The organism is Photobacterium marinum, from assembly GCF_000331515.1.
Lineage (GTDB): Bacteria > Pseudomonadota > Gammaproteobacteria > Enterobacterales > Vibrionaceae > Photobacterium > Photobacterium marinum.
In genome coordinates this window covers 1-115,343 of record NZ_AMZO01000025.1, presented here as the reverse complement: position 1 = coordinate 115,343, position 115,343 = coordinate 1, and the positions used below count along the sequence as shown (strand labels likewise).

Here is a 115,343-nt window from a genome sequence, read left to right as displayed (position 1 = left end):
GAGTTTACTGGGTTGGCTGGAGGACATGATGAACCCGGCTGTGAAAACTATTTATCCATTGTTAATTCTGATTACCGATCTGTTGATATTGATGAGTATGAACAGTGGTTGGTGAAAGTCAGTGCGTTGTGCAGCAATAGAAATTTACCGATACGCTTGCCTTTTGGGGGTGGGCAGCCGTCACTGTCTGTAAGTCGACGTTCAGATACGCTAAAAGAAGTGCGCTGCCTAATGGCACCAACCGCTCCAGTTCGTCCTAAGTTAAAAGAGAGTACTCGATGGCAGTTTGCAAAACACCTGACGTTAAACCATTTCAGTGGCGAAGACGGGTTATCGACTCTTATCGAATTACTAAAACTTTATGATTTTGAACAGAGCCCGCAAAGCAAAGCGATTATTGACGCGGTCACTGGTTTAAGAATCAATCTGGCTAGTGCCAGGGTTGTGCAGAGTGGTCGTGTGGGATTCTGTCGTGGTTCTGACATAGAAGTCGAATTTGCGACAAGTGAACTTTCTGGAACCAGTATATTTTTCTTTGGCAGTATTCTCTCTGCTTTCTTTTCTCAATTTACTGCAATTAATAGCTTTACTCGCTTAAGTGTCCGTCTACAAGGGCATGTTGAGTCGTTTCATCAATGGCCAGCAATTGCAGGGAGTAAAGAGATGTTATGAAAATTGCAAAGTTAATTGAAAGGATTGATAAGAACAACTTTTACGAAACTGTTTATGCTTTGCAGCGCTGGCTGTCACTTCATTTTGATTGTGGCGTCGTTGGAACCGATACATTACCAGCAAATGAAGGAATACGGTTTAAGGTTTCTCAGCACTTGGGCTTTCCGGGAGCGGCAATTGAATCTGTCAGTCAAGGAAATGGTGGAAAAGAGAATGGTGTAAGTTGTTATGTCAATTTTACCGGATTAACGGGGCCGAGTGGTGCTTTGCCAAGCCATTATACCGAATTGTTGATGGAGCGGGTTAGACTGAAAGATACCGCACTACGTGATTTTTTCGACATATTTAATCATCGGCTTCTTTCTTTGCATTATCGCACATGGGAGAAGTTTAATTTTCCTGCTCAGTATGAAAAGCAGTTGAGAGGAATTGAAGCGCCACAGGATCAAATTCTGCGCGCTTTGACTGGCGCACAGCATGATGCGGAGGTTTTCCTTGGAGGTTTGTTTGCGCAGCAGATAAGAAATACGAAAACGTTGCAGCAGATATTAGAGATTCTGACCGGCTGTCAAATAGAGATTAGAGAATTTGTTGGTCGTTGGGTCTCGTTACGTGAAGATGAGCAAACTTCTCTGGGGTCAAATATTCAGCCTGAGGGGCAGTATGCCCGGCTTGGTGTGAGTACGTTTTTGGGGCAAAGGGTCTGGGATATTACATCGGCAATAGATGTAGAGATTATAGGTGCCAGCCCGGATCAGTGTCTGGAATTAATGAGCCGGGGGAAATTAACCTGTAAGTTAAAGCAGGTTGTTAGTCATTATGTTCCGACCTCAGTAGATGTGAAATGGTATTTAAAAACCACCTATCGAAGCCTTCCCATAGCTGATCTGCGTAAATCTAGCCCCGGATTAGGACAGGGAGCTTCATTAATGATGCGCCGTTGTTATTTAGATAAACCTCTGAGTATCCCTGTTTGTTGAACTCAGAAGATGTCATTTAAGAGATAAAAGGAATAGAAGCATGTCAACCATGACGTTAAAGTCGTTAGTAGACAAACTGACGCCACACTGTAAAAGAAAATTAGAAGAGGCTGCCGGCATATGTCATAGCCGAAGCCATTTCAGCGTTGAAATTCAACATTGGCTAACAGTGATGTCTGAAGGTGATTCTGGTGATCTGTCCGCCATAGCTTCATATTTTGAAATCAGTTTACCTGTGCTACACAATCAGCTGGTTATTGGGCTTGAACAACTTAAAACAGGCAACAGTAATCCACCCGGATTATCTTCTCAATTAGTAAATTTAATTCGAGCATCCTGGATGGCTGCAACCATTGAGTTTAATGAGGACGCGATCAGGACTGTACATATTATCTATGCGCTATTAAATGATGAAAGCCTTGTGGCTTTAATAAACAGGGATGCGCAGGAATTAACAAAACTCAATGCTCCTCAATTGCTTTCATTATGGCCTGAAATTATCAAAGAATCGGATGAACATTCAGCTTGTTCGGATAATCACCAACCTGATAATAGCTATTCAGCACAGTCACTTGAACAATATACGATTGATCTGACAGCACAGGCTAAAGCTGGTGAAATCGATCCGATTTTGGGACGAGATAATGAGATTCGCCAGATGATAGATATTCTCACCCGTCGCAGACAAAACAACCCTATTCTTACCGGGGAAGCCGGTGTAGGTAAAACCGCTGTTGTTGAGGGCTTAGCACAACGAATCGTCGATGGTGACGTTCCTGATGCCCTAAAAGATATATCGATTCGTGTACTAGATCTGGCTTTATTACAGGCCGGAGCGGGTATGAAAGGGGAGTTTGAAAATAGACTGAAAACTGTAATTAAAGAAGTTAAGAGCTCTCCAACACCTGTTATTTTATTTATTGATGAAGCCCATACTCTGATCGGAAGTGGTGGTCAGGCTGGTCAGAATGACGCTGCAAATTTGTTAAAACCAGCTTTGGCTCGTGGAGAGTTACGCACAATAGCGGCAACAACTTGGGCTGAGTATAAAAAATATTTCGAAAAAGATGCAGCTCTGACAAGACGATTCCAGGTGGTAAAAATAGAAGAACCCGATGAAGCGACAGCTGTCGTTATGTTGCGCGGTTTATTACCGGTGATGGAATCACATCACAAAGTGTCCATTACTGATAATGCACTTCAGGCGGCAGTCAGGCTATCCGGCCGATATATTACTGGGCGTCAGTTACCGGATAAAGCCGTCGCATTACTTGATACAGCATGTGCCCGCGTAGCGATGAGCCAGGCTTCAATTCCGGGTAAAGTTGAAGAGTTAATCCGCTTACGCCAACAGCTACAAGCTGAGATAGCGGTTTTAGAAAAAGAAGAGCTTACAGGCAGTAATCATGAGAAGACATTAATAGGGCTGACAGAAAAGATGACTCAGGTGGAGTCTCAATTAAGTCAGCTAGAAAATAACTGGAGAGATGAAGCGACGCTTGTAGAAAAAGCGAAAACATTATCGGAAAAAATAACGCAAGCATCAGATGATTTTGATGAAGATAGAAAAGAACTTATTTCATTAAAATCTCTTCTTGAAGAAAAGACAGAACCGATGGTTCATCTTGAAGTCAATGAATTATTAGTCGCTGAAGTCATTGCCGACTGGACCGGGATTCCATTGGGTCGGATGCAAAGTGATGAAATACATAATATGTTAGTTTTGCCAGAGCGAATGAAGCTGCGGGTGATCGGACAGGATCATGCGCTTGAGCAAATAGGACAGGTTGTAAAAACTGCAAGAGCCCAGTTAAGCGATGAAAAGCGGCCTAATGGGGTGTTCCTGCTTACCGGGCCAAGTGGTGTCGGCAAAACCGAATCAGCATTAGCTCTGGCTGAACAGGTTTATGGTAGTGAAGATAATATTACAGTTATCAACATGTCTGAATTTAAGGAAGAGCATAAGGTATCCCTTCTTGTTGGGTCTCCTCCAGGTTATGTGGGTTATGGTGAAGGAGGGATTCTTACTGAGGCCGTTCGAAGAAAACCATATGGTGTGGTGCTCCTGGATGAAATAGAAAAGGCGCATCCAGGAGTTCAGGATATTTTTTATCAGGTATTCGATAAAGGAATACTGAAGGATGGAGAAGGACGAGATATCGATTTCAAAAATACCATTATCATAATGACTTCGAACGTCGGTACCGAAAGCACTATGGCATTATTTGAAGATGAAGAAACTACACCTTCTATTAAAGGGCTTGAAAATGCATTAGAGGAAGATTTACTTAAGGTGTTCAAACCTGCATTTTTAGGGCGAATAGATGTTATTCCTTATGTTCCTTTGAATGAAAATGTAATTAATGAAATAGTAAAGTTACAGTTAAGTAGAATAACTGAAAGGATAAGGAGATATTATTCTGCTGAATTTAAATATACTGATAAGGTGCTTTCCCATCTAACATCTCAAAGTATTCACTCTGGTTCAGGTGCAAGAAACATCCTAAACAATCTGCAACGTTCATTGTTACCCTTGATATCAACGGAAATATTGGAAAAGCTATCTTTAAATAATGGGTTTAGTGATATTTTAGTTGATGTCGAGGATGATAAGTATGACGTAATTATAAAATAAGTTTTCTTTATTTTTAAAATTAAATGGGAGGTGTGTCGTAGTTCAAATTTTGTATTCTTTTGTGATAAGAAATTCTGTGTGATATTTCAATCCACTAAAATTTATGTATTTTAACCTTTAGATATTTTAAAGCATCAAAAGAATTGGTGTGATTATCTATTGTTATTAGTGTCATTAACCAGTAGTGCTATAGGAGATTAGCATGCAATCAAATACTTATCTTGATTATAATAAGATTAAGGGTGAAGCTACAGCAAATGGCTTCAAAGATATGATAACGCTATTATCTGTTGATTGGAGCGTTGGTCGTGAAATTACATCGTATACAGGTACATCACATGACCGTGAGGCCAGTGCTGCTCGCTTGTATGATATGACTATCACCAAACTTCAAGATAGGTCATCAACAGAGCTTTTTAAGGAAGCGACGATTGGTAAAGGTGTGCCAGCTATATTTCACATTACTAAGCAGGGGCATCCAGATGTTGAAGAAGTCATGAAGATAACACTGACTGATGCAATGATCTCAAATTACAGTGTTTCAATTCAGGATGATCGTCCGATTGAAACCATCACTATTTCTTATACAGAAATGGAAATGTGTGTGACTCCTTCAACCGATAAAAACGTCCTTGAATCTACTCAAAACATTTATAAATATAGTGGCCTTACTGGTAAGGGCGCATAAGTATAACCTGTATGACGGGATAGCTTTGCTATCCCGATTTATAAATATAGATAGGTTTTTCTACCAATGGAAAAAGCAACGCAAGATAAAAATATAATTAGTATAACAACACCTCTTGGTAAGGATGTTTTATATCTGACTAAGTTTGAACTTCAAGAGGGAGTATCTTCGCTTTTTTCTATTCAGGCGTTTGTATATGCAAATAATGAATTGGTGGATGTAAAGTCAATTGTTGGTAAATCTGTTACAATTAAAATTGTTTATAACTTAGATGGAATGTTGTCTGAGCGCTTTATAAATGGGATTGTTTCATCTGCACGATCAACTGGTAGCAGGGCAACAGTTGTTGCTGATGGTGAAAAATATCAGGACTATATATTAAAGATTGAGCCGAATCTTTCATTACTTTCCGGAAGAACGAACTGTAGGATTTTTCAGGCCGTAAATTTTGAAAATATAGTTAAGACAATTTTTGCCGAGCATGATGTAAAAGTTCAGAGTGAACTGCAAAAGAATTATCCTATCTATGATTATAAGGTTCAATATCATGAAAGTGATTTAGATTTTGTTAATCGCCTACTTGAGGAAGAAGGTGTTTTTTTCTTTTTCCATCATGATGAAAGTGATCACTATGTTGTGCTTGCTGATGATATTACAGCCTATAAGGAATGTCCTGAAGCTACAGTTACTTATACCACTGGAAGTTATTCAGAAGCGCATATTCATAGCTGGTCAGCCGGTGTTGCTGTTGTGCCAGGTAGTAGTGTCCGGCGAGGTTATGACTTTATCAAACCGGGAGAAATTCCATCAGGTAAACATGCAAAGACTGAGCTGATATCGCCGCAGTCAGGCATGGAAGTATATGAATATCAGGCTGAGTCTGAGTTTAATCGGCGAGCTCAAAGTAGCGCTAATATTGCTTTGGAGTCATTGCAGAAAGATGTTGAGCTTTCCTCTGGTGGCAGCAATTGTCGCAGTTTTTCCGCCGGTCAATATTTCACATTTAAAGGTCATGAAGACTCACGTTTTAAGAACAAGAGTTATGTGCTTACTCATGTGAATTTACAAATCTCAGTGTCGAATCAAGTAGGTCCACAGAAAAGCCCTTATCAGTTTATTCAAAATCAATTTAGCTGTGTACCGAAGGAGACTGTTTACCGTCCTGCTCAGTTAACACCTAAACCCCGTATTTATGGTGCGCAAACTGCTGTTGTGACCGGTAACGACGGTGATGAGATTTATGTTGATAAATATGGTCGCGTGAAGGTGCTGTTTCACTGGGATCGTGAAGGAGTCCCCGATAGCACAAGTTCATGCTGGATACGAGTTGCGCAAAATTGGGCAGGGAATCGTTGGGGAGCTTTTTTCTTCCCGCGTGTTGGACAGGAAGTGTTAGTTGAGTTTCTGGACGGAGACCCGGATCAACCCATAATTAGTGGTGCTTTGTATAATGGTGACTTAATGCCTCCTTATGATTTACCTGGGAATAAAACGCAAAGCGGAATTAAAACATGCTCTACTAAAGAAGGTGGAGTCGATAACTATAACGAAATTCGATTTGAAGATGAAAAAGACAATGAGCTTCTTTATTTTCATGCTGAAAAAGACCACCATCTGATTATAGAAAATGATTTTTATTCATTTGTTGAAAATAACAGCAATCAGGTTGTTAAAAATGATTCGCAGGTGTCGATTGAAAATGATTTACAAAAAACGGTTAAGAATGATTATAAACTTCAAGTAGACAATAATATTAATGAGAAAATTGGAAAGCAGTTAATCATTGATGCTGGGAATAAAATCGTAATTAAATCTGGTGGGGCTTCGATTACTCTTTCTAGTGGTGGGTCTATAGATATTAAAGGCTCAAGTATAAAAGTAAATGGAAGTGATATTTCGTTAAAAGCCGGAACAATCGCGGTTAATTAATATTGAATAAGGTTTGTTTTATTATGGGTAAGCCAGCTGCAACAATATCTAATTTTCATGTTTGCCCCAAATATACAGGTAAAGTTCCCCATGTTGGAGGGCCTATTGTGTCTGGTTCTCCGAATGTTTTCATTGGTGGTCTTCCCGCTGCCCGTAAGGGAGATAAGCTTGTTTGTATTGGACCTCCTGACTCTATAAAAGAAGGATCGGCAACGGTAACTATAAATGGAAAACCTGCAGCTAGAATGGGTGATTCGACAAGTCATGGTGGTAAAATCATAGTTGGAAATCCAACGGTTACTATTGGGTAGCGATGATGCCTGTGGATATCGAGATCCATCACTTACAGGTAGGTCAATATACTAATAATGTTCAGATACTGTCCGTAGAACAGCCCTCCAATATCGAGCCTGTTCTGTGCCCTATGTGTGATGGAACAGTGAAGAGGGCTCTCCCTGTTCTTTCATTAAAAAAACAGAGCTATCAGCAAAGGATTATTGATTTACTGAGTACTGTTAAGGAAAACGAATGTATTAATAGATCTCTTAAGGTGCCTATTTGTATTTTACTGCCTCAAGTCTATGAGTTGACAGAAAAAATTAATCTGAAATTGTTTGAAGAAATTCTTAAGTTAATCCCTGGATTAAGTCAGGCCAAAGATTGCTCCTTATTTCCTTATGGGCGAAGTGCAATGCTACTTGCCTGGGAAAAGATAGAACGGTTATTTCTTGATGAAAGTCATCAGGAAATATTAATTCTTGCTGTTGATAGTGATTACAGATTATTTAGTCAAATAAGTAAAGAATGGGGGAGTGCTAGTGAAGATATTGCATCTGAAAGTATCATTATTGCCAGTATTAAAAAATCAGAGTTCGGCTTAAGTCGAGAATGGGCTTCATACGAGTTACGTACCAGTGATCAGGCTGAAAGTATCGCAATGGAGTTTATGTTTCGTCAATTTAAAAAGGAAAAAGCATTGCCCATTCATCAGTTTTATGCGCCTTTTGATGAGGCAGGAGTTCAAGTAAATGAATGGATGAGTGCTTATCCTTGTTTATTCCCATCTGTGGGTAAACATACAGAAATAATCATGACTACGCCGTTTACTGGCGACTTGGGTGCTTGTTCGGGACTTTATAACTTATTGCATTTGAATGAATGTTACCGGCAAGAAAAGTATTTGCACAATACAATGCAGCTTGAAATCTCACCACGATTATATCGCGCAGCTGCGTTTTATACCTGGCAGGAGAAATAGAGCCACTGTAGGACGTATGGAAGGAATCAAACAACTGCAGCTTAAAGCCAATGATGGCAAAGCCTATCAATTCAGTACGGTCAAAACAAAGAATGTCAGTACATCGGCGTCTGAATTTTCGACGATACAACTGGCTCGACTTTTGATCGAAAAATTCACGGGTGTGATGCAGCGGCCGGGTGCTGATTTGCTGGCTGTACTGGGTATGTTCGATCATTGTGCAGAAATCGGAGCTAGGTCTGTCGGGTCGATAGTTAGCTCTGATGCAAAAGAGTTATTGGCTAAAGCATTGTTTGAAGGGCGGTTACATGCTTACGAGTTGCCAGTTATAGATCCTGTAACTATCCCCGAATCGAAGACGGAAGTTAATAACTCATCATTACAGAATGAAGCCCGAACCCATGGTGGTGAATTTGAAGTTGAGGAAGTCGGTGAGGATAGCGTAAATACTGAGGCCGTTTCTGTTTCAATTGACGAAATGACCTGTGCTGGAGATCCTGTATCTATGGTGACAGGGGAGGAAATTCTTAAGCTTATTGATATTAGCTTATCGGATAAGAGTGTTTCAGGGGATACCGAAATCAACTGGCAACGCCTGTATCGTTCGGGACTCAGTTCTCAGAATGTCGGTTTAGGGTATGGCTGGCGTAGTAACTTCCATTTTGAGTTAAAAAAAGATCCTGCATTGGAGGATGGCAGTTATCAATGGCGATTTATTGATCAGGAAGGTCGGACGCTGTTATTTGATGATGTTGCACCGGGAGCTATTAGTTATCAGCTAACCGCCGGTGCATCGTTATTGCATGACCGACATGGCTATTACCTATTGACTTTAAATGATGGTCGTCAACTTCGTTTTGTTAGTCACCGTGAACGCTGGGTGCTCGATAAGTTAAGAGTCAATGAAACTCTTAACTTTCGTTTTGAGTATTCCTGTGCCGGCCGGCCTATTCGATTGAAATCCAATACGGGACGGGAACTTACGTTTCGTTATGATGCTGGTGGATATTTGGTTGAAGTTCAGGCTCAGGTTAATGAATCAGATGAGCCTGTGGTTTTGGCTTCGTATGAATATGATGCGCATGGCGACTTAATAAAGGCCAGTAACCGACAACAGCAGGAAGAATTATACCGTTACAACGGTCACCTTTTGATTCAGCGAACACGACCTTCTGGTTTTAGTCATTATTTTAAATGGCAGGGCAAGAGGGATGAAGCTTGCTGTATCGCTCAGTGGGGTGATGATGATTGCTATCAATATCAGTTTGAATACGACAAAGAAAATCATGCTGCAATTAGTACAGACAGCCTGGGTAACCGTTGGCGTTATATCCACAATGCAAAGGGAAAGCTGCTGCAAAAAGTCTCGCCATTGGGAAATGTATGGTGTTATGAATATGACCACCATGGCCTGAAAACTGCTGAAATCACACCTGACGGTACCGCAACTTATTATCGCTATAATGATTTCGGTCAGCTGTGTGAAATTCAAGCTCCGGATAAGAGTAGAACCAAATACCACTATAACCGTTTAGGGCAAATTGCCCGAATCATAGATGGCGAAAACCGGGAGTGGGTAAATGACTACAATAGTTTTGGTCGTTTGCTTAGTCAGCAAAGCCCCGATGGAATAGTGAAAACGTATCAATATGATCATCATGGCAGAATTACAACTGTAACATCGTCTGACGGTCAGGTGCTTCAGTACTGGTGGGATAAACAGGGGCGCCTGGTTGCCGCTAAAGACAGAGATGCCGTTACCCGTTACAGCTATGATGAACTTGGTGAGCTGAACGGAATTATCAATCCTGATGGTTGGGTTATTCAGTATCGCCGTAATACAGCGGGTTTAGTCACAGAAGTTATTGAATATCAGCATGACATGCCCTCCAATAGCCGTTCATGGCATCTTGAATACGATCAAGCCGCAAGGCTGATTGCCTCAACTGACCCGCTGGGTCGCACTACCTCCTTAACTTATCAGGGCTTAGCTCAGCCGGTAAAACAAACCCGGCCTGACGGAAGCTGGCTGGCATTTTGTTATGACAAAGAGCGGAATCTGACTGGAATTGAACGCAGTGACGGCGTCACTTATAGGCTTGAGTATGATGGTGAAGAACGGATAACCAAAACAGTCGGTTTTGATGGTCGTGTACAGGAATATCAGTATGACGGACAGGGCCGTCTGGCTTGTCTTGCCGAACAAGGCGAACGTTTCGTTAAGCTGATACGGGATCATAGTGGCCGGGTTATTGAGCAGTTAAGTGCAACTGCATCAGGCATTCCTTTTTCTAATCACTACCAATACGACAAAGCTGGCCGCCTTGTTCATGCCAATAATGCTGAGCGTAAAGTCAGTTTCCTTTACCATACGAGTGGAAAGCCAGCAGAAATCTGGCAGGATAACTGGCCGATAAAACATGAGTATGATTCAGTAGGTAGGCGGGTTCTTACTCAACTGCCCGATGGCAGTCAGATAGATTACCGATACAGTGAAACTGGATTACTGTCTGGGATTTATTGGCAACAGCAACAGTTACTAAGTCGTCATTTTGATAACAGCAACAGAGAAAACCAACGACATTATGGCAATGGTGTTTCTCAAGTGCAGGCCTTCAATAGCAAGGGGTTATTGGTTGAACAAAGCTGGCAACAAACTGACGGATTGCAGCAGCGTGTTTATCAGTATGACCAGGCAGATCAACTGGTTGGCATTAAAGACAGCGAGTTGGGTGATACTCGCTATCAGTTTGATGAACTGAAACAGCTAATTCAGTGCACACAACTCAATAATGATGTGCCGTTTACCCCGGACAGCTTCGGTAACCCATGCGGTGAAGATATTCAGATAGAAGCCGACAGGTTATTGAAGTGGCAGGAAAGCCAGTTCAGCTATGATGCGTATGGTAACCAATCCCGTGTTTATCGACCAAGCGGCCATGAGCAGCGCCAGTTTAACGGTTTAAACCAGCTTACCGGCGTCAAGGTTGGCGGCAAGTATACCCAGTATCAGTATGATGCTTTAGGTCGTCGAAGTACGAAAATCACCGGACATCAGTGTACGGATTACTTGTGGGATGGTGATCAGCTCATTGGTGAACACTGCAACGGTGAGTTTACCTGGTATATCTACGAGCCAGACGGCTTCAGGCCCGTTGTCTTAATCAAAAAAGGATTGGTTTATTATTACCACCTTGATCATCTCGGAACACCACTTCAACTAACAGATTCACAAGGGAACGTCGTTTGGCAAGCGGAGTATTCTGCTTATGGAAAGGCAAACCTGCGCGTTGCCACTATTAATAATCCACTGCGATTTCAGGGCCAGTACTTCGATGAAGAGACCGGCCTGCACTATAACCGCTTCCGTTATTACGACCCGGATTCCGGCCGCTTCATCCATCAGGATCCGATAGGCCTGCTCGGTGGTCTCAACCACTACCAGTATGCGCCTAATCCTGTGCAATGGATTGATCCGCTGGGGTTGAGTTGTAAGGAAGGGGGGGCAGCCTTAGCTACGGCTGCCAGAGCTGTCCCTTACAGGCCAACATTAAATGTACTAAGCAACAATGTAACCAAATTAGCTACGCAAGCTGCAGCAAATGATGCGCTTTACATAACTGAAAGGTCATTATTAGCCGAGTTAGCACCAGCTCTAGGTCGATTAACAACTGCACTTTCTGCGCTGTTTTACAGTTCATCAGTTGGAGGCGAGTTAGAACAATACCAAGCAGCAGATGGAACGGTATACAGTAAATACAGCAGTGAGCTGTTGTTCAAGGCAGTAGCACCTGGTGGGGAAACATGGTTTGCCGATAATCTCCAAGATGATATTAAGTACCGTACTTGGCTCGCAAACGGTGGAGACGGAAGCTATGAGGAATGGCTCAGTCAGGGCAAACCTGATAGTCTTGATGCCGGAGGGAATATAGATGCAGCTGAAACTAATTATGTGTATTTTAATAGAACACATAAAGATTCGTTACCAAAACCTAAAGGTCGAGGACCTAATGGCGGAAGATTACAGTCTCATCATGGCCTGCAGCAACAGTGGGCAAAAGAGAATATTTCTGAATATGACTATGATGCGAGTTTAGCACCGTCTATTACAATTGAAACAGGTAAAGGTTTTCCGCATACAGAAATAAGCAAACGACAGAATGCGAGAAGAGATGCGAGGATAAAAGCTGGTGAAGGTAAGTGGAGTTCAAGTTTACAAGATGAACTGCAATTCATTGTTGATGATATGAGAGCTGCGGGTTTTAAAAAGAAAACCATAGAAAAAGTACTTCAGCAGCAGTATAAAATGTTGGATAAACTAAAAATTCCTTATCAGAAAATAGATTATTAAAGGATTCATAATGAGTATATTAGATAGAATAAATCCATGCTTTAGAATTGATGCGAATGAACCTGCTGCAAATGAAAATGAATTGCAGATGTTAAAGAGGTTCAGTGCTATAGATATTCCAGCTGATTACTTAAGTGTAGTCGGTGAAATGACTGAAGTGGAAATATTTGTAGATGGTGGAAATTATTTTAGGATTTGGAGTCCATCAGGTTGTATTGAAATGAATGAGGAATATATGGTTCAAGATTATATTCCAAACTCTTTAGCAATTGGTGATGATGAAGGAGGGTCTGCTTTAATTATTATGACTGGAAATAAAGGATACGGCCTTTATAAAGTTGGTTTTGGTGATTTGGATGTAGATGATGCCGAATATATCTCTGCTTCTTTGAGCGAACTTCTCATAGATGGTTTCGGAGCCCAAGTAATTTAGCATTATACTCAATCAATTTGAAGATGCAGGCTTTAGCACCTGAAAATCATCATTAATTCGAGACGCCAATGAGTCTGCAATCTCTGGCAGATTTACAATAAAAAAAGTCATGATTCCAAAGCGTTGAAGTAGTACCTTTCAATAAAAGTACCGATGACTTTGTCATGCATTTCTTCTGATTTTGAAAAACAGATTGTTTTACGCATGAGTCGCTTGAGCCGTGTTCTTAGGGTGAGGTTTTGTCGCTTTATTCTTTGCGTGTAAGCCTTTTCGGTAATGTGTTTCGATTCTGGCAAGTAAGACTCATACGGAGAAAAGTTATCTGTACAGAAAAATCGAACTTTAAATGGTTTCAGTAATACCAATAGCTTTAGTAACGTAGCGGATGTGCGGCGACCAAAAACGTAAGCGATAACTCGTTTAAATCGGGGCTCCCAAGCGTACCATAACCAACGCTGGTTACTCTTTTTTCCCACGAATGACCATTGTTCGTCCACTTCACAGATTAGCTGAATATTATTGAACGGAATATGAGTTATTTGCTTTGGTTTGAGTTTTTTAAAGTGCTGGGTATTAAGCCCAATACCCAGCACTCTGCTGGTATCTCTTACACCAGAACCGTTCATTGCCATCTTCACAACTTGCTCTTTGATGCCTTCTTTATGAGCGGTGTAGGTGTAGTCGAGTTGGAAGGTTTTCTTGCAGTCAGTACACCGAAAGCGTGGATGGCCGCCAGAGCCGATACCATGTTTATAGACAAAATCGGGTTTCTTACAGAAGCGGCATTGAACGTCAGTTTTAGGCATAGAGTAAGCCCCTAAAACTTATATTGTAGACCCTTCATCCACGCTTTGATGTCATTACCAAATCTTATAGGGTGTCGACGTTTCTGTATGTAGTTCCAAACAATTTGTCTCCGCATAGGATTACAGTAGATGGGCTTTGTTGCGTAATTCGATGGGATTTATCATGCGAGTGGAAAGCCAGCAGAAATCTGGCAGGACAATTGGCAGACAAAACATAAGTATGATTCAGCAGGAAGGTGGGTTATTACACAACTGCCCGACGGTAGTCAGATTGATTACCGATACAGTGAAACTGGATTACTGACCGGGATTTATTGGCAACAGCAGCAGTTACTAAGTCGCCGTTTTGATAACAGTAACAGAGAAAGTCATCGTCACTATGGCAATGGTATTTCTCTGGTGTAGGCCTTCAATAGCAAGGGATTATTGGTTGAACAAAACTGGCAACAAATTGACGGATTGCAGCAGCGTGTTTATCAGTTGATGACATCACAAAGTGGAAAACAGTTTGTTGAGATTCCATATAAACCAGGCCCTCCTGATGGAGATAGGTACCCGGATTTTACTAATTACATGTTTGAAGAAGTACAGATTGCAAGCATGACAGGTTTAGCTGAAAAACATATTGAACCACCTGAAATAGGTGATTTTTCAAAGGCATGGGAACAGCTTGAAGAAGAAAACGGCTCTGGTTATGTTGATAGTGAGTACGGTATAATAAAGAGAGTTAAAGGTGAGCGAGAAGGTAGTTTTCCTGATAAAAGCCCACGGGGCTATACATGGCACCATGTTCAAGAGGGAGAAAAGCTACAGCTAGTTGATAAGAATGTTCACGCTATTTTCACCCATAAGGGTGGCGCTTCTATATCAAGGGATTAATGTATGCTGAAGACGATGAATGATGTCGGACCAAAACTGTCAGAATTTGAACTTGATAGTTTAGAAAAAAAACTTAAAACAAGGTTGCCCAAGGACTACCGTGATTTTCTGCTGCAATTTAATGGAGGGGAGCCTCAAGAGGATACGATTGATTTTGACGGTGACAAAATCAATATCTCCGGCGCGTCCATAGGTTATTTTTATGGATTGGGAACTGGTTCTGAGGATATTCAGGTATGTATGGAGTTAATTGGTGATATCATTCCTGATGGTTTAATCCCATTTGCAGATACTCCTGAAGGGAACTATTTCTTAATTTCAACGCGCTCAGATTCTGAAAATTATATTTATTATAAGGATCATGAGGTTGAAGATACTGTAGATTTTAGTGAACAAAATAACAAACTGCCCGAAAGCATTGTTAAAGTTTCCTCCTCTTTTAGTGATTTTATAAATCAATTATACGATTTGAATGATTAAGTTATTTTGTTATAGAAAAGTGTTGCTCAATAGTTCGATATAGAATTGATTCCACTGCTATAGCCGCACCGGCGTTGTTACCAATACAATGACGGCAACCAGTTGGTCGGGATCCAGGATAGCGAGCAGGGAACCAGCGAGTATCAATTTGATCCGCTTGAGCAGCTAAGCCTTTCAAAGCTTCCCACGGGTGAAGAAGCATTTTCTTTTGATAGTTTCGGTAACCCCGAAGGGGAAGATACCGACGTCAGCGATGACAGCTTACTGAGTTTTCAAGGCAACCGCTACAGTTACGATATATTCGGCAATCAGGTACGGATGCAGAGCCCGGCAGGCTACCAGCAGCGCCAGTACAACGGGCTTAATCAGCTGACCAGTGTCAAATCCGGCGGCAGATATAACCAGTACCAGTACGATGCCCTCGGACGCCGAAGCGCCAAGATCACCGAGGGCGGGCGAACCGATTACTGTGGGATGGCGAACAGCTCATCGGCGAGCACTGTAACGGAGAATATACCTGGTACCTTTATGAGCCGGTTACGTTAATTAAGCAAGGGCAAATTTACCATTACCATCTCGTTCATCTCGGTACACCGCTCAAGCTCACGGATAGAAGCGGTGCTGTAGTATGGGATGCGCAATACCAAACGTTTGGTGCTGTTACGTTAAACGTCGAAACTTTCAGTAACCCGTTGCGCTTTCAGGGCCAGTACTTCGATCAAGAGACCTGCCTGCACTATAACCGCTTCTGTTATTACGATCCGGATTCAGGGCGGTTTATTCACCAGGATCCGATAGGCCTGAGTTGTAAGGACGGAGAAGGTAAGCCGAGTACGTTAAAAGTGGTGCATTACGGGTTAAGTAAAACCTGTTACTGGTATCCCTTACACCGTAACCATTCATCGCCTTTAATGCCTTCTTTATGGGCAGTGTAGGTATAGTCAAGTTGGAAGGTTTTCTTACAGTCAGTGCACCGAAAGTGAGGATGGCCGCCAGAGCCGATACTATGTTTATAGACAAAATCTGGTTTCTTATAGAAGCGGCATTGATTGTCAGTTTTGGCCATAGGAAAAGAACTAAAACTTACATTTTAGACCCTTCATCCACGCTTTGATGTCATGACCGGGTTTTTTACCTTTTGAAGAAGTGTTGGAAATGGAAATCGAAAAAGTCATGTAGATTCAAAGAATATCTCTTTATGAATCAATCCGGCGAATTATTTGAACGGGTAAAGGAAAAAGATATGAAAGAGTATAGGATTTAATGATGAATATACCTAATGAGAAACTCATTAACATAGTATTATTGTTTTTAGAGTGTAAAAAAGTGAAGGAGAATCCTTGGACTGAATTAGCTTTTGTATTTGAGTTTGATGAAGGGCATGTGTCAAATTCAGGTTATTTATATAATGGTGATGCAATAAGGCCAGCAACAGCAAAATTGAAGATTCACCTGTTCTTTTAGGTAATACTCTTTTGGAGCTTAGATAGCTGGTTTATGCTGAATGTGGTCATAAATTCAAACAACTTCTATTTCAAATGGAATTTGAAACCAAGCGTTTTAAAATTGATTTTGAATTTGATGACGCGAAACGTTGGGCGATTACACCAGGGAATATGTTAGAAATGAGAGAGAAGTTACGTCCTCAATTTGACTGAATATAATTCATTCCAGTTTTAGGCCTTTTTTCTTACAACGCCTAAAACTGGATATCAGTCCGCAAATCAGGCCGGGAGGTTACTTTGCGGAATAACTAGCCAAAGAACACTTCTGCACGATAATCATCGTTCTAAACGGCTTTTTAGCTTGTGCCGCATATCCTACACATCTTAACTGATTAACTGACCTGCTGGGTCGTACAGAAGGTAGAAGGTGATAACCTGAAGCCATTTGTACAGATATCAAAATATAAAAATCAGGTACAAACATGAATAAACGAGTACGTAAAGAGATTAAGTTTCCCGATTTAGTTGGACGAAGAATAACTCGCCACGAAGAAAAGCGAGATTTTTTACTTTCATCATTAGTTACGCGCCCTGATTTGTTGACTGAGTTTAACAATGTGCTCAATACTGCAATTGCTGCTGATGGTTTAGGCGAGCGTGACGAGCTGACGGTGCAATACTTCCAGCTAGCTCTGGAACTGGGAGTCGCACACTTTATCAGTGCCTTCGAGTTGCCCGTCGATTACGAGGTGACCTATTTGGGAACCACTTACCCTTACAGCAAAAAAGCACTAGAGCATCCAGGGATCCAGACCAGTGGCTTAATTTACTCCACTTGGCCATTATCTTACGCAATAATGAAGCGTTACGGATACTGTGCGGCATTCCTACTCGTTGGATGGCAGATGCCCATGTCCATTCAGATGAAACCGACTTTACATTTGTTGATTTTATAAAGGGCCTTTTCTCGCCGGAAGCTGATATTGGTTTGTTACTGGTTAAGGCGATGGAAGCTACCGACCCGGAAGGTATGCATCCGGAACGGGCCGATTATATCTTGAATACGCGAGTGCCGTTGTTGGCATTGTATCGGTGTTTTTTGTCAGATGAACAAGAAGAGTTTGCCGAAAAACTCGATGAAGCCCTGAAGTCGCATGAAGATTGGTGGTCAAATGATGCGAGCGATCCAGAAGGTTGGATATCCTTAGAACTTGTAGCGGTTTTGGCATTGGCATACATGAATAAGGGTTGGACAGTGCCAGTCGAGTCCGACTATATCCCACAGTGGCTGGTGACAGGTAAATACCTGTAACAGATGAGCATACTTGGGGTTAATACATCCAGTGACTAATGTTTTTGGCAAGATAATGGTCTTGCCATTTTACAAATTTTCGTAAATTAGCCCCTCTCCAATAGCCGTTCATGGCATCTTGAATACGATCAAGCCGCAAGGCTGATTGCCTCAACTGACCCGCTGGGTCGCACTACCTCCTTAACTTATCAGGGCCTAGCTCAGCCGGTAAAACAAACTCGGCCTGACGGAAGTTGGCTGGCATTTCGTTATGACAAAGAGCGGAATCTGACTAGAATTGAACGCAGTGACGGCGTCACTTATAGGCTTGAGTATGATGCTGAAGAACGAATAACCAAAACAGTCGGTTTTGATGGTCGTGTTCAGGAGTATCAGTATGACGGGCAGGGTCGTCTGGTTTGTCTTACCGAACAAGGCGAACGTTTTGTTAAGCTGATACGGGATCATAGCGGCCGGGTTATTGAGCAGTTAAGCGCAACAGCGTCAGGTATTCCATTTTCTAATCACTACCATTATGACAAGGTGGGCCGCCTTGTTCATGCTAATAATGCTGAGCGTAAAGTCAGTATCTTCTGCTATGAGTGTGGAAAGCCAGCAGAAATTTGGCAGGACAACTGGCTGACAAAACATGAGTATGATTCAACAGGAAGGCGGGTTCTCACTCAACTGCCCGACGGTAGTCAGATAGATTATCGATACAGTGAAACTGGATTACTGACCGAAATTTGTTGGCAACAGCAACAGTTACTAAGTCGCCATTTTGATAAAAGCAATAGAGAAAAGCATCGAAATTATGGCAATAGTGTTTCGCTGGCGCAGACCTTCAATAGCAAAGGGTTATTAGTTGAACAAAACTGGCAACAAACTGATGGATTGCAGCAGCGTGTTTATCAGTATGATCAGGCCGATCAACTGGTAGGCATTAAAGACAACCAGTTGGGTGATACTCGCTATCAGTTTGATGAACTGAAACAGCTAATTCAGTGCACACAATCAAATAATGATGTGCCGTTTACCCCGGATAGTTTCGGTAACCCGTGCGGTGAAGATATTCAGATTGAAGCTGATAGGTTGTTGAAGTGGCAGGAAAGCCAGTTCAGCTATGATGCGTATGGTAACCAGTCCCGTGTTTATCGCCAAACCGGCCACGAGCAGCGTCAGTTTAATGGTTTAAACCAGCTCACTAGCGTCAAGGTTGGCGGCAAGTATACCCAATATCAGTATGATGCCTTAGGTCGGCGAAGCGCGAAAATCACCGGACAGCAGTGTACGGATTACCTGTGGGATGGTGAGCAGCTCATAGGTGAACACTGCAACGGTGAATTTACCTGGTATATCTATGAGCCAGACAGCTTCAGGCCCGTTGCCTTAATCAAACAGGGGCTGGTTTATTATTACCACCTCGATCATCTCGGAACACCACTTCAACTAACTGACTCACAAGGGTACACAGCTTGGCGGGCAGAGTATTCTGCTTACGGAAAGGCAAGTCAATACGTTGCTAGCGTCAATAATCCACTGCGATTTCAGGGCCAGTACCATGATGAAGAAACCGGGCTACATTATAACCGATTCCGTTACTACGATCCGGAAACAGGGAGGTTTATTCACCAAGACCCGATTGGTCTGCTTGGTGGTATTAATCCGTACCAGTATGCACCTAATCTGGTGCAATGGGTCGATCCGTTGGGGTTGAGTTGTAAGGAAGATAAGGTTTCATCCTTTAGTGCGCTTAATAAAAGAGTAGCTATTAATGAATTTGGAACTATGGATCCTATCAAAGGATGGGCTAGTAAAGGTTTCGTAAAAACAATGATTAGCGATGCTACTTTTGGCATTGTATATGGAGAAACAAGCTCTATTCCTTTCCTTCGAGCAGACCCTATCGATCGTGCAGATATGGAAGCTTATGAAGAAGTGGCAGGGCTCGAGCGTTATGCGTCCATTTTTATTCCGACAGGTGCTGCTAACTTCACAAAAGGTGCATGTTCAGAGGGTATTCAACTAGCTAAGTCTTCAAACATGGTGCGAGATTTGGCAGATAGTGTTGATGAGGTTGTTCCAAACAGCACTACTGCGTTAGACTTTGTTTCTACTTGGACAGGAAAGCAGCGTTTTGACGCGACTAACCTGACAGAAGAACAAGTTAAAATTGCCACAACAAAGGCAATTCGAAGAAAACTTGGACTAAAGACAAATTCAGATGGTCAGCTTGTAACAGAGGCAGCTCAGACAGAAGCGCTACTTTCTACATTGGCTATCTGGCGAAGAAATCATTATGCAGCAGATGTTGATTTCCAAGTTTTAGATACTAAGTTACAGGGGACTATTATTCCCAGTTCTGTTTCTAATCGAGTTCGTCAACTTAATGTTAAAGATCTAAGTGTAAATCAACGTTTATATGGTCAAAGCCAGTATATTAGTTCAGTAACAGGGGCTCCTTACGAGTACCGTATACCGGATTTCTACCACACAGGGACAAAGACTATTTTTGATATTAAACCAGAGGGTACAGCATTGTCTGGACCGCAGTATAATGACTTTAAGAGCTTTGCTGATACAGATGATGTCCGTTGGATTTTCTATGACAATAAATTTTAATATTGAGAGCAGATATGTTAACTAAACAAAAAGTATTGCATTTGATTCTCTCTCTTTTAAAGGCTGGAGAGATTGAACTGTTAAAAAATGGTTCGCTTTTAAGATGCGAATCTTGTAGTGATGTAGATAAGGAGAAGATTAAAACGGTCGGAATTTTGATGGCTGAGATTTATGACTCATATGATTATTTTTTATCGCTAGAGTTCTTGAACTCAGTGGATGGCAAGTCGGAAAAATACCGAGAAATGAAAGTTAAGATGGAGTCTACTGCGCCAAAGAAACAAAAACATAAAGAGGAGTTCATGTCATCTGTTCGGGAGTTGCAAGATAGTCGGAGGATATATGATCTTATACAGCCTTCCGTTTACGAAAAGATGGATGAGGTTGTACGATTATTATCGGAATTGAATTTAGCCTCGAAATAGGTAAAGCCCGATAATTAAGTGATAGCAGTATGCTACATGGTTAGAGCATGGATGCACATTTGTGAAGCCAAACTAAAAGTCACGCTCTTCATGGCAATCTACAACGTCGGTTCAATGGTGTAAATCAGCTCATTCGTCTGAAAAAAGCAACAGGTATAAGACAGTATCTGTGTGATGGTAACCATCAATACTTGTTATTGATATAATCCTTTCATAAAGGGAGCCTGATCATGACTCGCGAAGACAAAACACAGCTACGGTAAGAACGTTGCAACACTAGAAAGAGAGCGATCTGAAAATTGCTTCCTTGTGTGAGGGCTATGATGGACTACAGTTTAATTCTTTGTTGAGTTACCAGGTGAACTTATGGCAACGCTAGAAGTCCGATGCCGTTAGTGCTCTCAGACTAAATCAATTCACAAGAACCCTATGCCCGTATCATCAACCGCCTAAAAGGGTATAACTTCAAATAAACATATTTCCCTGCCCATCGGTGTGCATTGGCATACGATATTAACAACGAGTAAAAACGGGAGTTGTATGTTCAAAATCTGAATTGAAGGAAAGGACGATGACAGTAGTTATGTTGAAGTGGGCTTTTCTGGTTTTGAGAAGATGGTTATTGAATGGAAATTATTTCTTGAACAAGAATGGGACAGTTATGATTGCTGAGTTTTTTCTGATCTACAGTTACACAACAAATACTACCACTTATCCATCCAAATGAGATCCTCGTCGCTGTTTTTTGCAACTACCTATTTAATGATGATAACCATACTTAGGAGTTGTATAAGTAGAAATGCAGTATGGATAGAGCAGTAAAGAAGAATAATCAAGCGTTGTTGGATAAGCTTGTTGCACACTTTGGTATCACTCGTTTTACTAAGGATGGAGGGTATATTTTACCGGATGGGCGTTTGTTGGACTTGCAGCGATCAGATATGGACAAACGTCAGTACCACAGAGCCATTGCTGCTTTGCTTCCACAAGAGATGCACGGTGCTTGTGATGAAATCACCATTGTTAACCTGATGGCGGCAACTGGAGTGATTCGCTATGAATCCAGGGGAAGAGTGCATGTTGCTGCGGAACCAACCCAAACTCAAAGGCGTAAACTGTTCGATATAATGAAATACAGCGTCCATCCTTATCGGGTAATTGCCTCCGACGCTAATGGTGCCACCATTGGTGATCAAATGTTTCAATCGCCTCAGGCTCATGAATTACTTCACTTCTTTAATCATTGCTTTTCAGGACCGCAAAGACAATATCGAGAGGATGAGTTTTGTGTAATGCAGGAGCATAACGACTATGTTCTTGTTTTTCGCCCGGAAAACCGCATTGTCGGTTGTTATTTTGTAAACAGCACTACTTATACTATGGAACCTGGCTTCGACGCTGTACTCACGTTGTTTAAGAATAAATTAGCGAAAATAGAGATTCGTTATCCTTCAATTACTTAGATTAGGCTGACAGAGGTCATGAGAAAGATTTTGATGCTTTCCTCTGTCTTTTGACTTTAACTAGAACTTTATTAAGATAAATATCTACCATTAATTCCTCAAGTAGAGGGATCATCTTTCTTTGGCTGATGCTTTTTTGACCTCTATACCATGGCAATAGATTGTTTTACACTCAGTGGCTACTGATGTGTTACAGCTACGTTTGACAGTTTTCGGCCAAAGGTAATCCCATCCAATGAGGAAGCATTTTTTTATCTCTCTGATGTTCTTTCCCGCTTTTGTGAAAGCTACACCGGATAATAGTATATTGTTGAATCTTATTGCTGGTGGACAGAAATCGAGTAATCAATCACTGTTTAGTGATGGAACAACGGAATGGCGAGGAGGGTTGTATACAGACACTAAAATGCCTAAGAAGCCAAAATTTTACGATTTGGCGTTGCGGTATACACGTAAGTATGACGTTCCACTTTCATTGGTTCTGGGGATAATTGAAACTGAGTCAAACTTTAACCCTAATGCTGTCAGTCATAAAGGTGCTAAAGGGTTAATGCAGCTGATGGATATGAATTCACGCTACTGGAAAATAGATCCATTCATTCCTGAGCAGAATATTAAAGTCGGCACTGCGATGATTTCTCGTTTATTGGGTAAATATCAGGGAAATATCGATCTTGCATTAGCTGCATATAATGCTGGAGAGGGGAATGTGAGAAAGTATCGGGGAATACCTCCTTACAGGGAAACTCAACAATATGTCATCAAAGTAAAGAGGAAAATGAGAAAATATGATGACTATAATCCTCCGCAGTCACTTGAGAATTATAGTTTGTTTTTAAAAAAACATAACGAGAGGTGAATTTACAATTAAAAATGGTCAAAAAAGCACCTTGTGAGTTCAATAAATAATCACAGGTTGATTTCGTACGCAAATTATGACTCAAAATCACTCATTTGAATATAATAATTACTTTGTATATTGAAATCTGATTCACTAACTGGCCTAATATAAAAACAGTTTCAATGTAACATTGAACTCTGCGCTATAAGTAAAAATATCTTAGCTATATTATTGTTGTTTAAGGAAATAAAATGAAAAAACTATTTGCAGTGGCTGCTATTTCTCTTCTGCCGTTTGGTAATGCAATGGCTGATCAGGACATTGGCTGTGGTCTGGGTTCTATGCTACTTGAAGGCCAGAAAGGTAAGCCAATGAAGATTCTTGGCGCTACTCTGAATGGTACTTCTGGTAACCAAACTTTCGGTATTACATTTGGTACTCTTGGCTGTGATGGTAGTGGTGAAATTACTTCAACTGAAAAACTAGCAATGTACATCGATGCTAACATGGATACACTTGCACGTGATATGGCTCGTGGTGAAGGCGACAGCCTAGCAACTCTATCTGAAGTATGGGGTATTCAAGAAGCTGATAAAGCACACTTTGCAGCTGTAGTTCAGTCTGAGTTTGCGAACGTGTTCACTTCTACAGACGTTACTTCTGACGAAGTACTAAATAACATCAATGGTGTTATTGCAAATGACGCTAGCCTAGCCGGTTACGTACTGTCTTAATATAGCTGTTTCTTTGTATAAAGCGTCCTCACTTCATTGTGGGGGCGCTTTTTCTATATATGGTTACCCATGCATATACCCTCTACCTTTAAGAATTTAATCTCACCATTGGTCATTATTTCTGCATCATTGTTATCCACAGATGTAATAGCAGAAAGCTCGAATTATGATGAACTTGCTCAACATCCTTATTGGTTGAAATTAGGGCATTACCACCCCAATATTTTATCTGGCTGGCAGAGTCAAATAGATAGTTCAGACTTTTTCATCTCTCCTGAAGGTAAAAAAGATCCCTTATCAGAATTAAAAGCAACGTTGGATAAATTTAACAGTGATGAGTTTGAGCTGTATGCATGTATGTATCCGGCTAGATTTAACTGGTTACGCGAAAAGCTACATCTCAATCAAACAATGCCAACTTGTCCTGATTTGGAAACCTGGAAGTCAACACTTAACCCAAAAGGTTTGACGATGGTGTTTCCGACAGCATTTATAAATAACCCTGAATCTATGTTTGGGCATACCTTACTGAGAATTGATGCCCACAATCAGACCAAGAATAGTGAACTTGTGGCTTATGCTGTTAATTTTGCTGCAGATCCGGACAGTTCAGATAATGCTGCGCTATTTGTAATCAAAGGATTTGCCGGCAGTTATCCTGGTTATTTCAGTGTTATGCCATATTACCGGAAAGTTAAGGAATATAACGATCTGGAATCAAGGGATATTTGGGAGTTTCCGTTAGCATTATCTGAAGACGAAGTTGAAAAAGTGATATTGCATTTGTGGGAGCTACAACCGGCAGTTTTTGATTACTTTTACATGGATGAAAATTGCTCTTATCAGTTATTGTCTCTATTACAGTTAGCAAGAGAAGACCTTGATCTTGTAAGTGATTTCGAATATTCGGCTGTACCATCTGACACTATTATTGCATTAAATAATCACGGATTAATTAGTGATGTGAGCTATCGAGCTTCATACGGTACACGTCTGTTACATTTTGCCAGTCAACTAAATGAAGATGAACTAAATGTGGCCTCAGAAGTGATGGGGGGAGACACACAAAGCCTAGAGCAATATGATGCTATTAGGCGTGCTGCAATTCTTGAGATGGCTTATGAGTGGCTGAATTTCAGATTTTATGATGACCCAAACCTTGATCGAAATACAGCAATTGAAACCTTGAATAAGTTATTGATAGAAAGAAGCAGACTAAAGGTCAAATCACCATATTCTTCACTTTCAGAACCGGATTTTTCACCAATTGAGTCGCATGGTTCTCGCCGTTTAGGAATTGGATTTACTTCAAAAAAAATTGCTAATGACCATTTAAATATAAACTGGCGTGCCACATATCATGATTTATTAGATCGTTCCGGTGGTTTTGTTCCGGGTGCAAGTATAAGTTTTTTAAATACTGAATTGAGCGTGGATTCTGAGGGGGACACCAAGCTCAATAAGTTATACTTTGTTGATGTTAGCGCTCTGGCACCAGATAACAATATATTTAACAGTATTGCATGGAATCTGCGAACAGGTTTTGATCGCCAGCCTGATGATAATGAATGGAGTGAAAGGTGGTTTTTACGAGGTGGAATCGGAAAAGCTTGGGGAGACTCCAATCAACTCCATAGTTATATGCTGCTCTCTGGAGAAGCAAATACAGGCAAAATCACGAATGATGATCTCAATGCTGCTATTGGCATAGATGCTGGTGTTGTTGTGCAGCTTAATAGTGATAATAAGATGCATATTAACGCTCAGGCTTATAAGCTGTTTGATGATGATGTTGACTATCATAGTAAGCTAACAATTGGTTGGCAGTGGTCTCCTGCTCGACAATGGGGACTTCGTAATGAACTTGGTTATCAAGAGTGGAATGGATATGATGCTTTTGGCAAGTTGACCATGTATTACTACTACTAAATCGAACAGTAAGACAAAAAGAAAGGGGGCAAATTATCTTGCCCCCCTTTTTATTATTTTAAGTTTCCTACATTAACTACGACCTTTTACAACAATGGTATTTGTTGAAGAAGATGTTTTGCCTTTGTCATCTGTCACAGTAACTTGGAACTTTAGCGTAGTGTCATGACGTGGTGTCAGCGCGTAAGCATAGCTTTCGTCTGAGTACGCAATTTCGGTAGCAGGGCCTGCAATTTGAGTCCACTTATAGCTGACAATATCGCCGTCATTATCTGATGATTTTGTTGCATCTAGAGCAACCCATTCAGAGTACGATGCAGTTTTGTCACTACCTGCGTGCGCAACAGGGGCTTTGTTGTCGTCATCATAAAGACCGTTAACATATACTGTTTGAACCGCAGAGCTTGTTTGGCCGTTTTCATCAGTAATTGTTAGTTGGAACTTTAACGTTGTGCTGTAATACGGCATAAATGCGTAGGAGTAGTCGTTGCCAGGATAGGCCAGACGTACTTTAGGGCCTGCGATTTGCTCCCATTTATACTGTACGTTGGCACCTTCTTGGATTTCTGACTGAGTGCCATCCAGGATAATCCACTTGTAGCCAGGAGCCGTAACTTCTGAGGCAACACGTGCAACAGGTGCGTTTTGTTCGCCTTCGACTTTGATTTGACCTTCATACGCTTTGGCATTGTGTTCTGTAACAGTAACAGTCATTGCCTCAGTGCTTTCTAGCTCAAAGTGAGCGACGCCGTTTTCGTTTGTTGTCGCGATGAATGAATCGCCAGATTCAGATACCAGGGCAACGCGGGCATTTTGGATACGGTCATCACCGTTACGAACAACTACGTCAAACGTTGCAGACTCGCCATTGCTTGCAAATTCAGCCGGATGAGTGACGGTCAGTTCTTTAGGGCGTTCTGTTCGAAGTTCCAGTTCCGGATCGCCGAACCAGTTAAAGAATCGGGATGTTTTAATCGCTGTACTGTCATGCACACCATAGTACGAGAATAAACGTTCTTTCGCACGGTTTAGTGCCATAGCCGGACGCCATGAAACAGGGTAGACATCACTTGACCATGTACCGTCGTAATCATCCCAGAAGCTGTCCATGATACCTGCGTGCATCATGTCATTGTAACCTGAGTAACTTACACGGACTGCACCGGTGAAACCGACTGCACCACCATTCGGATTACGCATCCAGGATTCGGCAAAAGAGTCTTTACCATCAAACCAGCCTGTTGCACAGTTAAGGCTGAATACTACAGGTGCCATGTTACCGTTTGTCAGTGCATTAACATGCTCCGTAACAAAGTGAGGGTCAGCCCAACCACTACCGTTTCCATAGCCGTGGTCACGGTGCATCACAAAACCAACGCCTTGGTTGATTGCATTGGCAATATCAAAACGGTCACCATTGCCTTGAGCCTTCCATGCCTGAGGTACTGTTCTTGGTGGCATGATTCGGGCAGTACCGTAACTTAAGCGTGTAAGTCCTTTATATTTCAAATCTTTCTTTAAGTCGGCATCCCACTGCAAAGCAGTGTGGATCTGGAAGCCTTTGTTAAATAGGTCACCAGGTCCGTTAAAGAAGTCGTAGTCCGGGCCAAGGAAGTCAGCAACACGATGTAGATCTTCCATGAATAAGCGGTCAGCTTGAAGGTTGCGATCATCAGTGTCCTGGAATTGACCAGCTAGCAGAACATGGTTGTAACGATTAGAGTCAACAGGGTTTTTCTCGTAAGCCAGTGTACGGTTAACCATGTTGGTAATTTGATCTTCTGCATCACCAGGGAAACGACCAATCACCAAGTCTGCGTACTTATCTGAACCATCAACTAATGTATATTCATAGTCGGTATGCCATTTATGGTTTCTGCCACCATGAGCACTGTGACCAAGGATTTCGTAAGCAGGAACATTTTCATGGTCGCCAACAAGTAAAACATACGATGTCATAGGACCATTTTCATAAGCATCTTTGATGTATGCTTTAATTTTTTCTTGAGTATTTCCCGTTTCAGTAATAGTGGCTACGTGAACGTTGTAACCTTTCTTACGTTTCCATGCTGCTAGTGGTTCAATGGCATTTCTGAATGCATCTGCAGTGATGATCAAATAGTCGGCTTGTTGAGCAGCTGTCAGTTCTTCGTTATTTTCCTGACGGGCTGGAGTAAAAACCGCATCGGCTTTTTGCTCGGCTTCTGGGCGAAGGTCAATAACTGAATTTGAAGGTGCATCAAAATCTAATTTATCTTCGCGATTTTGTGTTTTACTGTCAGGTAAAACATAGTTAATGTGGAAACGTACTTTTTTAGCAAAGCGTACAGTTTCATTTATCGGATTGAAATCAATAGGTCGGTAGTCAATTATTGCGTAGCTCTTACCACGAACACGAATTGTTTCAATGACTGATACAGGTGAAGGAACTGAATCAGTGACCATCTGATATGCTTCTTCATCTTTGACGAAAGGCATATTTTGATCAGGACGTGTACCATCTTCATTAACAGAGTCTGGTAATGGAAGTTGGACTGGATCGACCATCATTTCGCTATACGTGTCAGACCATTCAATGTCTTCTACAACGATATCCACTTGAGCACCATCAGGGATGCGAACCATTTGCTGGTAGCCAGTAAGGTTTGGCAGGCCAGGTTCTGCAGGGCTACCGCCATCAGGAAGTAAGATACGGTTGTAAATATTACCATCGGCCATTTTTACCTTGCCCATGGTCAGTGAAGTTAATTTAGCTTCAAATGACGTCGTGCTACCTTGTTGGTTAATAACAGAAATATAGCTTTCCGGTTGAGCCATTCTTACTGCTGGAGCAGAATCATACACTTCGTCAAAGTGAATGACTTTTTGGTCAAACATTGGTGCATCAGCGTGATGAAATGCAAATGTTGGTTGTGAAAACAGAGCGAGGGTCAAAAGGAGCCTCGTTTTATTTAACTTCATTATTATCTCCTGTAACTGTTGTGTGTTGTAGAAATTGAAATACCTGCGTTAAATGCAGTTGTTACAAACTTGATTAGGCTTTAATAAGTTGAAGAGTCTGTGATACTCATTCAAATTAATTTCTTGGCTTGTTTTTGAAGTCGGTTTAAAAGGTTTCGGAAAAACGATTTAATATCCTAAAAATAAACATAACGAAGAATCGCATGTATAAAAATACAATGCGGCTGATGTCAAGTTTTCAGTGAGGTACAAACTTTTAATTAAGTGTGCACTTAACTAAATACTCTTGATGATTTTTAATGGCTATATAACTAATAAGGTTAAATCGGTTGAGAGATACTTAAAAGCCCTATTTATTGGTTTCTGTTATGTGTTTTCTGGTTGTTATATATATCACGAATAGAGAAGTGCGCCGTAGGTGTTTGGATTAATAATTATGTTTTGTATAACAAGTTAGATATTCCTCGCAGTTTTTTTTCGTATAAACTTTTGGTTTTGTCCTAATGATGACACGTATGAAGTATGGTTTAATTTCTCAAGGCGCTTTAAATTTAAGCGATATTATTTAGTTAATAGATGACTCAATATATTAAACCATCATATCCAGTCGAAATATTGTGATCTTCACCGAAAAATAATTTGTGAAGGAGTTTTGTGCAGATTTTAATTGCGGACGATAAAAAAGGGGAATACCGAATGGTATTCCCCTTTGTGTACTGTGCTGTATTTAAACGTTAGCCTAAATTAACGACGACCCTTTGCAACAACGGTATTTGTTGCAGAGGACGTTTTGCCTTTGTCATCTGTTACGGTTAGCTTGAACTTAAGTGTCGCGTCGTAACGTGGTGTCAGAGCATAAGCGTAATCGTTATCAGGGTAGGCAATTCGTACAGTCGGACCAGCAACTTGAGTCCACTTATAGTTTACAAGTTTGCCATCTGGATCTGCTGATTTTGTACCGTCAAGGGCAACCCACTGAGATGTTGAAGCCACCTTGTCGGTACCAGCATCAGCAACAGGAGCTTTGTTATTGTCTTCCTGACCGGTAACAAACACAGTTTGAATCGCAGAACTGCTGCGACCAGCTTCGTCAGTTACAGTTAACTTGAATTTCAGCGTTGCACTTTCATAAGGCGTCAGCGCGTAAGCGTACTCATTGCTTGCGTAATCAATACGAACTTTTGGTCCTTCAACCTGTTCCCACTGGTAGTGAACTTTTGCACCTTCTGGTATTACAGATTTTCTTCCGTCCAGTACAACCCACTGATAACCGGGTACAGTCATATCTGCGGCAACTTTAGCTACCGGGCCATCGCCGTCAACGGTAATCTGGCCTTCGTAAGCTTTTGCATTGTGCTCTGTTACAGTTACAGACATTGGTTCGTCTGTATCAACCTCGAAGTGAGCAACACCGTTTTCATCCGTTGTTGCAACGTGAGATTTACCAGATGCAGAAACTAAAGCAACACGTGCATTTTCAACGCGTTCTTCACCATTACGAACGACGATATCAAATGCTGCAGAAGCACCGTTTGTAAATTTACCAGGGTGGGTAACGGTCAGCTCTTTTGGACGTTCAGTACGAAGTTCCAGTTCTGGATCACCGAACCAGCTGAAGAAGCGAGCTGTATCAACGGCTCCGCTATCACGCATGCCGTAATGAGAGAACAAACGCTCTTTAGCTCGGTTAACTGCCATCGCCGGACGCCATGATACAGGGTAGATAGCACTAGACCACGCACCATCATAATCGTCCCAGAAGCCATCCATAATTGCCGCGTGCATCAGGTCGTTGTAACCGGAGTAGCTGACACGAGCTGCACCGGTAAAGCCTACAGCACCACCATTAGGGTTACGCATCCAGGATTCAGCGAATGAATCTTTACCGTCGAACCAGCCAGTTGCACAGTTAAGGCTGAAAACAATCGGCGTCATGTTACCGTTGGTCAGCGCATTAACTTCTGTAGCAGTAAAATGAGGATCTGCCCAGCCAGAGCCATTACCGTAACCGTGGTCACGGTGCATTACTAAGCCGACACCCTGGTTGATTGCATCAGCGATATCATCTTTATCGCCACTTCCCTGATCCTTCCAAACCTGAGGAACGACTTTTGGTGGAACGACACGGGCAGTACCGTAGTCCCAGCCTTCATATTGCAATTCCTTGCTTGTATCAGCATCCCATTGCAGGGCAGTGTGAATTTGATAGCCTTTGTTGAAAAGATCGCCTGGACCATTAAAGAAATCGTAATCAGGGCCGAGGAAGTCAGCAACACGGTGCAAATCTTCCATAAACATACGGTCAGCAACAAGGTTATGATCATTACTGTCTTGGAATTGGCCTGCTAACAGAATATGGTTGTAACGGTCAGAATCTGCAGGAGTTTTCTCGTAATTCAGAGTACGGTTAACCATACCAGTGATCTGAGCTTCGGTATCACCGGAGAATCGGCCGATCACAAGGTCAGGGTATTTATCAGCGCCGTCTACCAGAGTGTATTCAAAGTCAGTATGCCATCTGTGGTTAGGGCCATGATAACCGTGACCGACGATTTCATACCCAGGAACATCTTCATGGTCACCAACGAACAGCACATATGAAGTCATTGGGCCTTTTTCATAGGCATTTTTAATGTATGCCTTGATTTGTTCCTGAGTATTACCGGTTTCAGTGATTGTTGCTACGTGAACGTTGTAGCCTTTTTTCCGTTTCCAGGCTGCTAAAGGTTCGATTGCGTTTGCGAAGCGGTCGGCCGTGATAATCAGATAGTCGGCCTGTTGTGCAGGTGTCAGCTCTTCATTATTTTCCTGACGGGCTGGGGTAAAAGCGGCGTCGGATTTTTTCTCCGCTTCTGTTCGAAGATCAATAACTGACTCTTCAGGATTTGTGAAGTCTAACTTATCCTGACGTTTTGGTTGTTTGCTTTCAGGTAATACATAGTTGACGTGGAAGCGAACTTTTTCGGCGAAACGGACGGTTTTCTTAACTGGGTTGAATTCAATTGGCCGGTAAGAAATCACCGCGTAGCTTTTGCCTCGAACACGTACTGTATCCACAACGCTTACTGGCGGCATTACGGCATCAGTAAGCATGTTATAGGCAGCATCATTTTTGACAAATGGCATGTTTTCTTCAGGACGGGAACCATCCATCTCAACCACGTCAGGGAATGGAAGTTGAACAGGGTCGACAATCATATCTGAGTAAGTGTCAGACCATTTTACTTCATCGATAACAACGTTAAGCTGTGCACCATCAGGAATGCGAACCATTTGCTGGTAACCGGTAAGGTTTGGTAGCCCAGGTTCTGCTGGGCTGCCACCATCTGGTAGCATGATTCGGTTATAAATATTGCCATCAGCCAATTTCACTTTGCCCATAGTAAGCGATGTTAACTTCGCTTCAAATTGAGCACTGTTGCCTTGCTGATTAATGAGTGAAAAGTACTGACTTTTTTGTGTTAAGTCGGCAGCCGAAACGGCATCGTACATTTGATCAAAGTGAATGACTTGTTTGTCAAATACCATTCGATCTGTATGGTTGTCAGCAAAAGTGGGGTGTGAAAATAGAGCGAGGGTTAAAAGGAGCCTCGTTTTATTCAATTTCATTATTATCTCCTGTAACTGTTATGTGTTGTTGAAATTGAAACTCTGCATTTAGTGCAGTTGTTATAAAATTGATTAGGCTTTATTAGGTTTGAGAATATGTGATTCTCATTAAAATTTTACTGTGCTTATTAACTCCTTTTTCTTTGTTGATTGAAATGCAAATAACAAGCGAAAAGATGGTTAAAAATGAGCGCAAAAAACTTCGCATGTATATATCAATACTGCGTTGAACTAATATCAAACTTTTATTCCGTCATCGCTTGCTCATGCAAATCGATTGTCAACTAATGATAATGAATTAATCTATTTGTTACTTCCTTGTACTTTAAATTGATATGACTTTTCAATTGGGTTTGTTCGTTTCACGAGCAACTCAATAAGGTATTGCTATGTTTTTAATGCATATTATGTATACCACGAATATAGGAGTCTGCCGCAGATATTTAAAGTAAGAATCAAATTTTGTATAACAAATTAGATATTCCTCGCAATTTTATTCTTATTGAGTATTGTGTCTATTCCATGGGAAGTGCGCATCATGTGTCAATTTATGCTTATTGCGTTTTATTTATGCACAATCTTCCTTTGATTAAGAATTGTCTAATATTTCCTGTTGTTGAAATATGAAGGATTATTGTGATTCTTATCGAAAAACATGTTCTCGAATTAATTTTGCACTAGAGTATTCATACATGAACGAATGATAGAGACGGTTATTTGAGTAATTTCTGGAAATACTTGGCTATTACATTGCCCTTAACAGCGGGTGCGGGTGACAACGTCACATGGGTTGAGGATGTAAAGCGGCCTGATGGATTGATATCTGTTGAAGATCTGAGGGTTAAGCGAGACGGAGAGCAACCTTGGGGGCTAGCCGCGGTTGTAAGGACGGCATCCATACCGTATGCGACACAGTCTGTCGTCGAAGATACAAGTGTAACCACTTTTGTTCCAATGATGTTTTATCAGGGGGATAGGCTGTTTCTCAATGGTACAGAAGCTGGATTGAATCTGTATCGCTATGAAGACTGGGAATTAAATGCCTTGGTAAGAATGCATTTTATTGATATCCCTTCATCATTTCAGAATCAAATTGGCGGTGATACCGGTGATATTGGTTTCCAACTTAAATATCAATTCGAGAATGATTTATATAGTCAGTTCGATGTTTTGTCTGATCCCGATGGACGATTCAGTTCGTTGGCAACGTTGGGAGCAATTTATCAGACTGGAAACTGGCGTTTCATGCCACAGGCATCATTAAACTGGAAGGAAAGTGCGTACAACAGTTATTACTATGGTCTTAATTTTGAGTCGATTAATGCTGGAGTAGATATTAAGCTGGGAGCTTCAGTTAGTTATCATGTTGCGTCAAATCTCTATTTGTTAGCGGGAGCAAGAGCAACGAGGTTCGATAAAAATATACAAGACTCATTTATTGTTGATGAAGACTGGCAAGGGGAGGTTTATGCCGGTTTAGGCTTCTTTAATGACACTAAGAAGCCCAGAAAAACAACCTTGAGCAATAAACCTTATCTGCGAGTTGCGCATGGTTGGGCGACACCTTCAAACATTGGTGAAATATTCTCTGGTAACCGGGTGAAGGATGAGTTCAATAATCAGCTTACTTCTCTTTTCTATGGCCATCCGTTAACGGATGAGTTGTTCGGGTTGCCATTAGATATTTATCTGACTCCCGGGTTTGTCTGGCATTGGAGCTCCGATGTCCAAGGTTCAACTCAAGAGTATGTCATGGCGGTGAAAGCTTATTATACCGTTGACTGGCCAGTGAAGTGGCGCTTCGGTGCTGCAGAGGGATTATCTTATATCAGTAATATTACTTACATTGAGCAAAGTGAAATGGACAGGAAAGGGTATGAGCCAAGTAATTTGCTTAATTTTCTCGACTTCTCTTTTGATGTAAACCTTGGTGACTTATTCAACCATAAGCCACTGGATAATGTGTGGTTTGGCTATAGTCTTCATCATCGTTCGGCCATTTTTGAAAATGCTTCCCAGTTTGGTCGAATCAAGGGTGGAAGCAATTACAACACTGTCTATTTGCAATTCGATTTTTGATGGATAGACGAGCATGATGAAAGAAACAAAAAAGCCTTACCTGGAAAGATATACAGGTAAGGCAGTAAATCCAGTGTGGCAGGAATCTGAAAGTGTCTGAATTGGAATATTAGGCTGTGATTTTATCGAGTTCGGATTTAGCGTCAGCAATACCTTTGGATGCGAAATCTTCACCCATATTCAGTGCTTCGCTGTAAACAAACTCAACATCCGTCAGGCCGATAAAGCCAAGAATTGTTTTTAGGTATGGCACCATGGTGTCAGTTGCGCCGTCTTTATGCATACCACCACGAGTGGTTACAACAACCACTTTTTTACCTGTTAGCAAACCAACAGGGCCGTTTTCCGTGTAAGAAAAAGTCACGCCTGCTCGGGCGATTAAGTCAAACCAGTTTTTCAGCTGTGTTGGGATAGAGAAGTTGTACATAGGCGCTGCAATTACCAAAGTGTCACTGGCTTTGACTTCTTCAATCAGTTGATCTGATAGTGCTAATGCTTCTTGCTGACGCGGAGTCAGGTTATCACCGCCACGAAGGCCGCCTGCAATTTCACCGTCAAGAACAGGTAGAGGGTTCGCTGCCAGATCACGCTCGATAATAGAGCTGACTTTTCCCTGCCATGATGCAATCAGGTGATCGATAAGGCCGTTTGACTGAGAGTAATCACCTAGGATGCTTGATTTCAAAACGAGTACATTTGACATAGTAATTTCCTTTGCGCTGTGTGTTGGCTTGGAAATAACTATATTGAAGCTTCATCACGGTTAATAGCGGAAAAAATTGCACAACTTATTCAAAAATGTCGAACGTTAGTTTGCCTTGAATATAAAAAGATAAAAATCAATTGCTTGATTGTAAATCCAAGATGGGATTTATGGTTGTAAAGGCAGTTTTGCTAACTATTGGTAATAATCCGTTTGAAATTTTTGATTGAGATTGAGGGGGAAAGAGTAATGAAATGCAGTGAGTTTTATGTGTTCGGTTAACTTATTGAATCAGTATTAAAATTGAGAACGCAGCACAAAAAAATAGCCCGAAACGACTCCTGTCTCGGGCTTAGGGGAATGGCTCGTGAGAGCCTTGCGCTAACTGGTTAGTAAATGGAGATCAATTACACTATCAATGGTAGTTCAAGCAGTACAATTTGCCAGTTTTAGCACTGAGAATGTCATTCAACTCTGATACGGCTTCCATTATCACGCTTATTTTATATTTTCTGCTGAAAATAAATACTTTATGAATATAGAAACCTGTCAGCGCATTAGCTCTCTTATTTGTGATACCTATCGGGATACTATCAAATATCAAACAAGTTAGTATCGCGAACAAGTTCACGAGGCAGGCCGTTTTTAATGCGGTTGCCAACCCATTTGCCGATGCCGATCGGGTAATCACGGTAGGTAACAATAAGTTCACCTTTACCGGACATATCTTCAGGACGGATATCACGTCCCATAAACCATTCTTTCGCCTGTTCGGGTGTCAGGGCAATTGCCACACTTTCATCACCTTTAGCCAAGGACATAATGGCTTCATGCTGCCAGCGATAACCTTTCTTGTGTTGCTCGGCCAGTTTGATACCGATGCGCTGGAAACGGATTTCGCTTAGTAACGGATGAAGTTTTGCCGGGAACAGCCAGACTTCTTTATCACGTAACCAAATTTCGCTTTCTTCAGGAAGACTAATGTCCAAATCAGCTTTAATGCTTTTGGTAATGTCTTGTTGTTCTTTATCTTTAGCCAGTGAGAATGGGAATTTGCCCAGGCGCTTTTTCACCTTTGGTGATTCTACTGATTCAAGCTTACGGATACGGGCAACGAAGAAGCCTTCACTGTCAAAGATTTGCGGATAAACATGCAGGAAGCCTTCTTCCGTTAGAGCTTGCTTCGCGCCGTCGAACAAATTGTCCAGCGGTTCAAAAGCCACAGCATCACCGAAGGTTTCTTTTAGGAAGTGACAAGCATGCTGGTTTTCACTCAAGTTCAGGGTACAAGTTGAGTACACCATCACGCCGCCGGGTTTTAGTGCCTGAAATGCACTGACGATCAGATCACGCTGAACGGCTGCAATCTCTTCAACAGATTCCAGGCTCCAGTTTTCCATCGCGTCGTCATCTTTGCGGATTGCGCCTTCGCCTGAGCATGGTGCATCAAGCAGAATGGAATCAAAAGATTCAGGAGCCCAGCCACCGAATACACAACCGTCAAAATGGGTTAGGGCGGCATTATAGACACCACAACGCTGAAGGTTTGAATGCAGAACTTTGATGCGGCTGGCGGCCAGTTCGTTAGCAACCAGTGCGCCGCGGTTTTCCATTGCACAGGCAATCTGCGTGGTTTTAGAGCCAGGCGCAGATGCCATATCTAAAACACAATCCAATGCATCGTTGTCTTTCAATAACGCCGTTACCGGCATCATGGAGCTGGCTTCCTGAATGTAGAACAGGCCAGCCATGTGCTCAGCAGTATTACCTAAAGAGACGCTGTCTTCATCTTCACGTTCAATCCAGAAACCTGTTTCGCACCAGGGTACAGGTGTGAGAGTCCAGCCTTTGTCTGCAACCCGGGTAAGAAAATCTTCCACACTGATCTTTAGCGTGTTAACGCGGATACTACGGCGAAGAGGGGTTTTACAGCAGGCAATGAACTCATCCATGCTTAAGTGTTCAGGCATGATCTGACGAATTTGCTCAATAAAAGCTTCTGGGATGTAAATGTTCGGATGCAAGGGTTTGTCTCGTATATATCTTTATCTGGCGATGAAGCGAGAGTCTATAACAAACTGGGATAATAATCGACGGCAGTCTGCATGAATGGCAAAGAATCAGACAAAGAAAAGGAGCACTGGGTGCTCCTTTGTTTACAACGGGTTGGAAGTATCAGCGCTTAGTGGCGGGGAATTGCCGTACGCCAGGTTTTCCACTGTGGTTTGGCATCTTTGTACAACAGGTAGTGACTATCCTGTTTAGCCTTTGGTGCCAATGGTTGTTCTTCCGGAGTGGCAAACGCAATGCCTCCGCGGATCAGACTGTCTACAGTGCCGGACTGAACGGATGCGCCGGTCAGTCCGATGGTGACATCAACTCCTGACTTGTTCCAGAAAACGGAATCAGTGCGTACCAAGTGACTGTATTTATGTTCAATCTGAGCTTCCAGGATAACGCGATCTGCCATCTCACCCAGAGACACTTTCACAACCTGGCCAACCTGGATGTCACGATAAAGAATTGGAGTCCCTTCGCTGATAGAGCCTCGGTCTTCACTTTCCAAGATGATTGTCAGGCCGGAATTTACCAGCTCAGCGGTACCGAGCTTGAAACTCTGATTGAAATGACCATCACCAGGCGCAACCGCAATATAGCTGCTTAGCAGAGTATCCAGGTTTTTGGCTCCGGTCAGGCTCAGTTTTGGTGTTACCACCCAGAAGTAGCTGTTCGACTTTGCCAGCTTTTTTGCATATTGAGGGAACAGGCGAGCTTTGACTTTTACATTTCCAGCGTTGAAGTCTGGAATGGTTTCAATCACCTTACCTACATTAACACCCTGGTAGCGAATATCAGAACTGACGGAAATGGCTTTAGCGTCAGCCGCTGTCAGAGTGATCAACTGACCGAAATCTTTCGCTTCTTTCAGGCTGGAATACAGCTTGTAGCGTGAACCTGTTTTATTGGCGACGCCTTTCAGCTCATCAAAAGCAATGCCGCCTTTGATTAGGGTAGTGATAGGGTCTGCCTTAATACTGACACCATCCAGACCAGCCTCAACTTCTACACCAGATCGGTTCCAGAATACGGTATCAGCCTTGATTAAATGACGATACTTATTGTCGATCGCAATTGATATTGTGACGCCGTCACTTATCAGAACGTAACTTTTCACTTCACCAACAGACATGTTGCGATAAAGGATAGGGCTCCCTTCTGAAACGGGCGGTAACTCATCTGCATACAGCTTGATGCTGGTATAACCTTTGAGGTTTTCAGCAGCCAGTTTTGCTAATTGGCGGCTCTTATACAATGGATAGGTTTTTCTTATTTCCTTGCCACCTTCACTGGTGAAGTTGATGGCTTGGCTGATGATTTGATCTGCTGGCGGAACATTAACATCAACACCTTTGGCACTGATGTTGGCCTGGATGCCGCCATCAAGGAAGAAACGGCTGGCAGAGCGAACCAATGATGTGTACTCAGGCTTAACAACCACATCAAAGCGGATTTTCTTATCTTTAAGTGTAACTTTAGTAACGCGGCCAACTTCTACACCACGGTGCTTCAGCCTTGTACCTCGCTTAACACCATAACTGTTATCGGCATACAGTGAGAAAGTTGCCACGCCTGGTTGTTGCTCCTGCAACTCATCTTGAGTGATAGCCCTGAATCGACGTGTAGTCGGACCTTCGCCCGGAATTAAGGTCAGGAAATTGCCACGGATCAGGTTGCCGATGTTCTTTACGCCGCTCAAGGATAACTCGGCTTCTTCCAGTACCATATGAGAACCGGTTGTCAGCAAATCGCTCATGCTTGGCTCAATAGCTGCGTGGGCGATGATTTTTTTGTGTTGCTCATCAAGACGCAGATCCGAAATCTGGCCGATTTGGAGTCCACGGTAAATGATAGGAGCTCCGCTGGCACTGATATTATTGTTATCCGGCAGGTCAATTGTAATTGCGATACCACGACCAGCGGTATTCAAATCCGGATATAGACGGAACAGATGATCTGCCTCAACCGGAGTGCCTTCATCCGGAGAGTCGAACGCTATGGCACCGCCAATCATCGCCGACAGGCTTTCAAACTGAACGTCAACGCCGTTAAAACCGACATTGGCACTCATACCGCTGACATTCCAGAAACGACTTTTATTAGTTACCAGTCCGGCGTATTGCGGACGAATAAGGATATCAATCAGAACGCGCTTTTTGTCATTGCTCAGGGTGTAGTTATAAACGTCACCGACCGGAATCTTCTTGTACAGAACCTGAGAGCCGATGCTGACAGAGCCAAGGTTCGGTGAGCGCAGACGAATTTTTAGACCCTGGCCAATAGGTGTATCAGATGGCTGGCTGTCTAATGCCTTAAATTCATACGTAGGCTTACCTTCACCCGGTTGAAGGGCAATATAGTTACCGGAAACCAACGCATCCAAGCCGGAAATACCGGTAATAGAAGCCTTAGGTTTAACCAGCCAGAAGCGTGTCCCTTCTTTTAGTGTCTGAACAGCTTCCGGGTAGATGTCGGCTTCGGCATAGATACTTTGCAGATCGCGGGACAGGTTAACTACACGTACCATACCGATTTCGAGACCCTGGTAACGAATAGTAGTTCTGCCGGCAGTAATACCTGCAGCATCATTGAAGTGGATTTTAATGCGTTGCCCCGCCTCATTGACAGCTTTGAATACCAGCCATCCTGCCAGAGTGAGGGCAAGCAGGGGAAGGATCCATAAAGGGGATAATCCACGATCTCTTTTTACTTTTACCGGTTCTGGTTGTTGGTTATTTTGTCCGTTGTTCATAGTTGTCCCAAATAAGACGAGAATCTAAGCTTTCAGCAGCGAGCATAGTAAGAACCACCACTACACCGAAAGCAATAGCTCCCGGTCCGGGTGTAAAATCAAGAAGTTGGTCACGATCAATCAGGCAGACCATGAGCGAAATCACGAAAAGATCCATCATCGACCATTTACCAATCCACTGGATAACACGATATATCCTCATGCGTTGCAGATGATTGACTCTGCGTTTGAACTGGATGGTCAAAAGAAGAAAAGCCAGCCCGAGAATTTTTGCTACCGGTACCACTATACTGGCTACAAAGATGATGATGGCGATGCCAGTCATACCACTTTTGACTAGCGAGGCAACACCTGAAAAAATCGTATCTTCGACCCGTTTCCCGTTATTCAGGAATATTGAAATCGGGTAAATGTTAGCCGGCAAAATAAAGATACTGGCGGCAATAAGGTATGACCATGTCTTCTGCACCGAGTGAGGCATACGTTTATATAGTGGTGATGAACAACGGATGCAGTGTTCGCCATCAGCCTGGGTTAGATGACAGGTATGGCAGTGCGTCGTCAGTTCATCCGCTTTATGTTCAACTTCAGGTTGCCAGGCTTCCCAGTAGCGGGAAATCGTTACCTTAGTGATAAGTAGTGACATCAGTATTTGCAGGGTGACCAGAGAATACAGACCGGGCCCGACATAAATATCTGCATAATCCTGAACTTTAAAGCATGAGATTGCCAGGCTAACAAGAAAAACATCAAACATTGCCCAGTATTTCAGGTGTTCGATAATCCACACCGAGGTACGGAAAAGCTGCAAGTATCTGAATTTAAGACTAACCTGCGCAGCAATGACAGAAAGGCTGACCAATAACGGGGCTATAGAACTACAAAACAGGATGAGAAATGCGACAGCCGGAAAATCGGCTGCCAGCGTAAGTGTTCCTGCCGGTAGGGTAGCCGGGATCATCACGCCGAACAGGCGAATGGTGATCAACGGAAAAAAATGGGCAGGAATGAAAAGGATTAAACAAGCCAGTGCAATAGCAAATTCACCGTTAAAGTGTGATGTGCCGCCACGATATAAGCGAGTATTGCAACGCGGGCAGTAAGCACTATGTCCTCGTTTAGCGACTTCAGGCATAACAAGTAGGTCGCAGCCGGGACAGAGTCTTGCCAGTGACATGTTGTTTAATCCTTATTAAGCACGAAAAACAAGCAGTTTCAGAGTGCTACCATTAAAAATGAACACTATATTATTTTACATTAAGCCTGGCTACTGATAGTTGTTCCGTGTTTGGTAATACTGCGTCCGCCGACTGAACAGAACCATATAGGGTCTGGTATAGGCCTTCTGTGTTTACAAGTTCTGAATGGGTGCCCGCCTGGCTAACCTGACCATCTTCAAGCACGTAGATTAAATCAGCTTGCTTAACCGCAGATAAACGGTGTGCAACAATTAGTGTTGTTCTGTTAACTAAAAATTCATTCAGCGCCGTATGAAGAGCTGCTTCCGTTGCTGTATCAAGCGCAGATGTCGCCTCATCCAGAATGACAAACTCCGGATTAGCCAGGAGCATCCTCGCAATAGCCAGTCGCTGACGTTGTCCACCTGAAAGGCGAATCCCCTGACGACCGATTTGTGTATCTAGTCCATCAGTCAGGCGTTGGGTCACATCGGTCATTTGGGCAATTTCCAATGCCTGCCATAGCTGCTCATCGGTAAAATCAGCACCCAGACACAAATTGTGGCGGAGTGTATCATTAAAGAGCACGGGATGTTGTAAGACCACTGCCATTTTGTTGCGCAGAGCTTCATAGCCCACATCTTCAATGGGATGGCCGTTGATCACAATGTCACCTCGGTCTTTTTGATATATGCCGAGCAGAAGCTGAATAAGGGTTGATTTACCACCACCGGATGAGCCAACAAGAGCGATCCTTTTTCCTGCTGGAATCGCAAGGCTCAGTCCGTTGAGTACTTCTTTATCTTCATCGTAAGCAAAATGGATATCCTTTACTTCGATGTTGATCGTTTCTTTGTCATTAAATGGGTTCACTTTCGCGACAGGGCGTTTTTCTTCTTCTATGGATATGAGTCCGTTCAGGCGCTGCATGGCCGCTGAGGCACTATACCAGGCAAATTGAATTCCCAGGAGCTCCTGTACCGGGCCGAGCATAAACCAAAGGTAACCGAAGATGGCGAACATCTGTCCAATGGTTAAATCGGTAAACAGTACCATCATCATTGCCATCGCGCGGAATAGCTCAAAGCCGAGTAAGAACAGCAGGAAAGAAATCCGTCCGGCTGCTTCTGACTGCCAGGCATACTTATCAGCATCATAACGAATGTCATTGGCGTTGGACTTGAGTTGGTTGAGGAATTCACGCTCACGGTTAGAGGCACGAAGCTGGTAGATACCATCCAATGTTTCAACTAATCGTTGCTGAAATTTTTCAAACGCCTGATTCTCCTTTTTCTTTAGTGTCTTTACACGGTTACCCATCAGGCGCGAAGCGTAAACGACAAGCGGGTTAACTAGGAGGATAAAAAGGCCCAACTGCCAGTTAAGCCACAGCATAATAATGGCGGTACCAATAATTGTCAGCAAGCCAACCAGGAACCTACTTAGCGTATCGCCGATAAATTTATCGATGGTTTCTACATCTGTAATCAGATGAGAAGTGATCCCACCGCTACCGCGTTCTTCATACTGGCGCATACTGATCCTGCCCAGCTTATTGATGATGTGTTTACGAATGTTGTAGGTGATGTCTTTAGCAACAAGGGTAAACTGACGACTTTGCAAAATGTTAAGTGCCTGACTGCCTACCCGCATTAAAACAACAAACAACAGAACCAGAAGAATGTAAGCCGTAGGTTGGCGTAATGATTCAGGGAGAAAATAGTTAAGGAGTTCAATTCCCTTACCGGGCTGATCAAGAAGAATTTCATCGACCATCAGTGGCATCAGAAGCGGAATGGGTACACTGACCAGCGTGGCGATGATGGCGATGATATTGGCTGTGAGCAGTCTTGGCTGGTGATGTTTTGCTTGCTTTACCAGCCATGACCAGTTAATCATTTGATTTGAATTACCTTTCACAGTGATAATGATTCCTATTACTAACAATGGTTGCCATTTTAACGGCTATAAAAGGAGTAAGCCATGGAAAATAAAGCCGCTTTTTATAACAGGCTCACTAAGCAGGCACTTGCGTTAATTGATGGTGAGAGTGACCTTATTGCTAATACATCTAATATTAGTGCGTTACTCAACATGGAGTTAGAAGAGATCAACTGGGTAGGCTTTTATTTCTTAAAAGAGGAGCAGTTGGTTTTAGGGCCGTTCCAGGGAAAGCCAGCCTGTGTGCGAATTCCGCTAGGGAAAGGGGTTTGCGGAACAGCTATTGCAGAAAATAAAGTGCAACGGGTTGATGATGTACACCAGTTTGAAGGGCATATTGTCTGCGATTCAGCAAGTAATTCTGAAATCGTTATCCCTTTTTCTGTGAAAGGAAATTTGTATGGTGTACTGGATGTAGATAGCCCAAACTTATCAAGATTTGACCAGAATGATGAGGATGGACTAGTTTCTTTCATTGAAGAACTACAAAAAAAGCTCTAATTGCATGCTTTCGGTGGTTTTTCGGTGTTAGGTAACTATAATAGCGAGACTATTTCTTTTTGATTTAAAGTACTAACGGCGAGTTCAACTCGCATTTGTCAGGAAAGTCCATGGAAAACTCTGAAAAGCTAACGAACAGTAAAGAAGTGATTGCATATATTGCTGAGCGTTTCCCTAAATGTTTTACTGTTGAAGGTGAAGCAAAGCCTCTTAAAATCGGTATCTTCCAAGAGCTCGCTGAGCGTCTGAACGAAGATCCAAAAGTAAGTAAAACTCAATTGCGTACCGCTCTGCGTCAGTACACTTCTTCCTGGCGTTATCTTCACGGTGTAAAAGCTGGTGCAAGTCGTGTTGACCTAGATGGTAATGAATGTGACGTGTTGACTGAAGAACACGTAGAGCACGCTAAACAAGCACTTGCAGAGAGCAAGGCTAAAGTACGTGCTCGTCGTAAAGAGCAAGCTGAAGCAAAAGCTGCAGCGGCTAAGAATGGTGAAGGAAAAGCGAAAAAAGTTCGTGCTAAAGCGGCTAAACCAAAGAACACCAAGCCAAAAACGACTAAGCTAAATAAAAAGCCAGCTGAAACCACCCGTGCACTGACTGCTGATGAAGTGAAAGTTGGCAAAGACGTTAGTGTGAATATGGGTAGCGGAAACATGCCGGCAACTATCGTTGAAATTAATAAGGACGATGTGCGAGTTCGTTTGAATAACGGCCTGACAATGGTTGTTAAAGCGGAGCACCTTCGTTCGTAAAGGGAGAATGCTCGACGTATGAAATGTCGATTCCGTTTCTCACTGATTGCTGCCGGCATGATGCTGGCAGCTTCAGCTCAGGCCCTTGAGGCCAAATACACGTTAAGTGATTTGCCACAGCTTGCGCCTGAAAAGCAGCATGCTACAGCAAGTAAAAGAATAGCCTCGCGCTTTACTCGCTCACACTACAGGCAATTTGCTCTTGACGATGAATTCTCAGCCAGCGTTTTTGATCGTTATGTCGAAATGTTGGACTTCAATAAAAGCTTCCTGACCGCCTCAGATATTCAGCAATTTACAAAGTGGGAAAAGCAACTGGATGACCAGCTCAAGCGAGGTGAGTCAACGGCTGCGTTTGACATGTTTAATAAGCTGCTGGAGCGTCGCTATGACCGCTATCAATATGCGCTGACTCTTTTAGACCGAGAAATCTCTTTTAATGTCGATGAAGATTTTACTCTTGATCGCTCTGAGCTTCCTTGGGCGAAAGATCGTAATGAGCTCAATGAGCTGTGGCGCAAGCGGGTTAAATACGATGCGCTGAACCTGAAATTGGCTGGTAAAGAGTGGAAAGAGATTAAGGAAACGCTGGCTAAACGTTATAACAATGCCCTGAAGCGTTTGACTCAAACTCATAGTGAAGATGTATTTCAGCTTTATATGAATGCCTTCGCCCGTGAAGTTGATCCTCATACCAGCTATCTGTCTCCTCGTAATGCTGAACAATTCCAGTCTGAGATGAACTTGTCTCTGGAAGGTATTGGTGCAGTATTGCAGGTTGTTGATGACTATACTGTTATCCGCTCTCTTGTTGCTGGTGGCCCGGCATCGAATTCGAAACAGCTTTCTGCCGGTGACCGAATTATCGGTGTTGCGCAGGAAGGGAAAGATATGGTGGATGTGATTGGCTGGCGTCTAGATGATGTTGTTCAGCTGATCAAAGGTCCAAAGGGTAGTAAGGTAATTCTGCATATCCTTCCTGAAGGTAAGAATGCCAAAAGTTACGATGTAACAATTATCCGTGACAAAATCCGTCTTGAAGATCGTGCTGTTAAGTCTTCAGTGAAATTCTCGCAAGGCAGGAAGGTTGGGGTTATTGAAATCCCGAGTTTTTATGTTGGTTTGTCGGAAGATACTAAGAAAGAAATCGCCAAGCTTAATGATCAGCAAGTTGACGGTATTGTCATTGACTTGCGTAACAATGGTGGTGGTGCGCTGACTGAAGCTACAGCCTTGACTGGCCTGTTTATTAACAGCGGTCCTGTGGTTCAGGTTCGTGACAGCTACGGCCGGGTGAAAGTTAACGGTGATTCTGACGATAGGGTGTATTTTGATAGCCCACTGACTGTTTTGGTTAACCGATACAGTGCATCTGCTTCAGAAATTTTTGCTGCTGCAATGCAGGATTATGGTCGGGCAGTGGTTCTTGGTGAACAGTCATTTGGTAAAGGCACAGTGCAGCAGCATCGTTCTTTGAACCATATTTATGATCTGTTTGATAAGCCTTTGGGCCATGTTCAGTACACGATTCAAAAGTTCTACCGTATCAATGGTGGTAGTACTCAAAACTTGGGTGTGGTTCCTGATCTGACTTTCCCGACAGCTGTTGACCCGTCTGAAACAGGTGAGAGTGTGGAAGATAACGCTCTGCCATGGGACAGCATCAAGCCGGCTCAATATCAGAAGTTATATAACTTTTCTGGTGTGTTGCCGAAGCTTAAGACTAAGCATGAAGCGCGAATAAGCAGCGATTTGGAATTCAGTTTTATTATGGAAGATATCGCCAAGTATAAAGCTGAAAAGGATCTTAATAAGATCTCTCTGAATGAGAAGAAGCGCATTGAAGAGCAAGAGCAGGATGAGGAAGATCGCTTGGCTCGCTTGAATAAGCGTCAGAAAGCCATGGGTAAGAAAAGCTTTGCGTCTTTAGATGATATACCTAAAGATTATGAAGCACCTGATGCTTATCTTGACGAAGCAATCGCAATTACTGCTGATTTAGTCAAAGCACAAAGTTAATGTTTCGCTGAAATTATTATCAAAACGGCGCCTTATTTGGGTGCCGTTTTTTTATCCGTCAATGTTAAATAAACAAGGCATTCATGAACAACTTCTTCTAAACGTCAGTTAATTTCACCTGTCTCGTTTTTGAGACTGTCGATCCAAATGATGTGAGAGAAGTCATTTTTCCAAGCGCACAATAGCTTCGCAGGCTAGTGTTTTAAGTAGACCTTAGTTCTCCATTAGGGGTTTTACTATGCTTAAATCGCTTGCATCTGCATTGTTGCTTTTCTTTGCTTCCCTTAGTTATCAGTCTCATGCCAATGATTTAACGGAGTTTGATTATCCTTTGTTACTGGGTGACTGGTACTGGTTTAGTAATACTGATGAGGGAGTAAATAGTGAAGGTGCCAACTATCGTGCTATGAATATTAAATTCAAATCATCTTATCGCTTTGTGATCAGGTTGCTTCAGGTTGACGGTACGGTAGAAGAGTGGGGGGGAACCTATAATATTGATGAATCAACAGTTACCTTTTATACCAAAGGTCAGCCAGAGCAACAGCACAGCTACATGTTAAGTTATAACCAGTTTATTCTTGATGGTGCCCGATTTACCAAGTTAGCGCCTGAGAATTTACCAGGAACATGGCGTTCTTCTCGAATCAGTGGACAAGATGTGGCCGATAGTGTTTCTGAATTATCCCTCTCGCTGCGTCCGGACTTTTTATTCTCAGCAAAAGTGTCCGGTTCTGATGGAAAGAAAAAAGAGCATAAAGGCATTTACTTTATAGAAGATGATCAAATTGTTTTGATCTATGAAGATGGCCAACACGATAGCCAGTTTTTACTTGGCTCGGATACATTAACCCTGACAAATAAACAATTCGGAATGGAAGCGACCTTGCAGAGGGAATGAGTTTTGAATTAAGGCTCAGAAGTTAAAGGTTATGCAAAAAATAAAGGCTTGCTGAAACAGCAAGCCTTTTAATGTTTTGTTTAATATTTAAACAATATATTTTTATGCAATTTTGAAAGCATGGCGAAGTCTTGAAAGGTACTCTTCATCATGACATATACTTTTACCTGGCTCATCTGAGATTTTAGCAACAGGGCGTCCTTCGCATTCCGTCAGTTTGATCACAATATTTAGTGTTTTTACATCAGGCAGATCGCAAGTCAGCTGGGTGCCGATGCCGAAACTGAGGTTGATACGATGGGCAAATTGCTTGTAAATATTCAGCGCTTTGTTCAGTGTAAGGCTGTCAGAGAACACCAGTGTTTTGGTCTTCGGGTCGATACCATGTGATTCATAGTGTCTGATTGCCTTCTCACCCCATTCAATTGGATCACCACTGTCATGGCGCAGGCCGGTGAAACGCTCAGTCAAACGAAGGTCAAAATCTCGCAGGAATGCATCCATATTGATGCAGTCTGTCAGGGCGATCCCCAGTGAATCAGGGTATTCCTGCAGCCAGCGATTTAGGGCCAATTGTTGAGAATCAGCCAGTTCACCGGCTAGTTGCTGGTGTCCCTGGAACCATTCATGTGCTTGAGTGCCGACAGGTGCCAGGCCTCGGGTACGCGCAAGATGATAGTTAGAAGTGCCTTTGAATTGCGGCACATTTTCGCTCAGGTAATCAACAACCTTTTGCTGTACTTCTTTAGAGAATCGACGACGGCTACCGAAATCAACCAGAGCAAACTGGCTCAGATCCAGGCCTTCAGCATTGTTGTAAAAGTCTTCCAGCTTACGTTTGAGCTGTGCGATTGCATCATCAGCAGAAGCGTCAGGGTAGCGAATGGATGAGCGTACTTCACTGATAATTGCCAGTAATGGCACTTCCCACAGGATTACATCAAGCCATTTACCGGTGATTTTAATCGTCAGTTGTTCACCTGAATTGTCGATGGCAACACTGTTGCTATCAAGCTTGAAGTCTTTCAGGTAGTTCAGGTAATCATCCTGGAAGAAAGGAAGTGTAGCCAGATATTCCAGCTCTTCTTCAGTAAAGGAGAGTTCGGCCAGTTTATTAACCTGAGCCTGGATTTCGTTACAGTAAGGACGGAGGTCTTCATCGCTTCGGCAGTGGAATTCTGCAGCGGCCTCAATATTGGGGTATTGATGGAAAATCGCTTGCTGCATATGAAGTTTATATGCATCCGTATCAAGCAGGGAGTCGATTACCCTTGTGTGTCCTGTATCAGTCATAGCTAATTGAGTTGTATATCGCAATCCGAGAATTTTACATTATTTTTTGCCAAATTTGGCTGAAACCTTTAAAAACAGGCAAAAAAGAGGGCAGTACCATACGCTGAAACCTTGAAAACAACAAGTCTGCTCTCCATATTTTTTAATACAGACTTATCCTCTGTAGATCACCCTATTAACCCTAAGGGTTTATTTGTGAATACAAGAAGAAGCGAACTTCTATAAAACTCTGCGCTCTATTATATGAGCTTGAACTCATAAAATATGTAAGATGGATAGCAGAATACAAGAATTATCAGATGATTATTTTAAAGTGACGTATCATATGAAATCAAAGTGTTTGCATATTAATCAGATGACGCTGCTTTATATTTAACATCTGGTATAACTTGGTGACTACTCTTGTGTGAGTGCTTCAAAGGCAGAATAATGACATGTGTCAGCCGCTTATGTATGGCGCAGATGCCTGAACGCGGATAACTAAGGAAAAGAAAATGGCCGAAAAACCAACAGCTACACAGCCAACAGCAAAATACCGAGCTGATTATAAGGCTCCAGATTACACGATTACCGATCTTTCTCTTGAATTTGATCTTCATAATACGGCAACTCACGTAACAGCCGTCAGTAAGGTAGTGCGTAAATCTGAGCAGCCTGTACCACTTGTTTTAGACGGTGATGGCCTGAAGTTGGTTCGCGTTGAAGTGAACGGTGAAGCGTGGACCGATTATGTTGAAGACGATTCTGGCCTGACAATCAGCGGTGTTCCTGCTGATTTCGAACTTACTATCGAAACAGAGATTAATCCGGAAGAAAATACACTACTGGAAGGTTTGTATAAGTCAGGTGGTGGCTTCTGTACACAGTGTGAGGCCGAGGGTTTCCGTCGTATCACTTATTATCTTGACCGTCCTGATGTACTGGCTCGCTTTACAACTAAAGTGATTGCAGACAAAGCCGAATGCCCGTTCCTGTTAAGTAATGGTAACCGTGTTGACTCTGGTGAACTTGAAAATGGTCGCCACTGGGTACAATGGCAGGATCCGTTCCCTAAACCAAGCTACCTGTTTGCGCTGGTTGCTGGTGACTTCGATGTGTTGCGTGACACTTACAACACGAAGAGCGGCCGCGATGTTGAACTGGAAATCTACGTCGACAAAGGCAACCTTGACCGTGCTGACTACGCAATGACATCGCTGAAAAACTCCATGAAGTGGGATGAGGAGCGATTCGGTCTGGAATACGATCTTGATATCTACATGATTGTTGCCGTTGATTTCTTCAACATGGGGGCAATGGAAAACAAAGGCCTGAACGTATTTAACTCTAAGTTTGTTCTGGCAAACGCAAAAACAGCAACAGATACTGACTATCAAGGTATTGAAGCTGTTATCGGTCATGAATATTTCCATAACTGGACAGGTAACCGAGTAACTTGTCGCGACTGGTTCCAGTTGAGTCTGAAAGAAGGCCTGACTGTATTCCGTGATCAGGAGTTCTCATCAGATTTGGGTTCTCGTCCGGTTAACCGAATTAAGAATGTACGCATCGTGCGTGGTCCTCAGTTTGCAGAAGACCGTGGCCCGATGTCTCATCCGATCCGTCCGGAAAAAGTAATCGAAATGAATAACTTCTACACCCTGACTGTATATGAAAAGGGTAGTGAAGTGATTCGAATGATGCACACACTGTTAGGCGAAGAGAGTTTCCAGGCAGGTATGAAACTGTACTTTGAACGTCATGACGGTACAGCTGCAACTTGTGATGATTTTGTTCAGGCAATGGAAGATGCATCTGGCATCAACCTTGAGCGTTTCCGCCGCTGGTACAGCCAGGCCGGTACACCGATTGTAAATGTTGCAACTGAGTATGATACAGAACAGAAGCGTTACCGTGTCACTGTTAAGCAGCATACAGCACCAACTCCGGGCCAGGAAGAGAAGTTGCCGCTGCACATTCCATTTGATATCGAGCTGTATGATGCGCGTGGTGAAGTTGTTGCGTTACAACGTAACGGTGAGAAAGTGCATAATGTACTTGATGTTACCGAGGAAGAGCAGGTCTTTGAGTTTGATAATGTTGCAGAGAAACCTGTGATTTCTATGCTGCGTGAATTCTCTGCACCTGTCGTTCTGGAATACGATTACAGCGATGAAGAGCTAGCCTTCCTGATGGTACATGCCCGCAATGAGTTTGCTCGTTGGGACGCTGGCCAGATCCTGTTGGCTAAATATATTCGCGAGAACGTGAAACGTGTTCAGCAGGGTGAAGCATTTGCAATTCCTGAGTCTGTTGTTGATGCGTTCCGTGGTGTATTGCTTGACGAAAAACTGGATCCTGCATTTATAGCTGAGATGCTGACACTACCAAGCGAGAATGAAATCGCAGGTTGGTATAAAACGGTTGATGTCGATGCAATCCATGAAGTAGTTAGCCAACTTGAAAAAGTATTGGCTTTTGAGATGGAAGATGAATTCAGCGCTATCTACCATTCACTGACACAGGCTTCATACACCATTGAGCATGACGCAATGGCTAAGCGTGCATTACGTAACCGTTGCCTGGCTTACCTCGCGCTAACGGCTAATGGTAACAAACTGTCATCAGAGCAATACCAGAAGTCTGACAATATGACGGACACCATGGCAGCAATGGCAGCGGCTAACAATGCTGAACTGGAGTGCCGTGAAGCCCAGATGGCAGATTTCAGTGATAAGTGGACTCATGACGGTCTGGTAATGGATAAGTGGTTTGCACTGCAAGGCTCTAACCCGGCAGAGAATGCATTGGAAAATGTTCGAAATACTATGTCGCATGCGGCATTTGATATTAAGAACCCTAACCGTACCCGTAGCCTGGTAGCAAGCTTCTGTGCCAATAACCCGGTACGTTTCCATGCTAAAGACGGTTCAGGTTACGAGTTCCTGACAGAGATCCTGACTACGCTGAATGCCAGCAACCCTCAGGTTGCGTCTCGCCTGATCGAACCGTTCCTGAAGTACCGCCAGTATGACGAGAAGCGTCAGGCTCTGATGCGAGCAGAGTTGGAAAAATTGTCTCAGCTTGAAAATCTGGCTAAAGATTTGTTTGAGAAGATCCAGAAAGCTCTGGAGCAATAATCATTCAGTTACAGCAAGATAAAAGTGGCGAGATACACAGATCTCGCCACTTTTCGCTCTTCGTTTCTATTTTCGATACTATGAAATCCTATACATTCAGCGTCAATATTTCCTACCAAAACTATCTTAATCATTACTCCGGCGCAGCCAGTACAGTGCTGGTTATCACCGATAATGGATTACGTCTTCAGTTACCTGCATCACGCTTTCGTCCATTTCTGAGTCAGTTGGGTGTAAGAGGGCGGTTCAGAGTAATAGTGAACGAACAAAATCGCCTTGATAAAATAGAACGCATTCTGTGATGTTTAGACAAAATATTCATCTTTTTGTAACAAAGGTGTCTATCAAATACAGAGCCAAGGTGATATTTAATCTTTTAATGTGACGGTGTCACGATACTTTTCATATAATTCGTCATTAGAAAAAATAATAAAAGAAATAAATAGTTAGACTGAATCTAATGGCGATTTTGGCTATTTCTGTTTATGTAGCCTTAAATCAGATATTCCGGCTGCTCAAAACCTCAACATTAGTCACATATTCGATATTCTCTTCTCGTTTTAGTGTTATTGTTGTAACTCTGTTGCAACAAAACCCCCTACAATAGCTCCACGGATCAAAATCCGTATCCAGGCGTGAAACTCCCCATATTGCGCATGGGGACGACATAAAAACCTATACTAGATCGATAAAAGATATAAAGATGGAGCATTTGCTATGACCGCACCTGACCCTATAGTGCCGGTACTGCTTGAGAAGGTATATGGCTTAATCCAGGATAAGATTGAGACGCCTCAGCAGTCATTAGTAGAAGTCTTTGCTCAAAGATTATTAGGACAATTGGCAGATGATGATCTGCTTCAACGGAATGAATCTGATTTATATGGTGCTGTATTGAGCTTGTGGCATCATTTAGTGCAAAACAAACCGGATCAAATTTCAGTAAGGGTGTACAACCCGACACTTAGCCGCTACGGCTGGCAGTCAACACATACCGTAGTGGAAATAGTCACACCAGACCGTCCTTTCCTTGTCGACTCTGTTCGCATGACCCTGACCCGTTTGGGTATCACCAGCCACTTAATGCTTAACGGCCCGTATTATTTCAAACGAAATCAAAAAGGCGCGATCACTGAAGCATGTGGCGAAGAAGGGGATCTACAGACTCTGTTCCATATCGAAGTGGATCGTCTGAATCAAAAAGACGAAATGAAAGCACTGAAACAAGAGTTGGAGCAAGTGCTTCAGGATGTCGATTTAGTTGTGAACGACTGGCAATCCATGTTCGCCAAAATGCAGCAAATTGTCGATGAACTCAAAACGACAGAATTACCCGTTAATCATGAGCATCGTCAGGAAGCTATCGCGTTCCTGGATTGGGTGAAAAGCAACAACTTCACTTTCATGGGCTACCACCAATACGATTTGAATCCAATCGAAGGTGATTATGAGTTAGTTCCATGTAAAGAAGAGGGGCTTGGTTTGCTCGGTAAGCCGGAGAAAGCCAAGCGGATGAAATTGTCAGAGTTGCCGGAGTCAGCCCGCATTGAAGCGCGCAAACCTGAGTTATTGATTCTGACCAAGAGTAATACGAAGTCGAAAATTCATCGTCCGGCTTACACCGACTACATCGGTATCCGCCGCTTTGACAAGGAAGGTAATGTTATCGGTGAGCACCGATTTATCGGGCTTTACGCATCTACGGCTTATCATCAGACAGCTATGAATATTCCTCTCATCAGCAACAAAATGTCACGAATTTTGGATGAAAGCCGTTATCCATCCGGCTCTCATTCCTGGAAAGCACTGAACAATCTGCTGGAAACCTATCCACGCGATGAGCTGATCCAGGCCAACGAAAAAGAAATGCTGGATGTTGGTTGCGGCGTTGTTCAAATGCAGGATCGTGATTTACTTCGTTTGTTTGTGCGGCGAGATCCTTTCGGTCGCTTCTTCTCCTGCATGGTTTATGTCACCAAAGAGCGTTATAACACTGAACTTCGCAGCAAAACTCAGGAAGTCCTTAAAGAATCGTTTGGTTCTGATCAGGATGTTGAATTCACTACGTTTTTCTCAGAAAGTCCGCTGGCCAGAACCCATTACATTGTGCGTGTTGAAAATAATAACTTCGACATTGATGTTAAAGCGATTGAGCATAACCTAGTAGAAGCGGCATCATCTTGGGATGACCGCCTGAGCAACTCATTGATTGCTAATTTCGGTGAAAGCAAAGGTACGGTTTTGGCTAAAAACTATGCCCGTGCATTCCCTCGGTCGTATAAAGAGCAGATGCTTCCTGGCTCTGCCGTTGCCGACATTGAACGCCTGGAAAACCTGAGTGAAGAACGCAAACTGGGTATGCTGTTCTACCGTCCGCAGGAAGAAGATGCTGACTCGCATTTCGTGAAGTTGAAGTTGTTCCATCGAGATGAGCCGATTCATCTGTCAGATGTCATGCCGATGCTGGAAAACCTCGGATTACGTGTTATCGGTGAGTCGCCATATCAAGTGGTTACCTCAAGCGGCACTGTATATTGGATCCTGGATTTTGCCATGCTCCATAACGCTTGTACTGGTATTGATTTGCGTGAAGCCCGAGACAGATTCCAGGAAGCATTTTCAGCTATCTGGCATAACGAGCTGGAAAGTGATGGGTTTAACCGTCTCGTTTTGTGTGCTGGTTTGACCGGGCGAGAAATTACTATTTTACGTGGTTATGCCCGCTACATGCGCCAGGTCGGTTTCCCGTTCAGTCAGCACTATATTGAAGAAACCATGTCCAGCCACAGCTCACTGTCAAGGGAGCTGGTTGCCTTATTTGCATTGCGTTTTGACCCGACGAAGAAACATTCGGAAAAAGCCGAGCTGGATCTTATCGAGAAACTGAACAAACAGCTGGATCATGTCGAAAGCCTAGATGATGATAGGATCATCCGGCGTTACATGGAGATGATTCGGGCAACCCAGCGCACTAACTACTACCAAAACGACGAAAACGGTAAACCGAAACCATGGTTGTCATTCAAATTGAGACCATCAGACATTCCTGAGATCCCGGCTCCGGTGCCGTTCTTTGAGATTTTCGTTTATGCGCCTGATATTGAAGGTGTTCACCTTCGTGGCGGTAAGGTTGCTCGCGGTGGTTTGCGCTGGTCTGATCGTCAGGAAGATTTCCGTACCGAGATCCTTGGACTGGTGAAAGCCCAGCAGGTTAAAAACACCGTTATTGTTCCTGTTGGTGCGAAAGGCGGATTTGTCTGTAAGCGTCAGCCACAACTGACAACCCGTGAAGAGATATGGGCAGAAGGGCAGCGTTGTTACAAACGCTTTATTCGTGCACTGCTGGATGTGACCGATAACATCATCGATGGTGAGTTGATTCCACCAGCAAATGTGATCCGCCATGACGAAGATGATCCATATCTGGTTGTTGCGGCAGATAAGGGCACAGCAACCTTCTCGGATTTGGCCAACTCTGTGTCGGAAGATTATAACTTCTGGCTGGCTGATGCTTTTGCTTCAGGTGGTTCTAACGGCTACGACCATAAGACGATGGGTATTACTGCCCGTGGTGGTTGGGAATCTGTTAAGCGTCATTTCCGTGAACTGGGTGTTGATTGCCAGAATATTGATTTCACTTGTGTTGGTATTGGTGATATGGCTGGTGACGTGTTTGGTAACGGTATGCTTTTATCTAAACATACCCGTTTACTGGCAGCATTTAACCATATCCATATCTTTATCGATCCGAACCCGGATTCAGCCACCAGCTGGAAAGAACGTGATCGCCTGTTCAACATGACAAGATCCAGCTGGGAAGATTATGATCCTAAACTGATCTCAGAAGGTGGCGGTGTATTCTCACGCCGCAGCAAGTCGATCAAGCTGACACCACAGATTCAAAAAATGCTCGGTACCCGCAAACAGGCTTTACCACCGAACGAACTAATTCGCCTGATATTAAAGATGGATGTCGATCTGCTGTGGAATGGCGGGATTGGTACCTATATTAAGGCTGAATCAGAAACGGATTCTGATGTTGGTGACCGTGCTAATGATGTGCTTCGCATCAATGGTAAGGATCTGCGGGCTAAAATTGTCGGCGAAGGTGGTAACCTGGGTATGACTCAACTGGGACGGGTAGAGTTCGCCCTGAACGGAGGTCTGGTTAATACCGACTTTATTGATAACGTTGGCGGTGTTGATTGCTCGGATAATGAAGTCAACATCAAGATCCTACTTAACAGCCTGGTTGCTAGTGGAGATTTAACCAACAAACAGCGTAATGAACTGCTCGAGAAGATGGAAGATGAAGTCTCAGATATTGTTCTAGATGATGCTTATTGCCAGAGTGAATCGATTTCCGTCACTCAGCAGCAGCAGGTACAGTTGCTGAAAGAACAAATTCGCTTCATCCACCACCTAGAGAAGGAAGGTAAGCTGGATCGCGTACTTGAATACTTGCCAGACGATGAAACACTGGCTGAGCGTGAGAAAGCAGGAGTTGGTCTGACACGACCTGAGCTGGCGGTACTGGTGGCCTATGGCAAGATGGTATTGAAAGAAGATTTGGTTAGCGATGAGATCGCAGATGATCCTTATCATAACCGATTACTGCCTTCTTACTTCCCTCAAGCGTTGCAAGAGCAATATCGAACTCAGATGGAAAACCATCCACTGAAACGTGAACTGATTGCGACATCGTTAGCCAACCAGATGTCTAATGAAATGGGATGTAACTTTGTCACTCGATTGCGAGAAGAAACTGGTGCAACCGTTTCTGAAATTTCGTCGGCCTATGCTGTCGGCAGGGAAGTATTCAGCTTTGATAAATTCTTCCTCCAGATCCGTGAATTGGATAACGTTATCTCGGCCAGCGTTCAATATGAAATGCTGTACCGTTGCCGCAGAATGCTACGGCGGGTGACTAGGTGGATCCTACGTAACCGAGATCGCAAATTAGGTATTGAACAACAGATCAGCTTCTATCAGCCAATTGTTCATAAGCTTCGTGATAACCTTGAAAGTTACCTTGTAACAGAAGAGGTTCATGAGCATAACGAGCAGGCCGAGGAAATGATGAAAGAGGGCGCTCCTGCTGAGCTGGCGCATAACATTGCGCGATTAAGCAGCTTGTACTCTGCGCTTGATATTGCACAAATCGGGAAAGAGTTGGATAAAGACATCGACTTTATTTCGAGGGTTTACTTTGTGGTTGGCGCAGATATGTCTCTTCACTGGTTCCTCAAGCAGATTCACAATCAGCCGGTTGAAAACCATTGGCAGGCATTGGCTCGAGCTTCATTCCGTGAAGATCTCGACTGGCAGCAGCGACAGCTGACAACAGCTGTGATAACCAGCTGTCAGGAAGGTGAGGAAGCCGAAGCTCTGATTGAGAACTGGATGGATGACAATAGGCAGGCAATTCAACGTTGGAATACAGTTCTTGCTGAATTCAAAGTGGGTAAAACTCATGAATTTGCCAAGTTCTCTGTAGCATTGCGTGAACTGATGTTGCTCAATATTAACTGTCAGCCAGCATAATGTTCATTCCATAAACAAAAAGATTGGCTAGGTTAAAAGCCGCTAAATGTAAAAATTTAGCGGCTTTTTTATGTAGCTAAAGGAGAGTGGAGGAAGTGGCTGTGATAATAAGTTATAGATACTTGATATCTTGTGATAAACATTGAATTAGTTCGAATTTTAACCCATACAACGTAATCGTTTGCATTTTTTGATGGCTAAGAAAATTTATTTTTTATCGCTAATCCCTTGTATTGTAAGGAACTGGCTGTTTTACAAAGTCAACGACAAAAAATACTCATTGAATTGCAACGCTAAACTGTGAATAATGTACTCCCGTTTATACGGGGCTTTTTAAGGAGGTACAATGATTTACCGCCTCGCTCGTTCGGTACTTTTCCAGTTTGATGCTGAAAAAGCACATGATCTAGCTATTCAGAACTTTTCTCGCTTTACCGGCACTCCTCTTGATCTTTTCTACCGTCAACACGTTCCTGATCGTCCCGTTGAAGTAATGGGCATCAAATTCAAAAACCCTGTTGGTTTGGCTGCAGGCCTTGATAAAAACGGCGAATGTATTGATGCATTCGGTGCAATGGGTTTTGGCTTTGTTGAAGTAGGGACGGTGACACCACGACCTCAACCAGGTAACGATAAACCACGTGTTTTCCGCGTAATCCCTGCGGAAGGCATTATCAATCGCTTTGGTTTCAACAATCTGGGTGTAGATAATCTGATAGAGAACGTCAAGAAAGCGAAATATGACGGTGTTATCGGTATTAACATTGGTAAAAACAAAGATACGCCGATTGAGAAAGGGGTAGAGGATTACCTGATCTGTATGGATAAGGTATATCAGTATGCCGGCTACATTGCGGTAAATATTTCATCTCCTAACACTCCGGGACTACGTACACTGCAATATGGTGAAGCACTGGACGATTTGCTTTCTCAGTTAAAGCAAAAACAAAAAGAGCTAGCCGAAAAACATAGCAAATATGTTCCACTAGCTCTTAAGATCGCACCGGATCTTGAAGATCATGAAATTGGTCAGGTTGCATCGGCCCTGATCCGAAATGAGATCGACGGTGTGATTGCAACGAACACAACACTGGATCGCTCTTTGGTTGAAAACATGCCGAACTGTAACGAAGCTGGTGGTCTGAGCGGCCGTCCTCTGCAGAATCGCAGTACTGAAGTGATCCGCCGTTTGGCAGAAGAGCTTAATGGCGCAATCCCTATTATAGGGGTAGGTGGCATTGACTCTGCCGTAGCCGCACGTGAAAAGATGATGGCCGGTGCCCAGCTGGTTCAAATCTATACAGGATTCATATACCACGGACCGAAACTGGTTAAAGACATCGTTACCAACGCTTAAACCTCTTAGTTTCGAAAAATCAGACAATAACAGGTACCTGCCATGATCACTTTGGCAGGTACTTTTTTATCTGGGCGCTTTATTACAATATTGATAAACTACACTTTTTGTCAAAATTTCAGTGATCTAGCAGTAAACTAGTGATGATTTTTCCCCTTTTATTTTGCCATCAGCACAGTAAAATTCTCCTAAAGTTTTTTCTGACTTGTTGGATAAGCAGTATAAAGAACTGATTTTGGAGCAATTACGTGTTGAAGCCTAACAATTCATGGATGTGGTATTACGACCCAAAGCATGACTCCCTGATGTTGGATCTGGGGGAAGAAATGGTTTTCCGTGTATCTATTCCAACGAAACATCTTGTCACTTCTGCTTTTGAAAAGACTGTGTTTACAGTCGATGATGCAAGTGTTTTCCAAACCTTCCAGGAAAGCATTGCTCATTTAGATTTAACTCTGCCGCGAAAGGCTGAACTGGCACTCAATGCTGTAGCTGCTAGTCGCTTTCACAAGCCAATGATGCCGAAAAGTTGGTTCTTCACAAACCAACAGGGCGGAGTAGAGCCTGAGAACGGTGATATTGTTGAACTAGAGACAGAGTTTGCGACTGCTAAGTTTCTGATTATAGAAAACAGTGGCTGCGCAAGCTTGTGTATGCTGGCCGAGGTAGAGCCTTTAACGTTGAATGTATCTAAAGAGATGGCATTCTGTGACACCATTAAGGTCATGAACGACCGCATGAAGGCTTTTCAGGCCGAACTTCCAATGAATCTTGCCCTGGTTGGCTAACGCCTGAGTAAATATCTAACTCAGGCCGGTAGCAGGGCAGTTTACCCACTCTATTAGCTTCCGTATGAAGTCCAGCTAGGCACTTTACCGTAAATTTATACGCAACCGCGTTGAATCACCGCGTGCCTGTGACGTGTATCGTCCAATGAAAATGGCTTCTGCTCACTGCACCATTTCTCTTCTTTTCTATTTTTCAGTTTTTCTTGTACTCATCTTTCCAATCTAACGCTTTGTTCTTAAGCACACCTCATTCACCAATATCACTCTATGGCAGCCTGTCAGCTTTTTACCAAGTCTCTCGATGTAGGAACTCACATCCGCATTAAGTGCATCAGGCAGCGTCTCCAATGTCATTAGAAGCATAGAGATGATGATAGAAGCCCTTAACCACCTTGCTTGGTTCAGAAGCTGTGATCTGCTTTGCTGGCCGATTTATTCACTGAGACACAAAGGGGTGTGCAGGATGCACTCTTAGTTTCAGAAATTATTACAGATGAAGCACATTTCTTTTGCAGCCGCTAGCAGTATAAATATTGAGCGAAATAAGTGATTTTTATCAGAAAATAAAAAAAAATTAGCACTTTTTTTCTGCCTCTTTTGGTTGTTTTTGAGCAAAAAAGAACCAGAATTTTTCTTGGTAATAAAGTGGATTCTTCGTCGATCTTCCTCTTTTCCTGTTTTAATGAAATGAAGTTACATGCTTAATACTTTCCCGATTGGAAATAGTTTCCCAAATGGAAAGAGTGGTTACACTTCGTTTTGTTATTCCTTATAAAAATCAACGTAAGTACTTACAAATCAACTATAACTTGATTCTCATGTTGTTAATTATTGGCTTAATGGTGCTATAAAAACAAAAGGTTACACTCACCGTTTCTCTGCATGAACAATGATCTCGTTGGGAGTGAGGTTATAATTAAATAGAAAAGCAAGCACTCACAATTCTGATTGTTTCCCTTTGGGGACAATCGATTTTAGCCTTTACTGATGGCACATTGTTTCTCTGGAGAGAAAATAGAATTGATTCGGGTGGAAGAATTTTGATTGGCGCTGGCGTAGATTTTTACGGTCAAAAATAGTGTGGAACTCTTTGAGTAACTCGTAATACCCAAATTAGTGTTTTATTTTGCTGCTTTTTTAACTAAATGGCTTTTACCGTTGTTTTTATAGCGAGGTTTTTACCCGGTTTTCAGTTATAATTCCCGGCAACATAAGTGTGAAAAGAACCCCATGAATCAATATCTAGCTATCACTTCACGAGGTCTTGAGAACCTCCTTGCAGAAGAATTAGAACAACTTGGTGCACAACAGATCCAGGTTGTTCATGCCGGTGTCCGTTTCCGCGCGGAACAATCAACGGCTTACCGTTGCTGTTTGTGGACACGCATTGCTTCACGAATCATTCAGGTACTTAGCGAATTTAATGTTCGTGACGATATGGATCTGTACCTAGGTGCGACGGCTATTAACTGGCCGAACTATTTTGGCAGTGATACACGCATCATTGTTGATTTTAACGGCACAAACCGCTCGATCCGTAACAGCCAGTATGGCGCGATGAAAGTGAAAGATGCGATTGTAGACCGTTTCACGAAAGCGGATCTGCGTCGTCCGAGCATCGACCGTGAACGCCCTGAACTGCGAATCCACATGCGTCTGTCTGGCGAGAAAGGGGTACTGGGTCTGGATATGGCAGGTAGTGGTCTTCATCAGCGTGGCTACCGTACTGATGCAGGTAAAGCACCGCTGCGTGAGACTCATGCTGCAGCACTCGTAATGAAGAGTGGCTGGACTCCGGAAAAGCCTCTGTTGGATCCGATGTGTGGCTCCGGTACCTTGCTGATTGAAGCAGCGATGATTGCTGCAGAAATCGCTCCGGGTATTAAGCGCAAGCGCTGGGGTTTTGAATCGATTAAAGATTTCGATAAAGAAGCCTGGATGGAAATTCATGCAGAGGCCAAAGTGAAAGCCCGTCGTGGTCCGTCCAAGGTGGAAACTAAGTTCTTCGGTCGTGAAAAAGACCGTCGAGTACTTAGTATTGCGCGTGATAACGCAGGTCGTGCCGGTGTAAAAGATCTGATCGATTTTGAATATGGCGATGCTACTCAGCTTACTTGTCCTGAAGGTTTTGAAGCGGGCGTGATTCTGTGTAACCCGCCGTATGGTGAACGCCTGGGTACAACTCCTGAACTGATTAATCTGTACAGTGAACTGGGTAACCGTTTAAAGCTGGCCTTTGCCGGTTCAACAGCCGCTATCTACTCTGGTTCAAACGAGTTGCTAAGCTGCATGCGTATGCGTGCTGATAAGCAGTTCAAACTTCGCAATGGTGCGTTGGATTGTGTTCTGAAAACTTACCTGATCACCGGTGGTGGTGTTAAACACACTGAAGGTGAGAAGGAAGGTAAACTGGAAGACACCCAGGTGGCTCCTGATTTTGCCAACCGCCTTAAGAAGAACATTACCAAGCTCAAGAAGTGGGCGAAGAAAGAAGGTATCGAGTGTTACCGTATCTATGATGCTGACCTGCCTAACTACAATGCAGCGATCGACCAGTACGGTGACTATTTAGTTATTCAGGAATACGCAGCGCCTAAGTCTGTTCCGGAAGAAACTGCGCGTCTTCGTATCATGGATATCCTGCGTGCAACGATTCAGGTAACGGGTGTCGACGGTAATAAAGTAATCCTGAAAGTACGTGAGCGCCAGAAGGGCAAGAGCCAATATCAGAAGCTGTCCAGTGCTGAGCGTCACATGGTGGTTGATGAATACGGTGTTCAGCTTAAAGTTAACCTTTACGATTACCTTGATACAGGTCTGTTCTTGGATCACCGTATTACACGTCGCAAACTTGGCGAAATGGCTCAGGGCAAAGACTTCCTGAATCTGTTTGCTTACACCGGTTCTGCGACCGTACATGCTGCTTGCGGTGGTGCTAAGTCGACAACAACAGTTGATATGTCTAATACTTATCTGCGTTGGGCTCAGGAAAATATGGAGTTGAACGGTCAGGTAGGTCGTCAGCATGAGTTTATCCAGGCTGACTGCCTACAATGGCTACAGGAAGTAGACGACACATTCGACTTGATCTTTATCGACCCGCCGACGTTCTCTAACTCTAAGCGTATGCATCAGAGCTTCGATGTACAGCGTGACCACATCATGCTTATGGAAAACCTTAAGCGTATGTTGCGTCCACAAGGGCAGATCGTTTTCTCTAATAACAAGCGTCATTTCAAAATGGACTTTGAAAAACTGGATGCACTTGGTCTTCAGGCTAAGAACATTTCAGATAAAACGCTTCCAATGGATTTTGCTCGTAATAAGCAAATTCACAACTGTTGGGTTATCACGCACAAGGACGGCTAAGTGCTAATCACGCTATATAGCACGGAAGGATGTCACCTCTGCGAGCAGGCCTATGGCCTGCTCAAAGACGCAGGTTTACAAGAGCGCGTTCAGGTGGTCGATATCGCCTTTGATGACGCGCTCTTTTCTCGTTACGGCGTCACAATTCCCGTGTTATCTATTCAACATTCTGACTCATCAATTTCTGAACTCGGCTGGCCGTTTGATGCCGCTGAGCTTGAAGCATGGTTAAACAGTAATGGCATTAATTAATATCAGTAACGCGCAGCTTGCGTATGGTGATCACGCTTTATTGGATAAAGCGGAATTTATTCTTCAGCCTAATGAAAGGGTTTGCCTGGTTGGGCGAAACGGTGCCGGTAAATCGACTCTGATGAAAGTCCTGGCTGGTGACGTTCTGCTTGATGATGGCAGCATCCAGCGTCAGTCAGAGCTTTGTGTTTCCCGCCTGGAGCAGGATCCACCTCGTGATGCAGAAGGAACGGTTTTCGATTTTGTCGCAGAAGGCCTGGCTGAAGTAGGTCAGATGCTTCAACAATACCACCAGTTGCTTGCCTTAATCACCAATGAGCCATCAGATTCCAACTTTAACAAGCTGGCTAAAGTTCAGGAAAAGCTTGATCATGCTGATGCATGGCGCTTCGATAACCGCATTTCTTCCGTTCTTGAGCATCTTAAGCTTGAACCTACAACTTTGCTTAAAGACCTTTCCGGTGGCTGGCAACGTAAAGCGGCTCTGGCACGAGCACTGGTTTGTGACCCTGATGTACTGCTGCTTGACGAGCCAACTAACCACCTGGACGTCTCAACCATTGAATGGTTAGAAGGTTTCCTGAAGGAATTCCGTGGTTCTATTGTTTTCATTTCCCACGACCGTGCCTTTATCCGTTCTATGTCGACTCGTATTGTTGATCTTGACCGTGGCCAGTTGGCTTCTTTCCCGGGTGATTACGACAAATACCTGGACGCAAAAGAAGAGATGCTTCGCGTAGAAGCTGAGCAGAATGCTGAATTCGATAAAAAACTGGCCCAAGAAGAAGCCTGGATCCGTCAGGGAATTAAAGCTCGTCGTACCCGTAACGAAGGCCGTGTACGTGCTCTGAAGCAACTTCGCCGTGAACGTAGTGAACGTCGAGAGGTGATGGGTAAGGCAGATATGAATCTTCAGGAAGCAAATCGCTCTGGTAAGATTGTATTTGAAGCTGAACATATCTCATACAGTTACGATGATAAGCCTATCATTAATGACTTCAGCTTTAATGTGATGCGCGGTGACCGTATCGCCCTGATTGGTCCGAACGGTTGTGGTAAGAGTACCTTACTGAAACTAATGCTGGGTGATTTAAAGGCGTCACAGGGTCACTTCCATTGTGGTACTAAATTAGAAGTTGCTTACTTTGACCAGTACCGCGAAGTTTTGGATCCGGAAAAAACCGTCATCGACAACCTGGCTGACGGTAAGCAGGAAGTTACCGTAAACGGCCGTACCCGTCATGCGTTAGGCTATCTGCAGGATTTCCTTTTTAGCCCACGTCGTGCCCGTACTCCGGTTAAGGCCTTGTCCGGTGGTGAGAAAAACCGCCTGTTACTGGCTAAACTCTTCCTTAAACCAAATAATTTATTGGTGCTCGATGAACCAACTAACGATTTGGACATCGAAACATTGGAACTTTTGGAAGAAATACTTGCCAATTACCAAGGAACATTATTGTTAGTCAGCCACGATCGTCAATTTGTTGATAATACAGTGACATCAAGCTGGATTTTCGAGGGTAGCGGCGTTATTGATGAATACGTTGGCGGCTATCATGATGCCATGGAGCAACGAGCGAATTCGCTGACACAAATGGCGAAGGCCCAAGCTGCACAAATTGAAGCAGCGAAGAAGAAAGAAGAAAACAAACAGCGCCAGGCATCACGCCCAAAAGCCGGCAAGAAGCTGTCTTATAAGCTTCAGAAGGAATTGGAAGGCCTGCCGCAAAAGATTGAAGATCTGGAAAACGAAATTGCTCAACTACAGGAGTTGATTAACGATCCTGCATTCTTCCAGGATGTGAACAATGACACTCAGGCTACACTGACTCGTTTAACTGAGGCGGAAGAAGAGTTTGAGCAGGCATTTGAGCGCTGGGAAGAGTTAGAAGCAATGCAAAAGGAATCCTAATGCAACAAAAGACGTTAAAGTTATCGACACTGGCGATTTTGATCGCCGGTGCTACTCAGGCCAATGCTGCGGTATATAAGGTTGTTGAGGTTGACCAGCAGAAGCTTGCTGAAAGCGATGTCATCGCTCAGGGGTATGAAAATAAGTCGCTAAACGACCGTGTAGAGACCTATGCTGAAGCTATCGAGGCATCGACCGGACTAAACTGTTTTGATTCAGGAGCTGGTTGTACTGATGACAAATTCAAGGTTGTCGGTGAAAGCCGTGTTGGTACTGACGGCATCAACTATCGTGATGAAGTTGCTTTTACTTATGATAACTATCATGAAGTGAATGATTATTCTGGTTTTCTTAGCTATTGTAATCAGAATATTGGTTTTAATACTTGTGATATCTGGGCGAACCAGCAGTATTACGGTCTAGATTATAATACGACTGCTGCTAATGACGGTTCTGGCTACGGTGGTTTACACCGTGAACATCTTGCTTGGAATAAAGGGTATTTTGCAAATGCTTTGCCTTTTGCTGAGCAAAGTGATGGTTCTTTAAAGCGCGTAGAGAATTTTTCGTCAACTCGAGATAACTATTTAGCTAAAGATCAGCTCGGAAATATTGTTGATACACACCAGACTGCTAATGGTGTAGTAAGTGGCTTGGGTAAATTGTCCGCTGAAGATTATACTTTTGGTGTCACAAGTAGTGCCTATTTTTATAATGGCAGCCGTTATGCCCGTCAGTTCAACAAGCGTGGTTTCCTAAATCTTGGTAGTGACGAATTTGTTCTAAACCCGCCGTCAACAGTTAGTACCCTGGTTACCAATATGGGGCAGACGATAGCGTCAGATGCTGTAGAGCTTGATGATGGTTTAGGGAATAAAAAATTGTTAGTTGTCGGTAGTTCAGCTTTTAGTAAAGCGAACTTCGATGATGAACGTAAGCTACCGGACAGTGATAATGACGGTTTTGACCTAAATACTAGTACGTTTAAGACGTGTGGTACAGGGGATGTGAATTTCCTTTATGCTAACCGAGAATGTCAGCATGCTGTTTTTGCGACCGATGCGGCTTTTTGGGTAGTTGATAGTTCAACAACGACTAGTCCTGAAGCGAAATTCCTAGCTAACCGCGTAGATAGAAATGGTAATGCTTATACGGCGCTGGATCCTGACGAGAATGATCGCTCATTCCAGGGGGCTGCCCGTGCAGTGGCTATTGTTGATAACAAACCTGTTGTTGTGGGTTATTCGACAGACTCTGTCGGTGATAATTCAAATAACAATAACAATGCTGACTTCTATGCTATCAGTGCAAGTATCTATACACCTGTAGATAATTTTGATCTGAGTAAGGATAATCAGTGGGAGCGTAAACTGATCCCTGGCCTGAATATTAAGCAGGGTGATCGCACATATCGCTATACTATTGCGACAGACATCAATACAAAAAACCAAGTTGTAGGTGTCGCCAAAAGTTATAATTCGCAAAACCGCTCTTATGCGGAAAAGATGTTTGTATACGATAATACTAACGATAGTCTGAAGTTCCTTGATTCATCGATTGACAGTTCAGTGTTCTTCAACGGTTATAACGGCTTTGCTGCGTCGATTAACAACAATGGCCAGTTAGTTGGCTGGATTGATTCTGAGACAGCTAATCAGGTTGACGGCCGTATTCGTCGCCAACGTGCCTTCACTTATATGGCATCAGAAGACATTGCTAACTCTCCGTTGAAAGCAAATAAAGCATGGTTGCTTGATGATCTGACGTATAGTTCGGATGTTTCAGATACCGTCGCAACAGTTAATAACGCTTTCCGTATTGCTCACGCGACTGACATCAATGATGCCGGTGTTATTTCAGCTACAGCATTCAAGTGTGATGGTGGCTATTCAAGTGCAACACAAGGTGCGCAATGTGCTTCGACAGAGCGTGTAGTAGCGGTTAAGTTGGTTCCAATTCCAGATGGTACTATCCAGCAGCGTCCGGAAGATAACTCAATCATTGAACGTGAAGGTGCTTCTTTTGGATTGTTCGGTTTGACACTACTTGGTTTGTTTGGTTTCAGACGCAGAAAGTAATTTTTTGTCAAAATTGCATAAATTTAACTCAGGCTCACAAATCGTGAGCCTGAGTTGTTTTCAGGGGTTGATCAAAGGTTCAGTTTGGCTAATTCTTATTAGTGAGGTCACAAAACCTCCATCATTATGCAATTGTAATGAAAGATACACTTAATAAGGATGAGGATCGTACTATGAAGAGACAAAAGCGGGATCGTTTGGAGCGCGCACAGGCTCGAGGCTATCAAGCAGGTATTAATGGTCGTTCCAGTGAAGATTGTCCATATCAATCAGCGGATGCCCGTACTAATTGGCTAGGTGGGTGGCGAGAAGCAAGAGAAGATCTACAATCTGGCCTCTATAAATAACACTCCCTTCATATCACCCTTATTGAGCCCCTTAGGAGAAGGGGCTTTTTAATGTCTGCCACTACGACTGAATTTTTTCGACGTAATATATTCTTATCAACCTATTTAGAGATGCAAGTACAGGGCAGTTTAGTGACAATGTCACAACGATTAAGTGTTTGAATTTAATCCAGATAAAGAAAAAGGCCGCATAAGCGACCTTTTAGAATACATTTACTTTCGTTGTTGTTAGAAAGAAGAGGTATCTTTGAACAGACCAACCTTCAGATCTTTCGCTACGTAAATTTCTTTACCGTCAACCAGAACACGACCGTCAGCAACGCCCATGATTAGTTTTCGGTTGATTACGCGCTTCATCTGGATTTCATAGGTAACTTTCTTTGCTTCAGGTAGGATTTGACCAGTGAATTTCACTTCGCCAACACCCAGAGCACGACCTTTACCTTCACCACCGGCCCAGCCAAGGAAGAAACCAACTAGCTGCCACATTGCATCAAGACCAAGGCAGCCCGGCATTACAGGGTCACCTTTAAAGTGGCAACCGAAGAACCACAGGTCAGGGTTAATATCCAGCTCGGCATGGATGTAGCCTTTTCCGTGCTCACCGCCTTCATCGGTAATTTTAACGATACGATCCATCATCAACATATTGTCAGATGGTAGAGACGGGAAATCCGGACCGTGTAGTTCGTTGTTACCACATGCTACTAGTTCTTCGTAAGTGTAAGATTGCTGGCGTTTCATCAGACTTATTAAGCTCCTTCAAAGATATGCTGGCAATTTAGCTTACACCTGTACGCCTAACAACTCGGATCAGTTCTGGACAAACCAGTTTCGGATGTAAGCTAACCAACTGACTTCACTATCATGATCGCCATGATGGAAGTGTTCAATTCGCTGCGCAATCTTCGCTAGTATGGTTTCCGGGTCGTCACTCTCACTACGGAAAGCTTTGCCAGTTAACAATGGCAGGGCATCATCGACACTCTCTACGGCCCATAGATGGAATTTGCCGTTACGAATCGCTTCCAGCACTTCATCGTTGAGACATAGATTGCTCAGGTTTGTCTTAGGTAGAATCACGCCCTGTTTGCCTGTCAGGCCACGGTAGGCACATACCTTATAGAAACCTTCAATTTTCTCGTTGATACCGCCAACAGCTTGTACGCGACCAAATTGGTCTACTGCACCTGTTACTGCAATCTGTTGGTTGATTGGCTGTATTGCCAGTGCAGATACTAATGAGCATAGTTCAGCCAAAGAGGCACTGTCACCATCAACTTCGCAGTAAGACTGCTCAAACACGATTGAAGAGGAGAAAGGCAGTGGCTGATCCAGGTCGAGAGCAGAGCTGACAAACGCCTGCATGATCATCATACCTTTGGCGTGAATGTTACCGGCCAGTTCAGCTTTACGTTCAACATCCGAGATGTCACCGTCACCAAAGTGAACCACACAAGAAATACGCGCAGGTTCGCCGTAAGCACGAGGGTGACCCGGCATTTCAACCACAGTCAGGCCGTTTACCTGACCAATCATCTCACCCTGGCAGTCAATCACTACCTGGCCCTGGTGGATATCTTCGATAGCACGCTCAGGCAGGTAAGATTCACGGAATTCACGAGCTTTAAGGGAGTTTTTCAGATCTTCTGCCGTGATATGACGACCTTCAGATTCAATCGCGGCTTCACAAAGCAGATTTTGATGCCAGATTGGGCAGAGAGGGACGCGAGTTTGATCTTCGGCGTAACGGGCGCCTGTTTTCAGCACCACTTCCAGTGCATCGCGATTAGCTAATTCAGGCAATGTTGTTTTTTGAGTGATACTTTTCAGATAAGCAAGGTAAAGCGGTAGGCTTTCATCACTCAATACCAAATCCTGCTCAAACTCACCGTACATTGAGAAGCCGGAGGCGATATCCGGTTCAGCATTTTCCAACTCGGCCATCAGGTAGCGATCACCAATAAGAATCAGCTTCACATTAAGCTGCTCTGCTGGTGGTAGAGGATAGAGTACTTTCTTGGTCGAAGGCTGCCATTCCAAAGAGCCGTTCATCAGCACGCTCTTAAGGCGAGGCCACAGGCTTGGATTGCTGAGGATACTTGTTACAGACATCACCAGGTAACCGTTGTTCGCCTGATGTACTAATCCGTGCTTAATCTGCGGCTTAGTTAATTTATCATCTTCACTTGGCGGATAAACAGCACCAAACAGGCTTTGTTCCGTTACATTTTCACCAACAACAATTGGCGTATTGCTGCCGGTATCGATATTCTTTCGTTGTTGAGCTTCAGTATCATAATGAGTTAACAGCTCAATGACGTAGTCGCGGTAGACTTTGTTATCCGGCGCTGTAATACGCAGAACACGAGGCTGTAATTCAACAGAGGCAAACCGGCGTACGGCATCTGCAAGACGATCCTGCAAGGTACCGATACGAGCCGGTGCCAGATCGTCATATTTGTCTAAAATAGCGTGAAACTTAGAATAGTCCGGAGTCATCGTACGCCAGGATTGTTCATGCATAGGCTTGAGCTTTATTCCGTTACTGTGAAAAAGACAGCAGTATAATGGAATCAATGCCTGCATAATAGGCAATAGGAGACGTTATTTATTGGATTTATCCTTAAGTTCATCTCAACCATTGTTTACAATAGCAATAATCCGCCTTTTAACTGGTTTCAGCTGAGCATCATGTTTCATTCTTTTTTGACGATGGTTCGAAATGTACTGAAAACAATCAGTTAAAATGAAAAGATAATTGAGCTTTTAAACAGCAGCAGTTACACTGTCACCATGTAAAGTGTAGCATTACTGAGAATCCTCGACGAATATGAAATATCAGCAGCTTGAAAACCTCGAAGCAGGTTGGAAATGGAAGTACCTGGTTAAGAAATGGAAAGATGGTGAAGCCATCACCAGTTATGTTGATACCAGTGAGGCAGAAGCTGCTGTACAGGATTTGCTGTCCATTGAACATGAACCGACTAAGGTTATCAAATGGATTGACAAGAATATGTCACCGGAGCTTGATAAGAAGCTTAAACAGGCTATCCGGGCAAAGCGTAAACGTCATTTCAACGCTGAACAGGTCCATACCCGCAAGAAGTCAATCGACCTGGATTATCGCGTGTGGGAAAGGCTGGCGGAAAAATCCAGAGAACTCGATTGTACGTTGTCTGACACCATTGAGTACTTGCTGAGTGAAAGTAATAAGACTGAAGTCGCCAGCAGAACCGTATCGGACCTGAAACAAAATCTGCATGAGTTGCTGGACTACGATTTAGATTAATAGCCTTTGGCTGCCGCCAGTTTTCTGCATACTCCGACAGCCGAATGTTTTCAATTATGAAATATCCGCTTAAAGGAGTAAGTGAATGGAATTTGTCATCTTATTGGCCGTTGCCGTCTTTATACTTGTCTTTATTGATCGGCCGGTGATGGTGCTGAAATTCGAAAACGGCAAACTGACACAATCAAAGGGGAATATTCCCAATGGTTTTCTGATGGGCTGTAAAGATATTGCGCACAAGCAGCCGTTTTCCGGGAAAATCAAAGTCTACAAAAATCGTTTCACGACGAAGCTGGTGTTTTCTAAAACCGTACCAGCAAAAGTTAAACAACGCATTCATAATGTCTTCCCGTATTCAGGCTCAACCAAGAAACGTGGTCGACGCGCTTAACCGTATTATTAGAAGGCTTCTCTGGAAGCCTTTTTTGTATCTGAACATTCATCAAATTTGGCTATACTCATGGTTACACCTCATGCTTTCCGCCTGACAAAAGGCGTCGATCTAAAACAATCCATCCTTGATTACGTTAAAGCTAATGGCATTTCAGCCGGTTCACTGATGAGTTGTGTCGGGTGCCTCAATAAAGCAAATATTCGTCTGGCAGACGAGGCGAAATCTCTGATATTGGAAGAGCCTTTAGAAATCCTGACTCTGGCTGGTACGCTGACACCAACACATCTTCATCTTCATATCTCCGTTGCTGATCAAAAAGGCAATGTATATGGCGGACACCTGATGGATGGTTCTGTGGTTTCTTATACCGCTGAGGTGTGCTTAGTTAGCTATGACAACCTAGCATTTAGCCGTGAGTTTGATTCAAACACCGGGTTTGATGAGCTCACAGTTCGTTCAAACGTTTAAAACTATCTATGTAAAGCCACTGATTTCGTATTGTATATACTAAACAGAGATGTCTATACAGATAAGGGGCATACAGTGGCTTCACATGAATACTTTCAGGACAAGTTAGTCGGGAATCATTGTTTTGGTTGCGGAGCCGATAATCCACACGGCCTGCAAATAAAAAGCTATTGGGAAGGAGAGAACTTGTCTGTTTGCCAATTTAATCCGCTCTATTACCATACCGCTGCACCTTCACACTTTCTTAATGGCGGCATTATTGCCATGATCATTGATTGTCATTGTATTTGCACAGCAATCGCATACGCCTATCAGTTTCAGGAAAGAGAAATAGGCGAGGGAAATCCGATCTGGTTTGCTACAAGCAATCTAACTCTGAATTATAAAAGGCCGGTTAATATCGCGGAGCAAGTGATTCTGGAAGCCTCTGTGATGGATTATGATGAGAAAAGAGCATCTCTGGCTTGTAAGCTCACCTCTGAAGGAAAAACATGTGTCGAAGCAACATTGGAAGCGATTGCGGTTACAGAAGAGTGGATGAATAAAAGCCCTGATAAAAATCGTATTTAAACAGGGCTTCTGTTTACTTATTTCAGCACATTAATCAGAGCCTGTTTACTGTCGAGGTACTGACTGATGGTTGCCTTTAATTTTGCTAGCTCGGCTTCAGCCTTTAGGCGCTTTTCTTTCTCTTCTTCTAGTTGCTTTCCTATATCCACAGCAAGATAACCGCCTTTGATCAGCGCTTTGGTTGTCACTTTGCTTTCAGTTAGTTGCTTGAGCTCTTCAATCATGAAGTAATGTTGTTCGATGTCTCTTATTGTTATGGCCATTGGACGTCATCATTTGTTATTTTGAAAGCATTTTAATAAAAAGAAGAAATTATTCAAACAATTAGATAGCTTTCTCCGCGGGAAGTATAAAAATGGAAATTCATTTTTGATGGCATAGCGAGCTCCTCTAATGCACCATAACTTTTTATTTACAATTAAATCAAAAACTCTAATCTGTTAAAAAAATAAGCAACAAAACAACTTGTTGATAAGAGTCTAACCAGCACGGTTGTAAATTTGAGCTATCTGATTAGAATCCTCCATATACATAAATAAAACAAATAACGTCAACGGGTTATATATTGAAATCGAAAGGAAATGAACTAAAAGAACGTTTTCTGTCGAATAAAGATAGAGAACAAACTGTCTCTGGTAGCCAGGGGATCGCAATGATCAACCATGGCAGTGAAGTTACAATCAGTGTGAAGACTCCTTTGGGGCGCTGGTTCAGGGCTGAAACAACATTCATTGGCACCAATAGTCGTGACGAAGTCTTTCTTGAGTTACCGGCTCTGAGCCAGGCCGATTTCGATCAGTACTTTTACGATGGCTTCTGGCTAAAAGTAAAAGCGATATCAGAACGGGGCGAAGGTGCCGTTGTTAATTTTAAAACGCAGATCTCAAACATCCTTTTTAAACCAGTCCGTTTGTTAGTTCTGGATCTTCCTTCTACTGCTGAACTTATTCAGCTTCGCAGTGAACCAAGATACGATGTTAGCCTGCAAGGTGAACTTTCGCTATCGAATAGGAAAGTGCTGGTGGAATTTACCGATCTTTCTAAGCTCGGTTGTGGCTTCTATCATGATGTAACCGGTCTGCAGTTTGAGGATGACACTCAGATGTTAATCATGGTTCAGAACCCAAATTCTGGAGAAGAGTATCATTTGTCCGGGAAGGTAAAGAGTAAGCAAGGGCAACGAGTCGGCACTTTGAATCGCTATGGGTTAATATTTGACGAACTTGGAAACCAGCAAGTCAAACGCTTACTGTCCAAACTGATCTTTGACGGATCCAAGCTTTCTTTCCGAAAGAATTAGTATGAGTCGGTTAGAAGTTATCGCACACCGAGCCTAATACAATTGCTTGCGTTAGTAGATAAGTAAAAAAGTCAAAGAAACTATGAAGTAAGTAAAAGTAATATGCCGTATCACCAAGTAAGGAAATACGGCTTTTTCTTAACTGTTAGCGACAGAATTCTCGGCTGACGCCTTAAATTTTGCCAAGCTGCGTTGAACTTTATGTACCGAAAGCGGCTTGATCAAATAATCCTGAGGCTGGTGAGAAAGCACTTTTTTCACGACATCTGTCTCACTTTCAGATGTGATAATAGCAACTGGCATCTTAGGTAAATTTTTCCTGATGTAGCCTAGTAACTCAATGCCATCTAAAGGGTTTTCTATATTCAAATCGAGAAAGATTGCATCAATTCGGTCGCTGGCATCAATGAGCACACGTTGTGCCATAGCTACATTGCTAACTTTTATAACCTCCCTCGGGTTTGAGCACTTCCTCAAGATCTGAGCCAATATTTCAGCCATCAACTTATTATCTTCAACAATCAAAAATCTATCCATGAAACACATCCGACCAGAACATGATATTGATTTATATGCATATAAAGATAGAACACTGTGTCTAGGTTAACAAGCAGCATAATCAATAATTTAAGCTAGAGCACAGAGTAACTGTATGCAGTGACGCGGTCACGCAATATAAGCCTTAATGCATAAATTGAGCTAAATCAATTCATGCCCCAAAATGCATATCAACGCCTTTATTTATAACTTTGAGAGAGTATATTTATTCGCAAACACCATTTGTCATACAAATAAATCGGAGGTTATATGACTAATTTCGAACAGTGGTTGGATACTGTATTCAAATCAGAAGCAGCCCCTAAAGAAATCCTGGACCTATACAAGGTAGTAGAGAGCCCAGCTAAAGGTGCTATTGGTAACTTCGGTATTACCAAAGATCAAAATGAGGGTTGGGTAGTGTCTTGCAAGTCAGTAGCCGAGAAACTTTCAATTGCTCATGAAAGGGATCGCATTGTATTTCTGAGCCTTATTCACACTAAATACGTTAATGACACTATTGATGTGGAAACCTGGGCACTACAACAAGCCTAAATTGCAAATAAGTAAAGTCGCAAGAGCCCGCCTAGCGGGCTTTTGAATACATGAACGGTAATAAGCAAATTAGCGTTTTTTGTGTCGACGTTTAAAACAACCTACGATCAGGATAGCGATAATAGAACTTATTTCTTTTCGATTTCACCTTATGGGCTTTGAGCGCGGTATAGGTTCTTTTTTAATTTATTACGGTGTCACTGAATGATTCATTAAAATCGGTGATGAAGTCGGGGAGCCAGGCATTGGCTTACTGACATGGAAACAGCATGGCGGTCGCTGTAAAAAGCCTTGCGACACTTATTAATCCACCAATTCAATTCCCAATTCCTGAAAATCTTTTCAACAGAAAAAATATATCGAACAAAACGTTACACACGCTCTGATAATTGTCCGGTCTGCGGCCCGATAAACATTTGTTGTTGCGAGTATTCCCACAACAATGAAATTTACCTCTATGAAGAACAATGCCCAAAATGTCATGATTTTTGGCAGGTTGCGTTTGATGAACAAGGAAAGCAGCATGGATAAACCAGTACCACAGACGACATATGTGTCGAGTGATAAGCTGATGAGAATCTTCGTGGAAAGTGTTTCCCAAGTTGATGATGATTTCTATCTGGTATCGATTATCGACGAGCCAAGCAAAGACGATATGTATGCAGACGGTGATGAGCTGACCAACTCTGAATGGCGTGACTTGGTCAAACAATTTGGATTAGAGAGAGCTGAGTGATGATAAAAGTTTTTTACGATGCAACAACGCCCGATATGATTTCAACATTCACAGAGCAAGATGGGTTCTACACATTTAAATCGTGGGACGACCTTAAAGCTATTTGCTCAATGGATTACGATGAATACGAACTGGTCGAGCTGACGCCAGAACTGTATAACGAGATGCTTGATGCAGGTGTTTTTGAAGGACACGAGCCGGGATAACTCAGGACATTCCTAACTGGATTTAACCCATTGGTGCGCATTATGTACATTATGTTAAATATGTCGGGTTTTAAGTTAGGTTCATGAAGAGTCAAAGATCAACGACTTAGCGCCTCTCTAAGCCCTTACCAACTTTATGTGATGGGTTTACGATAACTTCATACATTGGAGTTTTGGGGTTTTTGTTAGGTTCATGTAATTCTGTATATTTAACAGTATTCTTGATTTACCATAAAATAGCTAATTAGCACCTTACTTTAAGGTACTGCTGCAAATGGTCAGTTTGCCTAGTCCTTCAAGTTCGGTACTCATTACCAATAACTACAGAGATCAACATCTGCAAACACATTACTTCGCTGCTGTTGTAGATTTTACACAGCACACGATCAAAAACGACAAACAACGATCGTTGAGTAAATTGCTGACCGTTATTTTTCAGGTGTTCGCCTCATCGACATGTGGCCGCACGACTTACGCGATGTTCTGGTATTTGTTCAGTATCTGATTCAGGTCTACAGCGCGAATTGGTTTCTCCAGGACGTCGTCGATGCCGGTTTTCTTGTCTTCGATTTAGTCATACTGCATGACGTTGGCCGTTAACGCGATAATTGGAATATTGAATTGGCGCTGAAATAAAATTCGTGTTTTAACCCATCAAACACTGAAATTCCCGGTCATGACGCCAACTTGTTGAACTAGCATCTGTAGAACTCACGTTCAATAAATGTGCCTATCACTTTGTCGTGCATTTCTTCAGATTTAGAGAAACCAATGGTTTTGCGATTTAGCCGCTTTAATCGCGTTCTCAATGTTAGATTCTGCCGTTCTATACGTTGGGTAAATAACTTCCCTGTAATGTGCTTTTCAGCTGGAAGGTTTGATGAATAAACTCTGAAATCATCAGTACAGAAGAAATTGATTGTAAATGGCTCTAGAAGAATCAATAAAGCCTGAAGCGCTTCCTCATTGCGACGTCCAAAAGCATGGGCGATGATCCGCTTAAACCTTGGCTCCCAAGTATACCAAAGCCAACGTTGATTCTTTTTGTTCTGAACAAATGACCATTGTTCGTCAACTTCACAGATAAGCTCGATCTCAGCATTATCGAATGGAACTGAAGTTACTTGCCTCGGTTGGAGTTTTTTAGTGTTCTCAGCACGGTATTAAACCCGACTTTAAGCACTCTGGCAGTATCACGTAGCCCAGCGTTGTTCATGACCATATCGACAATTTGTTCTTTCACTCCAGGGTGGTAAGCATTGTAGGTGTAATCAAGCTGGAATGACTTTCGGCAATTAAGGCAGCAATAGCGTTGTGCTTTATTCGCTCCAGTCCCATGTTTGCGAACTGATTTGGTCTGAGAACAATAACGGCAAGGGACTTCAAGTGTCGCCATAAGATCACCCGATAACTCGACAAATAACTAAACTATAGTTCAAATCACCAAGTTGGCATCATGACCAAATTCCCATCGACACTAATATCATTGGAAAATTAAGAATTGCTATAAATACCGATAAAATAACTTCATTGCTTTTACGTTGACTTTGAGTTGAGATAAAGATAACGCCCGAAATTTTTATTATGTACACATCAGTGGTTCTGCTAAAAAACATAAGATAGGCATCATCAACTATAGTGTGAGAAAATAAAAGGATAGCAAGACTAAAAGATTTATACTTCATTACACCATGATAAAAAAATCGAATGTGCAACGGTGGAATGTAAAAGTTTAATTTGTACGGAAAGTGTGAACCCTAGCTCTACACCATAAATCAACATTGTATTTTAGGTACGCCCTGCCATATGGCAGTGTACTGCGGACTCATAAACTCACGCGCATAGCCTATTCGGTTCGATAGCCTGAGTGCTTTTATACCATATAACAACCAAAAACGTGACTCATCTCATCTTGCAAGGATATAAAAATAACGACAAACAGCTTACAAGCAGCAGTACAACAGCAACATTAGTCTACCATTTAATATGACAGGCGTCACATTTCCAAAAAAACATCTCTTGCATTGTTTTTCACCCAAAGCTTAAAAAATAGACATCTCTCTTGCAAGATGGATTATTTTCAATAAATTGCAATAATTATTGCTCTATAACTATTGCCATGTTTGTTTTGTAATAATTAACTTATCAAGTAGTTGAAATATATGATTTTATAATCATTGTCAAATATAATTTTGATTGGGGGTGATATGGGTGTATCAATTTAAATCAAAACTGAATCACATTAATTATATTAAAAGTAACTTTATAAAAAACAATATTCACTTAAGGTTTTGGAGTTGAAATATTGTCGCTCGTCGCTACACTGGCAGAAGGTAATATAAATCAAGTGAGAATTATCAATATGGGTAAAATACAAAGTCAGCCTAGAAAATCAATAAGAATATTCATAGCAAAAAAAATATAATGGAATAATCGGTGAAATTATAATTAACCATATAGATAAAGCAATTTACGCGCAATATCATACGAAGCACTATAACTTTATACATTAACGTTATTGTTTCAGTGACTGTATAAAGAGCTCGAACATATTAAATTGAGGACTTTCGTTAAGTTCATGACATACACCAATTTACATATATCAAGGAACGGACAGCTGACTCATGTCATGGTTGATGACAAGACTACCCTGCCATCCATGTTCCTCTCAATTTATGGATTGAACGAGCTGAGTAAGAAACGTTTAGGAACTCAGGAAAACATCTTGGGTTCGTTGCGATTCTTCTACGTGTACTACTACAAGAAGCACAAGCGGACATTTGATTACGACTTTTATCTGAAGAAATACAACATTGCTTATTTTATTGATGAGCTGGATGGCTTCTTCAACTACCTGCTTGGCAAGCAGCATCTCAACAACGAGAAAGATATCCTTGGGCTTGGATTCTTGCACTCTGCAATCTCGAAGAACAATAAGATCACCTATGGCGGCCATGTCAGAAATATTGGGAAATATTTTAAATACCTCAACTATCGGTATATGAATGTCCGTTTTCAGGACATGTCGCCAAGTGAAGCCCATAAGATCCACGAGGCGAATCGGCTAAACCTTAAAGGCAAGATAAAGGTCTTCAATAAGGTTGAAGTGTCGAAGGAAGAGCCAGCCAGTCGATATAAGAGTATTACTGATAGTCAGAATATTGAGCTGAACAACATGCTGATCCCCTCCACTCCTAAGTTCACTGACGTGGATACAGGGGAAGTTTATGAGGCTGTAATTAACCCACAGAACCCATTTAAAGAAGGGTTCGAGCAATACCGCAATTACATCATCCATAGGCTGATGTACAACTACGGTTTGCGTGTTGGTGAGACCCAGTTATTGATGAAGGATTGCATTGGGCCATCGTTGCCTGATTCACGGGGCAACATTCATTACATCATGGTCGTGCAGAACTTGCCTGATGACGTTAATGACCCTAGGAAAAGACCGCCTTCACTGAAGACCTTGCATTCTCAGCGGCAAATTGAACTGACTGAGGATGACTACACGATGATTTCGATTTATATCGAGAGTTTCCGTGATCCACTATTCATTGAAAAAGACATTGATGACCATGGCATCCTGTTTATCAAAGGAACAGGTAAGTTAACTCCGTTAACTTACGATGCAATCAGGACTTTTTATAAGAAAAAGGTAGATCCGACTTTTATCAAAATTCACCCCTACTACCGTACCGTGAAGAATAAGTATATCGACTACATGGTGACCCTAACTCCACATGTTGGGCGTCATACTTGGGCTTATATAACGCTTGAGTACATCTATAACGAACTCTTAAAGGAGTCAGTGATGATGGCAAAAGACTTTGGCATCAGAACAAGGATGAATGGAGAGCTTGATGCTGCAGTAGAGCAACTCCGCGCCTTAGGTGGATGGTCGGTCACAAGTAATGTGCCTTTAAAGTACGCAAAGCGATTTATCGAGCTGGTTGCCAACCAAGCTAACCTTGGCAGAACAGTCCGTTATGACCAGCATACGGCTATTCCTGAAGTGAAAGCCATAAACGAAGCAACAGAATACACCTACAACGTATTAGATGATGGGTATGATGAATTCCTATAGCGATGTTATGCGGGAGCAAATTCAAACTGAACAGTCGACTCCCCTGTTCACTCATGAGCAACTCAACTGGATTAAATCAACTGAGTTGCCTAGCAGGGTTTTCCTGAAAAGTGCCACAGAGTTTGATGATCAGTTTTTGTATTTTCATAATGATTGGCGCTTCCGGTATTCAGGAGAGAATAAGAGCATCCCTTTCTCTAAAGGTAAGCATTTCAGAGATTTGCCTCCTGAAACAATCAAGCTGATTAAGATTATCTCGCTCAAGTACATTGAGGAGAACTCAGCTTCTGTCGTTGACGCCTTTGCTACTGGCTTAGCAATGACTTTTGCTGACATTAGTTCTGTCACGCGTGACAACCTGCTTGCCAAATTACACGCCCTTGTTGCCAAGGAAAAAAGGAATCATGCAGATAATTCGCAGTTTTATTACACATTGTTTGCTCTGCGTAAACTTGACCGCCTGAAGTTTTTTAAAAGCACGGACGGCAAGGAAGACCTGGAAGAGCTTTTGCTCGAGCTACCACGACCGAGGAACAGCAATTGGGGTGTTTACCAAAACCTAGACATGGTAATTCCTGAAGAAGTGTGCCTGATAATCGAAAATGGTGTACAGCGTTGGGCGTCTAAATTGACCCCCTCGCTGAAGACCAAGGAAGAGAAAATTGCTCACTTGAAGAAGATCAAGAATGTCGTAAACCTTGATAAGTTGCGTGACTGTGTAACTACTGGGATCGTTTATTACGTTGGGTCGCGACCAGTTCAGCTTGGTAAGATGGCAGGAGGAGACTTTGTTATTGACACCATGAATGAGCATGGGAGCCGCTTCTCCATTCTTGTCCCCTATGCCAAGAAATCAAAGCTAACCATTGAGCGGATTCGGGTAGCTATCCCTGAAGAGCTTGGGAGACTGGTAATGCTTTACATGCGCCTTGCCAATATTGGCAAGGAAGATGCCCTGCTACCCCAAAAATCGACTTCTAATAAGCCAGTCAACGACGCTATTAAGCGAATGCTTCTACTGTTCTCTCCCAAAGAGATTCAAAAAGCAGTGAAAAATAAAGACTATGAGCTGCCTGTCTATACAGCTAGTCTTTTCCGCCACAATGTTGGTCATTCTATGGCGATGAATGGCGCAAGCGCCATTGAGATTGCTTACGTCCTGGGGCAATCCTCTCTCGTTGTGGCCAATAAATATATCGCTGCTACTCCAGATATGGCTGATATTCGTGAGCAGGCTCTTGGTCGCAACCCTGTATTCAAGAACATGATTGTACTTATGTTGACTGGGAACCTAGTACACAGCAGTAAATGGACAGGTCGCAGGGTCGCAGGGTCAATTGGTGGGAAACTCCATTACCATCTTGGCGGTTGTGATTACGAAGAGGAAATCTGCCCCTTCTCTCAAGGCCGAGCCTGCCATGGCTGCTTATACTTCAAGCCTTTCACTGACGGTAAACATCACGATGTCCTTGACTCGTTCAATGATGAGCTAGCAGAAGTCCGAAATGTGGCAGATGACACTGCTACAGTTAATCACCCTTTGCTTAAGGAGCTGACCCGCCGTAAGCAACATGTAATTCAAGTTATCGCTCGCATTGAAATGGCTGAAGCAAAGGAAGGAAATTAATACATGTTTGAGCAACAGAAGAACTTCAATGCTTACATCGAGAAGTTTAAAGGTAAGTTCAATGAGCGCCTTGCTGCCTACAATGCTGAAGGCCAGTTGGACTGGGATGCGGGCTCATGGAGTTTTGGTGAGAAAGGTGTCGCATGGCTTAAGGAAACCAAAAACCATGGGTTTAAGTTCGATGAAGTCACCAACCGAACTAAAGGTCTTTCAAAAATGGATATCTCCAAAGAGTATCAAGACTTTATGCGTGCCTACCAAATGCTAATGGTGACCTCAAGTAGTACGCTTGTCTCCGGGTCTGCGTTAGATAAACCATTGCAGGTGATGAAGCGTTGGTATTGGGAAATGGTCACCCAAACAGGCCAGACTCACCCGATGTACCTCACTGCCGATATCATTCATGCTGCAATGAAGAGACATAGTGAAGTTACAAAAAGCGCCCCCAACCTAAGTGACTACTGTGATGTTGCCGTAGCTGCTATCAAGAGGCTTCGCCAGTATAACCTATTCCTAATTAACGTTGAGGTTGAAAACAAGTACCCATGCCGCAACCAGTCCAACGGCACCAAGGAAAGGCGTAAAGCTGAACATGCAAATCCTGAACTAACAGACGATAAAAAGCTAATCTCCATTCGTGCATTTATGTGTGTGATTGAGCTAATAGCATTAGCTGAAACCGATTATCAGCGTGTGTTCTACAACATGCTGCTGCTCGCAATCATCTGTGGCTTCCGCTTCCAAGAAATGATGCTGATGAATATGGATTCATTGGTCAGGAGGGAGATCAAAGATGAAGACAAGCGGAAACATGCAATCGAACAAGGTTGGCCTACCTATAGGCTAGGTATCGAGTACCTTGGTGCCAAGCAAGCAGGTTGGCGAATTCACTGGTTGGCACCAACCACTTACCCTGTGGTTGAGGCAATCTATAAATCTGTGGAAGAGCTTACGGCTGATTCCCGTGAAATTCTTAAAGGCTTCAGGGAATCAGATTTCACCAATATGCTGCCAAACAAGATCACAGAGCTTCCTGGTGAGTGGGTTGAATGCCGTGAGCTGGAAGGCATCATGTTCACAGGTTCAGGCGGTTCTCGTAAAGATCTCGGTAAGTCAATCAGGACATCTATCAAGGCATTTGCTGGGCATGAGCCGAAGGTCATCCCTGTCCATAAGCAACTGAAAAATCGGTATTTTACCAAAGAGCAGTTGAACGATTACGTGTACACGCGTTACGCCGAAACCAAAAATTTTGAGAAAGGACATCAGTGTGTCATTTCAGCCAAGAATGGTTCCGAATGGGAGCATTGTAACTACGAGGACTTGATGTTCATTGTGCCTGAAGGCGGTTTTGGGATCTCCACCGACCTGGTCTCTCTGATGCACCCTGCACCACTGGATGAGCACGCCGTTGAGGCATGGCTAGGCGGTGCCAAAAACAGGAAGTCAATCTTCGATTATTACAACTTATTTGAAGATGATGGTTCTCGTATCAATATCAAAAAGCATGTTCCAAGGCATAACATCAATACCTTCTTGGCAATTGCTGGGGTTACTGATCACATCCAAGCTATTTTGATGGGACGTGTTGATATTACCCAGAACAAACATTATCAGCACCAAGCCGAATCTCAGTCATACCTGACGGCTTCGCTAGCTGTTACTTCACTGGAAAAGGCTTTTGATGAGAACAAGAAAGCCCTTACGAAAGATGATCAGCTATCCCTGTTTGATTCAGATGGGGAACCAGCTCCACAATCTAAATCAGAAGTACCAGCAGCCCCAAAAACTGAGGTTAGTCGCCGTATGGCTGCTTTGGCGAAGTCAGTCAAAAGTCAGAAGAATACAGGTGTTGCGAACGTCAAAGCATCAGCTTCGATGATGGTTGATCCCAAGCTCACAATGGAGCACAACCTCAAGCAGAATATGCAGACTTTTGGCGAGACAAGTGCTGAAGTCGCCCACTACTTTGAAGGTGCAATGTCTGACAACTTCTTGCCTGATTTGAAAAGTGCTCACGACAAGTTGCTGAAGCAAAATCTGGCCGCTAAAGCTAAAGAACTGCTGGAGCGTCATGCAAAACTCCATCCCCTAGGGTTTGGTGCCTGCACAAGGGATGTGGGTCGCTGGGGTTGCCCTCACGCGATGAAATGCCAGTCTGGTGTACCTTGTGGCTACTTCTCCCTTACAGGCCGTATGGGCGAAGCTGAGGAGGTCTCACGGCGCTTAGAAGGCAAGAAGGAAGAGGTCATTATCCTGCGTAAACTCCATGAAGAAAACCCTTCATTCAAACTGGCTCTAAAAGAACAGGAAGAAGCATTGATTGTGTTCGAGGCGCTTGAATGCAAGGCTGTTGATGCTCTGAATGCTAAGAAATTAGTGTCCCTTCTATCCGAAGATAAAGATAACCCGCTAGGTAAAATCCTTGAGCGTATTAATGAACAAATGCTGATTGGCAAAACTCCGAATACCCTTGCTGATTTGTTCTTCATTGAGCAAAAACGCATGGAGAGAGATGCAGCAAAGAAGGAAGCTCATAATGGCTAAGAAACCACGCGATAACAACGACAAAGTCATTCAGGGCAAAGAACTTGATAAATACATCAAGGCTGAATTGAGTGCCATGGTACGTGAGGGACTTGAAAAGTCCCCCATTCAGCCATCCACGTTACATGCTCGACTGAAGGCCAAAGGCATTGTTAATGGTGGCGTAAGCACCCTAACCTCCCGAAAGAGGATGATTGATGAGTACAAACTTCGTCAGCATAACAATCATATGGATGGCAAGCGAGAGATGACTCCAGAAGAGCTGGCGATGCTGGCTAAAGGTCGAACTGGTGCAGCGTATATCAGCAAAGCTGATCGTCTTGATGTTGACCTGAAGGACTTACAAGCCATGTATGAAAGGAATATTCTTGCTGTTGCTGACATCATTGAATACGTTGACAACGCCACTCCAATGAATGTTGAAGATATGCTTGCAGAAGACCTGATTCGGGAATTAGGAGAGCGGAAAAGGAATGGCAAATGAGCAAGAAAAACCAAGGGATTGAAAAAGATAAGAAGCTAACGCCTGCCGAAAAAACTTTGGAAAAACTGAGGATTTGGATTAGGGAACAGACTCGTGAATCCATTGTGGAGCTTGATAACAAAGGCAAGATTAACAGACAAAAATTCAAAGCTCAGTCTGGGGTAAACTCACGAGCTGTTACTGGCCAAAACCCAAAAGCAACGACGATGTTGAGGCGTATAGAATTGAAGTGGCGCAAAGCTGGTTGGCTCTCAGAGGTTGCTAAAAGTGCCAGTTCTGGTTCTGGTCAAAGTAATAGTTCAGGCTATGATGAACCTGAATTCCTTGATCCTAGGGATGCTGAAATTGCTCGACTTAACGGTGAAATCAGTAAGCTGAAGCAGCAGCTTTACCAGAAAGATATTCAGCTTAAGCGGTTCGATGAGTTCAAGGATGTTCTCTACCGAGAAGGATTCTTTTCATGAGCGAAATACCGAAGAATATTCAGTATTCGGCTGATAACCCGTTCGTAACTGGCAATGTTCGTATGTATTTTCGGATCACCTGCGTCCATTATGATGAGCGAAATGACAAGTGCTATGTGCGAGGGACAGTCAATAAGCGTGAGATGCGAAATGCATATACTGCTATATCTAGCATAAAAGTTAATACCACCTGTTTTGGTCTGCCTTCAGTTCCAGCTAAGGGGGAATACTGGCAAGCCTATGGTCAAGTTGAATATTACACCGAAGAGAAATATAACTCGATTAAGCACATCTTCCACTATAAGCAGCCTCAAAGCCTTGAGTTTATGATGCCCAACACCCCAGAAGAGGTGTCAGAATTCGTTTCTAAATCGGGTGACTTTCCAATGATTGGGGCGTCACGGATATTCAACATTTGGGATAAGTACAACGATGAAGCTCTTCAAATCATCTTGGATGGTGATATCGGGAAATTGACCGCAGTTGATTTGATGTCAGAGGAAAACGCTAAAACGCTGGTAGAGGGATTTAAGAAGTACGAAAATCTCAAGTATGCAGCATGGTTTGCCAAGCATCGTATCCCACCAATGGTTCAGCACAGCTTCTTCAAAATGAAGGCTGTAATGGAGATTCAGGATGGTGAGGAAACCAAGGAAGTGAAGATGCCGCCCCCACCGGAGGTTATCACTGATAATCCATACCAGCTCACCACCTTGGGGATGAAGTTTGCTGACATCGATAAAATGGCGCTATCAACCTTCAACAAGCCTTTGGATGACAAAAACCGTTTGGTTGCCGCAGTAAACCATGTGCTCTCAGAGGATGTAGTGCCAAGGGGCCATACCTTTGCTTACCATTCTCAAATCATTGCCCGTGTAGCAAAGGTACTGGATAGCACAGAGTTGGCTGAACAAGCCTTAGTGCAGTCGGAGAAGATGCTGAACTTCCGACGTGGTGAGAATGACACATACCACCATGGCTCCCTATACCTGATGGAGCGCCTTATTGCGGAGCGATTTAGCACTCTCTTAAAGCGCAAGTCAGAATGGACTGATGAGTACCCGATAAAGATTAATACCGCCATGACAGAGATTCCTTTCCGCCTTGCTCCCAAGCAGGTTGAAGCTATCTTTTCCGCTTTGGAAAACGAGGTTTCTATCATATCGGGAGGTGCTGGCACGGGTAAGACGACGGTATTGAGAACAGTTCTGAGGGCTTTCGAAGAGCTAGGCTATACCATCCATGGCATCGCATTATCTGGGCGAGCGGCATTGCGATTGTTCGAGTCCATCAGGATTCCGACCAAGACCATAACTCGATTTTTGGGTGATCCTGACCTTCGCAGTGAAGATGCGGAAGGCAACCCACAGAAACACCTAGTGGTCATTGATGAATCTTCGATGGTAGATACTCTAAATATGAGTCGGATCGTCACCCACACCTGTCCTGAGGTACGGTTCTTGATTGTCGGTGATGATGAGCAACTTGCACCGATTGGTGCTGGTAAGATTCTCTATGACCTCATCCAGTCAGATGTCGTGCCATGTGTTGAGCTTGACCAAGTCCAGCGACAAGATGAAAGCACTGGTATTCCTGAATACTCACGAGTTATCAGGAGTGGCAAGGTTCCAGAGGAGCTTTCATTCAAGAATGTCCACTTCCATGAGTGCCGAGAAGCTGACATCGTTGATAAGTGTATCGAGATTTACCAGCACAACCGTGGTCGAAGTCAGATGATATCTGCAACCAGGAAGACTACATGGGCACTAAACACCAATTGTCAGGCAATATTCAATGCATATTCACCAAAGCTCACCTATGAGTATCTTGGTCGCACCATTGATTCTAACTTCCGTCAGTTTGACCCGGTAATCTTCACGAAGAACCACATCAAGTTCGGCATCCAGAATGGATTGCTAGGCGATCTAAGTTCCATTCAATGGGATGAAGCTGGCTATGGTTGGGTGAAAACCCAAGAGCTAGAAGAGCTGATATCACTGAGTCCACAGCTCATCACAGAACTTCAGCTGGCTTACAGTGTCACGTTGCATAAGGCGCAAGGTTCGCAGTTCCCAGTAGTCATCGTTGCCATGGATAACAGTGGCCTGATTGACAGGTCATGGCTCTACACGGCCATCACCCGAGCAGAGGTGGAAGTTCATATTGTTGGCACTAAGGCCAAATTCATACAGGCCATCAAAAGTGGTCATCGTGGTCACGAGCGCCAAACCTACCTGCAGGAGCTGTTGCATAAGGCTCTACGACGCATTAAGCGCAAGAAGATGGTTCGACGGATAGTGAAGCGAGTTTGATGCCGCATAGCGGCATATAAGGGCGGAGAGAACGCTAAGGGGGGCTGGCCGTAAAGCCTTATGCCTATCTGCGCCATGTATTAACCGAGCTATCTTAACGCGAAAAAGGCAGAGATTTGGCCGATCTGCTGCCCTTTGCTTTCAATCACGTCAAATAACTAAGAAGGTAGAAATACCCGTTTACACCCTTATTGTGTTCAACTAATCATCAACCTTTAGCTATCGACGAAATGGTTCCACAGTCATTTGGTTTGTCAAATGCTGAACTACCTTTGACATAGTCAGTAACCACCAGACTAGCCTCAGAATCGGAACTCCTCTCTTTGTTAAGTGGTTACCTTATCAAGTACTATTGAGTTAGAAGATTCACTGCCCCCTAGTCTTACTTCAAACTGATTATCTTTAAAAGTGCTGATGTATTCTTCACAATGTTGAATTAACTTTAAAGCAAGCTCATTAAATTCACCGCTAGAGGGAAATTGTTCAAAAAATTCACTGACTATTTCTATCCCCCATTTTCTACTCGCTACTTCTAGGATCAAGGAAAGCAAACCTGTTAGATTGGCGTTAAATGCGCACCCCATAGCGTGTAACCAAGAAGGTTTATAGTGTTCATCCGAAAAAGCAGAAACTAGGAAGCAATAACAAGCTTCTTCAAACTCCTCTCTTTCGATTAATTTTGTTCCAATAAAGAACTGACTATCAGGGCACAGAGCATTCTTAGTTTTGATGAATGATAAAACTTCTTTTTCACTAGATTTTTCGATAAATTCTCGTCCCGCTTCACCCTGTTTTTTTTGCACTTCAACCCCATACCTGCTAATAAGATATTCTAAGCAAATTATTTTTAAGAACCATTCAGAATTTCTGACATTTAACTGTGTGGCATTTTCTTCTAGTATTATAAGCGCCTGTCTATAGTTTCCTGCCAGCATCAAGCTATCAGCGTAAAGAACGTTATTTTCAGGTGTGTTTTCGCTCTCAATTGATTGCGCATATAGCTTATTAGATGTTCGGTATTTTCCGATCATGAAAAAAAGACCTGCAAGTTCTTTTTTCCAATAAGGACGAAGCTTATAGTCTGAGTTTGTCTTTGCTGCCTTGAGGTAGTGCTTAATTGCTTCGCGATTGTAATCGTTACCTCTTAGACAGTTGCCTATGTTGTAGTAATAAGTAGCTAGAACTAACGGGTCATCCGTACTTTCGATTAGATCCTCATATGCGCTAATTACAGCGTTCATCTGTTCTTTTGGTGTTTGACTGATGACTAGTGATAAGCCAAATTGAGCCAAGTTAAAGCCATCGTCTTTATTGGTTGATTTTTTCTCTATCTCAACTACGTACTTGATCGCGTCAGGAATGTTGTTTAGCTGAATTTTTGTAGCTATATATGAAAAAAATATAGGCTTGCTGTCTCTTAAACTAGAGCTATTTATGTACGCATCATATAGCCCTTCCGCTTCTTTGACGTGACTTAACCTCTGTAGAATGAAAGCCAATGCAACATATATATCAGAGAGAAGACGATCTAAGTCAGCTGTGTCATTTGGTGGCTGAAAGTGCGCTCTAAAGCTACCTACGCCAGCAAGGTTGATATAATACTCTTCGTCAAATATCTCTATAAAGCTAGTTGTTTTTTCATCAAGGCTTGATACTAAAGAGAATGAAAATGGACATCGTAATTGTTTCGAGCTTCCTATTATCTTAGTAGCAAATTTTGCGGTGTATTGAGACAGAGAAGCTTTGCTATCAATTTTTACTGCAATTAAAAAAGGTTTTTGTAGTAAGTGACGCTTTATCGAATGATACGCTTCAAGCTCGTTAAGGCGTTTTTCTGCGCTAACGTCAGTCCATTTATCTTTTTCTCGAAAAAGCATGCAAAAGCTTTTTTCTGCCTTTGTGTCATCATTTGGATTCAAAGAGTGAAGCCAGCGAGTGTAAATGGAACCTGATTTAGCTAGATACCGAACGATTAGAATTGGTACTTCTAGTTGATTAAAGTAGTTCAATGAAGACATTTTCATTCTAAGTTTTAGAGCCTTAGTTTCATTCTCTTCATCTGTTGCTTTTAGCTGTACTAGGAATTTTTTCCCTGTTGTATAGCCATTGGAATCAATAATCTCAACCTCACCATCAATGCCATAGTCGTGGGCAGGGGTTCTATATATCCATTGTTCTGGCAAGAGGGATTGAAATTTTCTAACTGAAAGGTCTTCTAAAATATGAGTTCGAGTTCTTCTAGGAAGATTCATTGGTTGCTCCATGAATTATATCTGAACCGAGGCAGAGATTTGCTCTATAGCACCAAAAAATAGTCATAATAACCAAAAGGTTATGTATTGTTCTTTGGTTTTCGACAGTATGCAAATCTTTCAGATAAAGGCATATGGCACACTAGGTTTATTGGATAATTTCGAATAAACCCTCAACAGTGTTACGCCCTAAAATACGTATTCCCCCGTACCCTAAAGTACCGTGTGTTGCATAGCAGTATTCGAATAGCAGGATTTCTTCTAAGCCATCACCGTTAAAATCAGCTCTTGCAACTTCGATAAGTTGTTGACCCATTCCTTCATGTTCCTCAACACACAACATATTTTGTTTAATGCGCTTTATACTTATCGTGCCATCATCGACTTTGCTTTGATAGGTGGCAGAAGTGTCCTCTATCTCTGGTGCATCTCCTATCCAGGGGAACAAAGAGAACGGAATCAACTCTATGTCAACAACTCCTGATCTTGGATCGTCTATAAAGCTACGTTCAGGTACTGTTGCAGCTTTAAGTGAACTCAGCAGACCATATTGGTGCTCAAAGAAAGAGGACATTTTGATGTCAAAGTTAGTAAGAGCATAATATCCTGACTCAATTGCTTCGTGGTATTCCTTACAAGTCTTTACATGTAGGGTTTCATTCTTATCTTTAGTTAACGTTACACCAACAATATGATCGTTTTGTCCGAGGCGTACTTGTCGGCCTAGGAGTTCGTCAATATCAGCCTTTGACACAGTTCGAATCTCAGCAGAGTCAAAAAATTTCAGGCTTTCTATCAGATGGAAAATTTCATCTGGCTGCTCTTTATGTTCATCAAGAATATTTGCTACTTCAGAAGGCGATAACTGACCTCCCTCAAGGCATTGTTGAAGCAGTACTAAAGCTTTTCCACGAATGTTACGCTTACTGATTTTTTCTAGGTTTTTTAGAACCTCAGCCTTCCTATTGTCAGCAATGCCAAGGAAAAATTGAGTGCGTGCTTCGTCGAAAACAGTGGCACCTTTCTGAAGATTTGCACCAGAACGACAGGGTAATAAATTCTCGTATCCATAAATGTCGAATTTTTCATCCAGCTTTAGCAACGACTTTACTTTCTTTAATTCAGTAATGTTACTGGCAAGGCTTTCAGGAATGATGTGATCAATGTGAAAACTACTCATATCGAGTGGTTCCCGTGTATAAGCACATTTCTTGTTATGAGCTAACCACAAGGCTTCTCGTTCGAAAGCACTGAACTTCTGAGTAGACATTGTTTTTTTGAGCCCCTGTTCTGGCGATAGATCATTTTAATAAACAGATTACATGGATTAAGAAAATTTGGTCAAATGCAAACTAGCCAATATGCTGGGTTTGTTGGCGATAAATCAAAATGGGGCACAATCGTGCCAGATGAACACGTGCCAGATGAAGAGGCTGGCACGAAGCTGGACAGAACTGAGTCAGTGACTTTGCTAAATTAGCAAAAGATAAATTAACTCAAGTATGGAAAACTCCGATAGGCAAAAGGCAAGACCTGACCCCACTACTCACTACTGTTTCTCTTGTGTTCATATTGTAACGCCTTACTTTTAGCTCTACCTAGTTTGGTAGAGCTTTTCTTTTGTCCAATCGCTCCTATCCTCTGCTCTTTGAGCTAGATACAGTTCTAGACAACATAACTATGCTAGTATGCTATTAATCACATATTTACCTTGCGCAATTAAACGCAACTAACTGAAAAAATTAGAAATGCTAGAAAGAATAATAAAGATTGAAAACATCAAGCAATGGCAACACAAGCGAGCCTTATCTCAAGGGTTTGATAAGCTAAACCTGATCTACGGGCGTAATGGTTCTGGTAAGTCTACGTTAAGTAAGATCTTTAATTTCATCAATGAAAACGACAAAGCAGCGATAGAAGCGTTAAAGCCTCTAGAGTCTGATGGTGTACCAGCTCTCTCTCTTCGAGTTGGCGGTGCAAGCGTAACGCTAAACTCGCTTCAAACGCCGTTCAATTTCCAAGTATTCAATCAAGAGTTCATTGATAGTAACCTTTATATTCCTAATGCTAAAGATCGTAGTCAACTCACTAATTATTATGAGTTTTCATTAGGTAAAGTATCAGTACTAAAGGAACAAGAGATTGATACGCTTAAAGCAGAAATTGACGCTATCAACGTTCAGTTAAGCCCAATTGATACACGACTTACTACGAAATTTCCAAGCAAAACAGTTGCTAAAATCCGTGGTATAAAAGCTACTCCTAACGCTGATGCTGAGATTGCAAGTCTTGATGCTCAAATCCAAGATTTGAAGAGTGTAGAACACTACAAGAGCCGTAAAAAGCTTTCTCCCTTGGTTCTGACTAAGCCAGATTTAGATACAAGCGTCTTCACACTGAACATCGAGAGTCTTTCAAAAGAAGCACAAGAAAAAGTTGAGCTGCACATTGCTAATAATCTTAAAGAGCGTGATGTTATGTGGCTTGAAACTGGCACTCAACTGGTAAACGAATCAGACAATTGCCCTTTTTGCGCTCAACCTCTTGCAAACTCCAATATCTTTAGTTTATATCAGGACTTCATTAGTGATTCATACACTAACGCTAGTGATAAGTTCGAGCTTGATAGTGACCAGTTCGAATTAGATGTAAGAGCCATTGGTTGTAAAATTGAAGACTTAGAAGCTCTAGTAAAATCCAATAGTGAGATTATCAAAACTTGGTCAGATCGCATCAAAGGCTTCAATCCTCAATATGACTTTAAAGACCTTGATTCTTTATCAACATCAATCGAACTTGAGTGTGTCAACCTGATCAAAGAGAAGAAAAAAGACTTATTGTTAGAAACTGATTTCACCAAGTTCAATCAACTATTCGATAGTATTTTCGATGGGTTTGATTTCTCGGCATACAACAGTGAAGTGCAAGAATTTAACGAGCAAGTTACTAAGTTTTTGAATGAACTAGCAACTGGTTCAACTCAAGCTCTCCAAGCCAAGATCAACAACATTGAAGAAACCAAGAAGCGTTTCGAGACAGAAGTAGTTGACGATTTGGTTAATCACAAGTCTCTGTCTGATGACAAAAAAGACAAGACTAAGAAAATCAAAGAGCTAAAAGAAGAAATTGATAAAGATCAGGAAGATAGCATTAAAGAGCATAAAGATTCTATCAACCTGCTATTGAAAAACTTTCACTCAATGATACGAATCAAAGAGCTTGATAAGGACAATAAAGGTAAAGGCGGTTCAACTCGTCTTAAGTATGTAATAAACTTTATCGACAAAGAACTTTCAGTTGAAAATGTGGACGATAACAAACACATTTTTGAGCACGTTCTGAGTCTCGGTGATAGATCTGCTCTCGCTCTAGCATTCTTCTTATCTAAGTTTGCCAAGGCTAATAGCGACAATTCCATCGTTGTTTTAGACGATCCTATGTCGTCCTTAGATAATTACCGCAAAGACGCGACTATCGTTGAGATCGAAAAGCTGATTAACAACGGCTATCAAACCATCGTATTTAGTCACGATCCATTCTTCTTATCTGAGATCCAGAAATACTCGATATTATCTCAACATACCAAGTGCTTTGAGATTGATGTGTCATATAAAAAATCAGATCCTCTTAAGGCTGACAGTTCTCAATACATATCTAGTCAAATGATAGAAAGAAGCGACTATGACTCTCACGTTCTTCACTCTTACCACAAAGAATATAACAAGCTCTATGATTTTGTTGCTGACGCAAAAGATGAATCAAAGGTTGAAGTAGCTCGTTCTATTCGCCCTATTTTAGAAGCACACCTACGCTTCTTATACCCTAGAGAGTTTAACGAGGGTGTTTGGCTAGGTAATATGATTACGATGATTCGAGATGAGACAGATCCAAGCAGTCACTTCTTCGATACACACAATCAGATAAGCCAAATCACTAAAATTAATGAATTTTCTAAGGCGTTTCATCACGCAGACGGTTTTGATACTAAGATTCAAAGCTTAGATCTACAAACCGTTCAATCATACGCTCAAGAAACGCTGCAATTCGTTACTGGTATTTAAAAAAACACCTCAAAAAGCTCTGCCTTATCGGTAGAGCTTTTCTTTTGTCCAATCAGACCTATGTAAGCACGTCATACCCCCACATTCTAATCGCCCGATTCGAGGAATAAGATCAAAACTCTAACCAAAAAGGGGACTTAAAATGGCAAAACGACGTACAACCCAAGAATGGCAAACTCTCATCTAGCGTTATGAGAGCAGCAATATCACTCAACGTGCCTTCTGGATTAAGCTTATCGAGGTTCTTTGCGAAACGACGTCAATTGTCACAGATTAGAAAAGTATCCTGAGCAAAACGAAACGCACTATTTAATTAGTGAGCGTCAGTATCTTGATTCGCGATATCGAGTCTATAGGCAGTGGCTCATACACGTTCTGACACATTGCCTTTAAGACGTGACCTGATAATGCAGCCAGCGAAGCGGTTGCCAAGAGGAATGTCCTCTCACGATTCTTTTCCCGTCCAATGAACAACGTTCCATTCGACTTCACGTCGCACGATCAATCGCATGTTAAGCCTTGCCCCCAGTACAAGGCCAGTCTGTCATTATGGTGGCATTGTGCACAATACCATTGGGAGAGTCCTTGCTTTTCTGTTTTGCAATGTAGCATGGCGTCGATGGTCTGGCGGATATCATTACTAAAGCGGGCGCCGTATTGTTCTTCGAGCTCGTGGCGATATTGACGAAGCAACTCAATGAGTGACCTGTGCAAGGATTAAATTATGATAATGTCGCCCCGCCTGACAAGCATGCAAAAGCGCGAGTAATCATGACTGTACACGTATACGCGGTGTGGTGCTGCAGATCCACGCATGTAAGCATCAAACGCTTTGAGAGTGCGCTCTGGAAGCTCTGATGGATCGACTACCTTAAACGGAACATTATCCATCTCGAACTCACTGAGTTCAGGCAACAACAAATCAAATTCAATAGCCATATAATCTCCTAGTTCAAGCTTTGTAGTATATTCCTTCAATGTTTACGGCATAAGCATAGTAATATTGCCGTTAGCGAAGGCTTCCTTGCCATCAACCTGTTCTATAGTTTGATATCGCTCTTATAACCCGCACTTATGTCTACCGTAAATGTCATGTCAATTCTCACATGCACTTAACCCATTAGTGCAGTTTCCATATCTTTGCTTATGCTCTGAAAAGTGATATCACTTTCTGCCGATACTGGCCAATCAGTTGATAATTCGGCGAAGTATGCAATTGAATTGATTCGACATCATTTTGCAATTTGGCATTTGTCCGTCCACCAAAGCTTAACAAAAGTTCGACACTACTATTAGGCTGAGGGTGTTCTTTTCGGCCACTATGGCTATATCTAGCTACTTCACTTTCTAGTTCATAGATAACAGTCGTATCAGGTAAGTCACGCTGAATTCTATTTGCATATTTCACTAAGTTGCCTTCGGCAAAAGTGAAAAACCATGCCTCTTGGTTTACAGAAGAGTTGATCCTTAAAATCCGGCCAAGTACTTGTCGATAGTACATTTCAGTTCTTACGTGGCTTAAATAACAGCACACCTGAAGCCTAGGAATGTCTGTACCTTCAGAAACCATCCCTACACTTACAATCCACTCTGTGTTTTGTTTTCTATAACGATCAATGATCTCAGATGGCATCGAGTCTTGATAAGAAACCATTACTGAACTTTGTCCAAATTCATTTTGAAGCATTTGCACTAACTCAAGGGCATGTTCAATAGAAGAAGCTACAACTAAACCACCTGCATCAGGGTTTTGGCGTCGTAACTTGAACAACTTTGATACACCTTGAGAAAGGATATGCTTCATGGCTTCTTTTTCTAAAATAATCGATTTGTAGGCTAAGTTTGAATCAGAGAAAGCATCAGTCAGGCTACCAAATGTCTGGGCCCCTTCTTTCTTTGATGTAACAGTGATCTTGTCATTATCGATTAGTACAATTTTTGGGTGACGGCAGACACCATCAGCAACAGCCTCTTTCAAACCATAAGTGAAATCACAATCAATTTGCTTACTATCAAGGTACCGACCTAGTGTTATAGGTAATCGATCCGAACGCCATGGCGTTCCAGATAGTCCCAATGTGTACGTTGCGTAATCACAGATATTAATCAGGATTTGGGCTCCCCAAGCATTGGCATTTGCAAGACGATCACCGGCACAATGATGAAGCTCATCAAAAATCACTAGTACACGATAGTCATGTAATATTTGCCAAAACTCTGGAGTGAGAGTTAATAAGCTTTGGTATGTGTAAACGCCACCAAGTGCTCCTATTGAACCATTAAAACTACGGTTTAAATGACGTTCAAAAGTACGGCGAATCCCCTGCTCTACTTCTTTGGTAGGACAGAAACATATGATGAAGTCTATCTTATCTTGTGTAACTAACTGCAGAGCTACTTCAGCTGCCATTGTAGTCTTACCCGCAGCAGGCGTCGCTAAGCACATGAAGTGCTTCGAGTTATTATTATATTTTTGCAGAACTTGCTTGACGCAAGTAGATTGCCACAGCCTTAGTTTCATCCTTGCCCCCTTTGGTAGTCAGTAAGGATTGTTTCGATCGCGGTAACTTGACCAAGCAATCTTGAACATCTCTCACGTGCTTGCATGAAGTAGATTTCTAGTTGAGGTTTTAAGTCAGGTAGCTTTTCATGCAAGCGTTGGTATTCCTCTGATTCAGCAATACTTGATGATAAATCTACCTGGTACTGTTGCAGCTCTGCTTGCAGGAACGAAACGACCGTACCAACATCAGAGCCTTTATGGACTTCATCGGGTATGGTTTGCGCACCGACTGAACTTAACGGGATGATTGTAGATTCTATGAATAATTCAGTTTTTATATATGTCGCATTACGTGTTGTGCTGCCTTCTTGTTTTTGTAACAGGCCTTTTTGTTGCAATTTTGTAATCTGCCGATAGACGAATTTACGTGCTTCTATTTTGCAAACCTGATCTGGATTATGGCTAAGGTAAGCATCTCTTAGCTCAAGGACAGTGAACTCATCCATCCCTAGTTCACTCAATAACACATAGATTTTTTCATTTATCTTAAAGACTTGCTTTTCCACAGTTACATTTACTCGCGTATTCGATTCTAAAAACTGAATTAGTAGGTATGCTACGTAGTTCACAAACCTAAAACTTAGGATTGCTAAGTATACCCGAATGATAAAAACTTAGAAAATCTAAGTTATGTAGGATTTTTATGATGACGTTTTCATGTATACGGAAAGCCCTTTGCCAACACGACTCAAAGAAGCTCGTAAGGCATCCGGCATCAGCCAAAAAGAATTGGGGATTCGCTTGGGTATGGATCCAAGCTCTGCGAGTGGGCGTATGAACCACTACGAAAAAGGCAGACACATGCCAGATATCGCAACCCTTCGTCGTATTGCCGACGAGTTGGGTGTCCCTCTTTCGTATTTTTTCTGTGATTCGGACAGTTCAGCTAAGTTGGCTTGTTTGATTGAAAAACTATCTGAGGAAGATAAGGAAGAGCTAATTAGAAAACTTGAAGATAATTAAACTATGAAGTGGTACATGTGGGACGCTCAGCTTTTACATTTTAACTTAGCTTGTGCTTCCTTATCACTAGATTTAGCAGAAGCAGTGCCATTGATACAGGCTTCACACCATTGAACAACTTGTTTGTGGCTATGGAAGTGTGCCCCCCTGAGGCAGAAGAGCTGATACCACTTAGTCCACAGCTAATTACAGAGCTACAGTTGGCATACAGCATCACATTGCATAAAGCCCAAGGCTCACAGTTCCCTGTGGTCATCGTTGCACTGGACAACAGTGGCTTAATTGACAGGTGATGGCTCTACACTGCCATCACCCGAGCAGAAGTGGAAGTTCATGTTTTTGGCACCAAGGCCAAGTTCATTCAGGCCGTGGTCGCTGGCAACAAAGGCCATAAATGCCAAACCTACCTCCAAGAGCGTCTTCACAAGGCGTTACGACGCATCAAACGCAAGAAGATGGTGCGCAGGACAGTAAAGCGCATCCATGCCGCATAATGGCATATAAGGACGGAGAGAACGCTAAGGGGTTACTGAGCGTGAATCCGTCTGAGACTCAGCGAAGCTGCTGCACTATCAATCTGGCAGTGCATGCGCCCCCGGCAAAGCCGCTCTTTACATACCTTCAGTGCTAGTCATTGTCGGTGATGACCCAGCAAAGTGTTGATTGACTTGTAATCAGTGTCAGCTCTATACGCTAAAGAGTATAGAGCTAGTCATGGTAGCTTCAATTTATAAGGGCAATATAATGGACTTTTATCCCCAGAGGCTCAGCCCATTATAATTTTGGATTTATGGGCGTTTCGCACTGGATTCCCGCTGTAATCAAAATAGGAATAAACAGCCTGGTAGCCTTGTACAGCTTGAAGGTATCAAGATAAACATTGGCTCAAACAATATAGCAAGTACTTTTGACAGTGCGATAAAAGGAGCAACAATAGCTGGTTCAACCTCGCAAAGCCTTTTAAATGCAATTATTGGAGGTGCATTAGGCGCTTTAACAAGCTTGGTTTATCTAACGCCCGTAACGAGCAAGAAACTCTGCTGTATTCCTGAGTCACAAATTGAACTGAGCTACCTAACTAAAGGTTATCAATCCGGGTTGATTCGCAAGTAAGGTATCACCCATGTTTGTAGCTGATAAATCAGCCATTTAATATTTAGACCGTAATATAGGTCAGGCATCGCTATGTCTGATAGGAAAATCAAGGCCTATTAACGTACCTACCATTAGCAGGCCTCACAAAAGAGTTGATGATAAATTCAAATGAAACTGTAGAAATTATATTACCTTCATGCCCTTTTAGGTTATTGTTCATCATACCAATCTATAACTTTCTCCAACGCCTGCAATGAAGTGATTTTCAGGTAGTAGACTCTATTGCCTGTTTTTAACTTTGGCGTGTTTTTCCCATTTAAATTCGAATTTCTTGATTGTTTTGGCCCATAAGGCTGACCTGGAAACTTTTCATTTTTAACTTCAACGTCTTCAATTGACAGATTATATTTTTGCAACCACACATAGATAGCTTCTGAACGCTCTCTTTCTAATGCTAATTCACGCCCGCTCTTTGTGTTATATATAGCAAGATACTGGGTCATATTTTTTGCAATACGAAGCTTATCATTTAATAAATGTTGAGCTTGTTCTGAAATTAACATTGTCCTACTCTCCTTGGATTTCACTATTAATCCAATCACTTTGTTACTACCGATTGTGAACACATCCCTTCAATCAATTTAAAAGACATTGAAATATACAAAAATCCTAGATGAGCTTTGTCCTATTCAATCTCCATCAGGGACGTGATGTTTTAGCGTCTGAGGCCATCAATAATAGTTTTTGATTTTTATCCACGACTTGTTAGCGAGCTTTTGTTTTCAAATGCGTCAACTTTTTAACTAATTCATCACGGATAGCATCAAGCTTATGAGGGTTTGTTTTAATACTAAGTTGAGATTTCAGTTTTTCCCCTAAAAAGTAGCTGATGCGCTCCGCATTTGCCCCGCTTGGATGAGGCAAGCCAGATAAGATCTGTTCTGGCGTAAGTAAACCTTGCTGAGCTAAATGTAATAGAGCACTTTCAACACCTTGACCAAGTGGCAACCAAATTGCGTGTGGCAATGCCTGGGCCTCTTCAGCCAAAAGCGATTCCACCATATTGAGCAACATTGGTTCGTTTTTAAATGGCTTGGCTGTGCTAATCGGTTTTCCTTTTTTCAGCACGGGATAACGAAAAGCCGATGTATAATGAACAAGATGTTCGTTCTCAGCCGTAAATAGTGTTGAAGCACAGTTAATTTTCAGCAAATCATGAATACCAATATGATTAAGCAACCGCACAAGATTATTACGCAATGGCCCACTGAAACTGGCCACCTTTTTTGCCTGTTCAAGCGCTTGTTGGGCTGTCCCCCCGGCTCTTAAAACGTTCCCTGCCACAATATTTGCTTTTTGTGCTTGCGTATGACCAGGACTCATTCCGACAATGACTAACTTTGCCCTGGTGTTAATATGATCGAAACCAGAATAAAACGACTGATAGTCGCCTGACTGCTCAATAAGCAGCTCGGGGCAAAAAGGGTCTGAATATTGTATCATATTTTTGAAAATTGAAATATCCATATTTCCTCGCAGTTAAAACGTATGTATTTTTTTTGTTTGATGAAAAACAGTGATTACTAAATCATCTTTTATCACAGCACTTGCACGTGATTTTCTATTTAATTTTGACGCAATGAATTGCATGTCTCGTAAAAAACGCTTTATATCCTTTCTATTGAGATATAAAACATCTGCATCTCCTTTCTGTTCCCCTACTTCGCCATAGAGCTTCATCATTTCAATCATTTCAGGTGATATACAACGCTGTTGAGCACGCTTTTTGGCATGAATCGTATAGTCCATTACTCTTACTCCAGTTTTACTAACATGGTGATGGAATAAACTTCGACTTTTGGGCTAGCCATCGTTTGGCTTCCTCTACTGTAACTAAGACATTTCTGTTTTCCTTAATTACCCTTAACGGATTTTTTTTATCGTACGTTGCGTTACGAATTGACCGAATGTTTTTTGCACCTGCCAAAATAGCCATTTCTTGTAAAGTTAGGTGTTTATGATGTGCCAATGGTAACCAACCGCTGCAATACGTAACTAGCTCAACTTCAACTTCATCTTCATCAAGATCTCTGCCGGTATCAAGTTTAAGGCGTGCTAACGCCTTGTAAATTAGCGTTTCACAGACCCAGTCAACCTCACCGTTATATTCTCTTATTCCAAAAACAGCCGGTAACACTTGAACCAAATAACCCAAGGTATCATCGTGCATCATATTGCCCTGTTCACCGCGCTCGGCATAGGCATAAACAGGGTTCATGGTTTTCCAAAATTCAGAAGCAAACAACTTTACCTGCTGCTCTTCACTCCCAATCCATTCCTCCTCTCTATCAGGCGTAAAATGAACAGATGTTCCGTGTGATTCGCCGAATGCCCAGGCGACAAGTCGTTCAATATCCATGAGGAGCAGATAACATGAGGCTTTAAACGCTTCTTCGCTTATAGGCTCGTAGCTAATATGGGATGGCAAGATAACGCCGTAATTACTGTTCTTCATAAGAATCGCCAAAAATGTACTCATCAAGTACATATTACACTAGGTCAATAAAATGTACTGATCAAGTACATTTTGATGATTTTTTGTGCAGCCCGTGTATTCCGACGATTATGACCTAGGATTCTATGACTTTCCGGCGGAGCATTGGACACTCATCCGTACCACTAACCCAATAGAATCGATGTATGCAACCTTGGTAATCAACAAGAGCAATACAGCCATGGTGGTATTGTGTTTTGGCGCAATGGAATGGTAATTTCGGCGTAGGTAAGGGTAGATTAATAGTGATAATGTTCACACTTTCAAGAGAAGTTGTTCATGAACCTAGAGGTCGTAAATTGATTGGTTTTTGTTCACCGTGAACCGAGTTCATGAACTAAATATAGGTTCATGAGCGCCACCCCCTGCTCCGCTTAACACAAAACACAATAAATACAGTAGCTTATATTGTATTTGTTATCCTAACTCACTCACGCACCTCCCCGAAACCCAGAATAGTTAAATAAGGTATTAGAGTCACCCCAATTATTAGTCCGGTAACGCCCCTCATCCCGTTGATGTGTGGCCACTACGCGCTCTCCCTTCGGAATACTGGACAATTTAACAGTATGCGCAATTTACCATAAAATAGGTAATTAACACCTATTTTTAAGCTCTGCTGCAAATGGTCAGTTTGCCTGGTTCTTCAAAATCATTTGTTAATTACAAGCTTGGTTTAAAACCAAGCTAACAAAAACGCCAGACTTAGTGTCTGGCGTTTTTGTTTATATCTGATTTCATCAGAGCATTAATTAAGAGCCTGTCATCATCAACCCCTGATATTTATCTAACATCAGGTTGAGCTCCATCGGTTGTATTGGTTTAGCAAGAAACCCGTCCATGCCAGCTCGTTTATATTCTTCTTGATCAGACTGCATTGCATTTGCTGTTAATGCGATAATCGGTATATCGTAATTACTCCTGCGCAACTGCCTTGTCGCTTCTAAGCCATCCAGAACCGGCATCGATATATCCATTAACACTATATCGAAACTATTTCTCTTCAGTTTCAGGAGCTCTATAGCTTCTTCACCATTATTGGCAATTTTGACCTGATGACCACGCTTTTCAAGCATCAGTTTAGCAACCAGTTGATTGGTATTGCTGTCTTCAGCCAACAAAATCTTGAGGGATTTTTCCAGTCTTGGTGTTTGAACTATCTGCGTTGGTATTGCAGCTAATGTCTGAATCGGGATCGGTATATAAACAGTAAAACAACTGCCTTTATCAAGTTCACTTTGCAGCGTTATTCGTCCATTCATTTTGTTGATTAAGTGCTGGCTGATAGCCAATCCTAAACCTGTACCACCGTAGCGCCTGGTGATGCTGCCATCCGCCTGAATAAACGGATTAAATAAGTTTTTCTGCGCTTCAGGTGCAATACCAATACCTGTATCTTTAACTGCTATCACAATATGGTTTGCATCTCTGGTAACGTTAACAGATACATAGCCCTGATTGGTAAATTTAATTGCGTTACCAATTAGGTTAAACATTACCTGAGAAATTCTGTTTTTATCGCCAATCATCACTTCAGGCACATCTGGTGAAATGTACGATGTGAGCGAAATATCTTTTTTCCTGGCTTGTTCTTTAAGCTGATTGACTACAAGGTTGATGCTATCTGCCGGTCGCATTTCAGCATTAAACAGTTCAAAGTTGCCGGATTCAATTCGTGATAAATCAAGAATATCATTGATAATAGTAAGCAAGAGCTGGGCTGATTGTTCCATGTAGTCAATCCAGCCTTTTTGCTCACTATTAAGGCCCGAGTCTGCAAGAGTTTCCATCAGACCCAGAACTGCATTCAGTGGTGTTCGGATCTCATGGCTCATCATCGCAAGGAATTGTGATTTTGCTTTATTCGCTGATTCTGCCTGTTTGCGAGCTTCCTGCAACTCAAACAGCTGCTTTTTCCTGTGTGTTATGTCTTTGGCTGTGCCACGAAAGCCCTGAAGTTTGCCCTGCTTACTGAAATAAGGAGTTCCACTGAAACTGAACCATGTCCCCCCTTCACTCTCTGGTAGCTGCCATTCGAGATCCTCAAACGGTACTTTCTTTTCCAGCCGGGCTTTAAGTTCTTTCTTTAACTCTGAGTGGCCATCAAAAATATCGAAAATACATTCATTATCAATGACATGGTTCGCAAGGTTTGGGGACGAAATATAAGTAAATTGAAAGTTGGTATCGATTTCCCAGAACCAGTCACCGACGGTTTTCGCAAAATCCCGAAAACGTTGCTGACTATGTGTTAGTTCAACCGTCCGTGCTGTTACCAATGATTGCAGACGTTCACGATAATCGATATCGATAATGGCACGCTCCAACAGTGGTCGAAAGCGATCAAGTACACGACGACTCTGAGGTGGAAACTGTCCACGCTCTGAGTGAAGGAAAATAAGAACAGCATCACCGGAACTGACTTTTACGCCAGTAAGCAGCACAGATTTGCAATATTGCAGCATATTGTCTGGCAGGCCTCTGAACTCATTCACTTTGTCCGGATCAAACAAAGCGATGCTTTCACCATTCATACTTCTTATAAATGTATGGTTGATTGGCCAGGTGCTTGATTCAAAGCACTGACATGTGGTTACCAATTCTTTTAATGGCGACGTTTCATCTTCACGAGTTAAAACCAACGCATGTTCAAAACCGATATACTTATGAAGCACAGTCAGTAAGCTGTTGAAAACCTGACGTTTATTATTTGCCCCTGCCATGGCGGAAATCCCGGCGAGAATAGCAGCGTTCTCTTCACGAAGCTGCTTCTCCCGCTCCTGACTTCGCATCAGGTCCAGTAAGGTTTCTTGTAGTTTTTCAGATTCATAACCTGGCATGAGCTAGTCCCTGTGGAATAAAACCGCAGAAATCATCAGATTTCCATGTGCATTTTCACCGCCAATAAATTGCCCTTGTTCACCGAATGTAAACGGACAAACAAAAGGCGCATAATGCATCGCTTTATTGACATGTTCAGCGACCTCTTCCATACGATCCTGAACCTGGAGCATGCAACCGGCACAGTAAACTGTGATACCGCCTACAGGATCGAGCTCTCGACTTGCGCTGCCAATATCAAATGCAGAGTCAATTACCCTGCCAGCCCGAGTAATCAAACGTTCTTTGGTTCCTTCCATGAAAAACAGCTCTTCACCCTCTTCCACCGTTGCAAACAACTCGATACCCCCGCGTGGTGTCATTTTGAGAAGATGTGCAAGTTTAAAGTAAGGAAGATCATGAACCTTGCCGGCAATACGTCCTAAAGGGTTCAGGCTACTCTTTGAGACAATACTGTTTTCATAAGAAAGCGGTTGTCCGAGCCAAGACTGATATACATCAGCGGCCGGCTTGTTATTCAGCTCAATCAGCTCACGCCCTTCGGTTTTTGTGGCAATTGCGCTCAGCCCTGTGCTGGCATAACCGGAGTGGAATGAGTAACTGATATTACAAGATGGGTAAAGTACACATAATCCAACCCCTTCCTGGCAACGCTGATCATGAGTAAACAACTTCCAGTTGCCCTGGACATTGTCGTCTGCAGCACTGCCCCCGATGATTGGCACAGAAAGCCCTAGTTCGTCTTCGATACCTTTAATCACTTCTTCTTCATGCCCTGGACTGGCATGAAGCAATATTAATGCCGGAAGCTCGCCGGGACGACCTCCGTTTTCAATTGCTTTGAGCAATGCCTGGCGCGCCATTTCATATGGCGCTTGATTAGTAGAAACAATCGCACTTCCGAAAGCCCCGTTATAATCGCACATAGCCCAAAGTGCGATCCCCTCTCCTGGGTAATAGCCTTCATCGGTCATAACGCCCTGACATGACGTACAACCTAAGATCTGAGCGTCCGGAAACTCGGTGGTAAGTGATTGTTGAATGAATGCGTCGTCGTAATTTTCTGAAAAGTAAACAAGGATCAGCCTTGGATTGGCTATTTTACCCTTCAGTTTGCGAATTGCGTCTAAAACTGCGTCACTTGTCGAATGAAATGCAGAAAAACTAGTGGCTATGTCCATGAGTTCGTATTTATTTTTATGCGTAGCTTCAATAATAGCCACTTTTGTATTTGTAATCAGCTAGGTAAAGCTTATTTTATGAATTTATAACTAAAGTTAGTTCAATCTATAACGTTAACCTATGAAAGCATTCAACTTCTAATTTAGTGAAGGGAGTCATGAAGAATTCTGTCGTTCTAGTCACCGGTGGCGCCAAGGGGATCGGAAAAGGTATTTGCGACTATCTAAGTAACAAAAACATGATTGTTGTTGCTGTAGATATAGATGAAGATGCCGGATTTGAACTGGTTGCTGCGAATCCGAAAATAAGATTTAAACAGGCTGATGTTACCTCTGAATCAGAAATGGCCGCAGTCATTCATGAAATACATGAGCAATTCGGCAGGATTGATGGTGTGGTTAATAATGCTGCCATTGCCAACCCGTATAATACGCCGCTTGAAGATTTAGATATCTACGACTGGAACAAGGTGATTTCAGTAAACCTGACAGCTCCAATGATTGTCACTAAGCTTTGCTTGCCAATGCTAAGAACTAATCACGGTGCTGTAGTCAATATTGCGTCAACACGCGCCGTGCAGTCGGAACCGAATACTGAAGCTTACTGCGCATCAAAAGGCGGGTTGGTATCCCTTACGCATGCGATGGCGACAAGTGTCGGCCCTGACGTGAGGATTAACTGTGTCTCACCGGGCTGGATTGATACCACCAATGAAGAGTTGCGGGCAATTGATCACAGTCAACACCCTGCCGGTCGGGTCGGAAATGTTGAAGACATCGCAGCAATGGTGTTTTTTCTGCTGAGCAAGGAATCCGGCTTTGTTACCGGTCAGAATTTTGTGATTGACGGTGGAATGACAAAGAAGATGATTTATGCTGAATAAGTGCTTAGTTTGGAGACTTGGGCTGCCAAGCCTCCAAACCTTTACTCTTGGGCGGTAACTATCCTATTAGTAACTACTTTTCTACTGTGAAATCCGCAATTACCATCTTATCTCCCTGCTTAAGGGTAATAGCCCAAGCCATTTTGTCGTGAACACACTCCGGTACACTGAACTTTCCTAACCAGCTGTTTTCTTTTTGCTCGAAAATCACAGGGATAGTACCCATGTACATGTTAACCCCTTCGACGGTCGCAACTGGTTTTACATTTACGTTACCAATTTGTATAACAAGCTCTGAATTTGCCTTTGCCGGGAATGGCTGAAGCGTCAAATCAATACCATTTTCCCGCCCTTCGATGACACAAGATTCTGCGGTAATCTGACAGCGGACAGCAGTTTCATCTACTGGCTGATTGTCATCATAGGTTACTGTTCTCCAAACAAATGCTGTTATCAACACTGTCATTAAAAACAAGATTTGAATCAATCTAGCTTTGGTTAATTTCTCTGCAGCCATGATTTTCCGTTACTTTTATGTGTTACTGGGTTCAAAGTTTTCACATAAATGTTGCTTAACCGTAAACACAATGTGGATTAAACGCTGTCATTAACCGATTAAGTCAAGTATTATGTGCACTGAAAATGCCACTTTTACAACAAAATAGCAATTTAAAACTGAGTTGTTAAAAAACGGCAAGGTCCTTTAAATAAGCTTTGGGTGGCATTGCGGCAACTAGTTGTTCGCACAAGGAAAACGAGTGTAGTTCAACAATTCAAATTGGAAGCATGCAACATGAGCCAAGTAAAGCAGCTTGAACAAAACTACAACTATACGGTCGTTCGTCAATTCACCCTGGCAACAATTTTATGGGGAATTGTCGGGATGGGCGTTGGTGTATTGATTGCCGCTCAACTGGTTTGGCCGGCGCTTAACTTCGACACCCCATGGTTGACATACAGCCGTTTGCGGCCACTGCACACTAACGCGGTGATTTTCGCTTTCGGTACCAGTGCGCTTTTTGCTACGTCTTATTACGTAGTTCAGCGTACCTGTCAAACCACTCTCTTCGGTGGCAAGTTAGCATCGTTCACCTTTTGGGGCTGGCAAGCCATCATCCTGGCTGCGGCAATTTCGCTGCCTTTAGGATGGACGTCTGGTAAAGAATACGCAGAGCTGGAGTGGCCGATTGATATCGCGATTGCAGTTGTCTGGGTTTCCTATGCCATTGTCTTCTTCGGCACCATGATCAAAAGAAACACATCGCATATCTATGTTGCGAACTGGTTTTTTGGCGCCTTCATTCTCACGGTCGCTGTCCTCCACATAGTGAACAGCATGGCAATTCCTGTCTCCATGACTAAATCATATTCGGTTTATTCCGGTGCAGTGGATGCAATGATTCAGTGGTGGTACGGACACAACGCGGTAGGTTTCCTTCTGACTGCCGGCTTCCTGGGTATGATGTACTACTTCGTACCTAAGCAAGCAGGTCGCCCTGTTTACTCTTACCGTCTTTCTATCGTTCACTTTTGGGCTCTGGTTTCCCTTTATATCTGGGCCGGCCCTCACCACCTGCACTATACAGCCCTGCCGGACTGGACACAGTCACTGGGTATGGTGATGTCGCTGGTCCTTTTTGCTCCGTCATGGGGCGGGATGATCAACGGTATCATGACGCTGTCCGGTGCATGGCACAAACTTCGCTATGACCCAATCCTTCGATTCCTGGTGGTATCGCTGTCGTTCTATGGCATGTCTACCTTCGAAGGTCCGATGATGTCGATTAAGACTGTTAACGCCCTGTCCCACTACACCGACTGGACTATCGGTCACGTACACTCTGGTGCATTAGGCTGGGTTGCCATGGTTTCAATCGGTGCGGTTTACCATCTGATTCCGAAACTGTTCAACCAGGAACGTATGTATTCAATCAAGTTGATCAACGTTCACTTCTGGCTGGCAACTATCGGTACAGTTCTTTACATCGTTGCAATGTGGATTTCCGGTGTTATGCAGGGTCTGATGTGGCGTGCGGTTAATACTGACGGTACGTTGACTTATAGCTTCGTGGAATCTCTGCAAGCTTCTTATCCATTCTACTTTGTTCGCTTTGTAGGCGGTGCAATCTTCCTGGCTGGTATGTGCCTGATGGCGTACAACGCCTATAAGACAATTGCTGCACCAAACGAAAGCCTGAAAGCAACTGAGCAACCAGCATAAGGAGTTCCGACAATGGCTAATAATCGTCATGAAATTGTAGAAAAAAATGTCGGCCTTCTGGCAATCCTTATCGTGGTTGCCATCAGCTTCGGTGCGTTGGTAGAAATTACGCCACTGCTCTATCAGGACCAGACGACCGAGCCGGTTGATAATCTTCGTCCTTATACTGCGCTGGAAATGGAAGGTCGTGATATTTACATCCGTGAAGGCTGTAATGTCTGCCACAGCCAAATGGTACGTCCGTTCCGTTCAGAAACAGAACGTTATGGCCACTACTCTGTTGCCGGTGAAAGTGTCTGGGAACACCCGTTCCTTTGGGGCTCTAAGCGTACCGGTCCAGATCTGGCTCGTGTAGGCGGTCGTTATTCTGACGACTGGCACCGTGTTCACCTGCGTGATCCGCGAGCTGTTGTTCCTGAGTCGAATATGCCAGCCTTCCCTTGGCTGGAAGAAAACGTGCTTGATGGCGAACTGACTTCTAAAAAGCTGTCGGTATTCAGCGAAGTCTTCGGTGTTCCATACACTGAAGAGCAAATCGCCAATGCCGGAGAAGAAGTTAAAGGCAAGACTGAAATGGATGCAATCATTGCTTACCTTCAGTCGCTTGGTCACGCAATGAAATAAGGAGGTGCTATGGATATTGGAACCATTCACAGCATTTGGACTGTTCTTTTGTTCGTTTGCTTTATCGGTATCGTCCTCTGGGCATACAGCAAGCGCCAGAAACCTCGTTTCGAAGAAGCTGCCAACCTTATTTTTGCCGATGAAGAAAAAGATTCGGCAACGCGTGAGAAAGACAGGAGCAAGGAAGCATGACTACATTCTGGAGTCTATGGATAATCATCATCACGCTTGGCACCTTTGCGGGTATCGCCGCCATTCTTATCTGGTGTACCAAAGATAAAATGGGTGTTGAGGAAGGTGAAGACATGGGGCACGAATACGACGGTATTCGTGAAATTAACAATCCGCTGCCGAAATGGTGGTCCTACATGTTTTGGGGCACCATCATCTTTGGCCTTCTGTATCTTGCTCTGTATCCGGGGCTGGGGAACTTCAAAGGCTTATTAGGCTGGCAAAGCTCTGATCAAACTGTTCGCTCAATAGAACAATCTAAAACGTCTATTGCCGATGCACAGCAAGGTCAGCAATTGAACCAGTATGCTAAAGAGCTGGATGATGCCGAGGCGCGATTCGGAGAAACCTTTAAGACCCTTGCTTATGACGAATCAGGCAACGCTCTCCGCCCTATCACAAAAATTGCAGCTGATCCTGAAGCAATCAAAGTCGGCCAGCGTCTGTTCATCCAAAACTGTGCGCAGTGCCACGGCTCGGATGCCCGCGGTCAGCTAGGCTACCCTAACTTGGGTGACGGCGCATGGTTGTATGGCGGTGAAGCAGAAACCATTAAAACAACCGTAATGCAAGGCCGTATTGGTGTCATGCCAGCCTGGATAGATACGTTAGGCAAAGACGGTGTTAAAGAAGTCACCAGCTATGTACTGAGCCTCTCTGGTCGTAAGGTAAACGCTAAAGAAGCTGCTGCCGGTAAGCAACGTTTTGTTGTGTGTGCAGCCTGTCACGGTACAGACGGTAAAGGTAACCCTGCCTTTGGTGCTCCGGACCTGACAGATAACACTTGGCTGTATGGCGGTTCCCGCCGCGCTGTTGAGGCAACAATTGTTCACGGCCGTCAAGGCGTGATGCCAGCATGGAAAGATATTCTGGGTGAAGACAAAATTCAGCTGATTTCTGCCTATGTCTGGGGCTTGAGCAACGATACTGATAAATAACACCGCCATTCATACTCAGTTACACATTGGATGTGAAATTATCAATAAAAACTGAGACATAAGAAAAAGCCCCTGATACCTTTCAGGGGCCCTTTCCAGCAAAGCGTCAAAGGAAAACATTATGCGTAGACCATGGTATAAGCAGTTCTGGCCTTGGTTCGTTTTTGCCATTCCTGCAATTTCGATATTCTATAGCCTAACTGCCGTCTATATCTTTTCTCAAAACCAGGTCGACCTTGTTGCAGAGGACTATTACAAGAAAGGCAAAGCCATTAACCTGGACCTTTCTCGTCTTCGTGTGGCCGACGCACTTAATTTGAAAGCTTCTGTCAGCGTCGCCGACAAAGTCGTCGTCGTGAATTTCAATAAAGGTGATCTCAACAGTTACCCTAACCTGCGAGTCACTTTTACCCACCGAACTCTATCCGATAAAGATTTTACTCAAATGGTCAGCGCTGATTTAAAAGGCACCTACCGTTTCCAGTCCCCGGAAGAACTGGAAGGGCCATGGTTTGTTGAGCTTGAGTCATTTGATGGTGACTGGATGTTGCAAGGGCGCGTTAGCCTGCCAACATCTGACCCGATTGCGTTGTACGGGCAGGTTAAGGAATGACAAAAAACTGTTACCACTGTGGCGATCCTGTTCCCAGAGATTGCCACCTTCAGGTTGAAATCCTGGGTGAAATGCGCGAGATGTGCTGCCCGGGTTGTGAAGCGGTCGCCCAAACTATCGTGGATAGCGGCCTGACCTCTTATTATGAATACCGAACTGCACCTGCGGAAAAAGCCGATCTTGTGCCGCAGCAACTTCAATCGCTTCTTCTTTATGATCATGAAGAAATCCAGCAGGAATTTGTTCGTGATACCGAAAACAGTAAAGAAGTCTCTCTTTCTTTAGACGGAGTTTCCTGCGCCGCCTGTGCATGGCTGATTGAAAAACAATTAATGCGCGAGCCGGGCGTTGTTTCTATCCGGGTAAATACCACTACTCACCGTGCTTTACTGAACTGGGATCCTGAAACAGCTAAACTGAGCCACCTTCTTTCTGTTATTCATCAACTCGGCTACAAAGCTGCACCTTTTGAAGCAGATGCACAGGAGCAGCAATATCATCGCACCATGAAAACCTACCTGTATCGCCTCGGCATTGCTGGACTGGCGACCATGCAGGTAATGATGCTGGCTATTGCTCTTTATTTTGAAATCTTTGGCGACTTAGATACTGAGTTTAAAAATTACCTTCGTTGGGTCAGCCTGATTTTTGCTACGCCTGTACTGCTCTATTCTGCTCTACCTTTTTACTTGAATGCCTGGCGAAATTTGCGGGCCCGTACTCTGGGTATGGATGTGCCGGTCTCTATTGCCCTGCTCTTTGCTTATATCGCCAGCTTCTACGCGACAGTCACAGAACAAGGTGAAGTGTTCTTCGAATCTGTTTCGATGTTTACCTTCTTCTTATTACTCGGGCGCTTTCTTGAAATGCGGGCACGTCGACAAGCAGCTGCTGCCAGTGCCAACCTGCTGAAGCTGGTTCCGACAATGGCAACGCTCGAAGATGGTTCACAGATCGCCGCGAAAACATTAAAAATCGGTGATGTGATTACGGTTCTGCCAGGTGAAAGCCTGCCTGCTGACGGAGAAATCCTGCGGGGTGAGACGATTATTGATGAATCCATGCTAACCGGGGAACCAATGCCTGTACCGAGAACACAAGGTGATCTGGTATATGCCGGCACTATTAACGGCGAAGGCAATATTACCCTCAGAGTAATAAAAGAAAGGCAAAACTCACTGATCTCTAATATTGTTCGCCTTCAGGATGAAGCTCAATCCTCTAAGCCAAAAGTTGCCGAACTGGCTGATGTTGTAGCTCGTTACTTTGTTGGCGCAATTTTAGTGATTGCAGCTGGCACATGGCTTTACTGGCATCAGCAACAACCGGAAAATGCACTATGGATCACTCTGGCGGTGTTGGTTGCGACCTGCCCTTGTGCTCTTTCTCTGGCTACGCCGACAGCCATTACTTGTTCAACATCAAGCCTAGGTCGATTAGGTATTTTGCTACGTCGCGGCCATGTGCTCGAAACTTTGTGCAAAATTAACCAACTGATTATCGATAAAACCGGAACCCTGACTGAAGGGAATATCCGCTTGGTTGATACCAGGTTACACTGTGACATATCAAAAACTGACGTATTAGCTTATGCAGCCGAGCTTGAAAGGTTTGCTAATCACCCTATCGCAAAAGCATTTACTGCTTTCCGAAATTCCGATGTGGTGTTTGATGACGTTGAGAATGTCATAGGCCGAGGGTTGAAAGGCAAACTAAATGGTCGTGAATGGCGAATTGGTCAGGCAGCGTTTGTTCTGGAAAACAATCCGGAAAAAGACATCACTCTCGAACAGTGTGACAATCAGTTTCAGGTTTGGTTAAGTCGTGACAGCGAACTGGTTGCCGGCTTTAAACTGGAAGACCCTGTCCGTGATGACAGTAAAGAGCTGATCGAAAAGTTCCAAGCATCCGGTATTAAAGTAACCATGCTAACCGGAGACCATTCAGCTAATGCACAGCTTGTAGCTGATAAGTTAAAAGTCGATAACCTTATTGCCGGGGCAACTCCTGAAGGTAAGCTGGAGTATCTGCGAAGCCTAGGTGACGACAACATCGCCCTGATGATTGGTGACGGTGTTAATGATGCTCCTGTTCTTGCCGGTGCTCACCTTTCTGTCGCCATGGGTGGCGGTACTGATGTTGCGAAATCTTCCGCAGATATGGTACTGCTTGGTGATCAACTTGCTCGGATTCTGCGTGCGCGTGAACTGGCATTGAAGACTCGCAGAATTATTAGAGAGAACCTGGCATGGGCGTTGGGCTATAACCTCGTCATTTTACCATTGGCTGTTGCAGGTTTTGTTGCTCCTTATATCGCCGTTGTCGGTATGTCTGCCAGCTCAATCATAGTTGTATCAAATTCTTTAAGGTTATTAAGAGAAAATGGCTAGTCTTTACTTGTTAATACCAATTGCGATCGTTTTTGTATGCATCGCTGTCGGCATTTTTCTCTGGGCTGTCCGGAATGAGCAGTTTGAAGATCTCGAGCGACAGGGGTATGAGATCCTGTTTGACGAAGATGACAAAAAGCCGGAGAAACAGAAAAAATCTCAGTCTAATCATGAAACTAAGAGTGATAACGCGAAATGAACATAGATTTATATGCCGCGTTTATGATTGGGTTAATGGGAGCCGGACATTGCCTTGGAATGTGTGGCGGCGTTGCGGCAGCATTGACACTCGGCATGCCAGGTCAGCAACATTCCGGTCGCTGGCCTTACTTATTCTGCTATAATGCCGGCCGCCTTGTATCCTACTCTGTCGCCGGAGCTATTATCGGTGGGGCTTTTGCTGGTATTGCATCATTAAGCGGCTACTCTTCAGCATTGATATCTCTGCGCTTATTTGCAGCTATCATGATGATTTTACTGGCTCTTTACATCGGCCAGTGGTGGTTGGGCATTACAAAAATCGAACAAGCTGGTCAGTTTTTATGGCGTTATATTTCGCCGACTGCTAAGTCGTTTTTGCCTTTGAAATCCCCGTTTGCGGCACTGCCGTTCGGGATTCTCTGGGGGTGGTTACCATGTGGCTTAGTGTACTCAACACTAAGTTGGGCAGCTGCTTCAGGAAGTGCAATTTCAGGTGCCGGAGTTATGTTTGCCTTCGGTTTAGGAACACTTCCGGCAATGATTTTGGTCGGTTCGATGGCTCAACAGCTACAAAATTTGCTCAAGAGCCTCTACTTTAAACGCGCCAGTGCGTTGATGTTATTAGCATATGGGCTTCACACTGGTTACATCGCAATCAAACAGCTATTGTAGGCTTTTTTAATACTCGTCATATTGCTTCATAATATGTTAAAATATTGACCTACATCAAATTGGTTAGACAGGCTTATGATTTCAGACAAAATTACAACCAAACGTATCCAGTCAGGTGGGTGTGCTATCCACTGTCAGGATTGCAGTATTAGTCAGTTGTGTATTCCATTTACGTTAAATGAGTCTGAGCTCGATCAACTAGATCAAATTATTGAACGGAAAAAGCCCATCCAGAAAGGACAGGAGCTTTTCAAAGCTGGTGATGAACTAAAGTCGCTGTACGCGATTCGTTCCGGCACTATCAAAAGTTACACCATCACAGAACAAGGTGACGAGCAGATTACAGCTTTCCACCTGGCTGGTGACCTTGTAGGTTTCGATGCTATTAATGAGATGGTGCACCCAAGTTTCGCTCAATCGCTTGAAACTTCAATGGTATGTGAAATCCCATTCGAAATTCTTGATGACCTGTCCGGTAAAATGCCGAAGCTACGTCAGCAAATCATGCGTTTGATGAGTAACGAAATCAAAGGCGATCAGGAAATGATCCTGCTTCTTTCAAAGAAAAATGCAGAAGAGCGCCTGGCTGCTTTCCTATATAACTTGTCTCTGCGTTTCTCTCAGCGTGGCTTCTCCCCTCGTGAATTCCGCCTGACTATGACACGTGGTGACATCGGTAACTACCTTGGTTTGACGGTTGAAACTATCAGCCGCCTGCTTGGCCGTTTCCAGAAATCTGAAATGCTGAGCGTTAAAGGTAAGTACATTACTATTCTGGATCATGAAGAGCTGGCCCGCCTTGCCGGTGTAAGCAAAAACAACGCCTCCTAATTGATTTCTCTATTACAAAGAAAGTGATACGAGCTATGAGCCGTATCACTTTTTTTATATTAATCCCCCCTCACTGCTCCCTATAATTGCCCATATACGTTACAGTTAGTATACCAATCTGATTTATCTATCAGCGGAAAATGGTATTGGTGCTATAGATATATACCTACAATTGAAGGATTCAGAGACTGGTGTTGATGCCAACACATTTGTGTAAGGGGGCTGCTATGACCAAGTATAATAATATTCTCGTTGTTGCCGATCCGGCCCAGGATAATCAGCCAGCATTGTCTCGCGCTGTACATCTTGTCCAACATTCACAGGATGTGAAAATCACCCTGTTCCTCGCTATCTATGACTTCTCTTATGAAATGACATCAATGCTGTCTGCCGATGAGCGTCAGGCAATGCGTCGTGGCGTCATTATGCAAAGAGAAGAATGGCTGAAAGATATAATTCGCCCCTATACCGATGAAGGGCTAAACATTGAGATTACTGTTGTATGGCACAACCGCCCTTATGAGGCAGTAATAGCTGAAGTGTTTGCCAATGCTCATGACCTGGTTGTTAAAGCCACTCATGATCATGACAAAATCGGCTCTGTCATCTTCACCCCAACCGACTGGCATTTGCTACGTAAATGTCCTTGCCCAGTTCTAATGGTGAAAGAAAATAAATGGCCTGAAAACGGTAAGATCATTGCTTGCGTTAATTTAGCCGCAGATAGTGAAACTCATGATCAACTTAATGATGCTATCGTGTCGGAAGCGCTTGCAATTGGTAAAGCTCTGGAAGCCGAAGTAAATCTGGTCAATGCCTATCCGGCAACACCTGTTAACATTACTATTGAACTCCCTGAATTTGATCCGGCGTCATACACTGATGCCGTTCGAGGCCATCACCTCACCTCAATGAAAGCACTTCGTCATAAACATGGCTTACCTGAAGAACAAACCCATGTTATTGAAGGCTTACCTGAAGATGTGATTCCGCAAGTAGCTGAAGAGCTTGATGCTGAACTTGTGATTCTGGGTACAACCGGCCGAACCGGCTTGTCAGCTGTTTTTATCGGTAACACAGCCGAACATACTATCGACAGCCTGAATTGTGATTTGCTAGCGCTTAAGCCGGAAGGCTATTTAAGCCCGCTCAGCCCTCAGCTCAAATAATAAATTGATGCAAAAAAGCCTCCATACGGAGGCTTTTTTATAAACTTAATAATGTCCCGTCCTGAGATAAGTTGACACTTCGGAGACTTATCTATGAATTCTT

Annotated in this window: 91 protein-coding genes and 3 pseudogenes (1 of these 94 running past the window's edge); 65 read left to right on the top strand and 29 right to left on the bottom strand. The window is 42.9% G+C overall.

Features of this window, described 5'->3' with window-relative positions; all coding sequences use genetic code 11:
- The 9 genes from tssF to C942_RS16895 form a co-directional block, all read left to right on the top strand.
- On the top strand, positions 1-672 hold the 3' portion of the coding sequence (gene tssF, locus C942_RS16935) for a type VI secretion system baseplate subunit TssF (RefSeq protein ID WP_007467944.1). It extends 1,155 nt beyond the left edge of the window; the window shows 672 of its 1,827 coding nt (coding positions 1,156-1,827); its start codon lies beyond the left edge, outside the window; its stop codon occupies positions 670-672.
- The gene (gene tssG, locus C942_RS16930; protein ID WP_007467942.1) at positions 669-1,652 is read left to right on the top strand and encodes a type VI secretion system baseplate subunit TssG; all 984 of its coding nucleotides are present in this window, start codon (positions 669-671) and stop codon (positions 1,650-1,652) included. The genes tssF and tssG overlap by 4 nt, the downstream gene beginning before the upstream one ends.
- Before the next feature lie 40 nt (positions 1,653-1,692).
- The gene (gene tssH / locus C942_RS16925; RefSeq protein ID WP_007467940.1) at positions 1,693-4,287 is read left to right on the top strand and encodes a type VI secretion system ATPase TssH; all 2,595 of its coding nucleotides are present in this window, start codon (positions 1,693-1,695) and stop codon (positions 4,285-4,287) included.
- Between the two features lie 202 nt (positions 4,288-4,489).
- Positions 4,490-4,975 (top strand): Hcp family type VI secretion system effector, encoded by a 486-nt coding sequence (locus C942_RS16920; protein WP_007467938.1) that lies wholly within the window; start codon positions 4,490-4,492, stop codon positions 4,973-4,975.
- Positions 4,976-5,041: 66 nt separating this feature from the next.
- Positions 5,042-6,904 (top strand): type VI secretion system Vgr family protein, encoded by a 1,863-nt coding sequence (locus C942_RS16915; RefSeq protein ID WP_007467936.1) that lies wholly within the window; start codon positions 5,042-5,044, stop codon positions 6,902-6,904.
- A gap of 23 nt (positions 6,905-6,927) precedes the next feature.
- On the top strand, positions 6,928-7,215 hold the full coding sequence (locus C942_RS16910) for a PAAR domain-containing protein (RefSeq protein WP_036800715.1): 288 nt from the start codon (positions 6,928-6,930) through the stop codon (positions 7,213-7,215).
- An 11-nt stretch (positions 7,216-7,226) separates the two neighbouring features.
- Positions 7,227-8,162, top strand: coding sequence for a hypothetical protein (locus tag C942_RS16905; protein WP_157372643.1), 936 nt, complete (start codon positions 7,227-7,229; stop codon positions 8,160-8,162).
- A 16-nt stretch (positions 8,163-8,178) separates the two neighbouring features.
- Positions 8,179-12,513, top strand: a complete 4,335-nt coding sequence (locus C942_RS16900) for an RHS repeat-associated core domain-containing protein (RefSeq protein WP_007467933.1) — start codon at positions 8,179-8,181, stop codon at positions 12,511-12,513.
- Between the two features lie 10 nt (positions 12,514-12,523).
- Complete coding sequence (locus tag C942_RS16895; RefSeq protein ID WP_036800711.1) at positions 12,524-12,946, top strand: SMI1 / KNR4; 423 nt, start codon at positions 12,524-12,526, stop codon at positions 12,944-12,946.
- Between the two features lie 107 nt (positions 12,947-13,053).
- Here the strand turns inward: C942_RS16895 and C942_RS24750 are convergent, their stop codons facing one another.
- Entirely contained in the window at positions 13,054-13,752 is a 699-nt protein-coding gene (locus C942_RS24750; protein WP_007467928.1) for an IS1 family transposase, read from the bottom strand.
- 426 nt (positions 13,753-14,178) lie between these two features.
- Between C942_RS24750 and C942_RS16885 the strand changes: the two genes are divergently transcribed.
- From C942_RS16885 to C942_RS25765, 4 genes and pseudogenes are all read left to right on the top strand, one after another.
- The gene (locus C942_RS16885) at positions 14,179-14,631 is read left to right on the top strand and encodes an HNH endonuclease signature motif containing protein (protein WP_007467923.1); all 453 of its coding nucleotides are present in this window, start codon (positions 14,179-14,181) and stop codon (positions 14,629-14,631) included.
- A 3-nt stretch (positions 14,632-14,634) separates the two neighbouring features.
- A complete protein-coding gene (locus C942_RS16880; protein ID WP_007467921.1) occupies positions 14,635-15,111 on the top strand; it encodes an SMI1/KNR4 family protein in 477 nt (158 codons plus the stop codon).
- Positions 15,112-15,213: 102 nt separating this feature from the next.
- Complete coding sequence (locus tag C942_RS16875) at positions 15,214-15,657, top strand: Rhs family protein (protein ID WP_007467919.1); 444 nt, start codon at positions 15,214-15,216, stop codon at positions 15,655-15,657.
- Positions 15,579-15,905: pseudogene (locus C942_RS25765) on the top strand (RHS repeat domain-containing protein); the annotation flags it as partial. The gene C942_RS16875 and the pseudogene C942_RS25765, both read left to right, overlap by 79 nt.
- Positions 15,906-15,984: 79 nt before the next feature.
- On the opposite strand, the pseudogene C942_RS25800 reads toward C942_RS25765, so the two are convergent.
- Positions 15,985-16,177: pseudogene (locus C942_RS25800) on the bottom strand (IS1 family transposase); the annotation flags it as partial.
- Positions 16,178-16,374: 197 nt separating this feature from the next.
- On the opposite strand from C942_RS25800, the gene C942_RS16865 reads away from it, so the two are divergent.
- The 9 genes from C942_RS16865 (at position 16,375) to C942_RS16825 (ending at position 25,861) form a co-directional block, all read left to right on the top strand.
- Positions 16,375-16,575, top strand: coding sequence for a hypothetical protein (locus C942_RS16865; protein WP_036800706.1), 201 nt, complete (start codon positions 16,375-16,377; stop codon positions 16,573-16,575).
- A 463-nt stretch (positions 16,576-17,038) separates the two neighbouring features.
- The gene (locus C942_RS25760; RefSeq protein ID WP_036800703.1) at positions 17,039-17,512 is read left to right on the top strand and encodes a hypothetical protein; all 474 of its coding nucleotides are present in this window, start codon (positions 17,039-17,041) and stop codon (positions 17,510-17,512) included.
- Positions 17,398-17,868 (top strand): immunity 49 family protein, encoded by a 471-nt coding sequence (locus C942_RS16855; protein WP_232428190.1) that lies wholly within the window; start codon positions 17,398-17,400, stop codon positions 17,866-17,868. The genes C942_RS25760 and C942_RS16855 overlap by 115 nt, the downstream gene beginning before the upstream one ends.
- A gap of 522 nt (positions 17,869-18,390) precedes the next feature.
- On the top strand, positions 18,391-20,469 hold the full coding sequence (locus tag C942_RS24435; RefSeq protein WP_007467909.1) for an RHS repeat domain-containing protein: 2,079 nt from the start codon (positions 18,391-18,393) through the stop codon (positions 20,467-20,469).
- 14 nt (positions 20,470-20,483) lie between these two features.
- Positions 20,484-20,894, top strand: coding sequence for a hypothetical protein (locus C942_RS16845; protein ID WP_036800701.1), 411 nt, complete (start codon positions 20,484-20,486; stop codon positions 20,892-20,894).
- 806 nt (positions 20,895-21,700) lie between these two features.
- A complete protein-coding gene (locus C942_RS16840; protein WP_007467907.1) occupies positions 21,701-22,357 on the top strand; it encodes a hypothetical protein in 657 nt (218 codons plus the stop codon).
- 235 nt (positions 22,358-22,592) lie between these two features.
- Positions 22,593-23,216 carry a lytic transglycosylase domain-containing protein gene (locus tag C942_RS16835; RefSeq protein WP_051035848.1) on the top strand — a complete coding sequence of 208 codons (624 nt, stop codon included), beginning with the start codon at positions 22,593-22,595 and terminating at the stop codon, positions 23,214-23,216.
- Between the two features lie 233 nt (positions 23,217-23,449).
- On the top strand, positions 23,450-23,932 hold the full coding sequence (locus C942_RS16830; RefSeq protein WP_007467906.1) for a DUF3015 family protein: 483 nt from the start codon (positions 23,450-23,452) through the stop codon (positions 23,930-23,932).
- A gap of 69 nt (positions 23,933-24,001) precedes the next feature.
- Complete coding sequence (locus C942_RS16825; protein WP_007467904.1) at positions 24,002-25,861, top strand: Lnb N-terminal periplasmic domain-containing protein; 1,860 nt, start codon at positions 24,002-24,004, stop codon at positions 25,859-25,861.
- A 72-nt stretch (positions 25,862-25,933) separates the two neighbouring features.
- Here the strand turns inward: C942_RS16825 and C942_RS16820 are convergent, their stop codons facing one another.
- A complete protein-coding gene (locus C942_RS16820) occupies positions 25,934-28,822 on the bottom strand; it encodes a C25 family cysteine peptidase (RefSeq protein ID WP_007467902.1) in 2,889 nt (962 codons plus the stop codon).
- Between the two features lie 744 nt (positions 28,823-29,566).
- Positions 29,567-32,431: a C25 family cysteine peptidase gene (locus C942_RS16815; RefSeq protein ID WP_036800699.1), complete on the bottom strand. Its 2,865-nt coding sequence runs from the start codon at positions 32,429-32,431 to the stop codon at positions 29,567-29,569.
- An 816-nt stretch (positions 32,432-33,247) separates the two neighbouring features.
- Between C942_RS16815 and C942_RS16810 the strand changes: the two genes are divergently transcribed.
- Positions 33,248-34,510 (top strand): MipA/OmpV family protein, encoded by a 1,263-nt coding sequence (locus tag C942_RS16810; protein ID WP_198287499.1) that lies wholly within the window; start codon positions 33,248-33,250, stop codon positions 34,508-34,510.
- A 109-nt stretch (positions 34,511-34,619) separates the two neighbouring features.
- Here the strand turns inward: C942_RS16810 and C942_RS16805 are convergent, their stop codons facing one another.
- From C942_RS16805 to C942_RS16785, 5 genes are all read right to left on the bottom strand, one after another.
- Entirely contained in the window at positions 34,620-35,213 is a 594-nt protein-coding gene (locus C942_RS16805) for an FMN-dependent NADH-azoreductase (RefSeq protein ID WP_007467896.1), read from the bottom strand.
- A 593-nt stretch (positions 35,214-35,806) separates the two neighbouring features.
- Positions 35,807-37,237: a 16S rRNA (cytosine(1407)-C(5))-methyltransferase RsmF gene (rsmF, locus tag C942_RS16800; protein WP_007467894.1), complete on the bottom strand. Its 1,431-nt coding sequence runs from the start codon at positions 37,235-37,237 to the stop codon at positions 35,807-35,809.
- Between the two features lie 158 nt (positions 37,238-37,395).
- Positions 37,396-40,023 (bottom strand): MlaD family protein, encoded by a 2,628-nt coding sequence (locus C942_RS16795; protein ID WP_007467892.1) that lies wholly within the window; start codon positions 40,021-40,023, stop codon positions 37,396-37,398.
- A complete protein-coding gene (locus C942_RS16790) occupies positions 40,004-41,200 on the bottom strand; it encodes a paraquat-inducible protein A (RefSeq protein WP_007467890.1) in 1,197 nt (398 codons plus the stop codon). Before C942_RS16790 ends, C942_RS16795 begins: the two co-directional genes overlap by 20 nt.
- A 70-nt stretch (positions 41,201-41,270) precedes the next feature.
- On the bottom strand, positions 41,271-43,100 hold the full coding sequence (locus C942_RS16785; RefSeq protein WP_036800694.1) for an ABC transporter ATP-binding protein: 1,830 nt from the start codon (positions 43,098-43,100) through the stop codon (positions 41,271-41,273).
- A gap of 84 nt (positions 43,101-43,184) precedes the next feature.
- Here C942_RS16785 and C942_RS16780 point away from each other — a divergent pair, with 84 nt between their 5' ends.
- The 4 genes from C942_RS16780 to C942_RS16765 all read left to right on the top strand — a co-directional run bounded on the left by C942_RS16780 (position 43,185) and on the right by C942_RS16765 (position 47,318).
- The gene (locus C942_RS16780; RefSeq protein WP_007467887.1) at positions 43,185-43,643 is read left to right on the top strand and encodes a GAF domain-containing protein; all 459 of its coding nucleotides are present in this window, start codon (positions 43,185-43,187) and stop codon (positions 43,641-43,643) included.
- 110 nt (positions 43,644-43,753) lie between these two features.
- Positions 43,754-44,398, top strand: a complete 645-nt coding sequence (gene proQ / locus C942_RS16775) for an RNA chaperone ProQ (RefSeq protein WP_007467885.1) — start codon at positions 43,754-43,756, stop codon at positions 44,396-44,398.
- A gap of 18 nt (positions 44,399-44,416) precedes the next feature.
- Positions 44,417-46,417: a carboxy terminal-processing peptidase gene (gene prc, locus C942_RS16770; protein WP_007467883.1), complete on the top strand. Its 2,001-nt coding sequence runs from the start codon at positions 44,417-44,419 to the stop codon at positions 46,415-46,417.
- A gap of 238 nt (positions 46,418-46,655) precedes the next feature.
- Positions 46,656-47,318, top strand: coding sequence for a lipocalin-like domain-containing protein (locus C942_RS16765; protein ID WP_007467881.1), 663 nt, complete (start codon positions 46,656-46,658; stop codon positions 47,316-47,318).
- 102 nt (positions 47,319-47,420) lie between these two features.
- Here the strand turns inward: C942_RS16765 and pncB are convergent, their stop codons facing one another.
- On the bottom strand, positions 47,421-48,611 hold the full coding sequence (pncB, locus tag C942_RS16760) for a nicotinate phosphoribosyltransferase (RefSeq protein WP_036800691.1): 1,191 nt from the start codon (positions 48,609-48,611) through the stop codon (positions 47,421-47,423).
- 494 nt (positions 48,612-49,105) lie between these two features.
- Here pncB and pepN point away from each other — a divergent pair, with 494 nt between their 5' ends.
- From pepN to rmf, 10 genes are all read left to right on the top strand, one after another.
- Positions 49,106-51,730: an aminopeptidase N gene (pepN, locus tag C942_RS16755; protein ID WP_007467876.1), complete on the top strand. Its 2,625-nt coding sequence runs from the start codon at positions 49,106-49,108 to the stop codon at positions 51,728-51,730.
- A gap of 80 nt (positions 51,731-51,810) precedes the next feature.
- The gene (locus C942_RS24735; RefSeq protein WP_007467873.1) at positions 51,811-52,032 is read left to right on the top strand and encodes a DUF2835 domain-containing protein; all 222 of its coding nucleotides are present in this window, start codon (positions 51,811-51,813) and stop codon (positions 52,030-52,032) included.
- A 415-nt stretch (positions 52,033-52,447) separates the two neighbouring features.
- Positions 52,448-57,274 carry an NAD-glutamate dehydrogenase gene (locus C942_RS16750; RefSeq protein ID WP_007467871.1) on the top strand — a complete coding sequence of 1,609 codons (4,827 nt, stop codon included), beginning with the start codon at positions 52,448-52,450 and terminating at the stop codon, positions 57,272-57,274.
- Positions 57,275-57,620: 346 nt separating this feature from the next.
- Positions 57,621-58,631, top strand: a complete 1,011-nt coding sequence (gene pyrD / locus C942_RS16745) for a quinone-dependent dihydroorotate dehydrogenase (RefSeq protein WP_007467869.1) — start codon at positions 57,621-57,623, stop codon at positions 58,629-58,631.
- A 248-nt stretch (positions 58,632-58,879) separates the two neighbouring features.
- Positions 58,880-59,419: a cell division protein ZapC gene (locus C942_RS16740; protein WP_036800687.1), complete on the top strand. Its 540-nt coding sequence runs from the start codon at positions 58,880-58,882 to the stop codon at positions 59,417-59,419.
- Between the two features lie 1,230 nt (positions 59,420-60,649).
- Entirely contained in the window at positions 60,650-62,788 is a 2,139-nt protein-coding gene (gene rlmKL / locus C942_RS16735; protein WP_007467864.1) for a bifunctional 23S rRNA (guanine(2069)-N(7))-methyltransferase RlmK/23S rRNA (guanine(2445)-N(2))-methyltransferase RlmL, read from the top strand.
- Positions 62,789-63,040, top strand: coding sequence for a glutaredoxin family protein (locus C942_RS16730; protein ID WP_036800685.1), 252 nt, complete (start codon positions 62,789-62,791; stop codon positions 63,038-63,040). It abuts the gene before it with no gap.
- Positions 63,027-64,952, top strand: coding sequence for an ATP-binding cassette ATPase Uup (uup, locus tag C942_RS16725; protein ID WP_007467860.1), 1,926 nt, complete (start codon positions 63,027-63,029; stop codon positions 64,950-64,952). The genes C942_RS16730 and uup overlap by 14 nt, the downstream gene beginning before the upstream one ends.
- A complete protein-coding gene (locus C942_RS16720; RefSeq protein ID WP_007467858.1) occupies positions 64,952-67,030 on the top strand; it encodes a DUF3466 family protein in 2,079 nt (692 codons plus the stop codon). The genes uup and C942_RS16720 overlap by 1 nt, the downstream gene beginning before the upstream one ends.
- Positions 67,031-67,203: 173 nt before the next feature.
- Entirely contained in the window at positions 67,204-67,377 is a 174-nt protein-coding gene (rmf, locus tag C942_RS16715; protein ID WP_007467856.1) for a ribosome modulation factor, read from the top strand.
- A gap of 228 nt (positions 67,378-67,605) precedes the next feature.
- On the opposite strand, the gene fabA is transcribed toward rmf, so the two are convergent.
- Together fabA and C942_RS16705 are read right to left on the bottom strand one after the other, a co-directional pair.
- Positions 67,606-68,121 carry a bifunctional 3-hydroxydecanoyl-ACP dehydratase/trans-2-decenoyl-ACP isomerase gene (gene fabA / locus C942_RS16710; protein WP_007467854.1) on the bottom strand — a complete coding sequence of 172 codons (516 nt, stop codon included), beginning with the start codon at positions 68,119-68,121 and terminating at the stop codon, positions 67,606-67,608.
- A gap of 69 nt (positions 68,122-68,190) precedes the next feature.
- Entirely contained in the window at positions 68,191-69,903 is a 1,713-nt protein-coding gene (locus C942_RS16705) for an AAA family ATPase (RefSeq protein WP_036800678.1), read from the bottom strand.
- A gap of 307 nt (positions 69,904-70,210) precedes the next feature.
- On the opposite strand from C942_RS16705, the gene matP reads away from it, so the two are divergent.
- The 4 genes from matP (at position 70,211) to C942_RS16685 (ending at position 72,101) form a co-directional block, all read left to right on the top strand.
- The gene (gene matP / locus C942_RS16700) at positions 70,211-70,669 is read left to right on the top strand and encodes a macrodomain Ter protein MatP (protein ID WP_007467850.1); all 459 of its coding nucleotides are present in this window, start codon (positions 70,211-70,213) and stop codon (positions 70,667-70,669) included.
- Between the two features lie 85 nt (positions 70,670-70,754).
- A complete protein-coding gene (locus tag C942_RS16695; protein WP_007467848.1) occupies positions 70,755-71,060 on the top strand; it encodes a DUF3634 family protein in 306 nt (101 codons plus the stop codon).
- A 69-nt stretch (positions 71,061-71,129) separates the two neighbouring features.
- On the top strand, positions 71,130-71,531 hold the full coding sequence (locus C942_RS16690) for a PPC domain-containing DNA-binding protein (protein WP_007467846.1): 402 nt from the start codon (positions 71,130-71,132) through the stop codon (positions 71,529-71,531).
- A gap of 75 nt (positions 71,532-71,606) precedes the next feature.
- Positions 71,607-72,101 carry an acyl-CoA thioesterase family protein gene (locus C942_RS16685; protein WP_036800675.1) on the top strand — a complete coding sequence of 165 codons (495 nt, stop codon included), beginning with the start codon at positions 71,607-71,609 and terminating at the stop codon, positions 72,099-72,101.
- Between the two features lie 17 nt (positions 72,102-72,118).
- On the opposite strand, the gene C942_RS16680 is transcribed toward C942_RS16685, so the two are convergent.
- Entirely contained in the window at positions 72,119-72,364 is a 246-nt protein-coding gene (locus C942_RS16680; protein ID WP_007467842.1) for a hypothetical protein, read from the bottom strand.
- Between the two features lie 302 nt (positions 72,365-72,666).
- On the opposite strand from C942_RS16680, the gene C942_RS16675 reads away from it, so the two are divergent.
- A complete protein-coding gene (locus C942_RS16675; protein ID WP_007467840.1) occupies positions 72,667-73,401 on the top strand; it encodes a PilZ domain-containing protein in 735 nt (244 codons plus the stop codon).
- A 138-nt stretch (positions 73,402-73,539) separates the two neighbouring features.
- Here C942_RS16675 and C942_RS16670 read toward each other — a convergent pair whose 3' ends face one another.
- Positions 73,540-73,938: a response regulator gene (locus C942_RS16670; protein WP_036800672.1), complete on the bottom strand. Its 399-nt coding sequence runs from the start codon at positions 73,936-73,938 to the stop codon at positions 73,540-73,542.
- A gap of 270 nt (positions 73,939-74,208) precedes the next feature.
- Between C942_RS16670 and C942_RS16665 the strand changes: the two genes are divergently transcribed.
- The 4 genes from C942_RS16665 (at position 74,209) to C942_RS25155 (ending at position 76,035) form a co-directional block, all read left to right on the top strand.
- Entirely contained in the window at positions 74,209-74,493 is a 285-nt protein-coding gene (locus C942_RS16665; protein ID WP_007467836.1) for a hypothetical protein, read from the top strand.
- 523 nt (positions 74,494-75,016) lie between these two features.
- A complete protein-coding gene (locus tag C942_RS16660; RefSeq protein ID WP_157372642.1) occupies positions 75,017-75,229 on the top strand; it encodes a hypothetical protein in 213 nt (70 codons plus the stop codon).
- A gap of 35 nt (positions 75,230-75,264) precedes the next feature.
- Positions 75,265-75,435 (top strand): hypothetical protein, encoded by a 171-nt coding sequence (locus tag C942_RS16655; RefSeq protein WP_232428188.1) that lies wholly within the window; start codon positions 75,265-75,267, stop codon positions 75,433-75,435.
- Between the two features lie 456 nt (positions 75,436-75,891).
- Positions 75,892-76,035, top strand: coding sequence for a hypothetical protein (locus C942_RS25155; protein ID WP_007467830.1), 144 nt, complete (start codon positions 75,892-75,894; stop codon positions 76,033-76,035).
- A gap of 95 nt (positions 76,036-76,130) precedes the next feature.
- Here the strand turns inward: C942_RS25155 and C942_RS24730 are convergent.
- A protein-coding gene (locus C942_RS24730) for an IS1 family transposase (RefSeq protein WP_086004401.1) occupies positions 76,131-76,831 on the bottom strand; the annotation gives its coding sequence in 2 pieces (ribosomal slippage) (positions 76,131-76,582 and positions 76,582-76,831; 702 coding nt in all).
- 1,182 nt (positions 76,832-78,013) lie between these two features.
- Here C942_RS24730 and C942_RS16650 point away from each other — a divergent pair.
- From C942_RS16650 to C942_RS16625, 6 genes are read left to right on the top strand one after another with little or no spacing between them, the layout of a single operon-like run.
- Positions 78,014-79,522, top strand: a complete 1,509-nt coding sequence (locus C942_RS16650; protein WP_007467824.1) for a site-specific integrase — start codon at positions 78,014-78,016, stop codon at positions 79,520-79,522.
- A complete protein-coding gene (locus C942_RS16645; RefSeq protein WP_232428187.1) occupies positions 79,506-81,149 on the top strand; it encodes a site-specific integrase in 1,644 nt (547 codons plus the stop codon). Before C942_RS16650 ends, C942_RS16645 begins: the two co-directional genes overlap by 17 nt.
- A 3-nt stretch (positions 81,150-81,152) precedes the next feature.
- Positions 81,153-83,696, top strand: coding sequence for a hypothetical protein (locus C942_RS16640; protein WP_007467821.1), 2,544 nt, complete (start codon positions 81,153-81,155; stop codon positions 83,694-83,696).
- Complete coding sequence (locus C942_RS16635; protein WP_007467819.1) at positions 83,689-84,180, top strand: hypothetical protein; 492 nt, start codon at positions 83,689-83,691, stop codon at positions 84,178-84,180. The genes C942_RS16640 and C942_RS16635 overlap by 8 nt, the downstream gene beginning before the upstream one ends.
- Positions 84,177-84,644: a hypothetical protein gene (locus C942_RS16630; protein ID WP_007467817.1), complete on the top strand. Its 468-nt coding sequence runs from the start codon at positions 84,177-84,179 to the stop codon at positions 84,642-84,644. The genes C942_RS16635 and C942_RS16630 overlap by 4 nt, the downstream gene beginning before the upstream one ends.
- Positions 84,641-86,956 (top strand): AAA family ATPase, encoded by a 2,316-nt coding sequence (locus tag C942_RS16625; protein WP_007467815.1) that lies wholly within the window; start codon positions 84,641-84,643, stop codon positions 86,954-86,956. The genes C942_RS16630 and C942_RS16625 overlap by 4 nt, the downstream gene beginning before the upstream one ends.
- Before the next feature lie 326 nt (positions 86,957-87,282).
- On the opposite strand, the gene C942_RS16620 is transcribed toward C942_RS16625, so the two are convergent.
- Positions 87,283-89,208: a DUF4365 domain-containing protein gene (locus tag C942_RS16620; RefSeq protein WP_007467813.1), complete on the bottom strand. Its 1,926-nt coding sequence runs from the start codon at positions 89,206-89,208 to the stop codon at positions 87,283-87,285.
- 148 nt (positions 89,209-89,356) lie between these two features.
- The gene (locus C942_RS16615; protein WP_036800666.1) at positions 89,357-90,478 is read right to left on the bottom strand and encodes an HNH endonuclease; all 1,122 of its coding nucleotides are present in this window, start codon (positions 90,476-90,478) and stop codon (positions 89,357-89,359) included.
- Positions 90,479-90,956: 478 nt separating this feature from the next.
- Between C942_RS16615 and C942_RS16610 the strand changes: the two genes are divergently transcribed.
- Entirely contained in the window at positions 90,957-93,269 is a 2,313-nt protein-coding gene (locus tag C942_RS16610) for an AAA family ATPase (protein ID WP_007467808.1), read from the top strand.
- Between the two features lie 522 nt (positions 93,270-93,791).
- Here the strand turns inward: C942_RS16610 and C942_RS24725 are convergent.
- The 4 genes and pseudogenes from C942_RS24725 to C942_RS16595 all read right to left on the bottom strand — a co-directional run.
- Positions 93,792-93,983, bottom strand: a pseudogene (locus tag C942_RS24725) (transposase zinc-binding domain-containing protein); the annotation flags it as partial.
- Between the two features lie 3 nt (positions 93,984-93,986).
- A complete protein-coding gene (locus tag C942_RS16605) occupies positions 93,987-94,208 on the bottom strand; it encodes a hypothetical protein (protein ID WP_007467806.1) in 222 nt (73 codons plus the stop codon).
- 205 nt (positions 94,209-94,413) lie between these two features.
- The gene (locus tag C942_RS16600; RefSeq protein ID WP_036800664.1) at positions 94,414-95,790 is read right to left on the bottom strand and encodes a DEAD/DEAH box helicase; all 1,377 of its coding nucleotides are present in this window, start codon (positions 95,788-95,790) and stop codon (positions 94,414-94,416) included.
- Positions 95,787-96,338, bottom strand: coding sequence for a hypothetical protein (locus tag C942_RS16595; RefSeq protein WP_036800718.1), 552 nt, complete (start codon positions 96,336-96,338; stop codon positions 95,787-95,789). The genes C942_RS16600 and C942_RS16595 overlap by 4 nt, the downstream gene beginning before the upstream one ends.
- A 151-nt stretch (positions 96,339-96,489) precedes the next feature.
- Between C942_RS16595 and C942_RS16590 the strand changes: the two genes are divergently transcribed.
- Positions 96,490-96,795 (top strand): helix-turn-helix domain-containing protein, encoded by a 306-nt coding sequence (locus C942_RS16590; RefSeq protein WP_036800661.1) that lies wholly within the window; start codon positions 96,490-96,492, stop codon positions 96,793-96,795.
- Between the two features lie 278 nt (positions 96,796-97,073).
- Here the strand turns inward: C942_RS16590 and C942_RS25650 are convergent, their stop codons facing one another.
- The 7 genes from C942_RS25650 to C942_RS16560 form a co-directional block, all read right to left on the bottom strand.
- A complete protein-coding gene (locus C942_RS25650) occupies positions 97,074-97,196 on the bottom strand; it encodes a hypothetical protein (RefSeq protein ID WP_007467798.1) in 123 nt (40 codons plus the stop codon).
- Between the two features lie 903 nt (positions 97,197-98,099).
- The gene (locus C942_RS16585; RefSeq protein ID WP_036800658.1) at positions 98,100-98,453 is read right to left on the bottom strand and encodes a hypothetical protein; all 354 of its coding nucleotides are present in this window, start codon (positions 98,451-98,453) and stop codon (positions 98,100-98,102) included.
- Between the two features lie 202 nt (positions 98,454-98,655).
- Positions 98,656-99,417 carry a uracil-DNA glycosylase family protein gene (locus C942_RS16580; protein WP_007467796.1) on the bottom strand — a complete coding sequence of 254 codons (762 nt, stop codon included), beginning with the start codon at positions 99,415-99,417 and terminating at the stop codon, positions 98,656-98,658.
- 12 nt (positions 99,418-99,429) lie between these two features.
- Positions 99,430-99,699 carry a DUF4258 domain-containing protein gene (locus tag C942_RS16575; RefSeq protein WP_036800655.1) on the bottom strand — a complete coding sequence of 90 codons (270 nt, stop codon included), beginning with the start codon at positions 99,697-99,699 and terminating at the stop codon, positions 99,430-99,432.
- Positions 99,700-99,718: 19 nt separating this feature from the next.
- Positions 99,719-100,405 carry a hypothetical protein gene (locus tag C942_RS16570; RefSeq protein ID WP_007467794.1) on the bottom strand — a complete coding sequence of 229 codons (687 nt, stop codon included), beginning with the start codon at positions 100,403-100,405 and terminating at the stop codon, positions 99,719-99,721.
- Between the two features lie 791 nt (positions 100,406-101,196).
- Positions 101,197-103,284 carry an ATP-binding protein gene (locus tag C942_RS16565; protein ID WP_007467793.1) on the bottom strand — a complete coding sequence of 696 codons (2,088 nt, stop codon included), beginning with the start codon at positions 103,282-103,284 and terminating at the stop codon, positions 101,197-101,199.
- A gap of 3 nt (positions 103,285-103,287) precedes the next feature.
- Positions 103,288-104,466: an FIST signal transduction protein gene (locus C942_RS16560; protein WP_036800652.1), complete on the bottom strand. Its 1,179-nt coding sequence runs from the start codon at positions 104,464-104,466 to the stop codon at positions 103,288-103,290.
- 158 nt (positions 104,467-104,624) lie between these two features.
- Here C942_RS16560 and C942_RS16555 point away from each other — a divergent pair, with 158 nt between their 5' ends.
- Complete coding sequence (locus C942_RS16555) at positions 104,625-105,350, top strand: SDR family oxidoreductase (RefSeq protein ID WP_007467789.1); 726 nt, start codon at positions 104,625-104,627, stop codon at positions 105,348-105,350.
- A 73-nt stretch (positions 105,351-105,423) separates the two neighbouring features.
- On the opposite strand, the gene C942_RS16550 is transcribed toward C942_RS16555, so the two are convergent.
- On the bottom strand, positions 105,424-105,867 hold the full coding sequence (locus C942_RS16550) for a hypothetical protein (protein WP_007467786.1): 444 nt from the start codon (positions 105,865-105,867) through the stop codon (positions 105,424-105,426).
- A 276-nt stretch (positions 105,868-106,143) separates the two neighbouring features.
- On the opposite strand from C942_RS16550, the gene ccoN reads away from it, so the two are divergent.
- The 10 genes from ccoN to uspE all read left to right on the top strand — a co-directional run bounded on the left by ccoN (position 106,144) and on the right by uspE (position 115,240).
- A complete protein-coding gene (gene ccoN / locus C942_RS16545; protein WP_007467785.1) occupies positions 106,144-107,571 on the top strand; it encodes a cytochrome-c oxidase, cbb3-type subunit I in 1,428 nt (475 codons plus the stop codon).
- A 12-nt stretch (positions 107,572-107,583) separates the two neighbouring features.
- On the top strand, positions 107,584-108,195 hold the full coding sequence (gene ccoO / locus C942_RS16540; RefSeq protein WP_007467783.1) for a cytochrome-c oxidase, cbb3-type subunit II: 612 nt from the start codon (positions 107,584-107,586) through the stop codon (positions 108,193-108,195).
- 9 nt (positions 108,196-108,204) lie between these two features.
- Complete coding sequence (locus C942_RS16535; RefSeq protein ID WP_007467781.1) at positions 108,205-108,387, top strand: cbb3-type cytochrome oxidase subunit 3; 183 nt, start codon at positions 108,205-108,207, stop codon at positions 108,385-108,387.
- Complete coding sequence (gene ccoP / locus C942_RS16530; RefSeq protein WP_007467779.1) at positions 108,384-109,364, top strand: cytochrome-c oxidase, cbb3-type subunit III; 981 nt, start codon at positions 108,384-108,386, stop codon at positions 109,362-109,364. The genes C942_RS16535 and ccoP overlap by 4 nt, the downstream gene beginning before the upstream one ends.
- A gap of 121 nt (positions 109,365-109,485) precedes the next feature.
- Complete coding sequence (locus tag C942_RS16525) at positions 109,486-109,977, top strand: FixH family protein (protein ID WP_007467777.1); 492 nt, start codon at positions 109,486-109,488, stop codon at positions 109,975-109,977.
- Positions 109,974-112,367 (top strand): heavy metal translocating P-type ATPase, encoded by a 2,394-nt coding sequence (locus tag C942_RS16520; RefSeq protein WP_007467775.1) that lies wholly within the window; start codon positions 109,974-109,976, stop codon positions 112,365-112,367. The genes C942_RS16525 and C942_RS16520 overlap by 4 nt, the downstream gene beginning before the upstream one ends.
- A complete protein-coding gene (gene ccoS / locus C942_RS16515) occupies positions 112,360-112,566 on the top strand; it encodes a cbb3-type cytochrome oxidase assembly protein CcoS (RefSeq protein WP_007467773.1) in 207 nt (68 codons plus the stop codon). Before C942_RS16520 ends, ccoS begins: the two co-directional genes overlap by 8 nt.
- Positions 112,563-113,240 (top strand): sulfite exporter TauE/SafE family protein, encoded by a 678-nt coding sequence (locus tag C942_RS16510; protein ID WP_007467771.1) that lies wholly within the window; start codon positions 112,563-112,565, stop codon positions 113,238-113,240. Before ccoS ends, C942_RS16510 begins: the two co-directional genes overlap by 4 nt.
- Positions 113,241-113,315: 75 nt before the next feature.
- Positions 113,316-114,071 (top strand): FNR family transcription factor, encoded by a 756-nt coding sequence (locus C942_RS16505; protein ID WP_007467769.1) that lies wholly within the window; start codon positions 113,316-113,318, stop codon positions 114,069-114,071.
- A 227-nt stretch (positions 114,072-114,298) separates the two neighbouring features.
- A complete protein-coding gene (gene uspE / locus C942_RS16500) occupies positions 114,299-115,240 on the top strand; it encodes a universal stress protein UspE (RefSeq protein ID WP_036800649.1) in 942 nt (313 codons plus the stop codon).
- Positions 115,241-115,343: the final 103 nt, after the last annotated feature.

Excerpts from the sequence above, each read along its gene's own strand:
- C942_RS16780 (WP_007467887.1), top strand. The coding sequence starts at position 43,185 with ATGGAAAATAAAGCCGCTTTTTATAACAGGCTCACTAAGCAGGCACTT.
- C942_RS16785 (WP_036800694.1), bottom strand. The coding sequence starts at position 43,100 with ATGATTAACTGGTCATGGCTGGTAAAGCAAGCAAAACATCACCAGCCA.
- prc (WP_007467883.1), top strand. The coding sequence starts at position 44,417 with ATGAAATGTCGATTCCGTTTCTCACTGATTGCTGCCGGCATGATGCTG.
- matP (WP_007467850.1), top strand. The coding sequence starts at position 70,211 with ATGAAATATCAGCAGCTTGAAAACCTCGAAGCAGGTTGGAAATGGAAG.
- C942_RS16865 (WP_036800706.1), top strand. The coding sequence starts at position 16,375 with ATGATGAATATACCTAATGAGAAACTCATTAACATAGTATTATTGTTT.
- C942_RS16895 (WP_036800711.1), top strand. The coding sequence starts at position 12,524 with ATGAGTATATTAGATAGAATAAATCCATGCTTTAGAATTGATGCGAAT.
- C942_RS24750 (WP_007467928.1), bottom strand. The coding sequence starts at position 13,752 with ATGCCTAAAACTGACGTTCAATGCCGCTTCTGTAAGAAACCCGATTTT.
- C942_RS16565 (WP_007467793.1), bottom strand. The coding sequence starts at position 103,284 with ATGCCAGGTTATGAATCTGAAAAACTACAAGAAACCTTACTGGACCTG.
- C942_RS16790 (WP_007467890.1), bottom strand. The coding sequence starts at position 41,200 with ATGTCACTGGCAAGACTCTGTCCCGGCTGCGACCTACTTGTTATGCCT.
- C942_RS25155 (WP_007467830.1), top strand. The coding sequence starts at position 75,892 with ATGTGGCCGCACGACTTACGCGATGTTCTGGTATTTGTTCAGTATCTG.
- C942_RS16820 (WP_007467902.1), bottom strand. The coding sequence starts at position 28,822 with ATGAAGTTAAATAAAACGAGGCTCCTTTTGACCCTCGCTCTGTTTTCA.
- proQ (WP_007467885.1), top strand. The coding sequence starts at position 43,754 with ATGGAAAACTCTGAAAAGCTAACGAACAGTAAAGAAGTGATTGCATAT.
- C942_RS16625 (WP_007467815.1), top strand. The coding sequence starts at position 84,641 with ATGAGCGAAATACCGAAGAATATTCAGTATTCGGCTGATAACCCGTTC.
- ccoP (WP_007467779.1), top strand. The coding sequence starts at position 108,384 with ATGACTACATTCTGGAGTCTATGGATAATCATCATCACGCTTGGCACC.
- C942_RS16555 (WP_007467789.1), top strand. The coding sequence starts at position 104,625 with ATGAAGAATTCTGTCGTTCTAGTCACCGGTGGCGCCAAGGGGATCGGA.
- C942_RS16525 (WP_007467777.1), top strand. The coding sequence starts at position 109,486 with ATGCGTAGACCATGGTATAAGCAGTTCTGGCCTTGGTTCGTTTTTGCC.
- C942_RS16825 (WP_007467904.1), top strand. The coding sequence starts at position 24,002 with ATGCATATACCCTCTACCTTTAAGAATTTAATCTCACCATTGGTCATT.
- C942_RS16635 (WP_007467819.1), top strand. The coding sequence starts at position 83,689 with ATGGCTAAGAAACCACGCGATAACAACGACAAAGTCATTCAGGGCAAA.
- C942_RS16665 (WP_007467836.1), top strand. The coding sequence starts at position 74,209 with ATGACTAATTTCGAACAGTGGTTGGATACTGTATTCAAATCAGAAGCA.
- C942_RS16695 (WP_007467848.1), top strand. The coding sequence starts at position 70,755 with ATGGAATTTGTCATCTTATTGGCCGTTGCCGTCTTTATACTTGTCTTT.
- C942_RS16610 (WP_007467808.1), top strand. The coding sequence starts at position 90,957 with ATGCTAGAAAGAATAATAAAGATTGAAAACATCAAGCAATGGCAACAC.
- C942_RS16510 (WP_007467771.1), top strand. The coding sequence starts at position 112,563 with ATGAACATAGATTTATATGCCGCGTTTATGATTGGGTTAATGGGAGCC.
- uup (WP_007467860.1), top strand. The coding sequence starts at position 63,027 with ATGGCATTAATTAATATCAGTAACGCGCAGCTTGCGTATGGTGATCAC.
- C942_RS16590 (WP_036800661.1), top strand. The coding sequence starts at position 96,490 with ATGTATACGGAAAGCCCTTTGCCAACACGACTCAAAGAAGCTCGTAAG.
- C942_RS16815 (WP_036800699.1), bottom strand. The coding sequence starts at position 32,431 with ATGAAATTGAATAAAACGAGGCTCCTTTTAACCCTCGCTCTATTTTCA.
- C942_RS16645 (WP_232428187.1), top strand. The coding sequence starts at position 79,506 with ATGATGAATTCCTATAGCGATGTTATGCGGGAGCAAATTCAAACTGAA.
- C942_RS16830 (WP_007467906.1), top strand. The coding sequence starts at position 23,450 with ATGAAAAAACTATTTGCAGTGGCTGCTATTTCTCTTCTGCCGTTTGGT.
- C942_RS16655 (WP_232428188.1), top strand. The coding sequence starts at position 75,265 with ATGATTTCAACATTCACAGAGCAAGATGGGTTCTACACATTTAAATCG.
- C942_RS16750 (WP_007467871.1), top strand. The coding sequence starts at position 52,448 with ATGACCGCACCTGACCCTATAGTGCCGGTACTGCTTGAGAAGGTATAT.
- C942_RS16620 (WP_007467813.1), bottom strand. The coding sequence starts at position 89,208 with ATGAATCTTCCTAGAAGAACTCGAACTCATATTTTAGAAGACCTTTCA.
- C942_RS16550 (WP_007467786.1), bottom strand. The coding sequence starts at position 105,867 with ATGGCTGCAGAGAAATTAACCAAAGCTAGATTGATTCAAATCTTGTTT.
- C942_RS16720 (WP_007467858.1), top strand. The coding sequence starts at position 64,952 with ATGCAACAAAAGACGTTAAAGTTATCGACACTGGCGATTTTGATCGCC.
- uspE (WP_036800649.1), top strand. The coding sequence starts at position 114,299 with ATGACCAAGTATAATAATATTCTCGTTGTTGCCGATCCGGCCCAGGAT.
- C942_RS16650 (WP_007467824.1), top strand. The coding sequence starts at position 78,014 with ATGACATACACCAATTTACATATATCAAGGAACGGACAGCTGACTCAT.
- C942_RS16765 (WP_007467881.1), top strand. The coding sequence starts at position 46,656 with ATGCTTAAATCGCTTGCATCTGCATTGTTGCTTTTCTTTGCTTCCCTT.
- C942_RS16880 (WP_007467921.1), top strand. The coding sequence starts at position 14,635 with ATGCTGAAGACGATGAATGATGTCGGACCAAAACTGTCAGAATTTGAA.
- tssG (WP_007467942.1), top strand. The coding sequence starts at position 669 with ATGAAAATTGCAAAGTTAATTGAAAGGATTGATAAGAACAACTTTTAC.
- pyrD (WP_007467869.1), top strand. The coding sequence starts at position 57,621 with ATGATTTACCGCCTCGCTCGTTCGGTACTTTTCCAGTTTGATGCTGAA.
- ccoN (WP_007467785.1), top strand. The coding sequence starts at position 106,144 with ATGAGCCAAGTAAAGCAGCTTGAACAAAACTACAACTATACGGTCGTT.
- C942_RS16570 (WP_007467794.1), bottom strand. The coding sequence starts at position 100,405 with ATGAAGAACAGTAATTACGGCGTTATCTTGCCATCCCATATTAGCTAC.
- C942_RS24735 (WP_007467873.1), top strand. The coding sequence starts at position 51,811 with ATGAAATCCTATACATTCAGCGTCAATATTTCCTACCAAAACTATCTT.
- C942_RS16680 (WP_007467842.1), bottom strand. The coding sequence starts at position 72,364 with ATGGCCATAACAATAAGAGACATCGAACAACATTACTTCATGATTGAA.
- C942_RS16535 (WP_007467781.1), top strand. The coding sequence starts at position 108,205 with ATGGATATTGGAACCATTCACAGCATTTGGACTGTTCTTTTGTTCGTT.
- tssH (WP_007467940.1), top strand. The coding sequence starts at position 1,693 with ATGTCAACCATGACGTTAAAGTCGTTAGTAGACAAACTGACGCCACAC.
- C942_RS16705 (WP_036800678.1), bottom strand. The coding sequence starts at position 69,903 with ATGCATGAACAATCCTGGCGTACGATGACTCCGGACTATTCTAAGTTT.
- ccoS (WP_007467773.1), top strand. The coding sequence starts at position 112,360 with ATGGCTAGTCTTTACTTGTTAATACCAATTGCGATCGTTTTTGTATGC.
- C942_RS16670 (WP_036800672.1), bottom strand. The coding sequence starts at position 73,938 with ATGGATAGATTTTTGATTGTTGAAGATAATAAGTTGATGGCTGAAATA.
- fabA (WP_007467854.1), bottom strand. The coding sequence starts at position 68,121 with ATGAAACGCCAGCAATCTTACACTTACGAAGAACTAGTAGCATGTGGT.
- C942_RS16520 (WP_007467775.1), top strand. The coding sequence starts at position 109,974 with ATGACAAAAAACTGTTACCACTGTGGCGATCCTGTTCCCAGAGATTGC.
- C942_RS16580 (WP_007467796.1), bottom strand. The coding sequence starts at position 99,417 with ATGGATATTTCAATTTTCAAAAATATGATACAATATTCAGACCCTTTT.
- C942_RS16910 (WP_036800715.1), top strand. The coding sequence starts at position 6,928 with ATGGGTAAGCCAGCTGCAACAATATCTAATTTTCATGTTTGCCCCAAA.
- C942_RS16835 (WP_051035848.1), top strand. The coding sequence starts at position 22,593 with ATGAGGAAGCATTTTTTTATCTCTCTGATGTTCTTTCCCGCTTTTGTG.
- C942_RS16845 (WP_036800701.1), top strand. The coding sequence starts at position 20,484 with ATGTTAACTAAACAAAAAGTATTGCATTTGATTCTCTCTCTTTTAAAG.
- C942_RS16560 (WP_036800652.1), bottom strand. The coding sequence starts at position 104,466 with ATGGACATAGCCACTAGTTTTTCTGCATTTCATTCGACAAGTGACGCA.
- C942_RS16605 (WP_007467806.1), bottom strand. The coding sequence starts at position 94,208 with ATGGCTATTGAATTTGATTTGTTGTTGCCTGAACTCAGTGAGTTCGAG.
- C942_RS16795 (WP_007467892.1), bottom strand. The coding sequence starts at position 40,023 with ATGAACAACGGACAAAATAACCAACAACCAGAACCGGTAAAAGTAAAA.
- C942_RS16600 (WP_036800664.1), bottom strand. The coding sequence starts at position 95,790 with ATGAAACTAAGGCTGTGGCAATCTACTTGCGTCAAGCAAGTTCTGCAA.
- rmf (WP_007467856.1), top strand. The coding sequence starts at position 67,204 with ATGAAGAGACAAAAGCGGGATCGTTTGGAGCGCGCACAGGCTCGAGGC.
- C942_RS25760 (WP_036800703.1), top strand. The coding sequence starts at position 17,039 with ATGAATAAACGAGTACGTAAAGAGATTAAGTTTCCCGATTTAGTTGGA.
- C942_RS16575 (WP_036800655.1), bottom strand. The coding sequence starts at position 99,699 with ATGGACTATACGATTCATGCCAAAAAGCGTGCTCAACAGCGTTGTATA.
- C942_RS16585 (WP_036800658.1), bottom strand. The coding sequence starts at position 98,453 with ATGTTAATTTCAGAACAAGCTCAACATTTATTAAATGATAAGCTTCGT.
- C942_RS16900 (WP_007467933.1), top strand. The coding sequence starts at position 8,179 with ATGGAAGGAATCAAACAACTGCAGCTTAAAGCCAATGATGGCAAAGCC.
- C942_RS16615 (WP_036800666.1), bottom strand. The coding sequence starts at position 90,478 with ATGTCTACTCAGAAGTTCAGTGCTTTCGAACGAGAAGCCTTGTGGTTA.
- C942_RS16630 (WP_007467817.1), top strand. The coding sequence starts at position 84,177 with ATGAGCAAGAAAAACCAAGGGATTGAAAAAGATAAGAAGCTAACGCCT.
- C942_RS16640 (WP_007467821.1), top strand. The coding sequence starts at position 81,153 with ATGTTTGAGCAACAGAAGAACTTCAATGCTTACATCGAGAAGTTTAAA.
- pepN (WP_007467876.1), top strand. The coding sequence starts at position 49,106 with ATGGCCGAAAAACCAACAGCTACACAGCCAACAGCAAAATACCGAGCT.
- rlmKL (WP_007467864.1), top strand. The coding sequence starts at position 60,650 with ATGAATCAATATCTAGCTATCACTTCACGAGGTCTTGAGAACCTCCTT.
- C942_RS16505 (WP_007467769.1), top strand. The coding sequence starts at position 113,316 with ATGATTTCAGACAAAATTACAACCAAACGTATCCAGTCAGGTGGGTGT.
- C942_RS16690 (WP_007467846.1), top strand. The coding sequence starts at position 71,130 with ATGGTTACACCTCATGCTTTCCGCCTGACAAAAGGCGTCGATCTAAAA.
- C942_RS16660 (WP_157372642.1), top strand. The coding sequence starts at position 75,017 with ATGGATAAACCAGTACCACAGACGACATATGTGTCGAGTGATAAGCTG.
- C942_RS16920 (WP_007467938.1), top strand. The coding sequence starts at position 4,490 with ATGCAATCAAATACTTATCTTGATTATAATAAGATTAAGGGTGAAGCT.
- C942_RS16840 (WP_007467907.1), top strand. The coding sequence starts at position 21,701 with ATGGATAGAGCAGTAAAGAAGAATAATCAAGCGTTGTTGGATAAGCTT.
- C942_RS16915 (WP_007467936.1), top strand. The coding sequence starts at position 5,042 with ATGGAAAAAGCAACGCAAGATAAAAATATAATTAGTATAACAACACCT.
- C942_RS16805 (WP_007467896.1), bottom strand. The coding sequence starts at position 35,213 with ATGTCAAATGTACTCGTTTTGAAATCAAGCATCCTAGGTGATTACTCT.
- ccoO (WP_007467783.1), top strand. The coding sequence starts at position 107,584 with ATGGCTAATAATCGTCATGAAATTGTAGAAAAAAATGTCGGCCTTCTG.
- pncB (WP_036800691.1), bottom strand. The coding sequence starts at position 48,611 with ATGACTGATACAGGACACACAAGGGTAATCGACTCCCTGCTTGATACG.